Source organism: Noviherbaspirillum sp. (assembly GCF_036563305.1).
Lineage (GTDB): Bacteria > Pseudomonadota > Gammaproteobacteria > Burkholderiales > Burkholderiaceae_D > Noviherbaspirillum.
This window is the reverse complement of record NZ_DATCMQ010000017.1, coordinates 57,672-169,099: the sequence shown is the minus strand read 5'-3', so window position 1 is coordinate 169,099 and position 111,428 is coordinate 57,672. Positions and strand designations below refer to the sequence as shown.

108 protein-coding genes and 4 tRNA genes (2 of these 112 cut by a window edge) are annotated in these 111,428 nt (G+C 63.9%); 37 read left to right on the top strand and 75 right to left on the bottom strand.

All coding sequences use genetic code 11. The features are described 5' to 3' along the window. The 4 genes from VIM12_RS20470 to VIM12_RS20455 all read right to left on the bottom strand — a co-directional run. Positions 1-752 carry the start of an ABC-F family ATPase gene (locus tag VIM12_RS20470; RefSeq protein WP_331944218.1) on the bottom strand. Its footprint begins 847 nt before the window's first position, so 752 of the gene's 1,599 nt are visible here — the first part of the coding sequence; it begins with the start codon at positions 750-752; its stop codon lies beyond the left edge, outside the window. Between the two features lie 96 nt (positions 753-848). Then, on the bottom strand, positions 849-1,484 hold the full coding sequence (locus VIM12_RS20465; RefSeq protein ID WP_331944216.1) for a 2-dehydro-3-deoxy-6-phosphogalactonate aldolase: 636 nt from the start codon (positions 1,482-1,484) through the stop codon (positions 849-851). After that, the gene (locus tag VIM12_RS20460; protein ID WP_331944214.1) at positions 1,481-2,407 is read right to left on the bottom strand and encodes a 2-dehydro-3-deoxygalactonokinase; all 927 of its coding nucleotides are present in this window, start codon (positions 2,405-2,407) and stop codon (positions 1,481-1,483) included. The genes VIM12_RS20465 and VIM12_RS20460 overlap by 4 nt, the downstream gene beginning before the upstream one ends. Next, positions 2,404-3,216 carry an SDR family oxidoreductase gene (locus tag VIM12_RS20455; RefSeq protein WP_331944212.1) on the bottom strand — a complete coding sequence of 271 codons (813 nt, stop codon included), beginning with the start codon at positions 3,214-3,216 and terminating at the stop codon, positions 2,404-2,406. Before VIM12_RS20455 ends, VIM12_RS20460 begins: the two co-directional genes overlap by 4 nt. Before the next feature lie 120 nt (positions 3,217-3,336). Here VIM12_RS20455 and VIM12_RS20450 point away from each other — a divergent pair, with 120 nt between their 5' ends. From VIM12_RS20450 to VIM12_RS20440, 3 genes are read left to right on the top strand one after another with little or no spacing between them, the layout of a single operon-like run. Further along, positions 3,337-5,058: an IlvD/Edd family dehydratase gene (locus tag VIM12_RS20450; RefSeq protein WP_331944210.1), complete on the top strand. Its 1,722-nt coding sequence runs from the start codon at positions 3,337-3,339 to the stop codon at positions 5,056-5,058. Positions 5,059-5,067: 9 nt separating this feature from the next. Next, complete coding sequence (locus VIM12_RS20445) at positions 5,068-5,952, top strand: SMP-30/gluconolactonase/LRE family protein (protein ID WP_331944208.1); 885 nt, start codon at positions 5,068-5,070, stop codon at positions 5,950-5,952. Positions 5,953-5,958: 6 nt separating this feature from the next. Then, a complete protein-coding gene (locus VIM12_RS20440; protein ID WP_331944206.1) occupies positions 5,959-6,864 on the top strand; it encodes an aldose 1-epimerase in 906 nt (301 codons plus the stop codon). Here the strand turns inward: VIM12_RS20440 and VIM12_RS20435 are convergent. The 8 genes from VIM12_RS20435 to guaB form a co-directional block, all read right to left on the bottom strand. Then, complete coding sequence (locus VIM12_RS20435; protein WP_331944204.1) at positions 6,811-7,791, bottom strand: LD-carboxypeptidase; 981 nt, start codon at positions 7,789-7,791, stop codon at positions 6,811-6,813. The two genes, VIM12_RS20440 and VIM12_RS20435, sit on opposite strands and share 54 nt — an antisense overlap. Further along, complete coding sequence (locus VIM12_RS20430) at positions 7,788-8,699, bottom strand: alpha/beta hydrolase (RefSeq protein ID WP_331944202.1); 912 nt, start codon at positions 8,697-8,699, stop codon at positions 7,788-7,790. Before VIM12_RS20430 ends, VIM12_RS20435 begins: the two co-directional genes overlap by 4 nt. A 175-nt stretch (positions 8,700-8,874) precedes the next feature. Beyond that, positions 8,875-9,369, bottom strand: coding sequence for a tRNA adenosine(34) deaminase TadA (tadA, locus tag VIM12_RS20425; RefSeq protein ID WP_331944200.1), 495 nt, complete (start codon positions 9,367-9,369; stop codon positions 8,875-8,877). A 5-nt stretch (positions 9,370-9,374) separates the two neighbouring features. Continuing rightward, positions 9,375-9,821, bottom strand: coding sequence for a 6-carboxytetrahydropterin synthase QueD (gene queD / locus VIM12_RS20420; protein WP_331944198.1), 447 nt, complete (start codon positions 9,819-9,821; stop codon positions 9,375-9,377). Positions 9,822-9,840: 19 nt separating this feature from the next. Continuing rightward, entirely contained in the window at positions 9,841-10,476 is a 636-nt protein-coding gene (gene queE, locus VIM12_RS20415; protein ID WP_331944196.1) for a 7-carboxy-7-deazaguanine synthase, read from the bottom strand. 111 nt (positions 10,477-10,587) lie between these two features. Then, on the bottom strand, positions 10,588-12,168 hold the full coding sequence (gene guaA, locus VIM12_RS20410) for a glutamine-hydrolyzing GMP synthase (RefSeq protein WP_331944194.1): 1,581 nt from the start codon (positions 12,166-12,168) through the stop codon (positions 10,588-10,590). Positions 12,169-12,188: 20 nt separating this feature from the next. After that, on the bottom strand, positions 12,189-13,196 hold the full coding sequence (locus tag VIM12_RS20405; RefSeq protein ID WP_331944192.1) for a sensor domain-containing diguanylate cyclase: 1,008 nt from the start codon (positions 13,194-13,196) through the stop codon (positions 12,189-12,191). A 23-nt stretch (positions 13,197-13,219) separates the two neighbouring features. Next, positions 13,220-14,680 carry an IMP dehydrogenase gene (gene guaB, locus VIM12_RS20400; protein ID WP_331944190.1) on the bottom strand — a complete coding sequence of 487 codons (1,461 nt, stop codon included), beginning with the start codon at positions 14,678-14,680 and terminating at the stop codon, positions 13,220-13,222. A 150-nt stretch (positions 14,681-14,830) separates the two neighbouring features. Between guaB and VIM12_RS20395 the strand changes: the two genes are divergently transcribed. Next, positions 14,831-15,355, top strand: coding sequence for a DUF4124 domain-containing protein (locus VIM12_RS20395; protein ID WP_331944188.1), 525 nt, complete (start codon positions 14,831-14,833; stop codon positions 15,353-15,355). A gap of 34 nt (positions 15,356-15,389) precedes the next feature. Here VIM12_RS20395 and VIM12_RS20390 read toward each other — a convergent pair whose 3' ends face one another. Further along, positions 15,390-15,683, bottom strand: coding sequence for an RnfH family protein (locus VIM12_RS20390; protein ID WP_331944186.1), 294 nt, complete (start codon positions 15,681-15,683; stop codon positions 15,390-15,392). Then, positions 15,676-16,107, bottom strand: a complete 432-nt coding sequence (locus VIM12_RS20385; protein ID WP_331944184.1) for a type II toxin-antitoxin system RatA family toxin — start codon at positions 16,105-16,107, stop codon at positions 15,676-15,678. The genes VIM12_RS20390 and VIM12_RS20385 overlap by 8 nt, the downstream gene beginning before the upstream one ends. A 63-nt stretch (positions 16,108-16,170) precedes the next feature. Between VIM12_RS20385 and smpB the strand changes: the two genes are divergently transcribed. Next, entirely contained in the window at positions 16,171-16,620 is a 450-nt protein-coding gene (gene smpB, locus VIM12_RS20380; RefSeq protein WP_331944182.1) for an SsrA-binding protein SmpB, read from the top strand. A gap of 24 nt (positions 16,621-16,644) precedes the next feature. Here the strand turns inward: smpB and VIM12_RS20375 are convergent, their stop codons facing one another. The 3 genes from VIM12_RS20375 to ppsA all read right to left on the bottom strand — a co-directional run bounded on the left by VIM12_RS20375 (position 16,645) and on the right by ppsA (position 20,698). Then, positions 16,645-17,571, bottom strand: coding sequence for a stomatin-like protein (locus VIM12_RS20375; protein WP_331944180.1), 927 nt, complete (start codon positions 17,569-17,571; stop codon positions 16,645-16,647). A gap of 20 nt (positions 17,572-17,591) precedes the next feature. Continuing rightward, positions 17,592-17,969, bottom strand: a complete 378-nt coding sequence (locus VIM12_RS20370; protein ID WP_331944521.1) for an NfeD family protein — start codon at positions 17,967-17,969, stop codon at positions 17,592-17,594. A 302-nt stretch (positions 17,970-18,271) separates the two neighbouring features. Further along, entirely contained in the window at positions 18,272-20,698 is a 2,427-nt protein-coding gene (gene ppsA / locus VIM12_RS20365; protein ID WP_331944178.1) for a phosphoenolpyruvate synthase, read from the bottom strand. Between the two features lie 175 nt (positions 20,699-20,873). Here ppsA and ppsR point away from each other — a divergent pair, with 175 nt between their 5' ends. Further along, positions 20,874-21,722: a posphoenolpyruvate synthetase regulatory kinase/phosphorylase PpsR gene (gene ppsR / locus VIM12_RS20360; RefSeq protein WP_331944176.1), complete on the top strand. Its 849-nt coding sequence runs from the start codon at positions 20,874-20,876 to the stop codon at positions 21,720-21,722. A 147-nt stretch (positions 21,723-21,869) separates the two neighbouring features. Next, entirely contained in the window at positions 21,870-22,232 is a 363-nt protein-coding gene (locus tag VIM12_RS20355; RefSeq protein ID WP_331944174.1) for a hypothetical protein, read from the top strand. 14 nt (positions 22,233-22,246) lie between these two features. Here VIM12_RS20355 and VIM12_RS20350 read toward each other — a convergent pair whose 3' ends face one another. From VIM12_RS20350 to rpsB, 16 genes are all read right to left on the bottom strand, one after another. Beyond that, positions 22,247-23,032 carry an RNA methyltransferase gene (locus VIM12_RS20350; protein WP_331944172.1) on the bottom strand — a complete coding sequence of 262 codons (786 nt, stop codon included), beginning with the start codon at positions 23,030-23,032 and terminating at the stop codon, positions 22,247-22,249. A 6-nt stretch (positions 23,033-23,038) separates the two neighbouring features. Then, positions 23,039-23,665 (bottom strand): ribonuclease HII, encoded by a 627-nt coding sequence (gene rnhB / locus VIM12_RS20345; protein WP_331944170.1) that lies wholly within the window; start codon positions 23,663-23,665, stop codon positions 23,039-23,041. Further along, entirely contained in the window at positions 23,662-24,798 is a 1,137-nt protein-coding gene (gene lpxB, locus VIM12_RS20340; RefSeq protein ID WP_331944519.1) for a lipid-A-disaccharide synthase, read from the bottom strand. The genes rnhB and lpxB overlap by 4 nt, the downstream gene beginning before the upstream one ends. A 13-nt stretch (positions 24,799-24,811) precedes the next feature. Next, entirely contained in the window at positions 24,812-25,600 is a 789-nt protein-coding gene (gene lpxA / locus VIM12_RS20335) for an acyl-ACP--UDP-N-acetylglucosamine O-acyltransferase (protein ID WP_331944168.1), read from the bottom strand. Then, positions 25,600-26,070 carry a 3-hydroxyacyl-ACP dehydratase FabZ gene (fabZ, locus tag VIM12_RS20330; RefSeq protein ID WP_331944166.1) on the bottom strand — a complete coding sequence of 157 codons (471 nt, stop codon included), beginning with the start codon at positions 26,068-26,070 and terminating at the stop codon, positions 25,600-25,602. The genes lpxA and fabZ overlap by 1 nt, the downstream gene beginning before the upstream one ends. Beyond that, the gene (lpxD, locus tag VIM12_RS20325; RefSeq protein ID WP_331944164.1) at positions 26,070-27,119 is read right to left on the bottom strand and encodes a UDP-3-O-(3-hydroxymyristoyl)glucosamine N-acyltransferase; all 1,050 of its coding nucleotides are present in this window, start codon (positions 27,117-27,119) and stop codon (positions 26,070-26,072) included. The genes fabZ and lpxD overlap by 1 nt, the downstream gene beginning before the upstream one ends. 19 nt (positions 27,120-27,138) lie before the next feature. Beyond that, positions 27,139-27,618 carry an OmpH family outer membrane protein gene (locus VIM12_RS20320; RefSeq protein WP_331944162.1) on the bottom strand — a complete coding sequence of 160 codons (480 nt, stop codon included), beginning with the start codon at positions 27,616-27,618 and terminating at the stop codon, positions 27,139-27,141. A gap of 90 nt (positions 27,619-27,708) precedes the next feature. Beyond that, entirely contained in the window at positions 27,709-30,048 is a 2,340-nt protein-coding gene (gene bamA, locus VIM12_RS20315) for an outer membrane protein assembly factor BamA (RefSeq protein ID WP_331944160.1), read from the bottom strand. A gap of 52 nt (positions 30,049-30,100) precedes the next feature. After that, positions 30,101-31,459 (bottom strand): RIP metalloprotease RseP, encoded by a 1,359-nt coding sequence (gene rseP, locus VIM12_RS20310; RefSeq protein WP_331944158.1) that lies wholly within the window; start codon positions 31,457-31,459, stop codon positions 30,101-30,103. A gap of 21 nt (positions 31,460-31,480) precedes the next feature. Further along, on the bottom strand, positions 31,481-32,650 hold the full coding sequence (ispC, locus tag VIM12_RS20305; RefSeq protein WP_331944156.1) for a 1-deoxy-D-xylulose-5-phosphate reductoisomerase: 1,170 nt from the start codon (positions 32,648-32,650) through the stop codon (positions 31,481-31,483). A 3-nt stretch (positions 32,651-32,653) separates the two neighbouring features. Continuing rightward, positions 32,654-33,478 (bottom strand): phosphatidate cytidylyltransferase, encoded by an 825-nt coding sequence (locus VIM12_RS20300; RefSeq protein ID WP_331944154.1) that lies wholly within the window; start codon positions 33,476-33,478, stop codon positions 32,654-32,656. Then, positions 33,478-34,236, bottom strand: a complete 759-nt coding sequence (gene uppS / locus VIM12_RS20295; protein WP_331944152.1) for a polyprenyl diphosphate synthase — start codon at positions 34,234-34,236, stop codon at positions 33,478-33,480. The genes VIM12_RS20300 and uppS overlap by 1 nt, the downstream gene beginning before the upstream one ends. Before the next feature lie 123 nt (positions 34,237-34,359). Then, positions 34,360-34,920, bottom strand: a complete 561-nt coding sequence (gene frr / locus VIM12_RS20290) for a ribosome recycling factor (RefSeq protein WP_331944150.1) — start codon at positions 34,918-34,920, stop codon at positions 34,360-34,362. A 33-nt stretch (positions 34,921-34,953) separates the two neighbouring features. Continuing rightward, positions 34,954-35,670, bottom strand: a complete 717-nt coding sequence (pyrH, locus tag VIM12_RS20285) for a UMP kinase (protein ID WP_331944148.1) — start codon at positions 35,668-35,670, stop codon at positions 34,954-34,956. 247 nt (positions 35,671-35,917) lie between these two features. Further along, positions 35,918-36,799, bottom strand: a complete 882-nt coding sequence (tsf, locus tag VIM12_RS20280) for a translation elongation factor Ts (protein ID WP_331944146.1) — start codon at positions 36,797-36,799, stop codon at positions 35,918-35,920. A gap of 128 nt (positions 36,800-36,927) precedes the next feature. Beyond that, complete coding sequence (rpsB, locus tag VIM12_RS20275) at positions 36,928-37,680, bottom strand: 30S ribosomal protein S2 (RefSeq protein ID WP_331944144.1); 753 nt, start codon at positions 37,678-37,680, stop codon at positions 36,928-36,930. 245 nt (positions 37,681-37,925) lie between these two features. On the opposite strand from rpsB, the gene map reads away from it, so the two are divergent. From map to VIM12_RS20260, 3 genes are read left to right on the top strand one after another with little or no spacing between them, the layout of a single operon-like run. Beyond that, positions 37,926-38,759 carry a type I methionyl aminopeptidase gene (gene map, locus VIM12_RS20270; protein WP_331944142.1) on the top strand — a complete coding sequence of 278 codons (834 nt, stop codon included), beginning with the start codon at positions 37,926-37,928 and terminating at the stop codon, positions 38,757-38,759. A 3-nt stretch (positions 38,760-38,762) separates the two neighbouring features. After that, a complete protein-coding gene (locus VIM12_RS20265; protein ID WP_331944140.1) occupies positions 38,763-41,315 on the top strand; it encodes a [protein-PII] uridylyltransferase in 2,553 nt (850 codons plus the stop codon). A 10-nt stretch (positions 41,316-41,325) separates the two neighbouring features. Then, a complete protein-coding gene (locus tag VIM12_RS20260) occupies positions 41,326-42,090 on the top strand; it encodes a pseudouridine synthase (RefSeq protein ID WP_331944138.1) in 765 nt (254 codons plus the stop codon). Here the strand turns inward: VIM12_RS20260 and def are convergent, their stop codons facing one another. From def to VIM12_RS20240, 4 genes are read right to left on the bottom strand one after another with little or no spacing between them, the layout of a single operon-like run. Continuing rightward, on the bottom strand, positions 42,091-42,627 hold the full coding sequence (def, locus tag VIM12_RS20255) for a peptide deformylase (protein WP_331944136.1): 537 nt from the start codon (positions 42,625-42,627) through the stop codon (positions 42,091-42,093). Continuing rightward, complete coding sequence (gene galU / locus VIM12_RS20250) at positions 42,624-43,499, bottom strand: UTP--glucose-1-phosphate uridylyltransferase GalU (RefSeq protein WP_331944134.1); 876 nt, start codon at positions 43,497-43,499, stop codon at positions 42,624-42,626. Before galU ends, def begins: the two co-directional genes overlap by 4 nt. Continuing rightward, complete coding sequence (gene ligA / locus VIM12_RS20245) at positions 43,496-45,898, bottom strand: NAD-dependent DNA ligase LigA (RefSeq protein WP_331944132.1); 2,403 nt, start codon at positions 45,896-45,898, stop codon at positions 43,496-43,498. Before ligA ends, galU begins: the two co-directional genes overlap by 4 nt. A 2-nt stretch (positions 45,899-45,900) precedes the next feature. After that, complete coding sequence (locus VIM12_RS20240; protein WP_331944130.1) at positions 45,901-47,046, bottom strand: cell division protein ZipA C-terminal FtsZ-binding domain-containing protein; 1,146 nt, start codon at positions 47,044-47,046, stop codon at positions 45,901-45,903. Positions 47,047-47,453: 407 nt separating this feature from the next. Between VIM12_RS20240 and VIM12_RS20235 the strand changes: the two genes are divergently transcribed. Beyond that, positions 47,454-47,696 (top strand): hypothetical protein, encoded by a 243-nt coding sequence (locus VIM12_RS20235; protein WP_331944129.1) that lies wholly within the window; start codon positions 47,454-47,456, stop codon positions 47,694-47,696. Positions 47,697-47,714: 18 nt separating this feature from the next. Here VIM12_RS20235 and smc read toward each other — a convergent pair whose 3' ends face one another. Further along, positions 47,715-51,242 (bottom strand): chromosome segregation protein SMC, encoded by a 3,528-nt coding sequence (gene smc / locus VIM12_RS20230; protein WP_331944127.1) that lies wholly within the window; start codon positions 51,240-51,242, stop codon positions 47,715-47,717. Between the two features lie 183 nt (positions 51,243-51,425). Between smc and dapC the strand changes: the two genes are divergently transcribed. Genes dapC through VIM12_RS20190 form a run of 8 tightly spaced genes read left to right on the top strand, consistent with a single transcriptional unit; the run spans position 51,426 to position 59,899 of the window. After that, positions 51,426-52,628, top strand: a complete 1,203-nt coding sequence (gene dapC / locus VIM12_RS20225; protein WP_331944125.1) for a succinyldiaminopimelate transaminase — start codon at positions 51,426-51,428, stop codon at positions 52,626-52,628. 28 nt (positions 52,629-52,656) lie between these two features. Continuing rightward, positions 52,657-53,484: a 2,3,4,5-tetrahydropyridine-2,6-dicarboxylate N-succinyltransferase gene (gene dapD / locus VIM12_RS20220; protein WP_331944123.1), complete on the top strand. Its 828-nt coding sequence runs from the start codon at positions 52,657-52,659 to the stop codon at positions 53,482-53,484. Positions 53,485-53,522: 38 nt separating this feature from the next. Then, positions 53,523-54,656, top strand: coding sequence for a PilT/PilU family type 4a pilus ATPase (locus tag VIM12_RS20215; protein WP_331944121.1), 1,134 nt, complete (start codon positions 53,523-53,525; stop codon positions 54,654-54,656). Next, positions 54,656-55,015: an ArsC family reductase gene (locus VIM12_RS20210; RefSeq protein WP_331944119.1), complete on the top strand. Its 360-nt coding sequence runs from the start codon at positions 54,656-54,658 to the stop codon at positions 55,013-55,015. Before VIM12_RS20215 ends, VIM12_RS20210 begins: the two co-directional genes overlap by 1 nt. After that, positions 55,012-56,139, top strand: a complete 1,128-nt coding sequence (dapE, locus tag VIM12_RS20205) for a succinyl-diaminopimelate desuccinylase (protein ID WP_331944117.1) — start codon at positions 55,012-55,014, stop codon at positions 56,137-56,139. The genes VIM12_RS20210 and dapE overlap by 4 nt, the downstream gene beginning before the upstream one ends. Before the next feature lie 59 nt (positions 56,140-56,198). Further along, on the top strand, positions 56,199-57,089 hold the full coding sequence (gene prmB, locus VIM12_RS20200; RefSeq protein WP_331944115.1) for a 50S ribosomal protein L3 N(5)-glutamine methyltransferase: 891 nt from the start codon (positions 56,199-56,201) through the stop codon (positions 57,087-57,089). Further along, on the top strand, positions 57,086-59,047 hold the full coding sequence (locus tag VIM12_RS20195) for an ATP-binding cassette domain-containing protein (protein WP_331944113.1): 1,962 nt from the start codon (positions 57,086-57,088) through the stop codon (positions 59,045-59,047). Before prmB ends, VIM12_RS20195 begins: the two co-directional genes overlap by 4 nt. A gap of 24 nt (positions 59,048-59,071) precedes the next feature. Further along, positions 59,072-59,899: a Rossmann-like and DUF2520 domain-containing protein gene (locus tag VIM12_RS20190; protein WP_331944111.1), complete on the top strand. Its 828-nt coding sequence runs from the start codon at positions 59,072-59,074 to the stop codon at positions 59,897-59,899. Positions 59,900-59,969: 70 nt separating this feature from the next. On the opposite strand, the gene VIM12_RS20185 is transcribed toward VIM12_RS20190, so the two are convergent. After that, positions 59,970-60,320: a hypothetical protein gene (locus VIM12_RS20185; RefSeq protein WP_331944109.1), complete on the bottom strand. Its 351-nt coding sequence runs from the start codon at positions 60,318-60,320 to the stop codon at positions 59,970-59,972. A gap of 200 nt (positions 60,321-60,520) precedes the next feature. Between VIM12_RS20185 and ompR the strand changes: the two genes are divergently transcribed. The 3 genes from ompR (at position 60,521) to VIM12_RS20170 (ending at position 62,992) form a co-directional block, all read left to right on the top strand. Further along, entirely contained in the window at positions 60,521-61,288 is a 768-nt protein-coding gene (ompR, locus tag VIM12_RS20180; RefSeq protein WP_331944107.1) for a two-component system response regulator OmpR, read from the top strand. 12 nt (positions 61,289-61,300) lie between these two features. Next, positions 61,301-62,653, top strand: coding sequence for a sensor histidine kinase (locus tag VIM12_RS20175; RefSeq protein WP_331944517.1), 1,353 nt, complete (start codon positions 61,301-61,303; stop codon positions 62,651-62,653). Positions 62,654-62,794: 141 nt separating this feature from the next. After that, positions 62,795-62,992, top strand: a complete 198-nt coding sequence (locus tag VIM12_RS20170; RefSeq protein ID WP_331944105.1) for a hypothetical protein — start codon at positions 62,795-62,797, stop codon at positions 62,990-62,992. Here VIM12_RS20170 and ispF read toward each other — a convergent pair. Both ispF and ispD read right to left on the bottom strand, forming a co-directional pair. Continuing rightward, positions 62,989-63,477 carry a 2-C-methyl-D-erythritol 2,4-cyclodiphosphate synthase gene (gene ispF / locus VIM12_RS20165; RefSeq protein ID WP_331944103.1) on the bottom strand — a complete coding sequence of 163 codons (489 nt, stop codon included), beginning with the start codon at positions 63,475-63,477 and terminating at the stop codon, positions 62,989-62,991. The genes VIM12_RS20170 and ispF overlap by 4 nt on opposite strands. Beyond that, on the bottom strand, positions 63,474-64,172 hold the full coding sequence (ispD, locus tag VIM12_RS20160) for a 2-C-methyl-D-erythritol 4-phosphate cytidylyltransferase (protein WP_331944101.1): 699 nt from the start codon (positions 64,170-64,172) through the stop codon (positions 63,474-63,476). The genes ispF and ispD overlap by 4 nt, the downstream gene beginning before the upstream one ends. A gap of 165 nt (positions 64,173-64,337) precedes the next feature. Here ispD and mfd point away from each other — a divergent pair, with 165 nt between their 5' ends. The 3 genes from mfd (at position 64,338) to VIM12_RS20145 (ending at position 69,112) form a co-directional block, all read left to right on the top strand. Further along, the gene (mfd, locus tag VIM12_RS20155; protein ID WP_331944099.1) at positions 64,338-67,781 is read left to right on the top strand and encodes a transcription-repair coupling factor; all 3,444 of its coding nucleotides are present in this window, start codon (positions 64,338-64,340) and stop codon (positions 67,779-67,781) included. A gap of 90 nt (positions 67,782-67,871) precedes the next feature. Further along, positions 67,872-68,714 (top strand): phosphoserine phosphatase SerB, encoded by an 843-nt coding sequence (gene serB, locus VIM12_RS20150; protein WP_331944097.1) that lies wholly within the window; start codon positions 67,872-67,874, stop codon positions 68,712-68,714. A 35-nt stretch (positions 68,715-68,749) separates the two neighbouring features. After that, a complete protein-coding gene (locus VIM12_RS20145) occupies positions 68,750-69,112 on the top strand; it encodes a hypothetical protein (RefSeq protein ID WP_331944095.1) in 363 nt (120 codons plus the stop codon). 1 nt (position 69,113) lies between these two features. On the opposite strand, the gene VIM12_RS20140 is transcribed toward VIM12_RS20145, so the two are convergent. From VIM12_RS20140 to phaC, 5 genes are all read right to left on the bottom strand, one after another. Continuing rightward, positions 69,114-70,307 carry a cystathionine beta-lyase gene (locus VIM12_RS20140; protein ID WP_331944093.1) on the bottom strand — a complete coding sequence of 398 codons (1,194 nt, stop codon included), beginning with the start codon at positions 70,305-70,307 and terminating at the stop codon, positions 69,114-69,116. Between the two features lie 22 nt (positions 70,308-70,329). Next, on the bottom strand, positions 70,330-70,767 hold the full coding sequence (locus VIM12_RS20135) for a hypothetical protein (protein ID WP_331944091.1): 438 nt from the start codon (positions 70,765-70,767) through the stop codon (positions 70,330-70,332). Then, the gene (gene rimO, locus VIM12_RS20130) at positions 70,768-72,126 is read right to left on the bottom strand and encodes a 30S ribosomal protein S12 methylthiotransferase RimO (protein ID WP_331944087.1); all 1,359 of its coding nucleotides are present in this window, start codon (positions 72,124-72,126) and stop codon (positions 70,768-70,770) included. Between the two features lie 126 nt (positions 72,127-72,252). Beyond that, positions 72,253-72,810: a polyhydroxyalkanoate synthesis repressor PhaR gene (phaR, locus tag VIM12_RS20125; protein WP_331944084.1), complete on the bottom strand. Its 558-nt coding sequence runs from the start codon at positions 72,808-72,810 to the stop codon at positions 72,253-72,255. Between the two features lie 173 nt (positions 72,811-72,983). Next, entirely contained in the window at positions 72,984-74,699 is a 1,716-nt protein-coding gene (gene phaC / locus VIM12_RS20120) for a class I poly(R)-hydroxyalkanoic acid synthase (RefSeq protein ID WP_331944082.1), read from the bottom strand. Between the two features lie 54 nt (positions 74,700-74,753). Between phaC and VIM12_RS20115 the strand changes: the two genes are divergently transcribed. Next, positions 74,754-74,996: a hypothetical protein gene (locus tag VIM12_RS20115; protein ID WP_331944080.1), complete on the top strand. Its 243-nt coding sequence runs from the start codon at positions 74,754-74,756 to the stop codon at positions 74,994-74,996. A gap of 21 nt (positions 74,997-75,017) precedes the next feature. On the opposite strand, the gene pgeF is transcribed toward VIM12_RS20115, so the two are convergent. Together pgeF and VIM12_RS20105 are read right to left on the bottom strand one after the other, a co-directional pair. After that, on the bottom strand, positions 75,018-75,773 hold the full coding sequence (pgeF, locus tag VIM12_RS20110; protein ID WP_331944078.1) for a peptidoglycan editing factor PgeF: 756 nt from the start codon (positions 75,771-75,773) through the stop codon (positions 75,018-75,020). A gap of 13 nt (positions 75,774-75,786) precedes the next feature. Then, positions 75,787-76,830, bottom strand: a complete 1,044-nt coding sequence (locus tag VIM12_RS20105; RefSeq protein WP_414691817.1) for an RluA family pseudouridine synthase — start codon at positions 76,828-76,830, stop codon at positions 75,787-75,789. Positions 76,831-76,867: 37 nt separating this feature from the next. On the opposite strand from VIM12_RS20105, the gene VIM12_RS20100 reads away from it, so the two are divergent. After that, on the top strand, positions 76,868-77,665 hold the full coding sequence (locus VIM12_RS20100) for an outer membrane protein assembly factor BamD (RefSeq protein WP_331944074.1): 798 nt from the start codon (positions 76,868-76,870) through the stop codon (positions 77,663-77,665). Between the two features lie 48 nt (positions 77,666-77,713). On the opposite strand, the gene yaaA is transcribed toward VIM12_RS20100, so the two are convergent. Next, positions 77,714-78,493: a peroxide stress protein YaaA gene (yaaA, locus tag VIM12_RS20095; RefSeq protein ID WP_331944072.1), complete on the bottom strand. Its 780-nt coding sequence runs from the start codon at positions 78,491-78,493 to the stop codon at positions 77,714-77,716. 32 nt (positions 78,494-78,525) lie between these two features. On the opposite strand from yaaA, the gene VIM12_RS20090 reads away from it, so the two are divergent. Both VIM12_RS20090 and VIM12_RS20085 read left to right on the top strand, forming a co-directional pair. After that, positions 78,526-78,966: a putative toxin-antitoxin system toxin component, PIN family gene (locus VIM12_RS20090; RefSeq protein WP_331944070.1), complete on the top strand. Its 441-nt coding sequence runs from the start codon at positions 78,526-78,528 to the stop codon at positions 78,964-78,966. Positions 78,967-79,000: 34 nt separating this feature from the next. Then, complete coding sequence (locus tag VIM12_RS20085) at positions 79,001-80,176, top strand: pyridoxal phosphate-dependent aminotransferase (RefSeq protein WP_331944068.1); 1,176 nt, start codon at positions 79,001-79,003, stop codon at positions 80,174-80,176. A 2-nt stretch (positions 80,177-80,178) separates the two neighbouring features. On the opposite strand, the gene VIM12_RS20080 is transcribed toward VIM12_RS20085, so the two are convergent. Beyond that, the gene (locus VIM12_RS20080) at positions 80,179-80,826 is read right to left on the bottom strand and encodes a glutathione S-transferase (RefSeq protein ID WP_331944066.1); all 648 of its coding nucleotides are present in this window, start codon (positions 80,824-80,826) and stop codon (positions 80,179-80,181) included. A 179-nt stretch (positions 80,827-81,005) separates the two neighbouring features. Here VIM12_RS20080 and VIM12_RS20075 point away from each other — a divergent pair, with 179 nt between their 5' ends. The 5 genes from VIM12_RS20075 (at position 81,006) to VIM12_RS20055 (ending at position 85,724) form a co-directional block, all read left to right on the top strand. Continuing rightward, complete coding sequence (locus VIM12_RS20075) at positions 81,006-81,785, top strand: oxepin-CoA hydrolase, alternative type (RefSeq protein ID WP_331944064.1); 780 nt, start codon at positions 81,006-81,008, stop codon at positions 81,783-81,785. Continuing rightward, on the top strand, positions 81,782-82,486 hold the full coding sequence (locus VIM12_RS20070; protein WP_331944062.1) for a histidine phosphatase family protein: 705 nt from the start codon (positions 81,782-81,784) through the stop codon (positions 82,484-82,486). Before VIM12_RS20075 ends, VIM12_RS20070 begins: the two co-directional genes overlap by 4 nt. Positions 82,487-82,567: 81 nt before the next feature. Next, positions 82,568-83,635, top strand: coding sequence for a phosphotransferase family protein (locus VIM12_RS20065; protein WP_331944060.1), 1,068 nt, complete (start codon positions 82,568-82,570; stop codon positions 83,633-83,635). A 32-nt stretch (positions 83,636-83,667) separates the two neighbouring features. After that, positions 83,668-84,930: an acyl-CoA dehydrogenase family protein gene (locus tag VIM12_RS20060; RefSeq protein ID WP_331944058.1), complete on the top strand. Its 1,263-nt coding sequence runs from the start codon at positions 83,668-83,670 to the stop codon at positions 84,928-84,930. Positions 84,931-85,031: 101 nt separating this feature from the next. Beyond that, on the top strand, positions 85,032-85,724 hold the full coding sequence (locus VIM12_RS20055) for a glutathione binding-like protein (protein ID WP_331944056.1): 693 nt from the start codon (positions 85,032-85,034) through the stop codon (positions 85,722-85,724). Positions 85,725-85,772: 48 nt separating this feature from the next. Here VIM12_RS20055 and VIM12_RS20050 read toward each other — a convergent pair whose 3' ends face one another. The 11 genes from VIM12_RS20050 to gcvH form a co-directional block, all read right to left on the bottom strand. Continuing rightward, positions 85,773-86,228 carry a MaoC family dehydratase gene (locus VIM12_RS20050; protein ID WP_331944054.1) on the bottom strand — a complete coding sequence of 152 codons (456 nt, stop codon included), beginning with the start codon at positions 86,226-86,228 and terminating at the stop codon, positions 85,773-85,775. A gap of 37 nt (positions 86,229-86,265) precedes the next feature. Beyond that, entirely contained in the window at positions 86,266-86,721 is a 456-nt protein-coding gene (locus VIM12_RS20045) for a MaoC family dehydratase (protein WP_331944052.1), read from the bottom strand. A 14-nt stretch (positions 86,722-86,735) separates the two neighbouring features. Continuing rightward, entirely contained in the window at positions 86,736-87,875 is a 1,140-nt protein-coding gene (locus tag VIM12_RS20040) for an acyl-CoA dehydrogenase family protein (protein ID WP_331944050.1), read from the bottom strand. 7 nt (positions 87,876-87,882) lie between these two features. After that, entirely contained in the window at positions 87,883-89,079 is a 1,197-nt protein-coding gene (locus tag VIM12_RS20035; RefSeq protein WP_331944048.1) for an acyl-CoA dehydrogenase family protein, read from the bottom strand. A gap of 111 nt (positions 89,080-89,190) precedes the next feature. Continuing rightward, positions 89,191-89,607, bottom strand: a complete 417-nt coding sequence (locus tag VIM12_RS20030) for a DUF1178 family protein (protein WP_331944046.1) — start codon at positions 89,605-89,607, stop codon at positions 89,191-89,193. Between the two features lie 106 nt (positions 89,608-89,713). After that, positions 89,714-89,998, bottom strand: a complete 285-nt coding sequence (locus tag VIM12_RS20025; protein WP_331944044.1) for a hypothetical protein — start codon at positions 89,996-89,998, stop codon at positions 89,714-89,716. A gap of 178 nt (positions 89,999-90,176) precedes the next feature. Beyond that, positions 90,177-91,163: a lipoyl synthase gene (gene lipA, locus VIM12_RS20020; RefSeq protein ID WP_331944042.1), complete on the bottom strand. Its 987-nt coding sequence runs from the start codon at positions 91,161-91,163 to the stop codon at positions 90,177-90,179. Between the two features lie 7 nt (positions 91,164-91,170). Beyond that, on the bottom strand, positions 91,171-92,295 hold the full coding sequence (gcvT, locus tag VIM12_RS20015) for a glycine cleavage system aminomethyltransferase GcvT (RefSeq protein WP_331944040.1): 1,125 nt from the start codon (positions 92,293-92,295) through the stop codon (positions 91,171-91,173). 33 nt (positions 92,296-92,328) lie between these two features. Next, complete coding sequence (locus tag VIM12_RS20010; protein ID WP_331944038.1) at positions 92,329-93,708, bottom strand: L-serine ammonia-lyase; 1,380 nt, start codon at positions 93,706-93,708, stop codon at positions 92,329-92,331. A gap of 39 nt (positions 93,709-93,747) precedes the next feature. Continuing rightward, a complete protein-coding gene (gcvP, locus tag VIM12_RS20005; RefSeq protein WP_331944036.1) occupies positions 93,748-96,612 on the bottom strand; it encodes an aminomethyl-transferring glycine dehydrogenase in 2,865 nt (954 codons plus the stop codon). 44 nt (positions 96,613-96,656) lie between these two features. Next, positions 96,657-97,037, bottom strand: coding sequence for a glycine cleavage system protein GcvH (gcvH, locus tag VIM12_RS20000; protein ID WP_331944034.1), 381 nt, complete (start codon positions 97,035-97,037; stop codon positions 96,657-96,659). Between the two features lie 434 nt (positions 97,038-97,471). Between gcvH and VIM12_RS19995 the strand changes: the two genes are divergently transcribed. Then, the gene (locus tag VIM12_RS19995) at positions 97,472-98,140 is read left to right on the top strand and encodes a hypothetical protein (RefSeq protein ID WP_331944032.1); all 669 of its coding nucleotides are present in this window, start codon (positions 97,472-97,474) and stop codon (positions 98,138-98,140) included. A gap of 344 nt (positions 98,141-98,484) precedes the next feature. Here the strand turns inward: VIM12_RS19995 and VIM12_RS19990 are convergent, their stop codons facing one another. The 3 genes from VIM12_RS19990 to VIM12_RS19980 form a co-directional block, all read right to left on the bottom strand. Beyond that, entirely contained in the window at positions 98,485-98,979 is a 495-nt protein-coding gene (locus tag VIM12_RS19990; RefSeq protein ID WP_331944030.1) for a GIY-YIG nuclease family protein, read from the bottom strand. 79 nt (positions 98,980-99,058) lie between these two features. After that, on the bottom strand, positions 99,059-99,232 hold the full coding sequence (locus VIM12_RS19985; protein ID WP_331944028.1) for a hypothetical protein: 174 nt from the start codon (positions 99,230-99,232) through the stop codon (positions 99,059-99,061). 151 nt (positions 99,233-99,383) lie between these two features. Beyond that, positions 99,384-99,734, bottom strand: a complete 351-nt coding sequence (locus tag VIM12_RS19980; RefSeq protein WP_331944026.1) for a hypothetical protein — start codon at positions 99,732-99,734, stop codon at positions 99,384-99,386. 193 nt (positions 99,735-99,927) lie between these two features. Between VIM12_RS19980 and VIM12_RS19975 the strand changes: the two genes are divergently transcribed. Next, positions 99,928-100,560, top strand: a complete 633-nt coding sequence (locus VIM12_RS19975; protein WP_331944024.1) for a recombinase family protein — start codon at positions 99,928-99,930, stop codon at positions 100,558-100,560. Positions 100,561-102,237: 1,677 nt separating this feature from the next. Continuing rightward, on the top strand, positions 102,238-103,200 hold the full coding sequence (locus tag VIM12_RS19970) for a hypothetical protein (RefSeq protein WP_331944022.1): 963 nt from the start codon (positions 102,238-102,240) through the stop codon (positions 103,198-103,200). Between the two features lie 493 nt (positions 103,201-103,693). On the opposite strand, the gene VIM12_RS19965 is transcribed toward VIM12_RS19970, so the two are convergent. The 11 genes from VIM12_RS19965 to pdxJ form a co-directional block, all read right to left on the bottom strand. Continuing rightward, positions 103,694-104,683 carry a site-specific integrase gene (locus VIM12_RS19965; protein ID WP_331944020.1) on the bottom strand — a complete coding sequence of 330 codons (990 nt, stop codon included), beginning with the start codon at positions 104,681-104,683 and terminating at the stop codon, positions 103,694-103,696. Between the two features lie 120 nt (positions 104,684-104,803). Beyond that, a tRNA-Leu gene (locus VIM12_RS19960) sits at positions 104,804-104,896 on the bottom strand. 450 nt (positions 104,897-105,346) lie between these two features. After that, the gene (locus VIM12_RS19955; RefSeq protein ID WP_331944018.1) at positions 105,347-106,534 is read right to left on the bottom strand and encodes a PQQ-dependent sugar dehydrogenase; all 1,188 of its coding nucleotides are present in this window, start codon (positions 106,532-106,534) and stop codon (positions 105,347-105,349) included. A 414-nt stretch (positions 106,535-106,948) separates the two neighbouring features. Continuing rightward, positions 106,949-107,022, bottom strand: a tRNA-Cys gene (locus tag VIM12_RS19950). Between the two features lie 83 nt (positions 107,023-107,105). Continuing rightward, positions 107,106-107,181, bottom strand: a tRNA-Gly gene (locus tag VIM12_RS19945). A gap of 93 nt (positions 107,182-107,274) precedes the next feature. Then, positions 107,275-107,350 (bottom strand) — tRNA-Gly (locus VIM12_RS19940). A gap of 61 nt (positions 107,351-107,411) precedes the next feature. Further along, the gene (gene pgsA, locus VIM12_RS19935) at positions 107,412-108,005 is read right to left on the bottom strand and encodes a CDP-diacylglycerol--glycerol-3-phosphate 3-phosphatidyltransferase (protein WP_331944016.1); all 594 of its coding nucleotides are present in this window, start codon (positions 108,003-108,005) and stop codon (positions 107,412-107,414) included. An 81-nt stretch (positions 108,006-108,086) separates the two neighbouring features. Continuing rightward, entirely contained in the window at positions 108,087-109,943 is a 1,857-nt protein-coding gene (gene uvrC / locus VIM12_RS19930) for an excinuclease ABC subunit UvrC (RefSeq protein WP_331944014.1), read from the bottom strand. Positions 109,944-109,957: 14 nt separating this feature from the next. Continuing rightward, complete coding sequence (gene nagZ, locus VIM12_RS19925) at positions 109,958-111,013, bottom strand: beta-N-acetylhexosaminidase (protein ID WP_331944012.1); 1,056 nt, start codon at positions 111,011-111,013, stop codon at positions 109,958-109,960. Next, the gene (gene acpS, locus VIM12_RS19920; protein WP_331944010.1) at positions 111,010-111,402 is read right to left on the bottom strand and encodes a holo-ACP synthase; all 393 of its coding nucleotides are present in this window, start codon (positions 111,400-111,402) and stop codon (positions 111,010-111,012) included. Before acpS ends, nagZ begins: the two co-directional genes overlap by 4 nt. Further along, positions 111,399-111,428, bottom strand: the final stretch of a protein-coding gene (gene pdxJ / locus VIM12_RS19915) for a pyridoxine 5'-phosphate synthase (RefSeq protein WP_331944008.1). The gene runs 738 nt beyond the window's last position; only the last 30 of its 768 coding nucleotides appear in the window; its start codon lies off the right edge, out of view; its stop codon occupies positions 111,399-111,401. The genes acpS and pdxJ overlap by 4 nt, the downstream gene beginning before the upstream one ends.

Here is a 111,428-nt window from a genome sequence, read left to right as displayed (position 1 = left end):
TGCTGGGCCCGTGCCTGTGAGGAAGCCAGCATGTAGTCGTCGTAGTTGCCCGGATAGATCTTCAGGGTACCGTAGTCGACGTCGGCCATGTGGGTGCAGACCTGGTTCAGGAAGTGGCGGTCGTGCGAGATGATGATCATGGTGGAGTTACGCTCGTTGAGCACGTCCTCCAGCCAGCGGATGGTGTTGATGTCGAGGTTGTTGGTCGGCTCGTCCAGCAGCAGGATGTCCGGATTCGAGAACAGCGCCTGCGCCAGCAGCACGCGCAGCTTCCATCCGGGCGCGACGCTGCTCATCAGGCCGGTGTGCTGTTCGGTCGGCACGCCGACGCCGAGCAGCAGTTCGCCCGCGCGTGATTCGGCGGTGTAGCCGTCGTACTCGGCAAACTTCGCCTCCAGGTCGGCGGCCTTCATGTAGTCGTCGTCGGTCGCGTCCGGGTTGGCGTAGATCGCATCGCGCTCCTGCATCGCCGCCCACATCTCGGTGTGCCCCATCATGACGACGTCCAGCACGCGCATGTCCTCGAATGCGAACTGGTCCTGGCGCAGCTTGCCGAGACGCTCGCCCGGATCGAGCATGACGTTGCCCGAGGTGGGTTCGAGGTCGCCGCCGAGGATCTTCATGAAGGTCGACTTGCCGCAGCCGTTTGCGCCGATCAGGCCATAGCGGTTGCCGTCGCCGAATTTGACGGAAACGTTTTCGAACAGCGGCTTGGCGCCGAACTGCATCGTGATGTTAGCGGTGGAAAGCACGTGGAAAACCCCTTGCGCAATGAATTCGGAAAACCGGCTATTTTACCATTCCGCATTGCAGCAAGACCGGATCATCTCCCGGTTCCTATCGCTTGCCTAAGCTGCATTGCGGATCAGCTGTTGTCGTTCCTGCATGAAGGCCTCCGCTGCGGCGCGCAGTGCGTCCGCGTCACGGCCGGGCGCATACAGCTGGCCGCCGATGCCGAACCCGGTCGCGCCGACCGCTGCGTATTCCGCCATGTTCTGCGGGGTCACGCCGCCGACCGGAAACATTGGCGTGCCCTCCGGCAGGATCGACCGGATCGCCTTGAACGCCGCGGGCGGCACCATCTCGGCCGGAAACAGCTTCAGCCCGTGGGCGCCTGCCTGCAGCGCCCGCAACGCCTCGGTCGGCGTGGCCACGCCCGGCAGGGTCAGCATGCCCAGGCCGGCCGCATGCGCAATGACCTCTTCCGCGCAATGCGGCGAGACCACCAGCCGGCCCCCTGCCTGCCGAACCGCGTCGACCTGCGCGACGGTCAGCACGGTGCCGGCGCCGATCATGGCGTCGGCGGGCGCAATGCGCACCAGCGACTGCATTGCCTCGATTGCGCCGGGCCGGTTGAGAGGCACTTCCAGCATCCGGAAGCCGGTGTCGAACAGCACTTTCCCGACCTGCGGCGCTTCCTCCGGCGTCAATCCGCGCAGAATCGCGATCAGCGGATACGGATAGGGTTGAAAGACAGCGTTCATGTGGCCTCCCTTGCAGAGTCGTCCAGGTCGAACAGCGCGCGCAACGCAGCCAGGTACACCGCATCCGGTTGCCATGAGTGGGCCGGAATGCCGGCCAGTTCCAGCGCGCTGAGGTAACGCGCCGCCAGTCCGGGGCTGCCGACCACCTGTACCGTCTCGTGCAGGCTGCCGCCACAGCGGCGCAGGATGTCGTGCAACTCGGCGCCGATCAGCAGGCCGGAGAGGTAGGAGGCGGAATGCGCGGGCGGCATCATGTCCGTCACCACCAGCGCGCGGCAGCAGAAGGCGGCATGCGTAAACGGGGCGTCGCGCGACGCATGCAGCCCGGCCGCGAATGCCTGCGGCACCGACCGCCCGGCGTCCATGACCTTGGACAGGGTGCCATGCTGCGACATCAGCGCATACAGTTCACCGGTCATGTAGGTGAAGAATTCCCTGATCCGGCCTTCCTCGACCCGCACCCATTTGCTATGCGTCCCCGGAAGCAGGAACCAGCCGCTGCGCGCGCTCAGGGCGAGCGCGCCGAGCACCTGGGTCTCCTCGCCGCGCATCACGTCGGGAATGCCCTGGGCATCCAGGTAGCGATAGCCGGGGACGATGCGGCAACGGACGCCGGGAAGCGGCGCCGGCACTTCGACGAGCCGCGCGCCGAGCGCCGGCAACGGATGATCGACGTCGAGGTACGGCGCCTCGCGCCAGCCGTTCCGGCTGCCGATCATGCCGGACATGATGACGTCAGCGCGCGTCACGCCGAGCGTGCGCAGCAGCGCGGCCAGCGCGGCCTCGAAGCCGCCCTGGACCTGAAGGATGCCGCCGTCGTCCTCGTGCTGCCGCAGCAGCGCGCCGCCCGCATCGAGGAGATAGGCGCGGCGGTTGCTGCTGCCCCAGTCGATGCCGAGCAGGACCTGCGCATCCCCGCTCATGCCCAGCCACCGTCGACAATGTATTCCTGCGCGGTGCACATTGCCGCATCGTCCGACGCCAGGAACAGCACCATGCGTGCGACGTGCTCCGGCATCACCCTGCCCTTCAGGCACTGGCTGCTATCGATCAGCCTTTCGCCTTCCGCATCCACCCACATGCTGAGCTGGCGCTCGGTCATCACCCAGCCCGGTGTCACCGTGTTGACGCGAATGTTCCACTGCCCGAGGTCGCGGGCGAGGCCGCGGGTCAGGCCGCTGACCGCCGCCTTGGTCGTCGTGTACACCGGATAACCGCCGTTCGCGATATGCCAGCTGGTGGAGCCGAGGTTGATGATGGCGCCGCCGCCGCGTCGCTTCATGCCCGCCATCACCGCCTGGCAGGCGAAGAACATCGGGCGCTGGTTGATCGCCACGCAGTTGTCCCAGAAGGCGGGCGTCACTTCTTCCGGACGGTGGCGCTGGTCATTGCCGGCGTTGTTGACCAGCACGTCGAAGTCGCCCATTGCAGCGGCAAGATCGCGCATGGTCGACTGCAGCGCGGCGACGTCCCGGATGTCGCACTCGCGGAACACCGGCGCGGGGGCCCCGCTCGCCGCAATGGATTCGCACAGGGCCAGGCTGGCGTCGCGCGCAATGTCGATGAAGGCGACCTGCGCGCCCTGCGCCGCGAAGGCCGAGACGATTGCAGCACCAATCCCGGAGCCGCCCCCGGTGACGAAGACGCGCTTGCCGGCCAGGCTGGGAAAGCGCGCCAGCTGTCCTGCACTGTCCTGCTTCCCGGCATGCCCCACGCCCTGTTCCTGTGCCATGACTTTCTCCTGAACTTTCGAATGGATGGCCAATCAATGTTGATGCCATCTCGAAACATGCCTTGCCGCGCCGCGGCCATTCGTGCCCGGTCCAACCACACCTGCCCCTGCGAGTAAGTTATGACCACGGCTAAACCAAAACGTCGCAGCCGCGCCTGGTTCGAAAAACAGGACCGCGACGGATTCGTGCACCGCAGCTGGACCCAGAAGGCCGGCCATCCGGCGGATGAATTCGACGGCCGTCCGGTCATCGGCATCTGCAATACCTGGTCCGAATTAACCCCCTGCAACAGCCACTTCCGGGAGCTCGCCGAGTTCGTCAAGCGCGGCGTCTTTGAGGCAGGCGGATTCCCGCTGGAGTTCCCGGTGATGTCGCCCGGCGAAACCCAGATCCGGCCGACCGCCATGCTGTTTCGTAACCTCGCGAGCATGGACGTCGAGGAATCGATACGCGGCAATCCGATCGACGGCGTGGTGCTGCTGATGGGCTGCGACAAGACGACGCCGGCGCTGATGATGGGCGCGGCGAGCTGCGGGCTGCCGACCATTGGCGTCTCGGGCGGCCCGATGCTGAACGGGAAGTTCCGTGGCAAGGACATCGGCTCCGGCACCGGGGTGTGGATGATGTCGGAGATGGTGCGCGGCGGCCTGATGACGCAGGAGGAGTTCACCGAGGCCGAAGGCTGCATGAACCGCTCCACCGGCACCTGCATGACGATGGGCACGGCCTCGACCATGGCCAGCATGGTCGAGGCCCTGGGCATGTCCCTGCCCGGCAATGCGGCCATTCCCGCACCCGACACGCGCCGCAACCGGCTGGCGCAGCTGAGCGGCCGACGCATCGTGCAGATGGTGGAGGAAGACCTGACGATGGACAGGATCATGACGCGCGAGGCCTTCGAGAACGCGATACGGGTGAACGCGGCCATTGGCGGATCCACGAACGCGGTCGTGCACCTGCTCGCGATCGCCCGCCGCATCGGCATCGACCTCACGCTGGAAGACTTCGACCGGATCGGCAGCCGCATGCCCTGCCTGGTCAACCTGCAGCCGTCCGGCCACTATCTGATGGAAGACTTCTTCTACGCCGGCGGCGTGCCGGCGGTAATGAACGAGATACGCCACCTGCTCCACCTCGACGCCCTCACCGTCAACGGCCGCAGCATCGGCCAGAACATCGACGGGGCGCCGTGCTGGAACCGGGACGTGATCAAGCCGCTCGAGACGCCGTTCAAGGAGAACGCGGGGATCGCCGTCCTCAAGGGCAACCTGGCGCCGGATGGCGCCGTGATCAAGCCTTCGGCTGCCTCGGCCAGCCTGCTGAAGCATCGCGGCCGCGCGGTGGTCTTCGAGACCATCGAGGACCTGCGCGAACGCCTCGACGATCCGGACCTCGACATTGACGAGCACTGCGTGATGGTGCTGAAGAACTGCGGTCCGCGCGGCTATCCCGGCATGGCCGAAGTGGGCAACATGCCCCTTCCCAGGAAAGTGCTCGAGAAAGGCGTCACCGACATGGTCCGCATTTCGGACGCGCGCATGAGCGGTACCGCCTACGGTACGGTCGTGCTGCACACGTCGCCCGAGGCTGCGCTGGGCGGGCCGCTCGCACTGGTGCGGGACGGGGACATCGTGTCGCTCGACGTGGAAGCGCGCAGCCTGCACCTGGAAGTCAGCGACGAAGAGCTGGCGCGACGCCGCGCGCAATGGGTGGCGCCGCCGGCGCCGGAGCGCGGCTACGTGAAGCTGTATGTCGAACACGTGCAGCAGGCGCATCTGGGCGCCGACCTCGACTTCCTGGTCGGCAGCAGCGGCGCGCCGGTGCCGCGTGAATCGCATTGAGCGGAGGCCATGATGAAGACGCCGGAATGCATATGGGAGGCCGGTGCCGCGCTCGGCGAAGGTCCGCTCTGGTCGGTGCGCGAACAGGCGCTCTACTGGGTGGACATCCTCAATCATCGCCTTCATCGCCATGCATCCGGCGATGAGCGGCGCAGCTGGCAGATCGGGCACGGCGTATCCGCCTTAGCGGAGCGGACAAGCGGTGACGGTCTGGTGATCACGCAGCGCCACGGCTTTGCCGGTTTCGATCCGGCCTCCGGCGAGGTGCGGCCGCTGCTGGCGGTCGAAGACGACATGCCGGCCAACCGCTTCAATGACGGCAAGTGCGATGCCCGCGGCCGTTTCTGGGCGGGTACCATGGATTTTGCGTGCAAGGCGCCCACCGGTTCGCTGTACCGCCTTGAACCGTCGGGAGCGCAGCCGTCGTGCAGCCGCATGGACAGCGGATACGCCGTGACCAACGGTCCGGCATGGTCTGCCGACTACCGCACGATGTACCACAACGACAGCGTCAACGGCAGGGTCTATGCATTCGACTACGACCTGGAACGCGGCGAGCTCGCCAACAAGCGGCTGTTCCTGCAATTCGGTCCCGGGGACGGTTCGCCGGACGGCATGACCACCGACGCCGAGGGCGGCCTGTGGATCGCGCACTGGGGCGCCGGCAAGCTGACCCGCCGGGATGCGGCGGGCCGCGTCATGATGACGGTCGCGCTGCCCTGTACCCAGGTCACCTGCTGTGCATTCGGGGGACCCGCGCTACGTACGCTGTTCATCACCACTGCCGCGGACGGCCTGTCGCCCCAGCAACGGGAACGCGAGCCGCTCGCCGGCGGTCTATTCGCGCTCGAGCTCGACATTGCCGGCATGCCGGCACAGACCTACGGGGGGTAGAAGCAGATGGCCGATGAGATTGTTTCCATCGAATCGGACGTGCAGCGCCTGGAACTGGCACCCCGCATGGGAGGCGCGGTCACGTCGTGGAACTGGCTGGCGCACGGCGGGAACATGCCGCTGTTCCGCCCGTGGAACGGCGCCTCTCCGGACCGCTATTCCTTCGCCTGCTTTCCACTGGTGCCCTGGACCAACAGGATCACCGACGGCGGTTTCGAGCACGAGGGCCGTTTCCATGCAGTGCAAGCCAACCGCGAGGGCGAGCCCTATCCCATCCACGGCGACGGCTGGCTGCAGGAATGGGAAGTCCTCGAGAAGGGGGACGATCGCGTCCGGCTGGGCCTGGAGTCGAATCGGCATGGCGGCAATCCCTACCATTACCGCAGTACCCAGAGCTTCCTGCTGCTGCCCGACGGGCTGCAGATCGACCTCACCGTGACCAACCTCGGACAGGAGAGCCTGCCATTCGGCCTCGGCCTGCACCCCTACTTCGTCCGTAACACGCACACCCTGCTCTGCGCCCGCGCCGAAGGCGTATGGCTGTCACGCCCGGATGCGATCCCGGTCGAGCACAGCACCCGCCTTCCGCCCGGCTGGGACTACAATGCCCCGGCCCCGCTCGCGGGCGAGATGGTCGACAACTGCTTCACCGGCTGGGATGGGAAGGCGCTTGTCGACTATCCGGACCGCGGCGTGGCGGTCAGGATGATCATGCCCGACTGCAACGGCTACAACCTGCTGTACCGGCCGCCCGGGCTGGATTTCTTCTGCTTCGAGCCCATCACCCACCCGATCAACGCCTTCCACATGCCCGGGCAACCTGGACTGGCCGTCCTTGCCCACGGCGAAAGCCTGGCCCTACGCGCGAAATTCCTGGTGGGGCCCTCGCCCGCCGGCGCCGAGGATCGCTGACAGGTTCGGATAGCCGCCCAGCGTGAGCAGGCACTGTCCTTCGCTGCACTGCAGCCTTGCCTGCGCGCCGACCGGCAGTGTCGCCTTGTCACGCACATGGCCAAACGGCAGGCCGCATACGAGCGGTATGCCGAGCATGGCGCCCATGTAGTCCAGCATCGCACCGAAGTCATAGCCATTGTCATAGTCCGACAGGCGGTAGCCGGTGAACGCGCCGAACACGATGGCCTGCTGCTGCCGGAGCAGGCCGGCGTGCTGCAACTGCAGGAGCATGCGCTCGACCCGGTACGGATGCTCATTGACGTCCTCGATGAACAGGATGCCGTCGCGCGGGGCGGACAGGTAGGGCGTGCCTGCGAGGTGCGCCAGCATCGTCAGGTTGCCGCCCCAGAGCGGGCCGGACAGGTCGAGCGCCGGATTGCCGGGATGATCGAACGGCAGCACATATTCCGCGTTGCCGATGCAATCGCCGAAGCTGCGCAAGGTGAACGCGCTCGCATCCTCCCGCGTGAAGTCGTCGCAAATCATCGGCCCGGCGAACGTGATTGCGCCGGTGCGGGCGAGCAAGGCCATCTGCAGCGCCGTGAAATCGCTGTGACCCACAAACAGCTTGCCGCTGCCCGCCAGCGTCTCCAGGTCGAGGATAGGCAGCAGGCGGGACATGCCATAGCCGCCGCGCAGCGCGAGGACCATGTGCACATCCGGGTCTGCCGCGGCCGCGTGAAGCTGGCCGGCGCGTGCCGCATCCGTGCCGGCAAAACGCTGATGCACGTCGGCCGGGTCATGCAGCAGCTTCACCCGCCATCCGAAGGCTTCGAGGCGCTTGCGCGCGAGCGCCAGGTCCCGGCCGGGCGGCGCGTACCCGCCGGGCGCGACGATCGCCACGCACACGCCGTCGCCTGCGGGAAGCGATTTGCCGGTGCTCATGCGCGCTGCGCTTCCGCCGGCCATTCGCGCCGGCAGTGGCCCGCGATCACCCGCGCCAGATCCTGCTCGAGCTGCGGCGGAATGTCGTGGCCCATGCCCTCGACCTCGTGCAGCACCGCGCCAGCGATGTTGCGCGCGCTGTCTCGGCCACAGGCAATGGGGACGAGTGGATCGTGCGTGCCGTGGATCACCAGCGCGGGCAGGCGAATGGTCCGCAGCTGGGGCACCAGGTCGCCGGTCGTCGCCACCGCCATCATCTGCCGCGCGGTGCCGCTGAAACTGGCGCCGCGCCGCACGCTTTCGCGCACGCGCCGACGCAGTTCCGGCTCCGGCGTCGGATAGGCGGGACTGCCGATGACCTGGAACAGCCGCACATAATGGTCGATGACGGAATTCGGGTCGCGCGGATTGGCGGGCCGCGAGAACATCGCCTGATTGGCGGCGAAGCTTGGCCCGGGAAGTCCCGGACGGCCGCTGGTGGACATGATCGAGGTGAGGGTGATGACGCGCTCCGGGTAGCGCGCGGCCATGAGCTGGGCGATCATCCCGCCCATGGAAGCGCCGACGACATGGGCGCGCGCAACGCCGAGGGCATCAAGCAGGCAAATCGCGTCCCGCGCCATGTCATACAAGGTATAGCCGCCCAGGAGCGGCATGTGGAACAGCGACTTGAAGAATGCGGTGTGCAGGTTGGGCTTGCCGTACTGCTCCATCCTGGACGACAGGCCGGTGTCCCGGTTGTCGAATCGGATCACGCGAAAACCCTGCTCCACCAGTGTCTCGCAGAAGGCATCCGGCCATGACGTCAGCTGCAACCCGAGGCCGGCGATCAGGAGCACCGGCTCCGCGTCGGGCTCGCCCCGCACGTCGTAGGCGAGCTTGATGTTGTTTGCTTCAATGATAGGCAAAGCTTATCCCCATAGGCAGATGCCGGCGGGCGCAAATGCCTCGCCTGGCAGCGGCGCAGGAAATCCCGCAGCCGGTCGTTTTGCAAAGCGCCTCCCGGCACCGTGCCGGTGCCGCCGTCTCGTCCTGAATGGGAACTGCCGTGCCTGATTGCGCACGGATGCGGCTATGACAGGCTCATGCAGCGCCGGGTTCCGACGGCACGGTGCCGCTGCGCATCGCGCGGCGGCGGCGCTCGGCGAAGAAATCCTTCAACAGCGTCCCGCATTCCGCGGCAAGCACCCCGCCCTGGACCGTCGTGTGATGGTTCAGCCGATCCTGGGCGAACAGGTCCACCACGGAGCCGCAGGCGCCGGTCTTCGGATCGGGAGCGCCATACACCACCCGGGCCAGCCGGGCATGCATCATCGCGCCCGAGCACATCGCGCAAGGCTCCAGCGTCACGTACAGCGCGCAGCCTGGCAGCCGGTAGTTCCCGAGGATTTCCGCGGCGGCCCGCAAGGCCATGATCTCGGCATGGGCCGTCGGGTCATGGGTGCCGATCGGCTGGTTGAAGCCGGTCGCGATCACCTCCCCGTCCTTGACGACGACCGCGCCTACCGGCACCTCTCCCAGCGCCCACGCATTGCCGGCCTGGGAGATCGCCTGCCGCATGTAAACCGCGTCGTCCATGCGCGTCAGTCCGCGGTGATCTCGGCCCAGCAATTGGGCGTCTCGTGCAGCACCAGCTTGTGCAGGCGCAGCCCCGTGCCGTACCTGTCCTGGTAGACCGGACGCAGGATGTCGAACGCAGCCTGCGCCAGGTTTTCCACGGTCGGAATGCTCTTGATGACGACCGTCTTGTGGCCCGGCAGGCCGTTCAGGAACGCCAGCACCGCCGTGTCCCTCTCGTAGGCGATGAAAGCATGGTCCCAGACATCCACCAGGTGCGCCTTGGCGAGCGCCTTGACGTCGGAAAAATCCATGATCATCCCGTTTTCGGAGTTGCCCTCCTGCCGGATCACCTCGCCGACGAGCGTGATCTCGAGCGTATAGCGATGGCCGTGCAGATTGCGGCACTGGCTCTTGTGGTCCGGGATGCGATGGCCGGCATCGAATTCCAGCTTGCGTGTAATGGTCAACATCTGGCGGTGTACATCCGGTTCAGGGTATTTGCAGCAATTTATGGGTCTGCACGCTCAGCTTCCAGCGCGGGTTCTGCTTGCAGGTCTCGATCGCAAGCCGGGTGTTGCGCTCCTTGTCCGGGCCGTCCATCGGCTGCAGGTAGAAGTGCGTGAAATCCAGCTGCTCGTACGCGGCCAGGTCCTGGCCTTCCTGCGGCATCACCACCTTGAGCTCGTTGCCCCGTCCTACCTCCAGCTTCGCCCCCATCTTGGGACTGACGCACACCCAGTCGACGCCGGCGGGCACGGGGATCGTGCCATTGGTTTCGATGGCGATTTCGAAGCCGCGCGCGTGCACGGCGTCGATCAGGGCCGCGTCGAGCTGCAGCAGCGGCTCGCCGCCGGTGAATACCACGAACCTGCTCTGTCCATGACGCGGCGGCCACAGGGCGTCGATGGCCTGGGCGAGCTGTTCGCTGCCGGCGAATTTACCGCCGCCCTCGCCGTCGGTACCGACGAAGTCCGTGTCGCAGAAACGGCAGACCGCGGACGGGCGGTCGCTTTCGCGCCCGGTCCACAGGTTGCATCCCGCAAAGCGGCAGAACACGGCCGGACGGCCGGCATGCGTGCCCTCGCCCTGCAAGGTATAGAAGATCTCTTTAACGCTGTAAGTCACGATATTTCCCTTGCCCCGCGATCTCCGCGGAGGCAGCGCGCGGAACGGCGGCGGATGCCGGCGCCCCACGCCTGCGCAGCCATGCCGGCCGTCCGACGGCGGCCGCCGGCATCACTCCCACTCGATCGTTGCCGGCGGCTTGCCGGAAACGTCGTACACCACGCGGTTCAGGCCGCGCACTTCATTGATGATCCGGTTGGATACCCGGCCGAGGAGTTCATGCGGCAGGTGCGCCCAGTGCGCGGTCATGAAATCCTGGGTCTGCACCGCGCGCAGCGCCACCACGTAGTCATAGGTGCGACCGTCTCCCATCACGCCGACCGACTTCACCGGCAGGAACACGGCGAACGCCTGGCTGGTCTTGTCGTACCACGAGCGCCCCTCTTCGTCGGTGGCGGCGCGCAGCTCGTCCAGGAAGATCGCGTCGGCCCGGCGCAGCAGGTCCGCATACTCCTTCTTCACCTCGCCGAGGATGCGCACGCCCAGCCCCGGACCCGGGAACGGATGCCGATAGACCATGTCGTGCGGCAGGCCGAGCGCCACGCCGAGTTCCCTGACCTCATCCTTGAACAGCTCGCGCAGCGGCTCGAGCAGCTTCAGGTTCAGCGTCTCCGGCAACCCGCCGACGTTATGGTGGCTCTTGATCGTGTGCGCGGTCTTCTTGCCCTTGCCCGCGCTCTCGATCACGTCCGGATAGATCGTACCCTGCGCCAGCCATTTCGCATTCTTCAGCTTGCCGGCCTCGACCTGGAACACTTCCACGAACTCGCGGCCGATGATCTTTCGCTTCGCCTCGGGGTCGGTTACGCCCGCGAGCTTGCCCATGAACTGTTCGGTGGCGTCGACATGAATCACCTTCACGCCGAGGTTCTTGCCGAACATGTTCATGACCATCTTGCCTTCGTCCAGGCGCAGCAACCCGTGATCGACGAAGACGCACGTCAGCTGGTCGCCGATCGCGCGATGGATCAGCGCAGCCGCCACGCTGCTGTCGACGCCGCCGGACAGGCCGAGGATGACCTCTTCGTCGCCGACCTGCTTTCGGATTGCCTCGACTGCTTCCGCAATGTAGTCCGGCATGTTCCAGTCCGACTTGCAGCCGCAGATCTCGTGCACGAAGCGGCCGAGTATTGCCTTGCCCTGCACCGTGTGGGTGACCTCCGGGTGAAACTGCACCGCGTACAGGCGGCGCTCCTCGTCGGCCATGCCGGCGATCGGGCAATTGTCAGTGGATGCCATCAGCTTGAAGCCGGAGGGCATCTCGATGATCTTGTCGCCATGGCTCATCCACACCCGAAGCATGCCATGGCCCTCGCTGGTAACGAAGTCGCTGATGCCGTTCAGCAGCGCGGTATGGCCACGCGCGCGCACCTCGGCATAGCCGAACTCCCGCACCTTGCCGCTCTCGACCTTGCCGCCCAGCTGCTCGGCCATGGTCTGCATGCCGTAGCAGATGCCCAGCACCGGCACGCCTGCCTCGAACACCGCCTGCGGCGCCCGCGGCGTGTCCCCTTCGGTGACCGAGTTCGGCCCGCCTGACAGGATGATGCCGGCGGCGCCGTAGTTGCGGACGAACTCGTCGCTGACGTCGTGCGGAAAGACTTCCGAAAAGACGCCGGCCTCGCGCACGCGGCGCGCGATCAGCTGGGTTACCTGGGAACCGAAATCGAGAATGAGAATTTTGGAGTGCATGGATGTGCAGGTTAGGTGAATCAGGATAAATCTGGTGTTGCGTGGACGACCCGGTTGCGTCCGGCGTCCTTGGCGACATACAAGGCCATGTCGGCACGGCTGATCAGCTCGTCGGCCGAGGCCTGCGGAAAGACCTCGGTCGACGCCACGCCGGCGCTGATCGTGAGACTCAGCATGTCGGCGCCGACCGCCTCAGGGTGCGCGGCGACCGCCGCCCGCATCCGTTCCGCCACCTGCAGCGCCGTCGCATGCGCGGCCCCGGGAAGCACGATCAGGAATTCTTCTCCGCCATAGCGGCCGAGGGCTTCCTGCGGCCGTATGCACGAGCGCAGCCGGCTTGCAACCTTGACCAGCACCGTGTCGCCGACCGGATGCCCGTAGGTGTCGTTGATCTTCTTGAAGAAATCCAGGTCAGCGACGATCAGCGACAGCGGCACGCCCGCCTTTTCGCAGCGCTCGGATTCCAGCGCCAGGATCCGCATGATGGCGCCGCGATTCCAGGTGCCAAGCAGCGGATCGATCAGCGAGCGCCGCCGCAGGTTCTTGTTCTTCTTCTGCAGGTCGAGCTGCAGCGCATTCACTGCGCGCAGCTCCAGCTCGCGCTCGACCAGGGCGGCGAGGTCGGCAAGCAGGCCGCGCTCGCCCTCGCTCAGCGCGCTGCGCGGCGCGGCGTCGAACAGCGCAATGCTGCCGCTACCGGTGCCTTCCACGCCATTGACCGGGTGGCTGGCGAAAAACCGGATGTACGGCTCGCCCGTTACCGCCGGATGGCGGGCCAGCGCCGGGTGGCGACGCGCGTCGGTCACGGCCAGCGGACGGGCGCTGCCGGCGGCGATGCGGCAGAAGGCGGAACCGGCGTCGCCCGCCGCTTCTTCCTCGCGGCCCAGCAGGATCCGGCACTCGGCCACACCGAACAGTTGTCGCCCGAGCCGGCGGATGCGTTGCAGGTGCGGGTCGTCCCCGTCCACCTCTGCAGGGCCGGGCAATTCCGGGTCGGACCGTCCGGTGCCGCCGTTTGCGCTGGTCATGTGCCTGCAGCCGCCGTCGCCGGTCAGTCGGCGCGGTAGTTCGGCGCTTCCTTCGTGATCTGCACGTCGTGTACATGCGACTCGCGCATGCCCGCCGCCGTGATCTCGACGAACTCGGCCTTCTCGCGGAATTCGTCAATGGTCGCGCATCCGCAGTAGCCCATCGACGAACGCACGCCGCCCACCAGTTGGTACAGGATGGCCAGCACGCTGCCCTTGTAGGGGACGCGTCCCTCGATGCCCTCCGGCACCAGCTTGTCGGCGTTGTTCGCCGCGTCCTGGAAATACCGGTCGGCCGAGCCCTCGGCCATTGCACCGAGGCTGCCCATGCCGCGATAGGACTTGTAGCTGCGTCCCTGGAACAGAATGACCTCGCCCGGCGCCTCTTCGGTACCGGCGAACATGCTGCCCATCATGACGCTCGACGCGCCGGCCGCGAGGGCCTTCGCGATGTCGCCGGAAAACCGGATGCCGCCGTCGGCGATGCAGGGGACGCCCGTACCCTTCAGCGCCTCGGAAACGTTGGAGATTGCGGTGATCTGCGGCACGCCGACGCCGGCTACGATGCGGGTGGTGCAGATCGAGCCGGGGCCGATGCCGACCTTCACGCCGTCCGCGCCATGCTCGACCAGCGCCATCGCTGCGGCCGCCGTCGCGATGTTGCCGCCGATGACGTCGACCTGGGGATAGTTCGACTTGACCCACTTGACGCGGTCCAGCACGCCCTTGGAATGGCCGTGCGCGGTATCGACGACGATCACGTCGACGCCGGCCTTGACCAGCAGCTCGATGCGCTCGTCATTGTCCGGGCCCACGCCCACCGCCGCCCCGACCCGCAGCTTGCCGTGCTCGTCCTTGGATGCGTTCGGATGCTCGGTGGCCTTCATGATGTCCTTCACCGTGATCAGGCCGCGCAGCTCGAAGTCGTCGTTGACCACGATTACCCGTTCCAGCCGGTACTTGTTCATCAAGCGCTTTGCCTCGGCCAGCTCGGCGCCTTCCTTCACCACCACCAGCTTCTCGCGCGGCGTCATCTTCGCGCGCACTTCCGCGTTCAGCTCCTCTTCGAAGCGCAGATCACGATTGGTGATGATGCCGACCACCTTCTTGCCCTCCACCACCGGGAAGCCGCTGATGCCGTGCTGCTCGGAGAGCGCGATGACGTCGCGGATGCGCATGGTCGGGGGAATCGTGATCGGATCGCGCACCACGCCGGACTCGAAGCGCTTGACGCGCGCCACCTCGCGCGCCTGGTCCTTCGGCGTCAGGTTCTTGTGGACGATGCCGATGCCGCCTTCCTGCGCCATGGCGATGGCGAGCCGCGCTTCGGTCACGGTGTCCATCGCCGCCGACAGCAGCGGGATGTTCAGCGTGATATTGCGCGACAGGCGCGTCGCCAGGGAGGTGTCTTTGGGAAGAATGTGCGAAAGGGCCGGCACGAGGAGCACGTCATCGAATGTGAGTGCTTTTTGGAGGAGACGCATAGTGATTCCTATAGGCGCAAAGCGCGATTATACAGAAAAGCTTGCACGAAGGCGCATTCCCCCGCGTTCCGGCATGAGCCGGAACGCCTGCGTTGACAGCGTTGCCAAAGCATGGCGAAATCGCCGTGTCTGTTGAACCCCGGGAACCGCATGAAACCAGCCGCCTTGCCACGTACGCTCACCCTCGCCGCACTTGCCCTGCTGTGCCACGCCGGATCCGCACACGCCCAGTATTCCTGGATCGACGACCGCGGAGTCAGGCAGTTTTCGGACCGGCCGCCGCCCGCTTCCGTCCCGGCGTCCCGCATCCTGAAGCAACCCGGCGGCACACGTACCCCGACTCCGGACGCCGCTGCCCCGGACGCATCCCCGGCCTCATCCCCGGCCCCGTCTGCGGCACAGGAGCCGCCGCAGCTGACGCTGGCGGAGAAGAACGCCGAATTCCGCAAGCGCAAGGCGGAGGCGGCGGAAAAGGAGAAGAAGGCGGCGGAAGAAACCCGGGTGGCGGCCGACAAGAGGCGTCACTGCGAGCGCGCCCGGGACTACCGTCGGGCGCTGGATTCCGGCGTGCGCATCGGCGCCACCGGCAAGGACGGGGAACGCACTTTCTTGTCGGATGAACAACGTACAGCGGAACTGCGGGAAAACGATCGCATGCTGGCGGAGTGCCGATAAGCGCGATGACGGCAAGCACGGCATTGCCGCCCGCTCAGGTCTGGGGCCGTCCTTTTTTCACCGCCCGACGCCGGCGCGACTCCTTCGGATCGGCGATCAGCGGCCGGTAGACCTCCACCCTGTCGCCATCCCGCAAGGGCGTGTCCAGTTGCCTTGCCTTGCCGAAGATGCCGACTTTCGCCGCCGGCAGGTCGATCTCCGGAGCCTCCTCGAGCAGGCCGCTTCGCAGCAGCGCATCCTTCAGCAGCGCTCCTTCCGGCAACCTCAACTCGGTCAGGAACTGTCGTCCCGGATGCGCGTAGCAGACGCTTACGCGCAGCTCAGCCATACAGCACCTCCGCCCGCTTGCTGAAGGAATCAACGAAACTGTTGGCGATCATGCTGAAGACCGGCCCGATGATCTGCTCGAGCAGTCGGCTGGAAAATTCGTACTGCAGGTCGAACTCGACCTTGCACGCATCCGCCCGCAGCGGTTTGAAATGCCAGTTGCCGTGCAAGTGCTTGAACGGCCCCTCGAGCAGGGTCATCGCAATCTTGTTCGGAGGATAGTTGATGTTCTCCGTCGCAAACGTCTGCTTGATGCCGTGGTAGTTGATCGACATGCTGGCGACGACCTGGTCGCCTTCGCGCTTGCGGACGTCCGTCCCGCCGCACCAGGGCAGGAACTGCGGGTAATCCTCGATCCTGTCAACCAGCGCGAACATCTGTTCCGCGCTGTACGGGAGCAATACCGACTTGTGCACGACAGCCATCGGAGTGTGAACCGTTTGTTAAAATAGACAACCGAAATTCTAACCGACCCGTTCAAATCCCGAATGAGCATTATCGACAACAAGAAGGCATTCCACGATTACTTCATCGAGGAACGCTACGAAGCGGGGATGGTGCTGGAAGGATGGGAAGTGAAGGCGATACGCGCCGGGCGTGCCCAATTGAAAGAAGCGTATGTGATCGTCCGCAAGGGAGAGGTCTACCTGTTCGGCGCGCATATCAGCCCCCTTTCCACCGCCTCGACCCATGTGAACCCGGATCCGGTCCGCACCCGCAAGCTGCTGCTTAACGCGGAAGAGATCAAGAAGCTGATCGGCAAGGTGGAACGCGCCGGCTACACGCTGGTGCCGATCAACCTGCACTACACGAAGGGCCGGATCAAGTGCGAGATCGGCCTGGCAAAGGGCAAGAAGCAGCACGACAAGCGCGAAAGCGAGAAGCAGCGCGACTGGCAGCGCGAGCAGCAGACCATCATGAAGCAGCACCGGCGCTAGCCGCCGGCCCGCTCGCGGCGCCGATCAGGCTTTGCCCTGGCTGCGCGCCACCTGCATTGCCCCGGCAATCAGGCCGCTGATGTCGCTCATATTGGCCGGCACGATCAGGGAATTGTTGGTCTTCGCCAGCTGGGCAAATGCATTCACGTATTGCTCCGCCACCTTCAGGTTCACCGCGTCGGCGCCGCCGGGCTCGCGGATGGCCGCGGCGGTCGTGCGCAGGGCCTGGGCACTGGCCTCCGCAATGGCGACGATTGCCGAGGCCTGGCCCTGAGCACGGTTGATGGCCGCCTGCTTGTCGCCCTCGGACTTCGCAATGGCCGCCTCCCGTTCGCCGGTCGCTATGTTGATCTGCTCCTGCTTGCGGCCCTCGGACGCGGCGATCAGCGCGCGCTTCTCCCGCTCGGCCGTGATCTGCGCCTGCATCGCATGCAGGATTTCCTTCGGCGGGGTCAGGTCCTTGATCTCGTAGCGCAGCACTTTCACGCCCCAGTTTGCCGCCGACTCGTCGATCGCGGTCACGATGGCGCGGTTGATATGGTCGCGTTCCTCGAAGGTCTTGTCGAGCTCCATGCGGCCAATCACGGAACGCAGGGTGGTCTGGGCGAGCTGGGTGATCGCCGCGATGTAATTGGACGAACCGTAGGAGGCGCGCATCGCATCCGTGACCTGGAAATACAGGATGCCGTCCACCTGCAACTGCGTGTTGTCCTTGGTGATGCAGATCTGGCTCGGGACATCCAGCGGGATCTCCTTCAGCGAATGCTTGTAGGCGACGCGGTCGATGAACGGCAGCACGATGTTCAGCCCCGGGCCGAGCGTCCCGTGGTACTTGCCGAGTCGTTCAACCACCCATGCATGCTGTTGCGGGACGACATTGACCGTCTTGAAAACGAACACCACCGCAATGATGAAGAGGACCAGGCTGACACTGCCGAAACTGATTTCCATCGTGCTTCCTTTCGCTGTTTTTATTGACCGTTCCCGACCACCAGGCGGCTGCCGCGCACTTCCCTGATGATGAATTTTCCCGGCACCGGCTGGGCGCCCGGCTCCAGTTCGACGTCCCATGCCGCGCCGCGGTAGTCGGCGCGCGCGGTCCTGCCGTCGGCGTTCCAGGCATGCACGACCAGCGTCTGGCCGATGTCGAGATTGATGTCGGGATTGCGCTGCGTGGACGGGCGCGATGCGCGTCCCCAACGGCTCTGGCGCAGCAGATAGGTGGTCAGCACGCCGGTCGTGCCCGCCACGACGAACTGCGCCGCTTCTCCCAGGCCGGCGAGCGCGGACAGGCCGCCGGCAGCAAGACCGATTGCGATCATCAGCAGGTAGAAGGTGCCCGAAAACATTTCAAGCACGACCAACGCTCCTGCCGCGGTAAACCAGATCATCCAGCCTGTCATGTCCCTGCCCCTCGGTCGCCGCCGACCAAATAAAACGCCCCCGCAACCCTGGGGTTGGCGGGGGCCCAAATCAGCGGTACTGCTGTTTTTGTTGGTTGTTGTTTTGTAGCAAGCTGGGCTAGAGTCTAATGCAAAATGCATGGGGCTCAAATGCTTTTCCCCTGATTTTTGCCAGCAAACAACATGCAACCATTGAAAAAAAACGCGAGCCGGAGCTCGCGCTTTCTTTCAGACACCCCAGGGCCGCATCATGCCCCGGAGGCGAGTTTTTGCCAAGTGTCGATCACCGTGTCCGGGTTCAGGGAAATGGAGGCAATCCCTTCCTTCATCAGCCATTCGGCAAAATCGGGATGGTCCGATGGCCCCTGCCCGCAGATGCCGATGTACTTGCCCTGCGCACGGCAAGCGGCGATGGCCTTGGACAGCATCACCTGAACCGCCGGGTCCCGCTCGTCGAAATCCGCGGCCAGCAATTCCATGCCTGAGTCGCGGTCGAGACCGAGCGTCAGCTGCGTCAGGTCGTTGGAACCGATCGAGAAACCGTCGAAGTACTCGAGGAATCGTTCGGCCAGGATCGCATTGGACGGGACTTCGCACATCATGATCAGGCGCAGGCCGTTCTCGCCGCGCTTGAGTCCGTTCTTTGCAAGCAGGTCGACGACTTTTTCGGCCTGGCCCAGCGTGCGTACGAACGGCACCATGATCTCGACGTTGGTCAATCCCATCTCGTTGCGGACCCGCTTCATCGCCTGGCATTCCATCTCGAATGCCTCGGCGAAATCGGCAGCGAGGTAGCGGGCTGCGCCACGGAAGCCGAGCATGGGGTTTTCCTCGTCCGGCTCGTAGCGCGAACCGCCGATCAGCTTCTTGTACTCGTTCGACTTGAAGTCGGACAGGCGTACGATGACCGGTTTCGGCCAGAACGCGGCCGCAATCGTCGCAATCCCCTCTGCCAGCTTGTCGACATAGAAGGCGCGCGGCGACGCATGGCCGCGCGCGACGGACTCGACCGCCTTCTTCAGGTCGGCGTCGATCCCCGGGTATTCCAGGATTGCCTTCGGGTGCACGCCGATATTGTTGTTGATGATGAACTCGAGACGCGCCAGGCCGACGCCGCCGTTCGGGATCGACTGGAAGTCGAACGCGAGCTGCGGATTGCCGACGTTCATCATGATCTTGAGCGGCAGGTCGGGCAGCGCGCCGCGCGACACCTCGGTGACTTCCGTCTCCAGCAGACCGTCGTAGATCTTGCCCTCGTCGCCCTCGGCGCAGGACACCGTCACCAGCGTCCCGTCCTTGAGCATGTCGGTCGCGTTGCCGCAGCCCACGACCGCCGGCACCCCGAGTTCACGCGCGATGATCGCCGCATGGCAGGTGCGCCCGCCGCGGTTGGTGACGATGGCGGAAGCGCGCTTCATCACCGGCTCCCAGTTGGGGTCGGTCATGTCCGCAACCAGGACGTCGCCCGGCTGCACCCGCTCCATTTCCGAGGGGTCGTTGATGACGCGCACCGGACCCGCGCCGATCTTCTGCCCGATCGCGCGGCCGGCGGCCAGCACGGTGCCACTGCTCTTGAGCTTGAAGCGCTGCTGGGAATCGGTCGGCTTCTGCTGCGACTTGACCGTCTCCGGACGTGCCTGCAGGATGTACAGCTTGCCGTCGCGTCCGTCCTTGCCCCATTCGATATCCATCGGGCGCCCGTAGTGCTTCTCGATGATCACCGCATACTTCGCCAGCTCGACGACTTCCTGGTCGGTCAGCGAGTACCGGTTGCGCAACTCGATAGGCACATCAACGGTCCTGACCGAGCGACCGGCCTTGGCCTCGCCGGTGAACTCCATCTTGATCAGCTTCGAGCCGATGTTGCGACGGATGATCGGCAGCTTGCCCTGCTCCAGCATCGGCTTGTGGACATAGTACTCGTCCGGATTGACCGCGCCCTGCACCACGGTCTCGCCGAGCCCGTAGCTGGATGTGACGAACACCACGTCCTTGAAACCGGACTCCGTGTCGATCGTAAACATCACGCCGGCGGCGCCGACGTCGGACCGCACCATGCGCTGCACGCCGGCCGACAGCGCGACTTCCGCGTGCGTGAAGCCCTTGTGGACGCGGTAGGAGATCGCGCGGTCGTTGTAGAGCGAGGCGAACACGTGCTTGATCGCCTCCAGCACGTTGTCGATGCCCACCACGTTCAGGAAGGTCTCCTGCTGCCCGGCAAACGAGGCGTCCGGAAGGTCTTCGGCCGTGGCGGACGAGCGCACGGCGAATGACATCTCGGCCTCGGAGTCGGCGACGAGCTGCTGGTAGTAGGTGCGGATTTCCTGCTCCAGGCGCGGCTGGAAAGGCGTCTCGACGATCCACTGGCGGATCTCGGCGCCGGCCTGCGCCAGGGCACGCACGTCATCGATGTTCAGCGAGGCCAGCCGGTCGGCGATGCGATCGGCGAGCGTACGGCCGCCGTTGGCGGCGTGGGACAGAAAATCACGGAATGCCTGGGCCGTGGTCGCGAACCCGCCCGGCACGCGCACGCCCGCGCCTGCCAGCTGGCTGATCATCTCGCCCAGCGATGCGTTCTTGCCGCCGACGGACTCGACGTCCGTCATCCTCAGCTTTTCAAACGAAGCTACGTAAGTAGCCTCCTGGGTTGCCCCGGTCTGTACTGCGTTGGTCATAACTGCCTCTGTTTTGATGATAAGAAATCGTCATATACGCCTCGTCGCTCGACTCTTTTTGTTATTCTTCAGGAGCACGGTGTGGTGTCGTTGGTTGTCGATTATTTTACAGTGCGCAACAGCCTCATGCGTCACACAATATAGAACTTTTCATGATTTATATCTGATCAACATTATGCCAGACAGCCCAGCGCACCACCTTCCCGCCGCAGACCGTACCGTGTTCTTCGTCTCGGACGGGACCGGCATCACCGCGGAGACTTTCGGTCACGCGGTGCTGACCCAGTTCGAGTTGCGTTTCAAGGAAATCCGCCTGCCCTTCATCGATACCCTGGACAAGGCGCACGAAGCGGTCAGCGAGATCAACGAGGCATTCGAACGCGACGGCAAGCGCCCGATCGTGTTCTCGACCCTGGTCAAGGCCGACCTGTCTAGCGTCGTGCGCCACTCCAAGGGCATGCACATGGACCTGATCCAGACCTTCGTCGAGCCCCTGGAACAGGAACTCGGCGTCCGCTCGACCCATACCATCGGCCGCAGCCACAACATCGCAGACTCCGACGACTACAAGAACCGGATCGAGGCCATCAACTTCTCGCTGGCGCACGATGATGGCCAGTCGCACCAGAACCTGGCCGCCGCCGACGTCATCCTTGTCGGCGTTTCACGCTCCGGCAAGACCCCGACCAGCCTCTACCTGGCGATGCAGTACGGGATCAAGGCGGCCAACTATCCGCTGATTCCCGAGGATTTCGACCGCGGCCGGCTGCCCGGCATGCTGTCGCAATACAAGAGCAAGCTGTTCGGTCTTTCCATTGCCCCCGATCGCCTGGCGGAAGTCAGGAACGAACGCCGTCCGGGCAGCAAGTACGCGGCGCTGGAACAGTGCCGCTATGAAGTCAACGAGGCCGAGAAGATGATGCGGCGGGAAGGCATCCGCTGGATGTCGTCGACGGTGAAATCCATCGAAGAGATTGCGACCATGATCCTGCAGGAGATCAAGTCGGACAAGCGCGCCTACTAGTACCGTGCCCTCGGTCGAACGCCATGCCGCGATGAGCCGGACGGCGTTTTTTGTTCTTCGGTCCCGAATTTTTGAATGACCTGATTGTCAACACCTTACGCGAAGCTTACAGGCTGGCGGCGTACTGCCGCCAGCGGGAGAGGTGTGATGGATCTCGTCTTGCTTGAGCTCATCCTGTGGGTTGGGCTGCTGTTTTTCTTCTGGGCGCTGAAAGAGGGATTGGGAAGGGTCGAGGCGGACATCGAGTCGCTGGGCGTCGCCAATGCGCGCCGGACCTTTCGAAGCGGCGCGTCGGACTTCTGCCGGCCGGACCAGGTCGCCGACCAGATCGGGACCTACCGCGACATGCCGATCTTCCGATACGTGATGATCCAGGGACGGGCTTACCAGTTCGACCGGGTCTGCCTCCCGGAATGCCGGGATGAGGTGGACAAGGATGAGCGCTGCGTGGCGCCCGGGCTGGTCTATCAGGAATGCCGGGCGCCGGGCGCCGCGTTCGAGAAAGCCTGACCCCCGGCCGCCCGTCAGGCGGTCTTCTGCCGCACCTGCTCGAAGAAGCAGACTGCGGCGCAGGCGGCGACGTTGAGCGACTCCACTGCACCAAGGTGCGGGACGCTGATTCTGTGCGTCGCCATTGCCAGGAGCTCCGGCGACACGCCCTGCCCCTCGTTGCCGAACAGCCAGGCCACGGGCGCACGCAGGTCGAGATCATAGATCCGGCGCGCGGCGTGGCTGCTGGTGGCGAGTACCGGCACCGTCGCGTCCCGCAGCAGGTCCTGGAGATCAACGTGCTCATGGATCCGCAGCAGGAAATGCGCGCCCATACCGGCTCGCAGCACCTTTGGCGACCAGGCGAACACGGTTGTCCGGCTGCAGAAGACCTGGTCGATTCCCGCAGCCGCCGCGCTGCGGAGGATGGAACCGAGGTTGCCCGGATCCTGCAGGTTATCGAGCAGCACCGCGGGTGCATCCAGCCGGGCTGGCGGCGCCGGGCGCGGCGTATCGGCAAGGAACAGCAGGCCGACGCCATGTTCCACCTGGCTCAGTGCGGCGTACAGTGCGTCCGGCAGCAGCACGCACTGCACATGAAGGGATTCGCATTGGCGCAGGATGGCGTCGACCTCCGGCAGCGCCCGGGCGCTCTCGGAGGCGACGCAGACCGCTGGCGCCCCGACCTGCTCCAGGTAGACCTGGCACAGGTGAACGCCATCCAGCAGCGCGCGGCCGGCCTTGCGTCGCGCCTGGGAGCTTGTGGCAAGCTGCTTCAGCTGCTTGAAGAGCGGGTTGTCGCGCGAGGTGACCGATTTCATGTCATGTCACCGCGGGACAGCCGGGCACGCGTCGAGCAATTCCCGCACCGGTGCGTAGGATTTCCGGTGCACCGGTGATACGCCGTGGAGGCGCAGGCGCTCCAGATGCAGGCTAGTCGGATATCCCTTGTGCTGGTCGAATCCGTACATCGGAAACTGCTGGTGCAATGCCATCAGCGCGGCGTCGCGGGCGGTCTTGGCCAGGATGGAGGCAGCCGAGATCTCCGGCACCTTGTCGTCGCCCTGCACGATGGCCTCGGAGCGGATCTTCATCACCGGGCAGCGGTTGCCGTCGACCAGGGCAAGGGTGGGCGGTACCCGCAAGGCTTCCACTGCGCGCCGCATCGCCAGCATCGACGCTTGCAGGATATTGAGTTCATCGATCTCAGCCTCGGTGCAGAAGGAGACCGACCAGGCCAGCGCATCCGATTTGATCTGCAGCGCCAGTGCCTCGCGCCGGCTTTCGCTCAGTTTCTTGGAATCGCGCAGTCCGTCGATGGGCCTGGCCGGGTCGAGAATCACGGCGGCGGCGTAAACGGCCCCGGCGAGCGGGCCGCGGCCCGCCTCGTCGACGCCGCAAATCAGCTCGTCCTGATAATCGAACAGGGCAAGACTGGCGGACGGCTTCTTCATGCCGCCCCTCCAGCGCCGATCAGCCGCAGCACCGCCTGGGCGCTTTCGCGCGCGGAATCGCGCAGCAGGCTGTGATGCATGGCGGTGAATCGTTCGTGCAGCCGGTTGCGGGCGGCCTCGTCGTCCAGCTGCCTCCACAGGGCGTCAGCCAGCGCCGCCGGCGTGGCGCGGTCCTGCAGCAGTTCGGGCACGACGAAATCGCGCGCCAGGATATTGGGCAGGCCGACCCAGGGCTGGTATGCCATGTGGCGCATCACCTCCCACGACGCGCGCATCATCTTGTATGCGATCACCATCGGCTTCTTGAAAAGCGCGACTTCGAGCGTCGCCGTGCCGGACGCCACCAGCACCGCATCGGCCGCGGCGATTGCCGCATGCGAGCGCCCGTCGAGAATCGCGAGGGGGAAATCGGCCAGGCCTGCCTGCCGTATCAGCGACTCGAAATACTCCCGCTGACGGGCTCCGGCCATCGGCACGACGAAGCGGATGCTGCGGTCGCGTCGGGCGAGCTCGGCGGCGGCGGCGATGAAAGGCACGGCGTTGTACTTCAGCTCCGACATGCGACTGCCGGGAAGGACAGCCACCACCCTGCCCTCCTGCGCAAGCCCGAGATCGCGGCGGGCGGCGCCGGTGTCGGGCGCCATCGGGATCACTTCCGCCAGCGGATAGCCGACGTAGGTGACGGGGATGCCTGCCCTGCGGTAGATCTCTTCCTCGAACGGGAACACCACCAGCATGTGCGAGACCGCGCGGGCGATCTTCTTGATCCTGCCGCCACGCCACGCCCAGATCGACGGGCTGATGAAATGCATGGTCGGAATGCCCGCCTGCTTGAGCGGCGCGGCCAGGCCGAAATTGAAATCCGGCGCGTCGACGCCGATGAACGCCGCCGGCCTTTCCTGCAGCAGGCGGTCGCGCAGCGCGATTTGTATGCCCTTGATCTCGCGATAGTGGCGCAGCACCTCGAACAGGCCACGCACCGACAGCTTTTCCATCGGCCAGTCGCTGCGGAAGCCGTACTCGGCCATTCGGGGGCCGCCGATGCCGTGAATCTCGGCATCGGGAAGCGCGGGCCGCAGGCCGGACAGGAGTCGGCTCGCAAGCAGGTCGCCGGAACTCTCTCCGGCCACCATCGCGAGCCGGATGTCAGCGGACGATGCCACGGTTGCTGGTGTCCAGAAAGCCGCGCATCAGGCCGACAGCGGCGGCCGCCTCGGGCGCAGCAGCCTCCAGTGCGGCAAGTTCCTGCTTCGCCTGCTCCAGCGTCAGGCCCGACTTGTAGATCAGCTTGTAGGCGTTGCGCAGCGCATTGATCTGCTCGCGGCTGAAGCCGCGCCGCTTCAGCCCTTCGATATTGATGCCGTGCGGCTCCGCCGGGTGGCCGGAAGCCAGGACGAACGGCGGCACGTCCTGCGTCAGGCTGGTATTCATGCCGACGAAGGCATGGTCGCCGATCTTGCAGAACTGGTGTACCGCGGCAAAGCCGCTCATGATGACCCAGTCGCCCACGTGCACATGGCCGGCGAGAGTCGCATTGTTGGAGAAGATCGTGTTGCTGCCGACCTGGCAGTCGTGCGCGATATGCACGTAGGCGAGCAGCCAGTTGTCGCTGCCGATGCGGGTCACGCCCGCATCCTGCGCGGTGCCGCAATTGAATGTGCAGAACTCGCGCACGAGGTTGCGGTCGCCGATCTCCAGTCCGGTCGGTTCGCCGCCGTGCTTCTTGTCCTGCGGCGGACCGCCGATGGAGCTGAACTGGAAGAACTGGTTGTCGCAGCCGATCGTCGTATGGCCGTCGATCACGACGTGCGGGCCGATGCGGGTTCGCGCGCCCACCCGGACGTTCGGCCCGATGATGGAATAGGCCCCGACCTCGACCGAATCATCGAGTTCCGCGCGGGAATCGATGATTGCGGTGGGATGGATGATCGTCATTACTGCCCCGCTGGCTGACTGGCGTCACTCGCGCTGCGCATCGTGCACATCAACTCGGCTTCGACCGCGACCTGGCCGTCCACGCTTGCCTGCGCCTTGTATTTCCAGATACCGCGCGCCGTGCGCAGGATCTCGACCTGCATCTTGAGCTGGTCACCCGGCTCGACCGGGCGCTTGAAGCGCGCCGCATCGATGCCGACGAAGTAGACCACGCTGTTCTCATCGGGTTTCTGGCCCATTGTGAGGAAGGACAGCAGCGCGGCGGTCTGCGCCATGGCCTCGATCATCAGGACGCCGGGCATCACGGGCTTGTGCGGGAAGTGTCCGTTGAAGAACTCTTCATTGGCAGTCACGTTCTTGATGGCGGTAATCGACTTGCCGGATTCCCAGTCGAGAACCCGGTCGACCAGCAGCAGCGGATAGCGATGCGGCAGATATTCCTTGATTTGATTGATGTCGAGACTTTTCATTACTTTTTTTCGGTAAGCGTTTTGATGATTTTTTCGAGCTCGCGGATTTTCTCACGCATGGTGCCCAGGTTGCGCACGATAACCGCCGACTTCTCCCAGTCCGCGTTCTTCGCCAGCGGATAGAACCCGGTGTACTGGCCGACCTCGAGAATCGAGCGCGACACCATGCTGCCGGAGGATACATGCACGTTGTCCACGATGGTCAGGTGGCCCAGCACCATCGCGGCGCCGCCGAAGGTGCAGTGCTTGCCGATCTTGGCGCTGCCGGCGACCCCGACGCATCCCGCCATGGCCGTGTGGTCGCCGATCACGCAGTTGTGCCCGATCTGGATCAGGTTGTCGAGCTTGACCCCGTTGCCGATGATCGTGTCGGCCAGTGCGCCGCGGTCGATCGTGGTGTTGGCCCCGATTTCGACATCGTCGCCAATGACCACGCGCCCCGTCTGCGGAATCTTGATGTAGACGCCGCCCTCCCGTGCAAAACCGAATCCGTCGGCGCCGATTACCGCCCCGGAGTGGATGATGCCGCGGGCGCCGATCTCGCAGCCGGCATGGAAGCTGACATTGGCATGCAGGTGCGTGCCCTCGCCCACCGTTGCGCCACGCCCGACAAAACTGCCGGCATCGACACGGGCGCCCGGCCCGACGACCGCCTTCGCCTCGATCGTCGCATTCGGGCCGACGATCGCACTCGCGTCCACCTCGGCATCGGGATGCACGCAGGCGGAAGGATGAATGCCGGGAATCGCAGGCTCGGCGTACAGCGCGACGAAGAGCTGCGCGGACCGGGCGAAATAGGCATACGGATTGGCGGTCACCAGGCGTGCGCCAGCCAAGCTAGGGCCGATGGCCGCATCGTCCGCCGGCGACAGGATCAGTGCTGCGGCGCGTGTCGCCGCTGCCTGGGCGCGGAACTTCGGATTCGAAAGGAAGGTGATCTGGGATGCGCCAGCGGCGTCGAGCGGAGCGATGCCCTCGACCTCGATGTCGGCATCGCCGATGAGCTGGCCTCCCAAGCGATCGACCAGGTCTCCCAGCCGAATGCGCATACTGGCCTCTGGATTCGGGTTATTTGTTCAGCGCCTTCAGCACCTTGTCGGTGATGTCGATGCGCGGGCTGAAGTACACAGCCTCCTGGAACACGATGTCGTACTTCTCGGCCTCGGCGATCTGCCGGATGACCTTGTTCGCGCGATCGAGAATGACCGACAGCTCCTCGTTCTTGCGCTGGTTGAGGTCTTCGCGGAATTCACGCTGCTTGCGCTGGAATTCCTTGTCGAGGTCGGCCAGTTCGCGCTGGCGCTTCATGCGTTCCGATTCGGGAATGATGGCCGTGTCCTTGTCGAGCCGGTCCGACGTGGACTTCAGGCGCGCCGCCAATTCCTGCAATTCCTTCTCGCGGCGCGAGAATTCCTGCTCGATCTTTGCGGTCGCCTGCTTGGCGGGAAGCGCTTCGCGAAAAATCCGCTCGGTGTTGACGAAGCCGACCTTCGACTCCTGCGCATGGACGCCGGCCACAGGCAGCAGCAAGGCTGCGGCCAGGGCCATGCACTTAAGGTTCGTCGATGTGTTGAGGAAAGACTTCAAGGCCGTTCTCCGCAAAATCAAATTACTATTATGCCACCCTCGGGCGGGGGACTAGAAGCCGGTACCCAGCTGGAACTGGAAGCTCTGCTTCTTGTCGCCGTCCTTGGCGTTCAGGGGAACGCCAAAGCTCAGCTTCAGCGGACCGACCGGGGAGACCCAGCTGATACCGGCGCCCGCCGAGTAGCGCAGCTCGCCGGCGTCGAACTTCGCATCGTCGGCGAACACGTTGCCGGCGTCGAAGAAGGTGAACCAGCGCAGCGTGCGGTCGTTGCCCGATCCCGGGAACGGGAACTGCAGCTCGGCGTTCGCGATGATGCGGGAGGAGCCGCCGAGCGGATCGCCGTTGGCCGCCTTGGGGCCGAGCGACGAGCCTTCGTAGCCGCGCACCGAGCCGATGCCGCCGGCATACCAGTTCTTGAAGATCGGATACGGGTTGCCGCCGAGGCCGTTGCCGTAGCCGACCTCGCCGTTCACGGCGAGGGTAACGCCGCGCCACAGCGGACGGAACCACTGGTGCTGGTACACGGCGCGATAGTAGCGCTGCGTCCCGAACGGCGCGATGTCAAGATTGGCCCGCTGGTAGCGGCCGGTGGTCGGCGCCAGCGCGCTGTCGCGGCTGTCGCGCTGCCATGAGACGGTCAGCGGAAAGCTCGTGGTGGTCGCCGTGCGCCCGTCGCCGAAGTCGCGCACATACCGCAGGTACAGCTCCGGGCTGTCATTGAAGTCGGGGTCGCCCTGGTAGGTCTCGACCTGGGTCCGCTCGACACCGACACCGAAGAACACGGTATCCACTTCCGAGAACGGCACGCCGAATTTCACGTTGGCGCCGGTGGTGCGCACCATGTAGTCGCCAGTGTTGACCTCGGGCGGCCGCGTGGTCCGCAGGAAGACTTCATAGCTGCGGCTGACGCCATCGTCCGTGAAGTACGGCGTGACCTGCGACAAGGCAATGGTCCGATTCAGCCGGCTCGTATTGACGTCGAGGCCGAGCGTATTGCCGCTGCCGAAAGCGTTGGCCTGCTGGATCGAGCCGGTCAGCATCAGCTTTTCGCTGCTGGAGAAACCGGCGCCGAGCAGGATGTTGCCGGTCGGCTTCTCGGCCACCGTCATGTTGACGTCGACCTGGTCGGTGGTGCCCGGAACTTCCGGCGTCTCGATTCCGACTTCCTTGAAGTAGCCGAGGCGGTCCACGCGGTCGCGCGACAGCCGGATCTTGTCGCCGTCGTACCACGAATTCTCGAACTGGCGGAACTCGCGGCGCACCACTTCATCCCGGGTCTTGGTGTTGCCTGCGATATTGATGCGACGGACGTAGACGCGCTTGCCGGGGTCGACCAGCACGGTGAAGCTGACTTCCTTCTTCTCGCGGTTGATTTCCGGATTGGCGTTGACGTTGGCGAAAGCGTAGCCAAAATTGCCCATGCGCTCGGAGATCTTCTTCACGCTTTCCTGCAGCTTTTCACCCGAGTACACATCGCCGGGCTTGAGCTCGACCAGAGAACGGAATTCCTCCTCGCGACCGAACATCTCCCCTTCCAGCTTGACGCCGGCGACAGTGAACTTGTCGCCTTCGTTGATGTTGATGGTGATGTAGATGTCCTTCTTGTCGGGCGTGATCGAGACCTGGGTCGATTCGACCTGCATTTCGAGGTAGCCGCGGTTCAGGTAGTACGAGCGCAGGGTCTCGATGTCGCCGGTCAGCTTCTGCTTCGAGTACTGGTCGGCCTTGGTGTACCAGGTGAACCAGCCGGGGGTACGCAGGTTGAGCAGGCCGCGCAGTTCGCTTTCGGGAAACGCCTTGTTGCCGATGATGTTGATCTGCTTGATGCGGGCGACTTCACCTTCGTCGACCGCGAAACTGACGTTGACGCGATTGCGCTCGATCGGCGTCACCGTGGTGGTGATCTGGACGCCGTAGAGGCCGCGCGACAGATACTGGCGCTTCAGCTCCTGCTCGGCGCGGTCCAGCAGCGCCTTGTCGTAGATGCGCGATTCGCCCAGCCCGATGTCCTTGAGCGCCTTGGTCAGCTGTTCCTTGTCGAACTCCTTGGTGCCGGAAAAGTCGACGCCGGCAATCGCCGGCCTTTCCTCGACCATCACCACCAGCACGTCGCCTTCCACCTCGAGCCGGACATCCTTGAAGAACCCGGTCGCGTACAGCGCCTTGATGGCGGCGGCACCCTTTTCGTCGTTGTAGGTCTCGCCGACACGGACCGGCAGGTAGCTGAATACCGTACCGGCTTCAGTACGCTGGATTCCTTCTACACGGATATCCTTGACGGTGAAAGGCTCGACGGCCAGCGCATGCCCGGTGCAGAGGGCAAAGGCGGCGATAGCGATGAGGCGACGGGGGAATAAGGACTGGGGGCTGCGCTCGGAATGTAATTTCATCGGTTGTTCTGTTGTCAATGTCCCTGCCGCCCGTTGTCACCGCGGCAAAAACTCAGGACATGAGCCGTACGATGTCGTTGAAGACGGCGACCGCCATCAAGGTCATCAGGATGCCCACACCCGCTCGCTGGGCCATCTCCCCGACGCGCTCGGGAAGCGCACGGCCGGTCAAAAGTTCCAGCGAATAATACAGTAAAAGCCCCCCATCCAAAACCGGAATGGGAAGCAGATTCATTACGCCCAGGCTGATGCTGATGAACGCGATGAAGGTCAGGTAACTGATCCAGCCCACCCTCGCAGTCTGCCCCGCATAATCGGCGATCGTGATTGGCCCGGTAATGTTCTTCCAAGAAACTTCGCCGACGAGCATTTTACCAAGCATTTTCAGCGTCAGGACGCTCGTGTCCCAGGTCTTGGCCACAGCTTTTACCGTTGCCGCGCCCAGGGAATCGCGTGCGATCACCATTTCCGGCGCCAGCGCCACTTCCGCCCGGATGCGCCCGGTCGGCTGCCCCCTGGTGCCGGCCGTTTCGGGCGTCACGGACAAGCTGAACGGCTGGCCGTCGCGCAATCCTTCAATCAGAAGGGCCTGGCCCGGCGCCGAGCGAATCCGCTCGACGAACGCCTGGCCGTCGGCGACCGGCTCACCGCCGACGCGCAGGATGCGGTCGCCCTCGCGCAGGCCGGCAGCCATTGCCGGACCGCCGTCCACCAGCCGGCCGAGCACCGCTGGCGGGCGGGCAAGGTCAATGCCGAGCTTGCCGAGAAAATCGCCCTCCAGATCGGTCGCCGTGAGGCTATCGAGCGGCACCACGGCTTGTTCCGGCGTCTGGCGGCCATCGCCGCGGCGAACGAAGCCGACGGTTGCGGGGGCCTTGTCGAGCGCTGCCTGCATCATTTTCCAGCGCAATTCGGACCAGCCCTCGACCGCCTCGCCATTGATCGACGCGATCCTTTCGCCGCCGCGCAGGCCCGCCTCGTACGCGGGGGTGGATTCAGGCACTGCTCTCAGCACCGCCGCAGGCTCCGGCATGCCGTAGGTATACAGCCCGGCGAAAACCGCTATCGCAAGCAGGAAGTTGGCGAGCGGGCCGGCGGCGACGATCGCAAAGCGCTTGCCGACGTGCTGCCGGGTAAATTCGCGCTTGAGGTCGGCATCGGAAAGCTTGCTGATGTCCTGCTCCCGTGCATCGAGCATCTTCACGTAGCCGCCGAACGGCAGAAGCGAAACCGCCCATTCGGTCTGGTCGGGGCCGAAGCGCCGCGACCAGACGATCTTGCCCATGCCGACCGAAAAACGCAGTACCTTCACGCCGCACAGCCGGGCCACCCAGTAGTGGCCCAGCTCATGTACGACCACCAGGACGGCCAGCGCAAGCAGGAATGCAAGTACGGTATGCAGGAGGGTCATGGTTTCACCACTTGTCAGTGATTAGGGAATCAGGGACTGTGCAGTCTCCCTGGCGCGGCGGTCCTCGTCGAGCAAGGATCCGATGTCGTCGAGCGCGGCGCCCGGCATGCGCTCGAGCACGCCCGCTATCAGTTGATCGATCATGCGAAAGCCGATGCGACGGTCGAGAAAGGCCTGGACTGCCACCTCGTTGGCCGCGTTCAGTATAGCCGGGGCGCTGCCGCCGGCCGACAATGCCGAATACGCAAGTTGCAGGCAAGGGAAGCGCTTGAAATCCGGCTTGAGGAAATCGAGCTGCCCGATGCGCGTGAGGTCGACCGGTTCCACGCCGGAATCGATGCGCTCCGGGTAGGCGAGCGCGTGGGCGATTGGCGTCCGCATGTCCGGGTTGCCGAGTTGCGCGAGCACCGAACCGTCCCGGTAGGACACCATCGAGTGGATGACGCTCTGCGGATGGATGACCACCTCGATTTGTTCCGCCCCAGCGCCAAACAGCCAGTGTGCCTCGATGACCTCGAGCCCCTTGTTCATCATCGTCGCCGAGTCGACCGAGATCTTGCGTCCCATTACCCAGTTCGGATGGGCCACGGCCTCTTCGGGCGTGACCGCGTCGAGGGTCTCGACCGCGCGCCGGAGGAACGGCCCGCCCGAGGCAGTCAGCAGGATGCGGGCGACGCCGTGATGCGCCGGCACCCTGCTGTAGGACTGGGGCAGGCTCTGGAAAATCGCGTTGTGCTCGCTGTCGATCGGCAGCAGCGTAGCCCCGCTGTCCCTGACGGCATCCATGAAGATCTGGCCCGACATCACCAGCGCTTCCTTGTTTGCCAGGAGCACCTTCTTCCCGGCGCGCGCGGCTGCAAGCGTCGGGGCCAGGCCGGCCGCGCCGACGATGGCGGCCATCACGGCGTCGCATTCCTCCGCGGAGGCGACTTCGCAGAGCGCCGCTTCGCCGTAAGCGACCTCGGTGCGCACGTCGGCTTCGCGAAGCAGCACGGAAAGTGCGGCGGCGGACTCGGGGCTGCCGACAACCGCCACTTCCGGCCGGAAGCGGGCGCAAAGCGCTGCGAGCTCGGGCACGCGTTGCTGCGCGGTCAGCGCATGGACACGGTAGCGGTCGGGGTGTCGGCCGATCACGTCGAGCGTGGACGCGCCGATGGAACCGGTGGCGCCCAGAATGGTAATACTCTGCATCTGCTAAACCTGAAAACGGGTGGTGAACAACACCGCGAGCGGCAGGGTCGGCACCAGCGCGTCGATGCGGTCGAGGACGCCGCCGTGCCCCGGCAGCAGGTTGCTGCTGTCCTTCATCCCTGCCCTGCGCTTCAGCATGGATTCGAACAGATCCCCTGCGATGCTGGCCGCGACCATCAGGGTCATGACGGCCGCGAAACCGGTCCAGCCCCACTGCCTGACCAGCTGGCCTGCGAACGTGTCCTCCAGCATCGGAACAAAGACCGATGCACCGGCGATCAGCAGGACGGCGATCCAGCCGCCAATCGCCCCTTCCCACGACTTGCCCGGCGAAATCGAGGGAGCAAGCTTGCGGCGCCCGAAAGCCTTCCCCGAAAAATAAGCGCCGATGTCGGCGATCCAGACGATTGCCATGACAGACACCAGGTACAGCGGCGACAGCCGGAACAGCGCGACGATGGCGACGAAGCAACCGAGGATCGCAATACCGTAGATGCCGTTGAGCAGCCGGTTGCCGAAACCGTCGAGTTCCGGAAGGCCGAAGCGCAGGGAAGGCGCGAGGCGTACCGCCCAGATCGCCGCGCACAGCATGAACAGCAGATTGGCGCCGGACGGGTCGCCACGGAAGATGATGAACAGGAACGCCACGGTCCAGACAATGGCGCCAAGCAGCGGTCGGTTGTTGCGGAACAGCCGGAAGCATTCCCACGCCGCCGCGGCGAAGAAGGCCGCGGCGACCGCGGCGATCAGGATGAAGGATTTCGAATACAGGACCGCCAGCAGAACGACGAGCAGGACGACCGCCGTAATCACGCGCGTGCGGAGCATCAGGACGCCTTCTTCTGCTCGATCAGCTGTTCGCTGGTGCGGCCGAACCGGCGTTCGCGCTGCTGATAGGACGAGATCGCCAGGTCCAGCGCCTGGGCGTCGAAGTCCGGCCAGAATGTCGTGGTGAAGTAGAACTCGGTATAGGCAAGCTGCCAGAGCAGGAAGTTCGAGACCCTTTCCTCGCCGCCGGTCCGGATGAACAGGTCCGGTTCCGGTGCGTACGCCATCGACAGGTGGGCGGAGAGGTCGTCTTCACTGAAATCGGTCCGGCCCGGATTGGCTTCGGACATCTTGCGCACCGCCTGCATGATGTCCCAGCGGCCGCCGTAGTTGGCGCAGATCGTGAGCGTCAGCCTGGTGTTGTTCGCGGTACGCCGTTCCGCGTTCGCGATCATGCCCTGCAGCTTCTGGTCGAAACGGCTCAGGTCGCCGACCACCTTCAGCCGGATGCCGTTGGCATGCATCTTGGCGACTTCTCGCTCGAGCGCAGTCACGAAAAGCCGCATCAGCAAGGACACTTCGTCCGCAGGGCGGCGCCAGTTCTCGGAGCTGAAGGCGAACAGCGTCAGGTACTCGACGCCGCGGTCGACACATGCCTCGACCATTCCGCGCACTGCCTCGACCCCCTTCGCATGGCCGGCAAAGCGCGGCATGAAGCGTTTGGTCGCCCAGCGCCCGTTGCCGTCCATGATGATGGCGATATGGCGCGGTACTGCAGGCACCGGCGGAACTGTCTGGGTTGAGCTCGAATAGGTCATGTCGGGCCGCCTTATGGTTGGTTGAACTGCGGGGTGGACCGTCGTGCGGCAGTGGCGCGTGCGCCGGACCGGTCCGGCGCGCGGCTGCAGCCGCGAACGGCGGGCCTGCCCTGGGCTGGACCGTCAGACGGTCATCAGCTCCTTTTCCTTTTCCGTGATCAGCTTGTCGACTTCGGCGACGAACTTGTCGGTCAGCTTCTGGACGTCGTCCTGCGCGCGGCGCTCGTCGTCTTCGGAGCAAGCCTTGTCCTTCAGCAGCTTTTTCAGCGCCTCGTTGGCATCACGGCGGATGTTGCGGATCGCCACCTTCGCATCCTCGCCTTCGCCCTTGACGAGCTTGACGATCTCCTTGCGGCGCTCCTCGGTGAGCGCAGGCGTCGGCACCCGGATCAGGTCGCCCTGGGTGGCGGGATTGAGACCGAGATCCGACTCGCGGATCGCCTTCTCGATCACGTTCACCATCTTCTTTTCCCACGGCTGCACGCCGATGGTCCGCGCGTCGATCAGCGTCACGTTCGCGACCTGGCTGATCTGCGTCGGCGTGCCGTAGTAATCCACCTGGATGTGATCGAGGATGCCGGTATGGGCGCGGCCCGTGCGGACCTTTGCCAGGTCGGCCTTGAGGGTCTCGATCGACTTGTTCATCTTCTGTTCGGCGTTCTTCTTGACGTCAGCGACTGACATACTGCACTCCTCTCATGCTACGAGTAAGACTAGTTATACGTGAACCAGGGTTCCTTCATCCTCGCCGAGGATCACGTTCTTCAGCGCACCCGGCTTGACGATCGAGAACACCTTGATCGGCAGCTTCTGGTCGCGGCACAGGGCGAATGCGGTCGCGTCCATCACCTGCAGATGCTTGGCGATCGCCTCGTCGAACGTGATCGTCGCGTACCGGACTGCGTTGCGGTCCTTGTTCGGATCGGCGGTGTACACGCCATCCACCTTGGTCGCCTTGAGCACGATTTCCGCGCCGATTTCCGATCCACGCAGGGCCGCGGCGGTATCGGTGGTGAAGAACGGGTTGCCGGTACCGGCGGCGAACACCACCACCTTGCCCTCTTCCAGGTACTGCAGCGCCTTGGGGCGGACGTACGGCTCGACGACCTGTTCGATGGCGATTGCCGACATCACGCGCGCGGTGATGCCGACCTGCCGCATTGCATCGGCGAGCGCCAGGGAATTCATCACCGTGGCCAGCATGCCCATATAGTCGGCCGTTGCCCGGTCCATTCCCTGCGCGCCCGGCGCAACGCCGCGGAAGATGTTTCCGCCGCCGATGACAATCGCCAGCTCCACTCCCAGCTTGGCCACTTCGGCCACGTCCGCCACCATGCGCTCTATGGTTGCGCGATTGATGCCGTAGGCGTCGTCGCCCATCAATGCTTCACCAGAGAGTTTGAGGAGGACGCGCTTGTAAGCCGGTTTTGTCATGGGCAGGACTCCTATTTGTCCGGTTCAGATGGATAATCGTTTTTGCCCGCCTCATCGCATCCCGCCTTCGTGTGGCTAAGATTAGATGAAAACAGGCGGTTCCGGCGCGACCCGGGCTTGACGCAGCATAAGACCATGTCGCATAGCAACTATAGCAATTCCGCCAACTACCGTACCGGTAACGGCCGACGCCGGCGTCAAGAGTCGGGGCGCCTGTAAAAACGGGCCTTTCGGCCCGCTGTATCGCTTACGCCTGCTTCGCAGCGGCCACCTGGGCCGCGACTTCTGCAGCAAAGTCGTCCTGCTTCTTCTCGATGCCTTCGCCGACGACGAACATCGTAAACGACTTCACCGATGCGCCGGCAGCCTTCAGCATCTGTTCGACGGTCTGCTTGTCGTTCTTCACGAACGGCTGGTCGAGCAGCGATACTTCCTTCAGGTATTTCTGCACGGTGCCTTCGACCATCTTGGCGACGATCTCTGCCGGCTTGCCGGATTCGGCGGCCTTCTGGGAAGCGATCGAACGCTCCTTCTCGATCAGCTCGGCAGGCACGTCCTTCGACGACAGCGCCACCGGCTTCATTGCGGCAACGTGCATCGCAACGTCCTTGCCAACCTGTTCGTCGGCAGCGTCGAACTCGACGATGACGCCGATGCGGGTGCCGTGCAGGTAGGAGACGAGCTTGCTGCCGGTCTCGTAGCGCTTGAAGCGGCGGAACGACATGTTCTCGCCGATCTTGCCGACCAGCGCGGCGCGCACTTCGTCGAGCGTCTTGCCGCCGGCGTCCAGTGCGGACAGGGCTGCGACGTCGGCCGGGTTCTTTTCGGCGATCAGCTTCGCCGTGGTGTTCGCCAGGGCGATGAATTCCTCGTTCTTGGTCACGAAGTCGGTTTCGCAGTTGACTTCGACCAGCGCGCCCACGCCATTGGCGATGTAGGCAGCGACGACACCTTCCGCGGTCACGCGGGAAGCGGCCTTCGAAGCCTTGCTGCCCAGCTTGACGCGCAGGATCTCTTCGGCACGCGCCATGTCGCCTTCAGCCTCGGTCAGCGCCTTCTTGCACTCCATCATCGGCGCGTCGGTCTTCGCGCGCAGTTCGCCTACCATCGCTGCGGTAATTGCCGCCATGTCATTCTCCTAATCAAAGTGAGCGTCCATCGGACGCATCGATCCAAAATACGTTCAGGCCGGGTACAAAAAAGGGGCGAACTGCTGTTGCCCCTTTTTCGATGCCCGACACTTCAGGCGCAGGGCAGTTAGGCCTGCTCGCTGCTGACCTCGACGAATTCGTCGGCGCCGCCCTTGACGGCATCCAGCACGTCGTTGGTCGCGTTGGCGCGGCCCTCGAGGATGGCATCGGCAACGCCGCGCGCGTACAGGGTGATCGCCTTCGACGAGTCGTCGTTACCCGGGATGACGTAGGTCACGCCTTCCGGAGAATGGTTGGTGTCGACCACGCCGATCACCGGGATGCCCAGCTTGCTGGCCTCGGTGATTGCGCCCTTGTGGTAGCCGACGTCGATCACGAAGATGGCATCGGGGATGCCGCCCATGTCCTTGATGCCGCCGATGGACTTTTGCAGCTTTTCCATCTCGCGCTGGAACATCAGGCCTTCCTTCTTGCTCAGCTTCTCGACCGAACCGTCCTCGATCGCCGCTTCCATGTCCTTCAGGCGCTTGATGGAGGTCTTGATGGTCTTGAAGTTGGTCAGCATGCCGCCGAGCCAGCGCTGGTCGACGTAAGGCATGCCCGCACGCTGGGCTTCCGCTGCGAGGATGTCGCGTGCCTGGCGCTTGGTGCCGACAAAGAGGATGGTGCCGCGGTTGGATGCCAGCTGGCGGATGTACTTCATCGCCTCCTGGTACATGCCCAGGGTCTTTTCCAGGTTGACGATATGAATCTTGTTGCGATGACCGAAGATATAGGGGGCCATCTTGGGGTTCCAGAAGCGGGTCTGGTGGCCGAAGTGGACACCTGCTTCCAGCATTTCGCGCATGGTAACGGACATGAATTTCTCCAGGGTTGGGTCTGGAATCCGATCAGTCACTCCGCCGAGGCGGAGCACCCTTTTGAACCGGATTCGCGATTTGGAACGGGTTTCGCTTGAAGACACTCCAAGCTAACCCGAGATTCTACCCCAACTCGCCGGGTTTGTTCAAGGCTGCGACGGACCGCGGTCCTGCGGAACTCAGCCCCGTCGTCTATAATTTCGCATTGACTATTCCTCACGCTTCAGGCGTATCAAGATCTGCCATGGGCTCCATCAACATCAAGACCGAAGACGACATCAAGGGCATGCGCGTCGCCGGCCGGCTCGCCGCCGAAGTGCTCGATTTCATTGCGCCGTACATCAAGCCGGGCGTGACCACTGGCGAGCTGGACCGGCTTTGCCATGAATACATGACCGATGTTCAGGGCACGATTCCGGCGCCGCTCAACTATTGCCCGCCGGGCTACACCCCGTTCCCCAAGGCCATCTGCACCTCGCTCAACGACGTGGTCTGCCATGGCATCCCCGGCGACAAGGTGCTGAAGAACGGCGACGCGCTCAATATCGACATCACCGTGATCAAGGACGGCTACCACGGGGACACCAGCCGGATGTTCTTCGTCGGCGAGCCGTCCATCCTCGCGAAGCGCCTGGCGGAAGTCACCTACGAATGCATGTGGCTGGGCATTTCCAAGATCAGGCCAGGTGCCCATCTCGGCGACATCGGCTACGTGATCCAGCAGCACGCGGAAAAGGCCGGCTACAGCGTCGTGCGCGAATTCTGCGGCCATGGCATCGGCAAGATCTTCCACGAAGAGCCGCAGGTACTGCATTACGGCCGCCCCGGAACGCTCGAAAAGCTCGTCGCCGGCATGATCTTCACGGTGGAGCCGATGATCAATGCCGGCCGCCGGGAGATTCGGGAAATGGGCGACGGCTGGACCATCAAGACCAAGGATCGCAGCCTTTCCGCGCAATGGGAGCATACGGTGCTGGTGACCGAGACCGGGTACGAGGTGCTCACGGTTTCCCCCGGCATGCCTGCGCCGCCCGCCTTCATCCAGAACGCCGCCGCCGCGCAGACCACCGCGGCCTGAACCATGCCGCCCCTCGCACTGACGCTCAAGGAGCAGCTCAAGGGCGGGCGGCAGGCGGTGATTTCGGCCTACCAGCAGGATGGCAAGGCCGAGAAGTTGCTGGCCAGCCTGCGCCAGAACGTCGATGCCGCCCTCATCCGCGCCTGGCAGGAATACCGGCTGCCGACTTCCGCGGCGCTGGTCGCGGTAGGCGGCTACGGGCGCGGCGAACTTTTCCCGCATTCCGACGTGGACGTGCTGATCCTGCTAGAAGGCGCGCCGGACGCGGCCATGAAACAGAAGCTGGAGGAATTGGTCCAGCTGTTCTGGGACATCGGGCTGGAAATCGGCCACAGCATACGGACTGTGGACGAGTGCCTGACTGAATCGGCAGCCGACATCACGGTCCAGACCAGCCTGCTCGAAGCGCGGCTCATCACCGGCAATCGCAAGCTGTTCCAGTTTCTGCAGGAGCGGCACACGGCCGCCCTCAATCCCCAGGCGTTCTTCCAGGCCAAGACGCTCGAGCTGCGCCAGCGGCATGTGAAGTACGAGGACACGCCCTACAGCCTGGAGCCGAACTGCAAGGAAAGCCCGGGCGGGCTGCGCGACCTGCAGGTGATCCTGTGGGTGGCGAAGGCGGCCGGTCTCGGCGATTCGTGGCGCAAGCTGGCCGAACGCGGCCTGATCACGCCGACCGAGGCGCGCCAGCTCAGCCAGAAGGAGCGCGCCTTCAAGGATATTCGCATCCGGCTGCACATTCACACCGGCCGGCGCGAGGACCGGCTGGTGTTCGACGTTCAGACGCCGATCGCGGAGGCGCTCGGCTTCGAGACCACCGAGACGCGCCGCGCAAGCGAGTACCTGATGCAGCGCTACTATTGGGCAGCAAAGGCGGTCACGCAGCTCAACACCATCATGCTGCAGAACATCGAAGCGCAGCTGTTCCCGCGCGCCGGCACGCCGCAGCCCGTGAATGAGCGCTTCAACGAGATCAACGGGCTGATCGATATCGCGCACGACGACACCTTCGAGGCCTCGCCCTCGGCGATGCTGGAGGTGTTCCTGCTGCTGGCCCAGCGCCCGGACCTGAACGGCATGACGGCCCGCACCTTGCGCGCGCTGTGGCATGCGCGCCTCCATATCGACGGCAAGTTCCGGCGCGACCCGGTCAACCGCGCGCTGTTCCTCCAGATCATCCAGGCGCCGCGCGGCATTACCCATGCGCTGCGGGGGATGAACCAGACCAGCGTGCTCGGTCGCTACCTGCCGAACTTCCGCCGCATCGTCGGCCAGATGCAGCATGACCTGTTCCACGTCTACACGGTGGACCAGCACATCCTGATGGTCGTGCGCAACGTGCGCCGCTTCACGATGACCGAGCATGCGCACGAATATCCGTTCTGCAGCCAGTTGATGGCAAACTTCGCGCAACCCTGGCTGCTGTACATCGCGGCGCTGTTCCATGACATTGCCAAAGGCCGCGGCGGCGACCACTCCGAACTCGGCAAGGCGGATGCGCGTCGCTTCTGCACCGACCATAACCTGTCGAAGGAAGACACCGACCTGGTCGTCTTCCTGGTCGAACACCACCTGACCATGTCGCAGGTGGCGCAGAAGCAGGACTTGTCCGATCCGGACGTGATCCGCAGTTTTGCCGCCGTGGTCAGGGATGAGCGGCACCTGACCGCGCTCTACCTGCTGACCGTTGCGGATATCCGCGGCACCAGTCCGAAGGTCTGGAACGCCTGGAAGGGCAAGCTGCTGGAAGACCTCTATCGGATGACGCTGCGGGTGCTTGGCGGCGAGGACCACTCGGCCGACCGCGAACTGCGCAACCGGCAGACCGAGGCGCTCAGGAGCCTGCGCCTGTACGGCCTGCCCGAGAACGCCCATGCCCGGTTGTGGCAGCAGCTCGACGTTGCGTATTTCCTGCGCCACGACGCCGCGGACATCGCCTGGCAGACGCGCAGCTTCTTCGACAAGATCGACAGCCCGGTGCCGGTGGTGAAGGCGCGCCTGGCGCCGATCGGCGAAGGCATCCAGGTGGCCGTGTATGTGAAGGACCAGCCCGATCTGTTCGCGCGCATCTGCAGCTACTTCGATCGCAAGAACTTCAGCATCCTCGATGCCAAGATCCATACCACGCGGCACGGCTATGCGCTCGACTCCTTCCTGGTGACCGAACCCGCCTTTGCCAACAGCTACCGCGACATCATCAGCCTGGTCGAGCATGAGCTGACCCGGCTGCTGGACGATCGTGCCGATCTGCCGCCGCCGGTCAAGGGCCGCCTCTCGCGCCTGTCGCGCACCTTCCCGGTGACGCCGACGGTGGACCTGCGTCCGGACGAGCGCGGACAGTACTACCTGCTGTCGGTATCGGCGAACGACCGCAACGGCCTGCTTTATTCCATTGCCAACGTGCTGGCCAAATACCGGATCAACCTCCACACCGCCAAGATCATGACGCTCGGGGAACGGGTGGAGGACGTGTTCCTGGTCGACGGCCCGGTGCTCAATAACGCGCGCAGCCAGATCCAGCTGGAGACCGAACTGCTGGAAGCCCTGCGCGTCTGAAAAATCCATCATGAATCCAGCTTCCCCATCTGACGAACCCCTTCGCCTTTCCAAGCGCATGTCCGAGCTCGGACTGTGCTCCCGTCGTGAAGCCGACGAGTGGATCGCGCGTGGGTGGGTGCGTGTCGACGGCGTCGTCGTATCCGAACTCGGCAGCAAGGTCCTGCCGCACCAGCGGGTCACCGTGGACCGACAGGCAAGTGCGCAGCAGGCGCGGCGCGTCACCGTGCTGCTCAACAAGCCGGTCGGCTTTGTCAGCGGACAGGCCGAGGACGGCTACAAGCCCGCCGTGACCCTGGTCACACCCGAAAGCCGCTGGAAGGAAGACAAGACGCCAACCCAGTTCCATCCGTCGCAACTGCGCAGCCTGGTGCCGGCGGGCCGCCTCGATATCGACTCGGTCGGCCTGCTGGTGCTGACCCAGGACGGCCGCATCGCCAAGCAGCTGGTCGGCGAGAACGGCAGCATCGAAAAGGAATACCTGGTGCGCGTGCAGTACACGCGCGGCGGACGCCTGCCGGACAGCGACCTCAGGCTGCTCAATCACGGCCTGTCGCTGGACGGGAAGAAGCTCCTGCCGGCAAAGGTCAAGTGGCAGAACGAGGACCAGCTGAGCTTTACGCTGAAGGAAGGCCGCAAGCGCCAGATACGGCGCATGTGCGAAGCCGTCGGCCTGAAGGTGACGGGCCTGAAGCGGGTGCGCATCGGCCGCGTGCTGCTGGGGGACCTGCCGCCCGGCCAGTGGCGCTACCTGCGGCCCGACGAAACCTTCTGATCAGTCGTCGGCGGCGGGATCGAGTCCCGGAAACAGGACCTCGGTGAAGCCGAAACGGGAGAAATCCTTTATCCGCATCGGGTAGAGGATGCCCGCCAGATGATCGCATTCGTGCTGCACCACACGGGCGTGGAAGCCGTCCGCCTCCCGCACCACCGGCTTCCCGTACTGATCCACGCCCTCATACCGGAGACGCGTCCAGCGCGGGACCATGCCACGCATGCCGGGGACCGACAGGCAGCCCTCCCACCCTTCTTCGGTATCCGTGCCCAATGGGGTCAGCACCGGGTTCAGCAGCACTGTTTCCGGCACCGGCGGTGCCTCCGGATACCGGTCGTTCCGGCGAAAACCGAAGATCACCAGCTGCAGGTTGACGCCGATCTGCGGGGCCGCCAGACCGGCGCCGCTGGCGGCATGCATCGTGTCGAACATGTCGGCGATCAGCGCATGCAGCGCGGGCGTGTCGAATTCCGTGACCGGTTCGGCCTGCCGCAGCAGCCGTGGATCGCCCATCTTCAGAATCTGCCGCACCGTCATTGGCGGCCCCGCAGGTACGCACCGAATTCTTCGCCGACTTCCGGATGCTTCAGGGCCATGGCCACCGTGGCCTGGAGGTAGCCCAGCTTGGAACCGCAGTCGTAGCGCCGTCCGTCAAAGCGGTGGGCAAGCACCGGTTCTTCCTGCAACAGCGCGGCAATGCCGTCCGTGAGCTGGATCTCGCCGCCGGCGCCCTTCTCGATGCGCGCCAGGTGTTCGAAAACGCGCGGGGTCAGCAGGTAGCGACCAGCCACGGCGAGTGTCGACGGCGCGGATTCGGGGGCCGGCTTCTCCACGATTGCCCGCATCCTTTCCAAATGCGGCCGATAGGGCTCGCTGCTGACGATGCCGTACTGGCGGGTCTCGGCGCGCGGCACCTCCTGCACCGCCAGCATGCTAACCCCTTCCTGCGCGTACCGCTGCGTCATCTGGGCCATTACCGGCGGGACGCCTTGGTCGACGTCCATCAGATCATCGGCCAGCAGGATGGCAAAGGGTTCGTCGCCGATGACCGGGCGGGCGCACAACACCGCGTGGCCGAGGCCGAGCGGTGCCGGCTGGCGAATGAAGATGCAATGGATGTTGCGCGGGATGGTGCCGCGCAGGGCCTCCAGCAGCTGCGTCTTGCCGTCGGCCTCGAGCTGTGCCTCGAGTTCGTGCGCCGCATCGAAATGGTCCTCGATCGCACGCTTGTTGCGGCCGGTGATGAACACCAGTTCGGTCACGCCGGCAGCCACCGCCTCCTCCACCGCATACTGGATCAGCGGCTTGTCCACCACCGGCAGCATTTCCTTCGGCTGCGCCTTGGTCGCGGGGAGGAAGCGGGTACCGAGTCCCGCGACCGGGAATACCGCCTTTCTGACTGTCTTCATGCCTTCTCCAGCAGTTGCCGCAGGCCCGCCTCGTCGAGGATGGCAACGCCCAGCTCCTGCGCCTTGGCCAGCTTGCTGCCGGCCTCTTCGCCAGCCACCACGTAGCTGGTTTTCTTCGACACCGAACCGGCGACCTTGCCGCCCGCGGCCTCGATCATCGCCGCCGCTTCATCGCGGGTGAGGGTCGGCAGCGTGCCGGTCAGCACGAAGGTCTTGCCTGTCAGGTGGCCTTCGGTGGCGGCCTCCCCGGGAAGCCCGGCCAGCAGTTCGGCGACCAGCGCATCGAGGGATGCCGCCAGGCGTCGATTGTCCTCCTCCGTCAGCCATCCGAGCAGCGGTGTCGCCAGTGCATCGGGAAGCTGCAGCGCCTGGACCCGCCCGGCGTCCTGCAGAGCAGCAAGGGTGACCCCGCGTTCCGCGGCCTGGCGCGCGCGCACCAGGGTGATTTTCGGAATGCCTAGCGCCGCCAGCAGCTCGGCGGCCGCGAGCCGGGCTGCCAGCTTGGCATTCGGCGCATGTTCGCCAGCCGGTTTCACCTGCGCCTCGAGCAGCTTGTCGATCGCTTCCTGGTTCTTCGGCTCGGCAAAGAAATCGGCGATGGATTCGGCCACGGTCGCACCGATGTCCGGCAGGACCTTCAGCAACGGCGCCGGCGCCCGGCGGATATGATGCAGCGAGCCGAGCCAGTCGGCGAGCGTCTTGGCTGTCGTTTCGCCAACGTGGCGGATGCCCAGCGCAAACAGCAGCCGTTCCAGCGGCGGCGTCTTGCTCGCCTCGATCGCGTCGAGCAGATTCTCCGCCCAGCGTGTCGCGATCTTGCCCTTCTGGACCGTCTCCGGCGTGATGCCGTCGCGTTCGTCGGCGCGGCGCTTCATTTCCAGCAAATCCTCCAGGCGCAGCCTGTAGAGATCCGCAATGCTGTGCACGTAGCCGAGATCGACCAGGTTCTCGATATAGCGGTCGCCAAGGCCTTCGATGTCCATCATGCGCCTGCCGGCGAAATGGGCAATCGCCTGCTTGCGCTGCGCGGCGCACACCAGCCCCCCGGTGCAGCGCCAGTCGGCCTCGCCCTCCTCGCGGTCGATATGGCTGCCGCACACCGGGCATTTGCCGTGCAGGCGGTTGTACATGCTGAACGACGCGCCGGCATCCGCCGGTCGCTTCTCCAGCACCACGCCGACCACTTCCGGGATGACGTCGCCGGCGCGGCGCACGATGACGGTATCACCGACCCGCACGTCCTTCCTGCGGGTCTCGTCCTCGTTGTGCAAAGTGGCGTTGGTCACGGTCACGCCGCCCACGAATACCGGCTCGAGCTTGGCGACCGGGGTGAGCTTGCCGGTACGCCCGACCTGCACGTCGATGTCGCGCACCACCGTCATCTGCTCCTGCGCCGGATACTTGTGCGCGACGGCCCACCGCGGTTCCCGCGAAACAAAGCCGAGGCGGCGCTGCAGTGCAACGCTGTTGACCTTGTAGACGACGCCGTCGATGTCGAAAGGCAGCTGGTCGCGAATCGACGCAACATGCGCATGGAATGCGACAAGACCGTCGGCGCCCCGCACCACGCGGCGCTCCGCATTCACCGGCAACCCCATCTTCTCGAAGGCATCGAGCATGCCGCCGTGGGTATCCGGCACCTGCCAGCCCTGCACGTCACCCAGGCCGTATGCAAAAAAACTCAGGGGCCGCTGCGCAGCAATCGCGGGGTCCAGCTGCCGTACCGCGCCTGCCGCGGCATTGCGCGGATTGACGAAGGTCTTCTCGCCCTTCTCGCGCTGCCGCTCGTTCATGCGTTCGAAATCGTCGCGCCGCATGTAGACCTCGCCGCGCACTTCGAGCACGGGCGCCTTGCAGCCTTTCAGGCGCAATGGAATCTGCCGGATCGTGCGGATGTTCTGCGTGACGTCCTCGCCGGTGGCGCCGTCGCCGCGGGTCGCGGCCTGCATCAGCAGCCCCTGTTCGTAGCGCAGGTTGATGGCCAGGCCGTCGAACTTGAGTTCCGCTGCGTATTCGATCGGCCTGCCGTCGGCCGCGAGGTCCAGTTCGCGCCGCACCCGCGCGTCAAACGCCCGGGCGCCGCCCTCGGTGGTAGCGGTCTCGGTCCGGATCGAGAGCATTGGCACCGTGTGACGCACCGGCGAGAATTCGGGCAGCACGGCGCCACCGACGCGGCGGGTCGGCGAGTCGGGTGTGATGAGATCGGGATGCGCCTGTTCCAGCTGCACCAATTCCTGGAACATCCGGTCATACTCGGCATCCGGAATGGTCGGCGCATCGAGGACGTAATACGCGTGGCTGTGCCGGTTGAGTTCTGCCTGCAGCCATGCCGCGCGTTCGGCCCAGTTGTCTTGCGCTTCGGGCGGCTCGGCGCCCGCCGAAAACAGGTCGGGTTGCATCGTCAGCTGAACAGGCGAAGCGCGCGGGCGGAACCGGCCGGCACCTGCGCATTGTCCATCTGTCCGTAGAAGTCATTGACCTGCTGTGCGATATCCGCCAGCGCGGCATCCGTCAGCGGCTGATTGCTGTCATCCACCACCGCGCCGTCGAGGCGGGCGGCGAGCATCCGCGCGCACGCGGTCATCGCGCCGAAGCCGTCGTGGGACGGCGCCACTCGCGGCACGTCGAGCAGCAGCGTCAGGCGCGACGTGGTTTCGGCTGCGAGCGTGACATTGGTCGACACGGAAAACAGCACGCCCCCCTCGCCATCCGGCATCACCAGCCGCCCGTCCGGACGGAGGTCGAAGCCCTGCCGCTCCAGCGCGCCGAGCAAAGTGCCGATCGCCCACGGGGCGCCCTTGCCCTGCACGTTCACGCTCAGCTGCGCATCGTATTCGGCCACGAACTGGTGCAGGGCGCGGGCCTGGCCCATCACATCCTTCATGTCAGGCACTGCCGGCTCCGCGTCGATCTCGTCGGCCAGCTGGCGCAAGCGGCTGATCAGCTCCGAATACTCGATCTCGTTGAGCGGTCCGCTGCGATTGGCCAGCTGCACGCCGGCATACAGGCCATAGTAGAGATTGCCGTGTGCGATCTCGTCCCAGTTGCCATCCTCGCGCTGGCCGACGAAATGCACGGGCTTGTTGCCGACGTGGCTCAGTCCCTGCAACTTGGACAGCAGGCGATCCCCGCGCACCGGCGCTTCCAGATCCAGCGGAATCGGGCAGTCGATCAGTTCATCGATGGGAAGCGGTTTCTGCGGCTTCTGCGGCACTTCCGCCGGCGCTTCCGCAGCCGGTTCGGCCGCGCCGCCCTCCGCCTGCAGCGGCGCCACGCCTTCCGCGACGACCGCAGGCGCCGCATCATTCGCCTCGGGGGCCTGCGAAGTTGGGTCCTGTTGCACCGCCTGCCCGAACATCGGCTCCTGGCGCTCCTCCACGCGGGCAGCCGGTTCTCCCGGCGGGGACATCAGCACGTCGTCGTGCTCTGACGCGAAGGCCCGCTGAACGGCTTTCTTCGCCTTGTGTTCCTGCCACTTGTTATAGCCGAACACGCCGACGACGATGGTGCCGCCGATGGCGAGCAGGCTTGCCTGGAGTTCGGTCATTTCGCTGGTCCCCGACGGGTGGTTTGATCGGCGGCGCAGTCGCCCACCGGTGTTGTTGTCGCTGGTCGGATCATCATAGGAATCTTAGGAGAGCGGTGGCGGCCGGTCGTGCGCCGTCTGACGCGCTGGATGCCGGCCGCCGGTGCGGCAAGGGGCTCAGGGTAGTAGCCACAAATAAAGTTGTCAAGACGGACAGCCCGAAGCAGACGAGGACAGGCACGGACGATCAACCGAAACGTGCTTTCGGGAAAAAATGTACGGGTGGAATTGAGCGTTGCCCAATCCCTTGGGGTAAGCGGTTGAGCCGGCTCAATGCCGCCGGGCTTGCACGCCAGAAGAATAACAACTGCTCCGGAAGAACACATTATTCAAGCTCCGGGTGGGAACCAACAATACGAGGACCAGCCATGAACACGCACACTAGCAAATCAAGGTTTGACATACCTGCATCGAAGGAAGTCAGGTTGCCTGAACTGGCAATGCTGTCGCTGAGTCCGCTGGTGCGTGGCCTGCAGAACTGGTGGCTGCAGCGCGCCGAACGCCACTACCTGATGTGTGCCGACATCGAGCTGCAGCGGGCACGCGAGGCGCAGATGAACGTCGCCTATTACCAGAAGCGCGCCGCGCTCGCCCGTTCCGCCCGCAACTGAATCGCGCAGCGGCGGACGTCACGCAGCCTGCGCCTCGCTTGCGAAGTTCGCCGCCGATTCCATGTCCACCGCAACGATGCGGGATACGCCCTGCTCCTGCATCGTCACCCCGATCAACTGCTGAGCCATCTCCATCGCGATCTTGTTATGCGAGATGAAAAGGAATTGCGTCTGCGACGACATGCGCTTGACCATGTTGCAGAAGCGTTCGGTATTGGCATCGTCCAGCGGCGCGTCCACCTCGTCCAGCAGGCAGAACGGTGCCGGGTTCAGCTGGAACATCGAGAACACCAGTGCCGTTGCCGTCAGCGCCTTTTCCCCGCCTGACAGCAGGTGAATCGTGGCGTTCTTCTTGCCGGGAGGCTGGGCCATCACCTGCACGCCCGAGTCGAGGATTTCCTCGCCGGTCATGATCAGCTTGGCCTGACCGCCGCCGAACAACACCGGGAACAGCTCGCCGAAGTGCTTGTTGACCTTGTCGAAGGTGTCCTGCAGCAGATCGCGGGTCTCCTTGTCGATCTTGTTGATCGCATCTTCCAGTGTCGTGATCGCCTCGGTCAGGTCGGCATGCTGGGCATCGAGGAAGTTCTTGCGCTCCGATGCCTGGGCCAGCTCGTCCAGCGCGGCCAGGTTGACCGCGCCGAGCGCGGCGATGGCATTGTTCAGTCGCGTGACCTCGCCCTGCAGATATGAAGGCCGCATCTCCGGGTCCAGTTTCTCGGCCAGTGCGGCCTCGTCGGCCTGTGCTTCGGCCAGCTGCTGCGCGTACTGCTCCTGGTTGAGGCGCGCCGCCTGTTCCTTCAGCTGCAGTTCCATGATGCGGTCGCGCATCGGCTGCAGGCTGCGCTCGGACTGCATCCGTGCCTCCTCGGCATGGCGCAGCTTCTGCGTCAGCTGATCCAGCTCGTGCCGTGCGTCGGCCAGCGCGCGCTCCTGCTCGGAGCGGCGGTCGAGCAATGTCTGCAATCCCGCCTGTGCCGCCTGGTCATCGAGGCTCTCGAGCTCCAGGTGGCCCTGCTGCATGCTGGCAAACAGCTGCGCCGACTGCTCGACGGCGGTGGCAATGCTGCGCTTGAGTTCGTCGATCTTGTTGCGGTGCGACTTCTCCGCGAATTCCGCTTCCTGCGCGGCGCGCTCCAGTTCGCGCAGGCGCTGGCGCGCGTCATTGAGCTGCTGCTCCTTCGCCAGGTAATCCGTCTGGCCGTTTTCATGCGCCTCCTGCAACGCGGCCAGCTCGATGTCGAGCTGCTCGAACTTCGCTTCGGATTCCGCTTTCGCCTGCTGCTGTTCGGCTTCCTGCGCGGCGATCTCGGCCAGGTCGGATTCGATCTGGGTGCTGCGCTGGTTGAACCGCTCCTGCACTTCGGTCAGCTTCATCACGTCGAGCTGCAGGCCGTGCACGGCCTGGGTCAGCACGCCGACACGCTGCCGCAGTTCCTGCAGCCGCTGCGTCGCCTGGGTCAGCGCCGACTCGGCGCGGACCGCACGCGACTTCGCCTCGTCGGCCAGCATCTGCTGGGCGCGCAGCTGCTTGGTGATGTTCTCGATTTCCTGCTGGCGCGCCAGCATGCCGTCCTGCTCGGAATCCGAGGCATAGAAGCGGACGCTGGCGCGGCCGACGACATGTCCCTGACGGGTGACGAAATACCCGCCCACCGGCAGCTTGGTGCGATCGACGAAAGCCGCCTGCACGTCCTCCGCCACATAGACACCATGCAGCCAGTCCTGCAGCAACGCACGCAGGCCGGGATCGTTCAGTTGCAGCAGGCCGAGAAGCGGCTTCAGGCCGGCCGGCGCCTCGGTGTTTGCGGCGGTCGCGCCATTCGTGGTGTACAACGCCAGTTTTGCCGGCGGCGCGTCGCTGAAGAAGGCCTTGGCCCAGTCCAGGTTGGACATCTCCAGCGCCGACGTGCGCTCGCGCAGCACCGATTCCAGCGCGGTCTCCCAGCCCTGGTCGATGTGCAGCTTCTGCCACAGCCGGGGCAGCTCGCCGAGTTCGTGCTTCTTCAGCCATGGCTGCACCTTGCCCTGGGTCTGCACGTTTTCCTGCAGCTGGCGCAGCGCGCTCAGGCGGGCCTCCAGTTGCGCATTGTTTGCCGTCTCGGTGTTGACCTGCTGTTGCGCGGCGCGCCGTTCGTCTTCCAGCACGGGCTGCTGCTCCTGCGCGGCCTCCATCTGCTCGCGCGCCTCTTCCAGCGCCGCCTGCTTTTCCTCCAGCTGCGCCTTCAGGTTGGCGAGATGGGTACTGTCGGGCATCGCCATGCCGTTCTTTTCCTGCATCAGGCGCTCGCGCCGCGACGCGAGATTGGCAAGGATGCCGGAAGCATTGCGCTGGTGCGCCGACTCGAGCTCGATCTGCTGCTGCGCCTGCATGATGCGCGAACGCGATTCAGTAGTCTTGAGCTGGGATTCGCGCCATGCCTGCTCCAGCGCCGGCAGGTTGTCGTGCTGGCTTTGCGCGGCGTGCTGCGCCTGCTCGACGCGCATGCCGTGTTCTTCGAGGTGCATCTCCGCTTCGGCCAGTTCTTCCTGCTGCTGCTGGCCCTGCCGCTGCCACTGGTCGCGCTGTGCGGTCAGTGAATTGAGCTGCGACTGCAGCCGGTTGCGCGATTCGACGACGAAGCGGATCTGGGCTTCGAGGCTGCCGATTTCGGAATTAGTCTGGTAAAGATGGCCTTGCGCGGTGTGCATGCGGTCGCCGGCCGCATAATGCGCCTGTCGCATGTGCTCCAGCTCGGTCTCGACATGCCGCAGCTTGGCGGTCTGCTCTTCGAGCTCGATCTGGGCCTTCTCGATGTCGCGGAAGAATTTTTCCTGCTCGACCTTCGCCTCGTTCTTGCGCAACAGCCAGAGCAGCTTCTGCTTCTCGTCCTGATCCGCCTGCAGCGCGTGGAACTTCTGCGCAACCGCCGCCTGCGACTCCAGCTTTTCGAGATTGCTGTTCAGCTCGCGCAGGATGTCCTCGACGCGGGTCAGGTTCTCGCGCGTGTCATGCAGGCGGTTCTCGGTCTCGCGGCGGCGTTCCTTGTACTTGGAGACGCCGGCAGCTTCCTCCAGGAAGATGCGCAGGTCTTCCGGACGGGCTTCGATGATGCGCGAGATCATGCCCTGCCCGATGATCGCGTACGCGCGCGGTCCGAGGCCGGTGCCGAGGAAGATGTCCTGGATGTCGCGCCGGCGCACCGCCTGGTTGTTGATGTAGTAGGACGAGGTGCCGTCGCGCGTCAGGGTGCGCTTGACCGCGATCTCCGCATACTGGCCCCACTGGCCCGCGGCGCGCCCGTCCGCATTGTCGAACACCAGCTCGACCGATGCGCGGCCCGCCGGCTTGCGGCTCGTCGACCCGTTGAAGATCACGTCCTGCATCGACTCGCCGCGCAGTTCGGAGGCCTTGGATTCGCCCAGCACCCAGCGTACCGCATCCATGATGTTGGACTTGCCGCAGCCGTTGGGGCCGACGACGCCGACCAGCTGGCCCGGCACCTGGAAATTCGTGGGATCCACGAAAGACTTGAATCCCGATAATTTGATTGAATTTAGACGCACGTTATCGACTGTTCCAGTAAATGCAGGCGGCGAAAGCGCCCTCGCGAAAGGCGCCTATCATATCATTTCGAGTCTCGCGGACAGCATTTTCGGGCAGGGATTTACAGGCGTGACGGAGATGCCGGCGGTATAATTCCGCCTTTGGTGTTTTTGCATCGACAACGTCAAGCCGAGCCCCTGCCAGTGAATCCGCTCTTAAACAAATTACAACCCTATCCGTTTGAAAAACTGAAGCAGCTGTTCGCGGGCGTCACCCCCGCCGGTGCCTATCCGGCCATCAGCCTGGGCATCGGCGAACCGAAACACCCGACGCCCGCCTTCATCAAGGAAGCCCTGTCGGCCAACCTCGGCGGCCTGGCGGCCTATCCGAGCACGCAGGGGAACGAAGCGCTTCGCGCTGCCATCGCCGGCTGGCTGCAGCGGCGCTACCGGCTCGCGCAGGTCGACCCGGCCACGCAGGTGCTGCCGGTGAACGGATCGCGGGAGGCGCTGTTCGCACTGGCCCAGGCGGTCATCGACCCGATACCGGGCGCGCTCGTCATGTCCCCCAATCCGTTCTATCAGATCTACGAAGGCGCCGCCTATCTCGCCGGCGCCGAGCCCTATTTCATGAACTCGGACCCCGGGCGCAACTTTGCGCCGGATTTCCGCAGCGTGCCGGCCGACGTCTGGCCGCGCGTGCAACTGCTTTACGTCTGCTCCCCGGGCAATCCGACCGGTGCGGTGCTCACGTTGGATGACTGGAAGGAACTGTTCGCGATGTCGGACCGCTACGGTTTCGTGATCGCTTCCGACGAGTGCTATTCCGAGATCTACTTCACCGCCGACGCACCCCTCGGCGCCATGGAAGCGGCGCAGCAGCTCGGGCGCGACGGCTATCCGCGGCTGGTGGTCTTCTCCAGCCTGTCCAAGCGCTCGAACGTGCCGGGCATGCGTTCCGGCTTCGTCGCCGGTGATGCCGCCATCCTGAAGCGATTCCTGTTGTATCGCACCTATCACGGCGGTGCGATGTCGCCCCCGGTGCAGGCCGCATCGGTCGCGGCCTGGAACGACGAACGGCATGTCGAGGAGAATCGCGCAAAGTACATCGCGAAATTCAGCCAGGTCACGCCGATGCTGCAGGAGGTGCTCGACGTCGCGCTGCCCGATGCCGGCTTCTATCTCTGGGCCCGGGTCGACAAGCGCGCGGCCATCTCGGACACCGAGTTCGCGAGGCGTCTGTACGCCGAATATAATGTGACGGTCCTGCCCGGCAGCTACCTCGCGCGCGACGCGCACGGCACCAATCCCGGGCGCAACCGCATCCGCATGGCACTGGTTGCCGAGGTCGACGAGTGTCTTGAGGCCGCCCGTCGCATCGTCGCCTTTGCCAGCACCCTATCCTGATCATCCATCAACCCGGCAACAAACCGCTATGACTCAACAACTCCAACAGCTCATCGACCAGGCATGGGAAGACCGTGCCAATTTCTCCCCGAAGTCGGCGCCCGCCGAAGTGCGCGACGCCGTCGCCCATGTCATCGAACAGCTGAACCAGGGCACGCTGCGCGTCGCGCAGAAGGACAGCGGCAGCTGGGTGGTGAACCAGTGGGTCAAGAAGGCCGTGCTGCTGTCGTTCCGCCTGGAAGACAACGTCCCCATGCCGGCCGGCGACAGCATGCAGTTCTACGACAAGGTGCCGACCAAGTTCGCTGGCTATAGCGCCGAGGACTTCGCCGCCGGCGGTTTCCGCGTGGTGCCGCCCGCGGTGGCGCGCCGGGGCAGCTTCATTGGCCGGAACGTCGTACTGATGCCGTCCTACGTCAACATCGGCGCTTACGTCGACGAAGGCACGATGGTCGACACCTGGGCCACCGTCGGCTCCTGCGCCCAGATCGGCAAGAACGTCCACCTGTCCGGCGGCGTGGGCATCGGCGGCGTGCTGGAACCGATGCAGGCCAACCCGACCATCATCGAGGACAACTGCTTCATCGGTGCCCGCTCGGAAATCGTCGAAGGCGTGATCGTCGAGGAGAATTCGGTGATCTCGATGGGCGTGTACATCGGCCAGTCGACCAAGATCTATGACCGTGCGACGGGCGAAGTCAGCTACGGCCGGATTCCCGCGGGCTCGGTGGTCGTCTCCGGCAGCCTGCCCTCCGCAGACGGCAAGTACAGCCTGTACTGCGCGGTCATCGTCAAGCGCGTCGATGCCAAGACGCGTGCCAAGACCGGCATCAACGAGCTGCTGCGCGAAGCCTGACCGGCGTCCGACAAGAACACCTGCCCAGGGAGCACAACATGGCAATGGACCGTCTGTTCCAGTTGATGAAGGAAAAGAAGGCATCGGACCTGTTCATCACGGTGAACTCGCCGATCCAGATCAAGATCAACGGCAACCTGGTGCCCGTCAACCAGCAGAAGATGGACGGCCCGACCATCAAGGCGCTGTTGTCGGAAGTGACCACCCCTCGGCAGATGCAGGAACTGGAAGAGCGCAACGAGCTGAACATGGGCATACCGGTCACCGGCCTGGGCAGCTTCCGGCTTTCGGCGTTCCGGCAACGCGGCAGCCTCTCCGCGGTGTTCCGCTACATCCCGGGCGACATCCCGCGCCTGGCCGACCTGCACGTGCCGCCGGTCCTGGCCGACGTCATCATGGAGAAGCGCGGGCTGGTTCTGGTCGTCGGCTCCACCGGTTCCGGCAAGTCGACCACGATCGCGGCGATGCTCGACCATCGCAACACGTTCAGGACAGGCCATATCCTCACCCTGGAAGACCCGATCGAATTTCTGTTCAAGAACAAGAAGTCCATTGTCAACCAGCGCGAGATCGGCAGCGATGCCGAAACGCTGCAGGTGGCGCTCAAGAACGCGTTGCGCCAGGCGCCGGACTGCATCCTGATCGGCGAGATCCGCGACAAGGAGACCATGGGCGCGGCGCTTGCGTATGCGCAGTCCGGGCACCTGGTGGTGGCCACGCTGCACGCCAACAACAGCTACCAGGCGCTGACCCGCATCATCAACTTCTATCCGCTGGAGACCCGGCCTTCGCTGCTGCCGGATCTGGCATCGACCATCAGGGCGATCATCTCGCAGCGGCTCGTGGCCGCGAAAGACGGCGGCCGCCGCGCGGCGGTCGAGGTGCTGCTCAACACCCGGCATGTGGCGGAGCTGATCGAACAGGGCGAGATCGGCCAGATCAAGGAAGCTCTCGAGAAAAGCATGGCGCCCGGCTCGCAGACCTTCGAACAGGCGCTGATGCAGATGATCCAGGACGATGTCGTCACCCAGGAAGAAGCGCTCGCCAACGCCGACTCCGCCAGCAACCTTTACTGGCTGATCAACAACGCCCAGGGCAAAAAGCCCGAACCGGAGCCGGAACCCAAAAAGGACGACGGCCCGACCTTCACCGAATTCACGCTCAACGTCTGATGGCAATCATCCTGTACGGCATCCCCAACTGCGACACCGTCAAGAAGGCGCGTACCTGGCTCGAACAGCAGGGCATTGCCTACCGCTTCCACGACTTCAAGAAGGCCGGGCTGGATGCCGCAACCGTCGAGGCCTGGCTCGGCCAGCTCGACTGGACGCTGCTGGTCAACCGCAAGGGCACGACCTGGCGCGCCCTCGATGAAGCACGCAAGGCCGGCGTCACCGACGCCGGGAGTGCTGCTGCGTTGATGCTCGAATCGCCGTCGGTGATCAAGCGGCCCGTGCTGCGCCTGCCGGACAGCACCCACGTCGGCTTCTCCGAAGCGCTCTATCAACAGATTTTCAGGCAACAGCCATGAGCAAGACACTCGCCCTGACCCAAGAACTGATTGCCCTGCCCTCGGTCACGCCGGACGACGCGGGTTGCCAGCAGCGCCTGGCCGACCTGCTCGGTCCGCATGGCTTCTCCTGCGAGCGCATCCCGTCCGGCGAAGTCACCAACCTCTGGGCGCGCAGGGGCACGACCCGGCCGCTGGTCGTTTTTGCGGGGCACACCGATGTCGTGCCGACCGGCCCGCTCGAACAGTGGACGTCGCCGCCGTTCGCGCCCACCATCCGCGACGGCAAGCTGTACGGGCGCGGCGCCGCCGACATGAAGACCTCGATCGCCGCCATGGTCGTCGCGGTCGAGGAGTTCGTCACCGCGCACCCGGACCACCAGGGCTCCATCGGCTTCCTGCTTACCAGCGACGAAGAAGGCCCGGCCACCGACGGGACCGTGGTCGTGTGCGAACAGCTCGTGGCGCGCGGGGAGCAACTCGACTACTGCATCGTCGGCGAGCCGACCTCGAGCGAAAAGCTCGGCGACACGGTGAAGAACGGCCGCCGCGGTTCGCTTTCGGGCAAGTTGACGATCAAGGGCATACAGGGCCACATCGCATACCCGCAGCTGGCCAAGAACCCGATCCATCTCGCCGCGCCGGCGCTGGCTGAACTGGCTGCCGAAAAATGGGACGACGGCAACGAGTACTACCTGCCGACGTCATGGCAGATGTCGAATATCCACGCGGGTACCGGGGCGTCCAACGTGATCCCGGGCGAGGTTGTCGTCGATTTCAATTTTCGCTTTTCGACGGCCAGTACCGTGGAGGGACTGCAGCAGCGGGTGCATGCCATCCTCGACAGGTACAAGTTCGAGTACGTGCTGAAATGGACGGTCAGCGGCCACCCGTTCCTGACCCCGCGCGGCACGCTATGCGATGCGATCAGCGCCGCGATCGAGGCCGAGACGGGGATTGCGACCGAGCTGTCGACAACCGGCGGCACCTCCGACGGCCGCTTCATCGCCCGCATCTGTCCGCAGGTGATCGAATTCGGTCCGCCCAATGCCACCATTCACAAGATCGACGAGCACATTGCCGTCGCCGACATCGAGCCGCTGAAGAATATCTACCGCCGCCTGCTCGAAAACCTGCTGCTGTAGGTCCCGCCGCCCTCGCGGGCTCCGGCCCGCGCTTTCCGCCCTCCGACCACCGACTGCCCATGAGCCCGAATTCCTTCCTCACCGTGCGCGACCTCCTGCGCTACGCGACCACCCGCTTCAACGGCGCGGCACTGTTCTTTGGCCATGGAAGCAGCAATGCTTTCGATGAAGCCGCCTACCTCATCCTGCACACGCTGAAACTGCCGCTTGACAAGCTCGATCCTTTCCTCGACGCCCGCCTGCTGCCGGACGAGATCGATGCGGTTCTGCAGGTGGTGGAGCGCCGATGCACCGACCGGGTGCCGGCGGCCTATCTGACCAATGAAGCCTGGCTGGGGGACTACCGATTTTACGTGGACGAGCGGGTGATCGTGCCGCGTTCCTTCATCGCCGAGCTGATTCCCGAGCAACTCGCACCCTGGGTACGGGATGCGGACGCCGTCCGCCATGTCCTCGACCTCTGTACCGGCTCGGGCTGCCTTCCGATCATGCTCGCGGACGCCTTCCCGGACGCCGCGATCGATGCCGTCGACATCTCTGCCGATGCACTGGCGGTCGCCCGGCGCAACGTCGAGGAGTACGGCCTGCAGGATCGCATCACGCTGCACGAATCCGACCTGTACAGCCGGCTCCCGCAGCGCAGCTACGACCTGATCATCAGCAATCCGCCCTATGTCAACGCGGGTTCGATGGCCACCCTGCCGCCGGAATACCTGCGCGAGCCGCAACTTGCCCTGGCGGGCGGTGCCGACGGCATGGACCTGGTGCGCAAGATCGTGGCCGGCGCCGGCGAGCGGCTCACGCCCGGCGGCGTGCTGGTGGTCGAGATCGGCAATGAACGGGCGTTCGCGGAGGCGGCCTTCCCCGACCTCGAACTCACCTGGGTATCCACCAGCGCGGGTGACGACATGGTGTTCCTGCTGACCGCCGAACAGTTGCAACAACGATGATCCGCCTGCAGCAAGTCAGCCTGACGCGCGGGATCAAGCCGCTGCTGGAAAACGTCGACCTCACCCTGAACCCGGGCGAGAAAATCGGCCTGATCGGCGCCAACGGCGCCGGCAAGTCGAGCCTGTTTGCCATGCTGCGCGGCGACCTGCACGCCGACCTCGGCGAAGTGGACTTTCCTGCACGGTGGCGCATGGCCCACGTCGCGCAGGAGACGCCCGCGCTGGATCGCCCTGCGCTGGAGTATGCAATCGACGGCGACACCACGCTGCGCGCGCTCGAGGATGAGCTCGCCGGACTCGAGCGCCGCCCCGACCACCACGACCATGGCAACCGCATTGCCGAACTGCATGCCTCGCTCGCCGACGCGGACGCCTACACCGTGCGGTCGCGCGCCGAGCAGCTGCTGACCGGCCTCGGCTTTTCCCAGGAACAGCTGATGCGGCCGGTCGCGAGCTTCTCCGGTGGCTGGCGCATGCGCCTCAACCTGGCGCAGGCCCTGATGTGTCCGTCCGACCTGCTGCTGCTCGACGAACCGACCAACCACCTCGACCTTGACGCCATCCTCTGGCTGGAGGACTGGCTGAAGCGGTACCCGGGCACCCTGGTCATCATTTCGCACGACCGTGACTTCCTCGATGGCGTGGTCAACGTGATCGTGCATATCGACGACCGCAAGCTGAAGCGCTACAGCGGCAACTACTCCGCGTTCGAGCGCCAGCGTGCGGCGCAGATGGCGCTGACCCAAGCCGCCATCGAGAAGCAGGCGCGCCAGCGGGCACACCTGCAGTCCTTCATCGACCGCTTCAAGGCCAAGGCGTCCAAGGCGCGCCAGGCCCAGAGCCGGATGAAGATGCTGGCCAAGATGGAGGAAACCGCTCCCCTTCGCGCCGCGGCCGAATTCTCCTTCGAGTTCCGGGAACCGTTGAGCGCACCCAACCCGCTGCTGGTGATGGAGGATGCGGTCGCCGGCTACCCGGACGGTTCGGCCAACGGCAAGCGCATCGTCTCGGGCATCAATTTCTCCCTGCAGACCGGACAGCGCATCGGCCTGCTCGGCGTCAACGGCGCAGGCAAGTCCACGCTGGTCAAGACCATCGCGGGAGAGCTTGCGCCGCTGGAAGGCACGCTCAAGCAGGGAAAGGGGCTGTCGATCGGGTACTTTGCGCAGCACCAGGTCGAGATGCTGCGTCACGACGAATCGCCGCTCTGGCACCTCGCGCACATTGCGCCGAACGTGCGGGAGCAGGAACTGCGCAACTTCCTGGGCAGCTTCAACTTTGGCGGCGACATGGTGACCAGCAAGATTGCACCATTCTCCGGCGGTGAAAAGGCGCGCCTGGCGCTGGCGCTGATTGTCTGGCAGCGGCCGAACCTGCTGCTGCTCGATGAACCGACCAACCACCTGGACCTCGAAACACGCGAAGCGCTCACCGAAGCCCTTGCGCAGTTCGAAGGCACGCTGCTGCTGGTTTCCCATGACCGCCATCTGCTGCGCGCCAGCACCGATCAGTTCATGATCGTCGCCGAGGGGCGGCTGCAGGCCTTCGACGGCGACCTCGATGACTATCGCGACTGGCTGTTCAAGACCAAGCTCGGCAAGGGGCCTGTCGCCAGCCCCGGCCCGTCTTCCGCCGCGACGGAACCGGCACCGCCGCCCGAGTCGCGGGAAGACCGCCAGGAACGCCGCCGGCTGGAAGCGGAGGAACGCCAGCGGCTCTCGTCACTGCGGAAACCGATCGAGGCGCGCATCAAACGGCTCGACGAACAGATGGCAAAGCTTCAGCAACGCAAGAACGAGGTCGACGCCGCCCTGCTCGACCCGTCCATCTATGACGACAGCAACAAGGAACGCCTGAAGACGCTGATCGTGGACCAGGCGTATCTCGCCAAGGAACTGGAACAGCTTGAAACGGAGTGGCTGGAACAGCAGGAAGCGCTGGAGCAGATCGGCGCCTGACGCACCGCACAGAGAGGGGATCGGATGCAAAAGCGCCTGAACATCATCGGTGGCGGGAAGGTGGGCATGACGTTGGGACGGCTCTGGTCGGCACAACAGGTCTTCGCGGTCGCCGGCGTTTGCAACCGCAGCCTGGAAAGCGCCGCCAACGCGGTCGCGTTCATCGGGGCCGGAACGCCGGTTGCGGAAGCACGTCTGCTTCCGCCTGCGGATGTCTGGCTTCTGTCCGTGCCGGATGACGTGCTGCAGGAAACTGCTGACGCGCTTGCGGCATCAGGGCATATTGGTGACGGCTGCACCGTCTTCCATTGCAGCGGCGCGCTTTCCTCCTCGGTGCTTGCTCCGCTTGCCGCTGCCGGTGCCGGTTGCGCCAGCGTGCACCCGATCCGCAGCTTCGCGGAACCGGCCGCGGCTGCCGCGCATTTCGGCGGCACCTGGTGCGGCGTGGAGGGTAACGCGCAGGCCCTGGACATCCTCCAGGGCGCGTTCGTTGCGATAGGCGGGCACTTCGTCCGCATCGACCCGCTTTTCAAGAACGTTTACCACGGCGCGGCCGTATTCGCGTCCAACTATCTGGTGACCGTGCTCGATGTCGCCCAGCAGGCCTATCTCAAGGCAGGGATCCCGCCCGATCAGGCCTTGCAGCTCATGGAGCCGCTGGTACGCGGCACGATCGACAACGTGTTCCGCCTGGGGACAACCGACGCGCTGACAGGTCCGATTGCCCGCGGCGACATCGGCACCGCGGTTCGCCAGTACCGCGCGATCAGGGAATGGGACGCGGAACGCGGCGCCCTCTACAAGCAGTTGGCCAAGCTGACGGCCGACCTTGCCCGCCGGAAGAGGCAGTAGGAAACGGTCGCGCCGTGCGCGGCGCCGCCGCGGCAAGAGGCAAAACGGCAATCAGCGTGCGAAGCGGTAATCAGCGGCGGGGGGAGTAGATGTCGTGGCCGACTTCGTCGATCTGGCGCCGCAGCGTGCGGCGCTCCTCGGGACTGAGGCTGCGCAGCCGACGGACGCTTTCTGCGGATGGATTATTGCCCTCCTGCACCTGGGAGCCCGTTGCGGTGCCGGCATCGGGAAAAAGACTGTCGCCGCCCCGGCGGCGATCGAGATCCATGGCCGGCGGCTCACCGCGGGAATCTCTCTCAATGGCGTTCTGGAGCAGGATCGCGCGGACGGACTCACGCCCGTCGCGGGGATACCCCGGCTCCGCCGACAAAGCGGAGGTGCAGGCGATCAGCAGGAATGGCACGCCGAGTTTGATATGCATACTGAGGAGACCGCGGTTTGACTTTGCAGGAGCCTGACCGCGCATTTGCGCTAGACTTCAGCTCCGGGCGACTGCAATTAGTGTCGAGTCTAAGCGGCATTGCCTGAGACGGCAGCGCCCATTCCGTAAAGGTTGTAACACTTTGTAATGGTTTGCGCCCGCGGGATTCGGCTCTTTTTTTCTGAAGTTACCATAGCGCCATGAATACGACAAACATGACCGGCTCCGCCCCCGGCCGCGCCGCGGCCACCCACCAGGGCAAGATTCTCGTGGTCGATGATGACCTCCGTCTGCGCGACCTGCTCCGCCGCTACCTCGGCGAGCAAGGCTTCAATGTTGTCACCGCCGAAAACGCGCAGGCGCTGAACAAGCTGTGGATACGGGAACGCTACGACCTGCTCGTGCTCGACCTCATGCTTCCCGGAGAAGACGGCCTGTCGATCTGCCGACGCCTGCGCGGCGCGGGCGACCAGACGCCCATCATCATGCTCACGGCGAAAGGCGAGGACGTGGATCGCATCGTCGGGCTGGAGATGGGTGCAGACGACTACCTGCCCAAGCCCTTCAACCCGCGCGAGCTCGTCGCCCGCATCAACGCCGTGCTGCGACGCAAGGGGCCGGACGAGATCCCGGGCGCGCCATCCGAGACGCCGCAGACCTTCCAGTTCGGCGATTTCATTCTCGATCTCGGCACCCGCACCCTCAAGAAGCAAGGCGAGACGATTTCACTGACGACCGGCGAATTTTCCGTGCTCAAGGTATTCGCCCGCCATGCACGGCAACCCTTGTCGCGGGAAAAGCTGATGGAGCTCGCCCGCGGACGCGAATACGAGGTCTTCGACCGCAGCCTCGACGTGCAGATTTCCCGCCTGCGCAAGCTGATCGAGCCCGACCCTTCCAGTCCCATTTACATTCAGACCGTCTGGGGACTCGGGTATGTTTTCATTCCCGAGGGACAGCCGCGGTAAAGCAAAGCCTTGATCCCATTCATCAGTAACCAGCTGGGCTGGCTGAAAAGCGGTCTGTTCTGGCGGACGTTTTTCCTGCTCGCATTCCTGATCGCGGCCAGCATCCTCGCCTGGGTCGCGAGCTTTCGTGTCGTCGAGCGGGAGCCGCGTGCGCAGCAGATGGCGGCCCAGGTCATTTCGATCGTGACCATCACCCGTGCCGCGCTGACCCACTCCGCCCCCGACATGCGGCGCGAACTCCTGTTCGATCTCGCCAGCAACGAGGGCATCCGGATCTACCCGCTCGAAGCGACCGACGTCGTGGAGCCACCGGCAGATACAGGCGTCATGCCGGTCCTCGAGGCGTACGTCAAGGCCCGCCTCGGGGGAAGCACGAAATTCGCCGGCAGCGTGAACGACGTGGCGGGCTTCTGGGTCAGCTTCATGATCGAAGAGGACGAATACTGGTTGCGGCTCGATCGCGAGCGCATCGAAGGCGTGAGCGGGATACAGTGGCTCGGCTGGGGTACGACGACGCTGCTGTTATCGCTGCTCGGCGCCGTGTTCATCTCGCGCCTGATCAACCAGCCGCTGGCCCGCCTGACGACCGCGACGCGCGCCGTCGCCAAGGGTCGCATGCCGGATCCGTTGCCCGAACGCGGACCGACAGAGATCCGGGAAGCCAACGGCAGCTTCAACCAGATGGTGGCCGACCTGAACCGGGTCGAAAGCGACCGCGCGGTCATCCTCGCCGGCATTTCGCACGACCTGCGCACGCCGCTCGCGCGCATGCAGCTGGAAGTGGAGATGGCGCAACTGAGCGATGAGGCCCGGCTCGGGATGCAATCGGACCTGGCGCAGATGGACGCGATCATCGGCCAGTTCCTGGAGTACGCGAAGCCATCCGACACCGCCAATGCCGCGAGCGTCAACCTCACGGCCCTGCTCGACGAGTGCACGCACGAAGCCTCGCGCCTCGCCGACGTGCAGATTCACAGCGAGATCGCCAAGGACGTCAACGTATTCGGCAACGCCACCGAGCTCAAACGCGTCGTGGCGAACCTGATCGAGAACGCCCGGCGCTACGGCAAGACGCCGGACACTGGCATTGCCCGCATCGATATCGCGTGCAAGCTCCAAGGCAACAATGCCGTGCTGGAAATTGCCGATCACGGCACAGGCGTTCCCGACTCCGAAATCGAGCGTCTGCTGCGTCCCTTCACGCGCCTGGATACGGCGCGCGGCCAGGCCAACGGCGCCGGCCTCGGGCTGGCGATCGTGGATCGCATCGTGAAGCGGCATCACGGCACGTTGAAACTCTCCAACAATCCCGGCGGCGGCCTGCGCATCCGCATTTCCATGCCGATCACGGGCGCGCTCGGCTGAGGTGGTCGCACCCGCCGCAGCATGAACTTCCCGGCAGGCCGGGAATCTACCACCCATCATGTCAAGAGGCAGGACCATTGCCGCTGCTGGCGGTCGGCCCGGACCGCGCCGGCGCCGGATCAATCCAAACGAGGAGTCCCCATGCCGACACCAACTTCTTCCGGAACGACAAGCCCGCCCGCCCACCTGAAGCCCGGGGACGAAGCACAGCCGGGCGTGGCCGGCACGGGCGAGGACCTGTGCGAGGACTGCGGCGGCAACGGCGTCCGCAAGGACGGCAGCCCCTGCCCGACCTGCGAAGGAACGGGCCGCGTGGTGCGGGGTATCGGCGGCGGCTAGCGCCGGTACAGCAGCGCGATCGCTTCCGCGGCAATGCCTTCCTCGCGTCCGAGAAAACCCAGCCGCTCGTTCGTCTTGGCCTTGATATTCACCTGATCCGGGTCGATGCCGAGATCGACGGCGACGTGCAGGCGCATCTGCGCGATATGCGGCGCCATCTTCGGCGCCTGCGCGATGATCGTGCTGTCGATGTTCCCTACGTCATATCCTGCTTCTGCCACGCGCCGACCCGCTTCGCGCAGGAGGACGCGGGAGTCGGCACCGGCGAAGCTGGCATCGGTGTCCGGGAAGTGACGACCGATGTCGCCGAGACCAGCCGCGCCGAGCAGCGCATCGGTGACGGCATGCAGCAGAACGTCGGCATCGGAATGGCCGAGCAGGCCAGTGGGATGCGGAATCGCGACGCCGCCGATAATGAGCTTGCGTCCCGGCACCAGCGCGTGGCAGTCATAGCCCTGGCCGATCCGGTAAGGGAGATGGTTCATTGCTGTCCTTTCAGGTGCAGTTCCGCCAGCGCCAGGTCGTGCGGCAACGTGAGCTTGAAGTTGCGCGGACTGCCCTCCACCAGTTTCGGCTTCAGGCCAAGCTGTTCGATGGCGCCGGATTCGTCAGTCACGTCGGCAGTCTGCGCCAGCGCCCGCGCGAGCAGCGCATAGCGGAACATTTGCGGGGTCTGGGCGGCCCATAACCCCTCCCGCGGCACGGTTGTTTCCGCCCGCCCGCCCTCGACGCTGCGCTTGAGGGTGTCGACCACCGGCAGCGCGAGCAGCCCGCCCACCGGGTCGTCGCGGAGCGAGGCCGCGAGGCGTTCGACCAGCGCCGGCGTGAGGCCGGGTCGGGCAGCATCGTGCACAAGCACCCAATCGTCGTCCTTCGCCGCACCGCGGATTGCGCGCAAGCCGTTGAGCACCGACAGGCGCCGGGTGTCGCCACCCTCCCGGATGACGGTAAGCCGTTGCGCCGCCGGGCCGCTAGCGGCGACCAGCGCGTCGATGTAAGGGTCGCCAGGGCTGACGACGACAAAGGTATGCGCAATCAGCGCCGACGCGTGAAAGGTCTCGATCACATGCTGCAGTACCGGCTTGCCCCCCAGCGGCAGGTATTGTTTCGGACGACCGCTGGCCATGCGGGCGCCGACGCCGGCAGCGGGAATGAGGGCAAAATGACGAGGGGAATGCATGTTCTTGTGTGCCGCCGCCGGCAAGGCCGTGCGGCGAGGGTATCCGGCCCCTCACGGGTGCTTGGTTTATAATCGCCGGATATTTTCTCACAGGCGAAGAACGCGTATTGCCCCTCCGGCGCAATGCCGTGCTCGACGCACTGGCATTGCAGCTGTCGTCCGTTGATGTCCTTCGATCTCAAAAAATCCCTTCCCAAGCCCGGCTCCCGTTTCGTCCTGCCTGCGGCGCATGGCTCTTCCGACGCGTTCCTGTTCGCCCAGGCAGCGCGCGAGCTGAAGTCTCAGCAGCGCATGCTGGCGCTGGTCGTCGCCGGGGCCGCGGATGCCCAGCGCCTGCTGGCCGAAATTCCGTGGTTCGGCGACAAGGAGCAGCCGTTGCGCTGCCACCTGCTGCCCGATTGGGAAACCCTGCCCTACGACGCGTTCTCCCCGCACCAGGACCTGGTATCCGAGCGGCTTGCGACCCTGCATGAAATCAGCAGCGGCGCCTGCGACGTGCTGATCGTCCCGGCGACCACCGCACTGCTGCGGATGGCGCCGCCGGCGTTCCTCGCCGCCTATACCTTCTTCTTCAAGAAGGGCGAGACGCTGGATGAAGCACGCCTGCGCACGCAGCTCGGCCTGGCCGGTTACGCTCACGTCACGCAGGTCATGTCGCCGGGCGAGTACTCGGTGCGGGGCGGGCTGATCGACCTGTTCCCGATGGGCTCCGCCCTGCCCTACCGGCTCGACCTGTTCGGCGACACGATAGAAACCATCCGCACCTTCGACGCCGACACGCAGCGTTCCCTGTACCCGGTGCAGGAAGTGCGGCTGCTGCCGGGACGGGAGTTCCCGATGGACGAGGCGGCCCGCACCGCCTTTCGCAGCCGGTGGCGGGAGGAATTCGAAGGAGACCCGTCGAAGTACGCGCTCTACAAGGACATCGGCAACGGCATCGCCTCGGCGGGGATCGAATACTACCTGCCGTTGTTCTTCGAGGAGACCGCGACGCTGTTCCAGTATCTGCCGGACGACACCTGCTTTGCGCTGGTCGGCGACATCGACGCCGCCATCAAGCGCTTCTGGGGCGACACCCAGTCCCGGTACAAATTCCTGAAAGCCGACCGTGAACGGCCGTTGCTGCCTCCCGAGCGCCTGTTCCTGACGGACGAGGATTTCTTCACGCTGGCCAAGCCGTACGGACGGTGGGTGATCCAGCAGAGCGACGCGCCCTCGCCGCTGTCTTCCCCGCTGCCCAACATTGCCGTCAATCGCCGCGCCGACGATCCGCTCGCCAACCTGCGCGCCTACCTCTTGCAGACGGACCGCCGGGTCATGCTGTGCGCCGATTCCAACGGCCGCCGCGAAACCCTGCAGCAGTACTTCAGCGACTTCGACCTGCACCCCACCCTCTGCGACGGCTTCGAGGATTTCGCCACCGGCTCGGCCCCCCTGATGCTGGGCGTGGCGCCCCTGCAGGCTGGATTCGAGCTCGGCGACGCGCTCGGCAAGCTGGCATTCATCACCGAGACCGAACTGTACGCCGGCACCGGCCGCCGCGCCGGCCGCCGCAAGCAGGAGGCGGTGACGCAGGTCGAGTACATGGTGCGCGACCTGTCGGAGCTGAAGATCGGCGACCCGGTCGCGCACGTCAACCATGGCATCGGGCGCTACATGGGCCTTGTCAGCATGGACCTCGGCGAAGGCGAGACGGAGTTCCTGCATCTCGAATATGCAAAGGAGAGCAAGCTCTACGTGCCGGTGTCGCAACTGCACGTGATCTCGCGCTATTCGGGGGCGTCGCCCGAGGATGCGCCGCTGCACGTGCTTGGTTCCGGACAGTGGGAAAAGGCGAAACGGAAGGCGGCGCAGCAGATCCGTGACACCGCCGCCGAACTCCTGAACCTGTATGCGCGGCGCGCCGCCCGCCAGGGACACGCGTTCCAGTACTCGGCACGCGACTACGAGGCGTTCGCCGAAAGCTTCGGCTTCGAGGAGACGCCCGACCAGAGCGCTGCGATCAATGCAGTCATCATGGACATGACCAGCGGCAGGCCGATGGATCGGCTGATCTGCGGCGACGTCGGTTTCGGCAAGACGGAGGTTGCCTTGCGCGCCGCCTTTGTCGCCGTCATGGGCGGCAAGCAGGTCGCCATCCTGGCGCCCACCACCCTGCTGGCCGAACAGCATGCCCAGACCTTTGCCGACCGCTTTGCCGACTGGCCGGTGAAGATCGCGGAGCTGTCGCGCTTCCGCACCGGCAAGGAAGTGACGGCGGCCATCAAGGGCATCGGCGAAGGCACGATCGACGTCGTGATCGGAACCCACAAGCTGTTGTCGAACGAGGTCAAGTTCGCGCGGCTCGGGCTGGTGATCATCGACGAGGAGCACCGCTTCGGCGTGCGGCAGAAGGAAGCGCTGAAGGCGCTGCGGGCGGAAGTCGACGTGCTGACGCTGACCGCGACGCCGATTCCGCGCACGCTTGGCATGGCGCTGGAAGGCCTGCGCGACTTCTCGGTGATCGCCACGGCGCCGCAGAAGCGGCTGGCGATCAAGACCTTCGTCCGCCGCGAGGACGAATCGGTCATCCGCGAAGCCTGCCTGCGCGAGCTGAAGCGCGGCGGCCAGGTCTACTTCCTGCACAATGAAGTCGAGACCATCCTCAACCGCAAGGAGATGCTGGAGGGCCTGCTGCCGGAGGCGCGGATCGCCGTCGCCCATGGACAGATGCATGAGCGCGACCTCGAGAAGGTGATGCGCGACTTCGTCGCGCAGCGCTACAACATCCTGCTCTGCACGACCATCATCGAGACCGGCATCGATGTGCCGAGCGCGAACACCATCATCATGCACAGGGCCGACAAGTTCGGCCTGGCACAGCTGCACCAGTTGCGCGGGCGCGTGGGCCGGTCGCATCACCAGGCCTATGCCTACCTGCTGGTGCACGACGTCACCGGCCTGTCCAAGCAGGCGCAGCGAAGGCTGGAAGCGATCCAGCAGATGGAGGAGCTGGGAAGCGGCTTCTACCTGGCGATGCACGACCTCGAGATCCGCGGCGCCGGCGAAGTGCTTGGCGAGAACCAGTCGGGGGAAATGCAGGAGATCGGCTTCCAGCTGTATTCCGACATGCTCAACGAGGCAGTCCGCTCGCTCAAGAACGGCAAGGAGCCGGACCTCGCCGCGCCGCTGTCGACCACCACCGAGATCAACCTGCATGTGCCCGCGCTGCTGCCGCAGGATTACTGCGGCGACGTGCACGAGCGGCTGTCGCTGTACAAGCGTTTCGCCAACTGCGACAGCCAGGACAAGATCGATGCGCTGCAGGAGGAATTGATCGACCGCTTCGGCAAGATGCCTGACGCCGCCAGGGCGCTGGTGGAGACCCACCGGTTGCGAATTTCCGCAATGCCGGTCGGGATTGTTAAAATCGACGCCCATGCCGAGTCCGCGGTGCTGCAATTCCAGCCGAATCCGCCGATCGACCCGATGCGCATCATCGAACTCGTACAGAAGAGCCGCCACATACGGCTGCACGGCCAGGACAAGCTGCGCATCACCGCCGGCATGCCGGACCTGGCGGCGCGGGTGGCGCAAGTGAAGGCAACGATCCGGTCGCTGCAAGGCTGAGCGGACCGTCTTCGACGAATGACAACGATGCCGGACGGCCGCTGCCGCCCCGCGTTTTTCAATGATTGCCCGTAGCCGCAGCCAGACGACATGAACCTTATCCTCCAGGGCCTGAGCGCCGATTCCGCAGCCGCCTCCCGTATTGCCGCCCTCGCCGGCGCCGCCCGCGTCCTGCCGGTGGGCGCCAATGCCTACCGCTGCGAGCAGGTGCAGTACTCCGACGCGCTGAAGGCGGAGATCGACGCAGCCTGCCTCGCCGCCCGGCTCGACCATGCGTTCGTCGAGGCCGGCCGCAAACTGTCGGATTTCGGCCTGGTCGCAATGGACATGGATTCCACCCTGATCACCATCGAGTGCATCGACGAGATCGCCGACATGCAGGGGCTGAAACCCCAGGTCGCGGCAATTACCGAAGCGGCGATGCGTGGGGAGATCGAATTCCGCGAGAGCCTCGCCCGCCGCGTCGCCCTGCTGCAGGGACTCGACGCATCTGCCCTGCAGCGGGTCTACGACGAGCGGCTGCGGCTGTCGCCGGGGGCCGAGAACATGCTGGCCGCAGCCAAGACAGCCGGCCTGAAGACCTTGCTGGTCTCCGGCGGCTTCACCTTCTTCACCGACCGCATGAAGGAAAGGCTGGGACTGGACTTCACGCATGCGAACCAGCTCGAGGTCGTCGATGGCAAGCTTACTGGAAAGGTCGTGGGCGGCATCGTCGACGCCGACGAGAAGCAGCGCACGGTGGAGCGCGTCTGCGCGCAGCTGGGCATTGACACCAGGAAATCGATCGTGATGGGGGACGGCGCCAACGACCTGAAGATGATGGGCGTCGCGGGACTTTCGGTGGCCTTCCGCGCCAAGCCGGTGGTCAGGGCGCAGGCCGACGTTGCATTGAATTTTGTGGGGCTGGACGGCATCTTACCGTTGTTCGCCTGATCATTCCGTCTGAAATCACTCTTTCCGGAGGTTCGATGTCGCAGGAACTCGTGTTCGACCCGCGTCTGCAGTCCGCAAAAAACCTCGCCTGGTGGCTGTACCTCTTGCACGGGATCAGCTTCCTGTTTTCGCTCGGCGCCTTTTCCTGGATCCCGCTGATCATCAACTACATCAAGCGGGAAGATGCGGCGGGCACCTTCGTGCATAGCCATCACAGCTGGCAGATCCGCTCGTTCTGGTGGTATCTGTTCTGGATGGTGGTGGGCGGCATCCTGTTCATGACCGTGCTCGGCATACCGGTCGCCTGGCTGATCTGGACCGGCGCCTGGGTATGGAAGGCCTATCGCCTGATCAAGGGCCTGCTCGACCTCAGCGACAACAAGGCAATGAAGATCTGATTCAGGCGGGCTCGGCCAGCCCGGCGAGCGCCTGTTCGATGTCGGCGATCAGGTCGTCCGGGTCTTCCAGCCCGATGTTGAACCGGACCAGCTGGCCCGCGCCCTGCCAGTGGCGGCGCATTGCCTGTATCCGGTACGGCACGCACAGGCTGTTCGCCCCTCCCCAGCTGAAACCGATCTTGAACAGACGGAGGCGCTCGATGAAGCGATCGGTCTGCGCCTCCGCAAACCGCGCGTCGAAGACCACCGAAAAGAGCCCGCCTGCGCCGGTGAAGTCCCGCTTCCAGTGCGCATGCCCCGGACAGTCCTCGAATGCCGGATGCAGCACCGTGGAGATTTCCGGCCGTTGCCGCAGCCAGGCGGCGACCCGACGCGCTCCCGTATCATGGGCATCGAACCGCAACTTCATGGTTGGCAGCCCGCGCAGCACCAGGTAGGTATCGTCGGCACTGACGCCGAAGCCCATGCGCATGTGCGCCATCTCGATCGGGCGCAGCAGCTCCCGGTCGCGGACGATCACGGCGCCCATCAGCACATCCGACCCGCCGGACTGGTACTTGGTGAGCGCCTGCATCACGATGTCCACGCCGTGTTCGAAGGCGCGGAAGGCGATCCCGGCGGACCAGGTATTGTCGAGCGCCACCCGGATTGCCTGGCCTGCCGCACGGCGTTCCTGCACCGCGCGGCAGATGGCCGGAATGTCGGGCACTTCCATCGACACCGACCCGGGCGCCTCGGTCCAGACCAGGCGCGTGTTTGGCCGGATGAGGTCGCGGATACCGGCGCCGACCATCGGATCGTAGAATCGCGCCGAGACGCCAAAATCCTGTTCAAGCCAGCGCGCCAGCTCCCGGTTCGGATTGTAGACATTGTCGGGAACCAGGACGTCGTCACCGCTCTTGAGCAGGCCGAAATCGACCATGGCGATCGCCGCCAGCCCGCTGGGTGCGAGAAGGCAGTGGGTCCCGCCTTCGATCTCGGCGAGCCTGGCTTCGAGGGTGAAGGTGGTGGGCGTGCCGTGCAGGCCGTAGGTATAGCCGCTCTTTTCCTGCCAGTTGCGTGCCCGCATCGACGCGACGTCCTTGAACAGCACGGTCGATGCATGATGGATCGCCGTCGGGAGGGCCCCGAAGCCTTCCGGCGGGCGGTAGTCGCTATGGATCAGCGCTGTCTGCAGGGCCTTGGACTTGGTCAATCTTCCCTCCGTCGATATTGTCTTATCGGGTCTTTTCCTGTGAACGGGCGCTGCGCACGATACGCACGCTGAACGGCTTGGTGCGCGTGCCGTCGGCCGACAGCCACTCGCCGCTGAAGACCTCGCCCGCGAGCTTGCCGTTCCACTGGCCGGATACGTCGGTGCCGTTCTCCGACTCTTCCAGGAAGACTTCGTCGCCCTCGATCTCGCCAGCCAGGAGCACCTTCTGCGAGCTGCCGAACACGAAGTACTCCCCTTCGACGCCGTCCGCGTATTCCTGCTTGGTGCGCAGGTCGATCTGGACGGGCGCGTCGCCGAGCGTCCCGCGCAGGGCGACCGGCCTGACGAACAGCTGCTTTCCGGCGGAAGGCACGGCAGGGACCACGGGCTGCGCCAGCGATGCCAGCGGCAGCGCACAGGCAGTCGCCAGCAGAAGATGCTTCAGCAACGCCGTCGCCATTTACGCTTCCGCCCAGAGGTCGTGGGCATCGGCGCCGGTCACCCGCACGTCGGCGAATTCGCCGACCTTCAGCTTGCGGTGTGGCTCGAAGGGCGGCTTCACGTAGACCACGCCGTCGATCTCCGGGGCATCGGCGGCCGACCGGCCGACACCGCCGCTCGAGTCCACCTCGTCGATCAGCACCCGGATGGTCTTGCCGACCCGTTGCTGCAGCCGCTTGCGGGAAATGCCTTCCTGCAGCGCCATCACGCGCGCGCGGCGATCCTCGCGCACTTCCTCCGCGACCTGGTCCGGCAAGTCATTGGCGGTCGCCCCTTCGACCGGCGAGTAGGCGAAGCAGCCGAGGCGGTCGATTTCCGCCTCCTTCAGGAAGTCGAGCAGGTAGGCGAACTCCTGCTCCGTCTCGCCGGGGAAACCGGCGATAAAGGTGGAGCGGATGGTCAGGTCCGGGCACAGCTTGCGCCATGCCTGGATGCGTTCGATGTTCTTCTCGCCGTTTGCCGGACGCTTCATCCGCTTCAGCACGTCGGGATGCGCATGCTGCAGCGGCACATCCAGGTAAGGCAACACCCTGCCCTCGGCCATCAGCGGAATGATGTCGTCGACGTGCGGATACGGATAGACGTAATGCAGCCGGACCCACGCACCGTAGCCGGCAGCCAGCTCGCCGAGCGCGGTCACCAGCTGGGTCATGTGGGTCCTGACGGGCTTGCCGTTCCAGAAGCCGGTGCGGAATTTCACGTCCACCCCGTAGGCGCTGGTGTCCTGCGAAATGACAAGCAACTCCTTGACGCCGGCCTTGAACAGGTTCTCGGCCTCCAGCATGACGTCGGCGACCGGGCGCGACACCAGGTCGCCGCGCATGGACGGGATGATGCAGAAGCTGCAGCGGTGGTTGCAGCCTTCCGAGATCTTCAGGTAGGCGTAGTGCTTGGGCGTGAGCTTGATACCGGCAGCCGGCACCAGGTCGAGGAAGGGGTCGTGCGGTTTCGGCAGGTGCTTGTGCACCGCCGCCATGACCTCGCCGACCGCGTGCGGGCCGGTGACTTCCAGCACTTTCGGATGCACGCTCTGGATGATGTCCTGTCCGGCCGCATCCTTCTTGGCGCCGAGGCAGCCGGTGACGATGACCTTGCCGTTCTCGTTCAGTGCTTCGCCGATGGCGTCCAGCGATTCCTGGACCGCGGCGTCGATGAACCCGCAGGTATTGACGATGACGAGATCGGCGCCGTCGTAGGTCTTGGCGGTTTCATAACCTTCGGCGCGCAGCTGGGTGAGGATCTGCTCCGAGTCGACCAGCGCCTTCGGGCAGCCGAGGGACACGAAACCGACTTTCGGGGAGTTGGAGGGGTTGGACATGGAAAAGAAAAAGGGGTACAGGCGAATCCGCTATTGTACCCCGTCGTGCCCGCGCCAAGCTTCCGGCGGCAGTGCCGGTGATCTTGCCTTTTCGTCAGCGGAACCGTCCCCCGGACGGCTCGTCCGCTATTTCTTGCCCTTGTCCGTCGGCGTGAACGGGAAGGTGCCGAACATGTTCTTGGTCTGGTTCTGCATCTGCTCCTGCATTTGCACAAACAGGTTCTTGCTCTGCTCGATGTAGTTGCTCATCATCCCCTGCATCATCGGCCCCTGCACGTTCATGAACTGGGTCCACATCTCCTGGCTGAACGGCTTGCCTTCGTAGAAGCCCTTCGAGCTTTCCGCCAGCTTGTTCTGGATGTCGATGAAGGCCTGGATGTTCTTCTCGAGGTAGGAGCCCATCATGCCCTGCATCGCATGGCCGTAGTAGCGGATGATCTGGGACAGCGCGCCGCTGGAGAACATCGGGGTGCCGTTGGCTTCTTCTTCGAGGATGATCTGCAGGAGGATGCTGCGGGTCAGGTCTTCTTCGGTCTTGGCGTCGATGACCGTGAACTCTTCGTTGTCCAGCACCAGCTGCTTGACGTCGGCGAGCGTGATGTAGGAACTGGTCTGGGTATCGTAGAGGCGGCGGTTCGGATACTTCTTGATCAAGCGCTCTGTAATCTTTTTTGCACTATTCATCGAATTTTCCAGTTGTTGCGAGAAGACGCATGCTGCCGGCGCCGGCGGGAAAGCGAACGTCCGTTCGCTGCCGGTGTGACTCATTATAGTGCGGAAGAACTGCGAACCATGCAATTTTTGCCGCCGCCGCCCCGCGTCCTTGTCACGCAGACAAGGACGCGGACCCGGGCATCTCAGTCCGCCTTCACCTTCACGTAGCGGCCGGGCGCCGGTTCGATCACCGGGTAGTGCGCATTGCCCGACTTGCGTGGGGCATTCACCTGGTTTCCGGCGTGCCCGGACAGGAAAGCCGACCATTCCGGCCACCAGCTGCCCGGATGCTCGGTTGCCGCACCCAGCCATTCCTGCGGGCTTGACGCGGGCTGGTCACTGCTCCAGTAACTGCGCTTCTTCTTTGCCGGCGGATTGATGACGCCGGCGATATGGCCGGACGCGCCGAGCACGAAGCGGTTGCGCTCCGGATTAGCGGGGTTGAGCAGCGTGGTGGAGGCGAATGCGGAATTCCACGGCACGATATGGTCTTCGCGCGAACCGTAGACGAAGGTCGGGGCATCGATTACGCCAAGGTCGACAGGTTCTCCGGCGACCGTGGTCTTGCCCGGCTCGCGCAGCCTGTTCTCGAGGTACATGTTGCGCAGGTACCAGCAGAACATGGGACCGGGCAGATTGGTGGCGTCCGCATTCCAGTACAGCAGGTCGAACGGCGGCGGCTCCTCCCCTTTCAGGTAGTTCGACTTCACGTAGTTCCAGACCAGGTCGTTCGGCCGCAGGCTCGAGAAGGTCGCGGTGAAATCCCGTCCCGGCATCAGGCCGCCCTTGCCGATCGACTGCTCGCGCATCGCCACCTGGGCCTCGTCGATGAAGACATCGATGACACCCGTGTCGGAGAAGTCGAGCAGGGTCGTGAGCAGGGTCAGGCTGGCGACCGGATTCTCGCCGCGGCCGTACAGGAGCGCCAGCGCGCTCGCCAGTATCGTCCCGCCTACGCAGAATCCGAGTGCGTTGATCTGCTCCTGCCCGGATATCTCGCTTACGACGCCAATTGCCTTCACCACGCCGTCGAGCACATAGTCGTCCCACGACAGGTGGCCGAGCGACGCGTCCGGGTTGCACCAGGAGACCAGGAAAACCGTATGTCCCTGCTCGACCGCGTAGCGGACCAGGGAATTCTCGGGTTGCAGATCCAGGATGTAGTACTTGTTGATGCAAGGCGGCACCAGCAGCAGCGGCCGCTCGTACACCTTCTTCGTCAACGGCTTGTACTGGATCAGCTGGAACAGCGCGTTCTCGAACACCACCGCACCCTCGGTGGTCGCCACGTTGCGGCCGACTTCGAATGCGGATTCGTCCGATTGCGAAATATGCCCCTTCTGCAGGTCTTCCAGCATGTGGTGCATGCCCTTGACGAGGCTCTCGCCCTTGGTGTCGATGATCTTCTGCAGGACCTCGGGGTTGGTGGCGAGGAAGTTCGCCGGCGACATGGCGTCCACTACCTGTTGTACCGCGAAACGGATCTTCTGCTTGGCGCGCGGCTCGGCCTGCACGGCGTCGGCCATCGCCAGCAGGAAGCGCGCATTGAGCAGATAAGCGGCTGCGTTGAATGCGTGCAGGGGACTTGCCTGCCACTCCGGTCCCTTGAAGCGCCTGTCCGCTACCGCCGGCGCCTTGGCGCTGAGCATCTCCTGCCAGAGCGCAGTGAGCTGCTGCACGTAATCTGCCTGCAGGGCCGTCATCGCCGCAGGGTCGATGGTGGCGCCGAGCTGCTTCATGCTGGCGGCAAGCGGTTGCGGGTCCAGCGGTTGCAGCTTCAGCCAGTCCTGCCAGGCGGCGGGATTGGCGAACCGGGCCGCCCACGCGGCGGGATCGACTTGCGGCGGAATGGAGTTCATGCTTGCGCCTCTGTTTTCAAGTATGGTGTCGGTTTGCTTCGGAATCGCATTGCCATGTATATCGTCGCCATCGCCTGGATCTATGTCGTCCTGATGATGTCGGTCACCGAGCACTCGGTGGTTGCCGGCATCATGACCTTCCTCTTCTACGGCGTGGTACCGGTGACAATCATTCTATACTTGATGGGTGCTTCCGGACGCAAACGAAAACGCGCCCTTGCTGAAAAACAGGAACGGGATTTGCTGCAGGAGAACAATCAGCCGGACGCGCGCCCGCTGCAGGAAGAAACGAAGTAAGGAAGCTGGCGTGCAGGAAAGTCAGGCCGGCTTCAGCCAGATCAGGCTGGCCATGCGGCCAGTGATCTTGTCCCGCCGGTAGGAGTAGAACCGGCCGGCGTCACCGACCGTGCAGCAATCCCCGCCCCAGATCCGCTCCACGCCCGCCGACCGCAAGACACCCCGGGCAAGCGCGTAGATGTCGGCCAGGTATTTTCCGGAATGTCCGGGATAGGGCTTGAAGGCGGCACGCGCCTGCGCGTCGCCGCACACGAACGCATCGACAACGTCCGGTCCGACCTCGAATGCCTCGGGACCGATGGCCGGCCCCATCCAGGCGATGATCTCCTTGCCCCCCGCCTGGCGCATGCGCGCCACCGTCGCCTGCAGCACGCCGCCGGCGAGTCCGCGCCATCCCGCGTGGGCGGCGCCGACGACGGATCCCTTGCTGTCGCACAGCAGCACCGGCAGGCAGTCGGCGGTCTGCACCACGCAGACGCTGCCGACAGCGGACGAGACGGAGGCGTCCGCGTGCGGCACGTCGGCGGCCGTTGCCGCATCGACGACCGTCGTGCCATGCACCTGGTTCAGCCAGGCAGGCTCTGCCGGCAGCACGCCGCGCAGCAGTGCCCGGTTGGCGGCCACATGTGCGGGAACGTCGCCGACATGTATCCCGAGATTGAGGCCGCCCTTTCCGTCGGCCCCTGCATACGGCCCGAGGCTGACGCCTCCCGTGCGGGTGGTCGAGACCGCCGCGACATTGGCGGGCGCATCCCATCGTGGCGTAATCAGCTGCATCGATATCCCTGCATCAGCTGGCGGCCGGATCGATTCCCGCCAGCCTGAAAAGCGCGTCCATGTCGGCAGGCAGCGGCGCACTCCATTCGCACGGCTTGCCGCTCGTCGGATGCAGCAGCCCGAGGCGGCAGGCGTGCAGCGCCTGGCGCGGAAAGACGCCGGCCAGGTGCGGCTTGCCGTAAAGCGGATCGCCGACCAGGGTAAAGCCGATCGATTGGAAGTGCACGCGGATCTGGTGGGTGCGGCCGGTCTCGAGACTGCAGCGCACGAGACTGACGGGCTTCCCGTCCAACACACCCTGGGCAACCCGGTGGTAATGGGTGGCCGCCGGCTTGGCCGACGGATGGGTCGATACCGCCATCTTGACCCGGTCGCGCGGGTGGCGGCCGATGGCGGCTTCGATCCGGCCGCTTATCTGTGTCGTACCCCAGACCAGCGCCAGGTATTCCCGTTTGACGGTGCGCGCCTGCAGCTGCCGGACGAGGTCGGTCTGCGCCTGCAGGGACTTGGCCACCACCATCAGGCCGGAGGTTTCCTTGTCCAGCCGGTGCACGATGCCGGCGCGCGGCACGGAAGCCAGCCCGGGCAGCCGGTGCAGCAGGCCATTCAGCAGCGTGCCCGACCAGTTGCCGGCGGCGGGATGCACCACCAGGCCCGCGGCCTTGTCCAGCACCAGGACGGCGTCATCCTCATGCACCACGGACAGCGGCACCGGTTCGGGCTTGTATGCCTGGTCTTCCGGCGCCGCCTGCGGCCGGACCACGACGGTTTCGTCGCCCAGGGCCAGCGCCTTCGCCTTTGCGGGTTCGCCGTCCACCAGTACATGGCCGGCCTCGATCCACTGCTGCAGGCGGCTTCGGGAAAACGCCGGCACCAGTTGCGACAAGACCTTGTCGAAGCGGACGCCGCAGAACTCGGACGTGAGCCTGAGCGTGATGGTTTCGGGCGCTTCCTGGGGGATCAGCTCGTCGTCGACGTCGTCGAAGTCGGTTTCAGTCAGATTTCTGCTCAATGGGGGGACCTGGTTGATTGTTTGCAAGCATCGGCCATCGGCTATAATCGTTGCCTTGACCAGAAGTGCTCCCGCAAACGCCATGCAAAAAAGATCGTTGAAGTCTGCCGCCATCGCCCTCGCCTTGGTCCTCTCCAGCTGCGGATTCCTGCCGGAAAAGATCGACGAGACCAGGGACTGGTCGGCCTCGAGATTATACTCGGAGGCGCGCGACGAATTAGCCTCGGGCAATTACGAAAAAGCGATCCAGCATTTCGAGAAGCTGGAGTCACGCTACCCGTTCGGCACCTATGCGCAGCAGGCGCAGATGGAAATCGCCTACGCCCACTATCGCCAGGGCGAACAACCCGAGGCACTTGCCGCGGCGGACCGCTTCATCAAGCTGCATCCCAACCACCCGCACGTGGATTACATGTACTACCTGCGCGGACTGATCAATTTCAACGACCGCGGCGGCCTGTTCGACTTCCTCGGCCGGCAGGACCCGAGCGAGCGCGACCCCAAGGCGGCGCATGACGCGTTCGAATCCTTCCGCCAGCTGGCGGAACGCTTCCCGGCCAGCGCCTACACGCCGGACGCGATCGCACGGATGAAGTACCTCGTCAACGCGCTCGCCCAGCACCAGGTGCACGTCGCCAATTACTACTACCGTCGGGGAGCCTACGTGGCCGCGGCGAACCGCGCCCAGTATGCGGTGAGCGAGTACCGCGACGCGCCGGCCATCGAGGAGGCGCTGTACATCATGATGAAGTCCTACGACGCGATGGGCATGCCCGAGCTGAGCAAGGACGCCGAACGCGTACTGCGCGCCACCTTCCCCAACAGCGAATTCTTCACCGGCGGACGCAGGGAAAAGTCGGCGTGGTGGAAATTCTGGTGACGCAAAGAAAACAGCCTGCAGACGCAGGCTGTTTTTGCATGGGCGTCCTTATTGTCCCTCGATCCGCCTGCGGAACACCCAGGTCGTATCGCTCGATGCCGAAGCTTCGAACGCATAGCCTTCGCTGTCGAATGCCTTCAGTTTCTCCGGCTGGGTGATTCCCTTGCGCGCGGCATAGCGGGCCATCAGCCCGCGCGCCCGCTTGGCATGGAACGAGATGATTTTGTACCTGCCGCCCTTCCAGTCCTCGAACACCGGCGTGATCACCGGCGCGGCCAGCAGGCGGGGCTTGACGACCTTGAAATACTCTTCCGAAGCGAGGTTGACCAGCACCTTGGCCTTCCGGGCCGACAGCTCGGCGTTCAGCGCGTCGGTCACCAGCGTTCCCCAGAATGCGTAGAGGTCCTTTCCGCGCGGGTTACCAAGGCGCGTGCCCATCTCGAGCCGGTAGGGCTGCATCAGGTCCAGCGGACGCAGTACCCCGTACAGCCCGGATAGAATGCGCAGGTGCGCCTGGGCGTAGTCGAGCTGCTTCGACGTCAGCGTCCGTGCATCGAGACCTTCGTAGACGTCGCCGTTGAAGGCGAAGACCGCCGGGCGGGAATTGCGGGACGTGAACCGGGGCGACCAAGAGGCGAAACGATCGGCGTTGAGGACGGCCAGGCTGTCGGAGATCGACATCAGGGAGCCGATTTCCGCCGGCGACAGGCGCTTCAAGGTCTCGATCAGCTCCGCCGAATGCGCAATGAAGGCAGCTTGGGTGGGCTTTGCTTCCGGTGCGGGGCTGTCGTAGTCGAGGGTCTTGGCGGGGGAAAGAACAATCAGCATGAAAACGATGGAACAGATGAAGAATTGCCGCAATGATACAGAATAGGATAGTGATCGACACCAACGTCTGCCTCGACCTGTTCGTCTTTCACGATCCGCGCTGGGCCGTGCTGAAGGCGGCGCTGGCGGATGGGACCGTCCATGCGGTCACGCGGGCCGACTGCCGCACGGAATGGCTGAAGGTGCTGGAATATCGCCACCTGCCGCTGGACGCGTCGTCGCGCCCCGCCGCCATTGCGGAATTCGACGCGATGATCCGGTGCGTCGGGCCGGAGGATCTGATGGCGCCGCGGGAGACGCGACTGCCGGTGTGCAGCGACCCGGACGACCAGAAATTCCTGGAAATTGCGCGCGACGCCGGCGCACAGGTGCTCATCACCAAGGACAAGGCGCTGCTGAAGCTGGCAAGGCGCACGGCGCGGGAAGGCCTGTTTGCCATCCTGACGCCGGAAAAATGGCTGGCGCTTCGCTAGAATGCCTGTTCCCGCAACCTCTCCTGACCCGCTGATGAACGCACCGATGAGCGCCGCCCCCCTTGCCGTCCAGTCCCGACTGCCGAACGTCGGCACCACCATCTTCACCGTGATGTCGGCGCTCGCCGCTGAAAAAGGCGCGGTCAACCTCGGCCAGGGCTTCCCCGACTTCAACTGCGACCCTGCCCTGGTGAATGCGGTGAGCGCCGCCATGCAGGACGGCCACAACCAGTACCCGCCGATGACCGGCGTGCCTGCGCTGCGCGAGGCGATTGCGGCCAAGGTCGGTCAGCTGTACGGGCATGCCTATGAACCGGCGACAGAGGTCACGGTCACGGCCGGCGCGACGCAGGCGCTGCTAACCGCCATCCTGTGCAGCGTGCATCCCGGCGACGAGGTGCTGGTGATCGAACCGGTGTACGACAGCTACGTGCCGGCGATCGAACTCGCGGGCGGCAAGCCGGTATTCGTGCAGATGGAACGGGGACCCGAAGGCTATACGGTGCCGTGGCAGAAAGTGGCCGCGGCAGTGACGCCGAAGACGCGCCTGCTGATGATCAACAGCCCGCACAATCCGACCGGATCGATCCTGCGCGAGCAGGATATGCGAGCGCTCTCCGACATCGTGCGCGGCACCGGCATCCTGATCGTCTCCGACGAGGTGTACGAGCACATGGTGTTCGAGGGCGTGCGCCATGAATCGGTCAGTCGCTACCCGGAACTGGCGTCGCGCGCGTTCGTCGTATCCAGCTTCGGCAAGACCTACCATGTCACCGGCTGGAAGGTCGGCTACGTTGTCGCGCCCGCGGCGCTGATGGCGGAATTCCGCAAGGTCCACCAGTTCAACGTCTTCACCGTCAACACACCGGTTCAGCATGGGCTGGCGCGCTACATGCAGGACCCGGCGCCCTATCTCGACCTCCCGGCGTTCTACCAGCGCAAGCGCGACCTGTTCCGGTCCGGGCTGGCATCGACGCGGTTTCGCCTGCTGCCGGCGGACGGCACCTATTTTCAGTGCGTCGACTACAGCGGCATCTCGGACCTCGCGGAAACCGAATTCGCAAAATGGCTGACGGCCGAGATCGGCGTTGCCGCGATCCCGGTTTCCGCCTTCTACAACCAGCCGCGCGAGTCGCGCACAGTGCGCTTCTGCTTCGCCAAGAAGGACGAAACACTGCATGCCGCGCTGGAGCGGCTGGCAAGGCTCTGAGGCTATTTGCCCCGGGTCTTCATCAACTCCTGGTTGGCCTTGCGGTCGGCGTTGACCTTCTGCGCGGCTGGCCGCTCGCCTATCATCTTCGTGTACTCGCGCACCGGCAGGCCGGCCAGCACATCCTCGCCATAGATCGCCTTGGACGCCATGCCGACCAGCGGCAGGTGGACCAGCGCAGCGCAGTCGGCCATCGTGAAAGTGTCGCCGGCGACGTAGGGTGAGAACGCCGCGAGCCGGCCGAAAGCTTCCGCATTTCGCACCAGCAGTTTGCGCGCGCGCTCCTTCACTTCGTCCGACACCTTGCCGCCGAAAAACGCCTCCGGATAGAGTTCGCGTGCCACCAGTTCCAGGTGCAGCTCCATGAAGGTGATCAGCTCGCGCACCTTGGCCGCGGCGAACGGGTCGGCCGGCAGCAGCGGCTTTTCGGGATACGCGGCTTCGATGTACTCCATCATCACCTGCGATTCGCAGAGCCTGCCCTGCTCCATTTCGAAAAACGGCACCTTGCCCAGCGGCGAGCGCGCGATCAGTTCCGGCGAACGGTCGGTCCAGACCAGCTCTTCCTCGAATGCGACACCCTTCTCAAGCAGGGCGAACTTGACCTTGTTGTAGTAGTTGCTGACGGCAAAGCCGCAGAGTTTCAGCATTTCATCTCCTTCAGTTGTTGTTGTCGGCAGCGGAAAGCTTAACCGAAGGTAGTGCGCTGCGCTCGCGGCGAGCCCGACCGGCTTTCCGCATTTCGGCAATAATAGGGGCGGCACCGACCATCCCATTCCGAACAAGCCAGGCGGGGCAAAGCGCCGCCCAAGAGACAAGACTCCACACCATGTCTGCAGAACTTCAGGCCTCGCGCCGTGACAATACGCTGATCCTTACCATCTCCAACCCGGGCGCGCGCAACGCGCTCCATCCCGACATGTACGCCGCCGCGATCGAGACGCTGTCGACGGCCGAGCGCGACGATTCGATCAGGGCGGTCGTGCTTACGGGAGCCGACGGGTTCTTCTGCTCCGGCGGCAACCTGAACAGGCTGCTGGAAAACCGCAGCAAGGATCCATCGGTGCAGGCCGAATCCATCGACCGGCTGCACGGCTGGATCGAGGCGATCCGCGATTGCCCTAAGCCCGTTATCGCCGCCGTGGAAGGCGTGGCCGCCGGCGCCGGCTTTTCGCTTGCCCTCGCCTGCGACCTGATCGTGGCCGGCGCAGCCGCCAGGTTCGTGATGGCCTACGTCAAGGTGGGCCTCACCCCGGACGGCGGCGGCTCCTGGTTCATCACGCGCGCCCTGCCCCGCCAGCTGGCGGCCGAGATTCTGCTCGACGGCAAGCCGCAGGAGGCGCGCCGGCTGCATGAGCTCGGCGTAATCAATCGCCTGGTAACCGACGGCGGCGCAATCGACGCGGCGCTGGCATGGGCCGACGAACTGGCGGCACAATCGCCCAACGCGCTGGAGCGCATCAAGTCGCTGACGCATGAAGCGCAGGTCAACACGCTCTCCCAGCATTTCGAATCGGAGAAGCGGCATTTCGTCGAGAGCCTGCATCATCGCGATGCGCAGGAAGGCATCGCCGCGTTCCTTGAAAAGAGAAAGCCACAGTACAAATGAGCGAACACAAACGGCGCCGCATCTACCTGATGCGGCATGGCAGCGTCACCTACTTCGACAACGAGGGAAAGCCCTACCTTCCGGAACAGGTGCCCTTGAACGAGCTCGGGCGCGAGCAGGCGACGGCTGCGGGCAAGGTGTTCGCGCAGGCCGGCCTCCGTTTCGACCGCGTCATCATCTCGGGCCTGCCGCGCACCGTCGAGACGGCGACCCGGGTGCTCGCGGAGACCGGCCAGCAGATCGAGATGGAACGCTGGAGCGACCTGGTGGAGCTGCGCGGCGGGAAGCTCTCCGCGATTCCGGACGACATGCTCAAGGAAGCCTTCGTCGGCGCCTTCGACGGGCTGGTGCCGGAACACCGCCAGTTCCTCGGCGGCGAATCCGTCGGCGAGCTGATGGACCGGGTCCATCCCTGCATCGACAGGCTGCGCAATGAACGCGACTGGGACACGGTGCTGCTGGTGCTGCACGGCGGCGTCAACAGGGCGATCCTCTCGTACGCGTTGACCAACCAGCGTCTGTTCCTCGGCAACCTGGCGCAGACCGCGGGCTGCATCAATGCGATCGATGTCGGCGACGACCACGCCGACTGGGTGGTGCGGATGGTGAACTATTCCCCGCTGTCGGAACTCCAGGGGGAGTCGCGGCACACCACCATGGAAGTGCTGCTGGAGCAGTACATGAAGGCGCGCCGCACCTGAGCCGGCCAGAAACGCACGACCGTACGATTTTATGCGGTAGAATGCCCCGACAACTATTCAACCATCGGCAAAGGAGACAGGATGTTCGAAGAATTCATGGGCACGCGGCCGGTGTCGGAGCGCCAGAAGTTCGACCTCGACGCGATGCAGGCATACATGCGCGAGCATGTCGACGGTTTTGCCGGCGATCTCCAGGTCGAGCAGTTCAACGGGGGCCAGTCCAATCCCACCTTCAAGCTGACAGCCGGCGGCAAGAGCTACGTTTTGCGCACCAAGCCCGGACCGGCGGCCAAGCTGCTGCCTTCCGCGCATGCGATCGAACGCGAATTCCGGGTGATGGACGCGCTCAACAAGGCGGGCTTCCCGGCTGCCCGGCAGTATGCGTTGTGCACGGACGAAACCATCATCGGCCGCGCCTTCTACATCATGGAATTCGTTGCCGGCCGCGTCCTGTGGGACCAGTCGATGCCCGGCATGTCCCCGGCTGACCGCGCCGCCCACTACGACGAAATGAACCGCGTCATCGCCGCCCTGCACACCACCGACTACGCGGCGATCGGGCTGGCCGACTACGGCAAGCCGGGCAATTATTTCGCGCGCCAGATCGATCGCTGGACCAAGCAGTACAAGGCCTCGGAAACCGAAAAGATCGAGGCGATGGACAAGCTGATCGAGTGGCTGCCGCAGCATATCCCGGCAGGCGACGAGACCAGCATCGTGCACGGCGACTACCGCCTCGACAACATGATCTTCCATCCGACCGAGCCGCGCGTGCTGGCGGTCCTCGACTGGGAGCTGTCCACGCTCGGCCATCCGCTGGCGGACTTCTCCTACCACTGCATGAGCTGGCATATCCCGCCGGGGCAGTTCCGCGGCATCGGCGGCCTCGATCTGGCCGCGCTCGGCATTCCTTCGGAAGAGGCATACATCGCGAAGTACTGCGAACGCACCGGCAAGACCATTCGCAAGGAAGACTTCACCTTCTACCTGGCCTACAACATGTTCCGGATGGCCGGCATCCTGCAGGGCATCATGAAACGCTACGTGGACGGCACCGCCTCGAGCGAACAGGCACTCAAGGCCGGCAAGGCGGCGCGTCCGATGGCCGAGATGGGATGGCAATACGCGTCCGGCGCCAACACGCGCTGAACAGAAAACACACACACCGACAAGGAGACGACATGGAATTCGAATATTCGGACCGCTGCAAGGAGCTGCAGGAGCGACTGATCAAGTTCATGGATGAGCACATCTATCCGAACGAGAAGGCATTCGACGAGGAAGTGGACCGCAACGGCCGCGAGAACGGCAACCGCTGGATCCCCACCAGGCTGATCGAGGAGCTGAAGCCGAAGGCACGCGCTGCCGGACTGTGGAACCTGTTCCTGCCCAAGTCGGTACGCGCACCGGAAGGCCTGTCCAACCTGGATTACGCGCCGCTGTGCGAGATCATGGGCCGGGTGCCCTGGGCGCCGGAAGTGTTCAACTGCTCGGCGCCGGACACCGGCAACATGGAGACCATCGAGCGCTACGGCACCGAAGAACACAAGCGCGAATGGCTGGAACCGCTGCTGCGCGGCGAGATCCGGTCGGCGTTCGCGATGACCGAGCCGGCGGTCGCCTCCTCCGACGCCACCAACATCGCCACCCGCATCGAGCGCGACGGCGACCATTACGTGATCAACGGCCACAAGTGGTGGATCTCCGGTGCCGGCGACCCGCGCTGCAAGGTCTTCATCCTGATGGGCAAGACCGACCCGAATGCGCCGCGCCATTCGCAGCAGTCGATGATCCTGGTGCCGCGCGACGCGCCCGGCGTGACCATCAAGCGACCGCTGCCGGTGTTCGGCTATGACGACGCGCCGCACGGCCACTGCGAGATCCTGTTCGAAAACGTACGGGTGCCGGCTTCCAACATCCTGCTCGGCGAAGGCCGCGGCTTCGAGATCGCCCAGGGTCGCCTCGGGCCGGGTCGCATCCACCACTGCATGCGCGCCATCGGTGTTGCCGAGCGCGCGCTGGAGCTGATGTGCAAGCGCCTGAACGACCGCGTCGCCTTCGGCAAGCGGGTGTCGGAACAGAGCATCTGGCACGAGCGCATCGCCGAGTCGCGCATTCACATCGACACCGCCCGCCTGCTGACGCTGAAGGCGGCGTACATGATGGACACGGTCGGCAACAAGCATGCGAAGGCCGAGATCGCGATGATCAAGGTGCTGGCCCCGAACGTCACGCAGCAGGTGCTGGACTGGGCGATCCAGGCCTATGGCGCCGGCGGCGTCTGCGACGACTTCCCGCTGGCCGGCCAGTGGGCGGGCAACCGCACGCTACGCATCGCCGACGGTCCGGACGAGGTGCACCGCAATGCGATCGCCAAGCTGGAGCTGGCCAAGCACATGGCCATCCCCAAGAAGGACCTGGAGCTGCCCGTCACGCGCTCGTGACCGGTCGTCCCTGCGATCGCCCGTAGTCCGTTCTCCTGCGGAGTTTGGCTAAGCGCTGCATAATCATGCGGCGTTACGTCAAAAACCGCGGGAGAACAAGAATGATCGACGTCTATTCCTGGCCCACCCCCAATGGCCACAAGGTTCACATCATGCTGGAGGAATGCGGCTTTCCCTACCGCGTCCACCAGGTCAACATCGGCAACGGCGACCAGTTCGAGCCGGACTTCCTGAAGATCTCGCCGAACAACAAGATTCCCGCGATCGTCGATCCCGACGGGCCCGACGGCCAGCCGATTGCGCTGTTCGAAAGCGGCGCCATCCTGGTCTACCTTGCCGGCAAGGCCGGCAGGTTCCTCGGCAATACCGACCGGGAGAAGTTCGTGACGCTGCAATGGCTGATTTTCCAGATGGGCGGCGTCGGCCCGATGCTCGGGCAGGCGCATCATTTCCGCATCTACGCGCCGGAACAGATCGAGTACGCCGTCAAGCGCTACACCAACGAAGCGAAGCGGCTGTACGGGGTGATCGACCAGCAGCTGTCGAAGAGCGCCTATCTCGCCGGCGACGAGTACACGATTGCCGACATGGCGACCTTCCCCTGGCTGCGCTCCTGGAAGAACCAGGGAATCGACTGGGCCGACTATCCGCATGCGAAGCGCTGGTTCGACGAGATCGACGCCCGTCCGGCGGTGCAGCGCGGCGTCGCGGTCCTTGCCGATGCGCGCAAGCCGCTGGTCGACGACAAGGCCAGGGAGAACCTGTTCGGCAATACCCAGTACCAGAAGCGCTGAGCCCCGAAGCACCCCCAACAAAAAACGGCCGCATCAGCGGCCGTTTCTTCATTCGTAGCGTCGCGAGATCGACTCGGCGATGCAGACCGGCTTGTCGCCGCCCTCCCGTTCGATCGTCACCTTCCAGGTCATCTGGTACCCGCCCGGAATGTCCTCGACCTCCAGCGGCACCACGCGTGCCCGCACCCGGCTGCCTACCGGCACCGGCGCCGGAAAACGCACCTTGTTGAGGCCATAGTTCACGCTCAGCTTGGACGGCGGCATCGATACTGCCTGCTGCATCAGCACCGGCAGCAGCGACAGCGTCAGGAAGCCGTGCGCGATGGTCGTGCGGTAGGGCGACTCCGCCTTGCAGCGCTCGACGTCCAGGTGTATCCACTGGTGGTCGCCGGTGGCTTCCGCAAACAGGTTGACCCGTTCCTGCGAAACGTCGAACCATTCCGTGACTGCGACCTCCTGTCCGACCAGGCTCCTGAGTTCCTCCACTGATGCGATCTGGCGCATGCTGTCTCCGTGTAGTAGTTGTGCAGTTTGCGGCGATCTACTTCGGGCGGCGTCCGAACATGCCCATGCCCTTGATGGTCGCCACCAGTTCGCCGTGCTGGTTCTTGGCCTCCCACAGCGTGACCACCACGCCGCGATCGGGCTTGCTGGTCGAAGGCCGCGTTTCCAGCACGGTGTTGGTGATCTCCAGCGTATCGCCGGGCCGCACCGGCTTGAGCCAGCGGACCTCGTCCACGCCGGGGGATCCCATGCTCGACGACTCCTTCAGGAAGCCGTCGACCATCACCCGCATCATCATGCCGCAGGTATGCCACCCGCTGGCAATGACGCCGCCGTAGATCGACTTCGCCGCCGCGTCGCGATCCACATGAAAAGGCTGCGGGTCGAAACGCGTGGCAAACTCGACGATCTCCTCTTCGGACACCGTACGCGACCCTGACGCAACCGTGCGGCCTACCTCAAAATCCTCGAAGTACCATTTGATCTGCGGCATGTCGCGCTCCCGGGTCAGGCCGCTTTGCGGAAGCCCGGCTGGGCGGCAAAGCGGGCGAGGTGGTGGTCGGTGTCCCCGAGCGTGAGCTCGATCATCGTCAGGCGCTTGAACAGGTGCGCCGCCGGCAGTTCGTTGGTCACGCCCATGCCGCCGTGCAGCTGCACGGCCTGCTGGCCGACGAAGCGTGCCGCCTGTCCGACCCGCGCCTTGGCCGCGGATGCCGCGCGACGGCGTTCCTCGGCATCGGCGGAGGCGACCTTGACCGCCGCCAGCGTCGCCATCGAACGCGCCTGCTCGGCCTGCATGAACATCTCTGCCATCCGGTGCTGCAGTGCCTGGAATTTCCCGATCGGCACCCCGAACTGCTGGCGGGTCTTCAGGTATTCCAGCGTGGCGGCATTGAGTGCGTCCATCGCGCCGACGGCTTCGGCGCACAGCAGGGCCACGCCGTAGTCGGCGGCGGCGTCGAGGATGTTCCAGCCTGCGCCTGCCGTGCCCAGCAGCCCGGTACCGGCGACCCTGACGTTGTCGAAGCGGATGTCGGCCGCGCGCAGTCCATCGATGGTGCGGTAGTCGCGGCGGGTGACGCCGCCGGCATCACCGTCGACCAGGAACAGCGAGATGCCGTCGAGGTCGCGCTGGCCGCCGGCGGTACGCGCAGAGACGATCAGCCTGCCTGCCTGGGCGCCATGGATCACGACGGTCTTGGTGCCGTTCAGCACGAAGCCGTCGCCATCCTGTTTCGCCGTGGTGACGATGTCGAACAGTTCATGGCGCGCCTGCTTTTCGCCGAGCGCCACGGCCAGCTTCAGTTCGCCGCCGGCAACCTGCTCCAGCAGCGCCTCCTGGCCGCCCGCGAGCTTGAGGAATTGCGCGCCAAGCACCGTCGCGAAATACGGCTCGACGACCAAGCCGCGGCCCAGTTCCTGCATCACGACCATCATGTCGACGGCGGAGCCATTGAAGCCGCCCTGTTCTTCCGGCACCGGCAGCGCCGTCATGCCAAGTTCTACCAGGGTGCCCCATGCCGCATCCGAGATGCCCGCATCCGAATGGATGATCTTGTTGCGATGCTCGAAGCCGTAGTCCTTGTCGATGAAGCGACGCAGCGCATCGCGGAATTGTTGCTGTTCCGGAGTGTAGTTGAAGTCCATCGTCGCCTCACAGTCCCAGGATCATCTGGGAGATGATGTTTTTCTGAATCTCGTTCGAACCGCCGTAGATCGAGGTCTTCCGGAAATTGAAGTAGTACGGTGCCAGCGGCGCGGCATCGTTGTCGCCGGTGATGCTCTGGTCCTGCTCGCCTTCCAGGTAGGCCGGATCGAAAGGCATCGCATAGGGGCCGACGGCTTCCACCATCAGTTCGGTCAGCGCCTGCTGGATCTCCGTGCCCTTCACCTTCAGCATGGACGCTTCCGGGCCCGGGCCGCGCTTGGACTGCTCGGCGGACAGCACGCGCAGCACCGTCACCTCCAGCGCCATGATCTCGATCTCGAGGCTGGCGACCTTGGCCGAATACATCGGGTCGTCGAGCAGCGGCTTGCCGTTCTTCATCTGTTTCGCGGCCAGGCGCTTCAGGAACTGCAGCTCGCGCTTGGCGCGGCCGACCGCGGCAATGTTGGTACGCTCATGGCCGAGCAGGTACTTGGCGTAGGTCCAGCCCTTGTTCTCCTCGCCGATCAGGTTCTCCACCGGCACCTTGACGTTGTCGAAGAAGACCTCGTTCACCTCGTGCTCCTCGTCGAGCATGATGATCGGGCGCACAGTGATGCCCGGGGTCTTCATGTCGATCAGCAGGAAGGAGATGCCCTCCTGCTTGCGGACGTTGGGGTCGGTGCGCACCAGGCAGAAGATCATGTCGGCGTGCTGGCCGAGCGTGGTCCAGGTCTTCTGGCCGTTGACGATGTAGTGGTCGCCCTGGCGCTCCGCCCGGGTCTTGAGCGAAGCCAGATCGGAGCCGGCGCCGGGCTCGGAGTAGCCCTGGCACCACCAGTCGTCGCAGTTCAGGATGCGCGGGAGGTAGTGCTTCTTCTGCGCTTCATTACCGAAGGCCATGATGACCGGCGCCACCATGTTGACGCCGAACGGCAGGATTGCGGGCGTGCCCGCGGCGGCGCACTCTTCTTCCCAGATATGGCGCTGCACGGCGCTCCAGCCCGTGCCGCCGTATTCGACCGGCCAGCCGGTGCCGACCCAGCCCTGCTTGGCGACGATCTTGTGCCAGCGGACGAAGTCTTCCTTCGACAGACGCTTGTGGTTGAGGACTTTCTGCTGCAGGTCTTTTGGCAAGTTCGCATCCAGGAAGGCGCGAACGGTGTCGCGGAAGGCCAAATCCTCCGCCGTGTAGTTCAAATCCATGCTGTCTCCTAATGTCCCGGCTCAAAAAGCACGACCGTTCTAAAACGATTATACAGCGGAATGTCGGGAAAGGTAGTGAATTGAATAAGGAGCGCTACGGCGCGCGAACGTTCAGTGCAGCGTGGTCTTCGGCAGCACGGAGGGCGGCAGGGCCATCACCTCGACGCCTTCTTCCACCAGCGCCGCATATTCTCCGGGCGAAGCGGTGCCACGTATTGCCCGTTCCGGGATCTCTTCCCGGTGGATACGGCGCGCCTCCTCGGCGAAGCGGTCGCCGACATCCTCGGCCTTCGCCGCTGCCGCATGCAGGCGTTCAAGGAGCTGCGCCTGCATTGCCGCCGGATCGGGCACGACCTCGCCCTGGCCCAGGTTGAGCCGCGGCGCCGACGGCAATCGGTCGACCTCGGTGCTTTCACAGACGGGACAGGCGATCGCCTGCTGCGCCAGCTGGGTGCGGCTGTCGTCTTCCGACGCGAACCAGCCCTCGAAACGGTGGCCGTGGACGCAGCCCAGGTTGTAAACTTTCATTGGAGGATGCCAGACTGTAGTCGGCGGCGATTGTACAACCGCCGATGCGCGGCAGGGGAGCGATCTCTTGCGGCAGGCGGGCCTGGCCAGCCCGCGCCCGGGTTGCTCAGTGCTTGAACTCAAACTCCTGCTGCGCCTGCTCGAGCAGGCCGGGCAAGCGTTGTGCGATCAGGATGGCTTTTGCCCGGCGCCGCGCCGACTGCGACTCGAGGGCGCCGGCCAGCTTCTGGACGCTGGCCTTGATCTCCATTACCTGCTCTATCTTGGCCAGCCTTACCAGCCCGCGCAGGCTCTCGCGGAGCATATGCCTTTCCCGTGCCGTTGCATGGTCGCCCAACATTGCCGCAACGAGCTCTTCGATGATCTGATGTGACTCGACAGACTTTTTCATGATCGCGAAATGAGTAAGTTGGAAACGGGAGGGAGGCACCAAAGGTCTTTTCCCAGTAGCAATCTTATCGATTTCGCGCCGGAAATAATTGAGCAAGCGCAAGGACGGTGCATCAACGCAACTAGTGCATAAGGGAAACGGCCTGCGCTATGTCGGCGAGAGGTATAGCGCCCCCGTGCTATCCGCCGAATTCCCCCCTGGCCTGCAAGTCGGCATGGTAGGACGATCGGACCAGCGGCCCTGACGCGACATGCCGGAAACCCATCTTCTCGCCCGTCAGGCGCAGCGCATCGAACTCCTCGGGCGTGACATAGCGCTGCACCGGAAGATGATGGGCGCTCGGCTGCAGATACTGCCCCAGCGTCAGCATGTCGATGTGGTGGGCGCGCATGTCGTGCATCACCGCCTCGACCTCCTCCAGCGTCTCCCCAAGGCCGAGCATCAGGCCCGACTTGGTCGGCACGGCGGGATGCAACTGCTTGAATCGCCGCAGCAGGTCGAGGGAGACCTGGTAGTCCGCGCCCGGACGCGCCTGGCGGTACAGCCGGGGCACGGTCTCCAGGTTGTGATTGAACACGTCCGGCGGCGTCTCGCGCAGGATCGCCAGCGCGGTTTCCACCCGCCCCCGAAAGTCGGGCGTGAGCACCTCGATGGTGATCGCGGGGCTGAGCCGGCGCGTCTCCGCGATGCACGCGGCAAAATGCGCGGCGCCGCCGTCGCGCAGGTCATCCCTGTCGACCGATGTGATCACCACGTAGCGCAGTCCCATGGCCTGGATCGTCCGTGCCAGGTTGTGCGGCTCCTCCTGGTCGAGCGGATTCGGCCTGCCGTGCCCGACGTCGCAGAACGGACAGCGGCGGGTGCAGATATCGCCCATGATCATGAAGGTCGCGGTGCCGCTGCGGAAGCACTCGCCCAGGTTGGGGCAGTTCGCCTCCTCGCACACGGTATGCAGCTTGTTCTCCCGCAGCACCGCCTTGAGACGCTGCACCTCCCTGGTGCCGGTGAACTCGGCCCGGATCCATTTCGGCTTGCGCAGGTATTGCGAAGGCTCGGTCGGCGCGATCTTGATCGGGATGCGCGCCATCTTTTCCGCGCCGCGCAGCTTCTCGCCGGCCTTGACCGGGCGCGGCTCGACCGGCTTGTCCGTTTTCAGCTCGCTCATCGCTTCCTCAACCGCGGTGGTAGCGTTGCGGCGTGAACGGCGTCTTCGCCACCTCGACCGCAACGGGCTTGCCCCGCACGATCGCCTGCAATGCCGTGCCCGGCGCCGCCAGCGCGGACGGCACGTAGCCCATTGCCACCGGCACGCCTACGGTCGGGCCGAAACCGCCGCTGGTTACCCGGCCGGCCGGTCGGCCTTCGGCGTCAACCAGTTCCGCGCCCTCCCGCACCGGCATTCTGTCCTTGACCAGCAGGCCGACCCGCTTGCGCTGCACCCCGCCGGCGAGCTGGCCGAGGATGACGTCGGCGCCGGGATAGCCGCCGGCACGCGCACCATCGGCACGCCGCACCTTTGACAGCGCCCAGCCGAGGCTGGCTTCCACCGGCGTCGTGGCCGTATCCATGTCGTGCCCATACAGGCAGAGGCCGGCCTCCAGCCGCAGCGAATCGCGCGCCCCAAGGCCGATCGGCGCCACTTCCGGCTGCGCCAGCAGCAGCCGTGCCAGCGCTTCCGCCCGGTCCGCGGGGACGGAGATCTCGAACCCATCCTCGCCGGTGTAACCGGAACGGCTGATCATGCAATCCGCGCCGGCCAGCGTGACGACACCGGTGTTCATGAACACCATCTTCGCGGTCTCGGGGGCGAGCCGCGCCATCACCGCCGCCGCCGCCGGGCCCTGCAGCGCGAGCAACGCGCGGTCCGCCAGCTCTTCGACCTTGCAGCGGGCGTCGAGATGGCGGTGCAGGTGCGCGAGATCCTGCGCCTTGCATGCCGCGTTTACGACCAGGAACAGGTGGTCGCCGGCATTCGACACCATCAGGTCGTCCAGGATGCCGCCCTGCTCGTTGGTGAACAGCGCATAGCGTTGCAGGCCGACCGGAAGGTCGATCACGTCGACCGGCACCAGCGACTCCAGCGCGGCGGCCGCGGCATCGCCCGACAGCCGCACCTGCCCCATGTGCGAGACGTCGAACAGCCCGGCAAGGGAACGGGTGTGGGTATGCTCCTTCAGCACGCCGGTCGGGTACTGCACCGGCATTTCGTAGCCGGCGAACGGCACCATCCGCGCGCCGAGTTCGACATGCAGGTCATAAAGCGGCGTACGGGAAAGCGGCTGTGCGTTGGTATCCATGGGTTCCTTCTGTTTGAATTCTGCGCGGGGGCGTCAGCACTCGATCACGTTGACCGCCAGCCCGCCGCGCGCGGTTTCCTTGTATTTGATCTTCATGTCCGCGCCGGTCTCGCGCATCGTCTTGATCACCTTGTCGAGCGAAACGAAGTGATGGCCGTTGCCGCGCAGCGCCATGCGGGCGGCGTTGATCGCCTTGATCGCGCCCATCGCGTTGCGCTCGATGCAGGGAACCTGCACCAAGCCGCCGATCGGGTCGCAGGTCAGCCCGAGGTTGTGTTCCATGCCGATCTCGGCGGCATTCTCGACCTGCGCCGGCGTGCCGCCCAATACCTCGGCGAGTGCGCCCGCGGCCATCGAGCAGGCGACCCCTACTTCACCCTGGCAGCCGACCTCGGCACCGGAAATAGACGCGTTTTCCTTGTAGAGTATGCCGATGGCCGCTGCTGTCAGCAGGAAGCGGATTACGCCTTCGTCACTGGCGCCGCCAACAAAGCGGCGATAGTAGTGCAGCACCGCCGGCACGATGCCGGCGGCGCCGTTGGTCGGCGCGGTGACTACCCTGCCCCCGGCCGCATTCTCCTCGTTCACCGCGAGCGCATAGAGATTGACCCAGTCCAGCGTCGTCAGCGGATCCCGCAGGCTGGCTTCGGGTTCGCCAGAAAGCTTGCGGTACAGTTCGGCTGCGCGCCGGCGCACCTTCAGCCCGCCGGGCAGCGTCCCCTCGCGCTCGCAGCCACGCCGCACGCATTCCTGCATCACGTTCCAGATCGCGAGCAGGCCGGCACGCGTCTCTTCCTCGCTGCGCCACACCTTCTCGTTCTCCAGCATCAGCTGGCTCACCGACATCTGGTTGTCGCGGCACAGCTCAAGCAGGCGGGAGGCGCTGGGGAACGGAAACGGCAGGACCGTCGTATCGGCCACGATGCGGTCGCCGCCCGCGGCATTCTCGTCCAGCACGAAGCCGCCCCCGACGGAGTAGTAGACCTTGCCCGACAACACGCCGCCGTCCTGGTCGCAGGCAGTGAACCGCATGCCGTTCGGATGGAAGGGCAAGGACTGGCGCCGGTAGAGCAGCAGGTGCTCGCGTTCGACAAAATCGATCTCGTGCGTGTCGAGCACGCGGATACGGCCGCTGCTCCGTATCTCGGCCAGCCTGGCATCGACGGTATCGGTGTCGACCTTGTCCGGCGCCTCGCCGAGCAGGCCGAGCATCACCGCCTTGTCGCTCCCGTGCCCCTTGCCGGTGGCGCCGAGCGAACCGTACAGTTCGCACTTGACCGACCGCGTCGCCGCCAGCTGCCCGCTGTCCCGCAGGCCCGACGCGAACTGCAGCGCAGCCCGCATCGGCCCCACGGTATGCGAGCTCGACGGGCCGATGCCGATCTTGAACAGCTCGAAGACGCTGATTGCCATTGCCTCAGTCCACCGGTCTGGTTGCGGCCGCGGCGGTCATCACTCGTAGTCCGACATCGGCGGGCAGGAGCAGACCACGTTGCGGTCGCCGTAGACGTTGTCCACGCGGCCGACCGGCGGCCAGTACTTGTTACCCCGCAGCGAACGCACAGGAAACACTGCCTGTTCGCGCGTGTACTTGCGGTCCCACTCGCCGGCGATGTCCATCGCCGTATGCGGCGCGTGGCGCAGCGGGCTCTCCTCGGCGCTCAGGCTGCCGTTCTCGATTGCGCGGATCTCTTCGCGAATCGCGATCATCGCGTCGCAGAATCGGTCCAGTTCCTCCCGCGCCTCGCTTTCGGTCGGCTCGATCATCAGGGTTCCCGGCACCGGGAAGGACATCGTCGGCGCATGGAAACCGAAATCCATCAGGCGCTTGGCCACGTCGTCGACCGTCACGCCGGTGTCCTTCAAGGGACGCAGGTCGACGATGCACTCGTGCGCCACCAGCCCGCCCTCGCCGCTGTAAAGGATCGGGAAATGCGGCGCCAGGCGGCGCGCGATGTAGTTCGCATTCAGGATGGCGACCTGGCTTGCTTCCTTCAGGCCCTGGCTGCCCATCAGCCGGATGTAGGTCCAGCTGATCGGCAGGATGCTCGCGCTGCCCCAGGGCGCCGCGCACACCGGCGCTTCCTGGTTGTCGAGCATGCGGTGGCCCGGCAGGAACGGCGCCAGGTGGGATTTCACGCCGATCGGGCCCACGCCCGGACCGCCGCCGCCGTGCGGAATGCAGAAGGTCTTGTGCAGGTTCAGGTGCGACACGTCGCCGCCGAACTTGCCCGGCGCGCACAGCCCGACCATCGCGTTCATGTTGGCGCCGTCGATGTACACCTGGCCGCCATGCGCATGCACGATGTCGCAGATCTCGCCGACCGCCTCCTCGAACACCCCGTGGGTGGACGGATAGGTGATCATGATCGCCGCGAGGTCGGCGGCATGCTTCTCGGCCTTCGCCCGCAAGTCGGCGACGTCCACGTTGCCGCTGTCGTCGCAGCCGACCACCACCACCTGCATGCCGGCCATGTGCGCGGTAGCGGGATTGGTGCCGTGGGCCGAGCTCGGAATCAGGCAGATGTTGCGATGTCCCTCGCCGCGGCTCTTGTGATACGCGCGGATTGCGAGCAGGCCCGCGTATTCGCCCTGCGAGCCGGCGTTCGGCTGCAGCGACACCGCATCGTAACCGGTGCAGGCGACCAGCATCTGCTCCAGTTCGGTGGTGAGCTGCCGGTAGCCTTCGGCCTGGTCGAGCGGCGCGAACGGATGGATCCCGCCGAACTCCTTCCAGGTCACCGGGATCATCTCGGTCGTCGCATTCAGCTTCATGGTGCAGGAGCCGAGCGGAATCATGGTGCGGTCCAGCGCCAGATCCTTGTCCGACAGCGTGCGCAGGTAGCGCAGCATCGCGGTTTCGGAATGATGGGTGTTGAACACGGGGTGCGTCAGGTAGGCGCTGCTGCGCAGCAGCCCTTGCGGCAGCCGGTCCGCTGCTTCGGCCTCGCATGCCACGAAAGCCGGGGCAGTCCGGCCGGCACCGGCAAACACTGCCCACAGCGCCTCGATATCGGCCGCGGTGGTCGTTTCATCCACGGAGACACCAACGGTATCCTGGTCGATCTCGCGCAGGTTGATGCCGTTTGCACGTGCGGCCTCGTGCAGACGATCCGCCTGTCCCGCGACGCGCACGGTGACGGTATCGAAGAAGGCGCCGGTGCGCACTTCGCAGTCCAGCTTGCCCAGTCCGACGGCCAAAGTGGATGCGAGGCGATGCACGCGCTGCGCGATCGTCCTCAGTCCTTCCGGACCGTGGTACACCGCGTACATGCTGGCGATATTGGCAAGCAGCACCTGTGCGGTACAGACGTTGCTGGTCGCCTTTTCGCGGCGGATGTGCTGCTCGCGGGTCTGCAGCGCCAGGCGGTATGCCTTGTCGCCGTGGCTGTCGATCGACACGCCCACCACGCGTCCCGGCATCACGCGCTTGTTGGCATCCCGCGTTGCGAAGTACGCTGCATGCGGTCCGCCATATCCGAGCGGCACGCCGAAGCGTTGCGCGGAACCGATGGCCACATCGGCGCCGAATTCCCCGGGCGGGGTCAGCAGCGTCAGCGCCAGCAGGTCGGCAGCCACCACCACCAGCGCGTTCTTTGCGTGCGCCTTACGCACGACGTCTGCATAGTCATGCACCTCGCCGTCCACTGCCGGGTACTGCAGCAGCACGCCAAAGCAATCCAGTGCGTCAAGGTCGCTGCGATGGTCGCCCACCACCACCTCGATGCCGATCGGTTCGGCACGGGTGCGCACCACGTCGATGGTCTGCGGCAGGCAGTCGCGGGACACGAAGAATACCTTGCCCTTGCTCTTGGCGACGCGCTGGCAGAAGGTCATCGCCTCGGCCGCCGCGGTCGCCTCGTCGAGCAGCGATGCGTTGGCGATTTCCAGCCCGGTCAAGTCGGAAATCATGGTCTGGAAATTCAGCAGCGCCTCCAGCCGCCCCTGCGAAATCTCGGGCTGGTACGGTGTGTACGCGGTGTACCAGGCCGGATTCTCGAGCAGGTTGCGCAGGATGACCGGCGGCGTGTGGGTGTTGTAGTAACCCATGCCGATGTACGACTTGAACACCTTGTTCTTCGACGCGATGGCGCGCAGCTCGTCCAGCACTTCCGGCTCGCTGCGCGCGCCATCCAGCTGCAGAGGCGTATCGGTCAGAATCGTTCCCGGCACCACCTTGCGGATGAAATCTTCCATCGATGCAAAGCCGAGCGTTTCGAGCATCGCCTTGCGGTCGGCGTCGGCCGGACCGATGTGGCGCTCGATGAAATCCGCTCGCTGCTGCAAAGCCTCGAACGCAGCACGTTTCTGAACCATGTTTTCCTCTGTGACGGTATTGATGACGGGTGTACGGGCGGTTGTCAGCCCAGTGTGGCGAGATATTCCTTGTAGCCGGCTTCATCCATGAAGCCTTCCAGCGGACTTGCATCGGACGGCTTGAACTTGAAGAACCAGCCGGCGCCGGTCGCATCCTCGTTGACCTTGCCCGGTTCGTCCGCGAGCGCGCCGTTGACCTCGATGACCGTGCCTGCCGCCGGCATCATGATTTCGCCGGCGGTCTTGACCGACTCGATCACCGCGGCTTCGTCGCCCTTGGCGTATTCCTTGCCGGCGTCCGGCAGCTGGACGAAGACCACGTCGCCGAGATGGTCCTGCGCGTAATCGGTAATCCCGACGGTGACCGAACCATCGGCCTCCATGCGCAGCCATTCATGCTCTTGCGTGTACACGGTCTTGCTCATCTGCATATCTCCTGAGTGGGGTTTGTCGTGGCGTCGCGGACCTCGGCCTCGACGTTTATAAGGCCGCGAACCCGGTCATCTTACAGAATGGACACGGGTATGCAATTCGGCGAGATTTTAGAGGGTTCCCGGTTATTTTTGTGCTCAATCGCCTTCCAGAAACCCATCAAATCGAAAACGATATGCATATTCCCGTTCCAAAGCAAAAGCCGGGCGTGCCGGCATTTTTATTTATGAAAACCGCGATACCCCGCGCTGACCGCGTACACCATCCTGGCATTTCGTTGTCGCCGGTGACGGCAGCTTGAGGCAAGTCACGGAAGCAATCCGGCGACCAACATCGTCCAGAACATTTCCTCGCTTCGGCCGTCTAGCAAACAGCAGGGGTGCCGGAGTCGCCGGCCGCATGCACGATTACTTTCGGGGACATGACGATGAGGATCAGTTCGGGATGTGCCGTCGCCGCGGCGGCGATGCTCTTCGCTGTTGAGGCGCAGGCCCAGACCGGCCTGACGGCGAGCGTCGGTACTCCCGGCGTCGGCCTGCATCTGACGGTACCGCTGCAGGAACAGTTCAACGCCCGCTTCGGCGTCAACGGCCTGAACTATTCCCACGACATCCGCACCTCCAACGTCGAGTACGACACGAAGCTGAAGTTGAGGACGGTCGAGGCGCTGCTCGACTACCATCCGCTGCGAGGCAACTTCCGCATCAGCGGCGGCATCGTCTATAACGGCACGAAGCTCACCGGGGACGGCACGCCTCGCGCCGGCGGCACCTATACGTTCAACGGGACAAGCTATCCCGCCGCGACCGCCGGCACCCTTGACGCCCGCGTCGACTTCCGCAACTTCGCGCCCTACCTCGGCATCGGCTTCGGCAATGCGGCACAGGACAAGGGCTGGGGATTCTCAGCCGACCTCGGCGTCCTGTTCCAGGGAAGGCCGGACACCTCCGTGACCAGCACGGGTTGCACCGCCCCGGCGCCGCTCTGCGCCGAACTCGCATCCGACCTGGCGGCGGAAAGCAGGGAACTGCGTGACGACGCGGACGAATTCCGGTTCTATCCGGTTGTCAGGGTCGGCGTCAGCTACAAGTTCTGAAGTGACCGCACGCGCCAGGCCGACGCCGTGCGAGCAGCACACGCGGCGATGGAGCGCATGACAACGCGCGGGAGAAACAGGTGCAGGATGCTACGGAAATGGTGCCCGAGACCGGAATCGAACCGGTACGCCCCCTCTCGGGTAAGCGGCGGATTTTAAGTCCTATGTACCGCAGTTAAATCAATGACTTAGACCATATCAGTGCCAAGAATGGGACAATTCCGTCTCTGAAACTGTCCCGTTTTGCCACAAGAGTTGTCACACTCGATTACTTCAAGTTCTGCCCTGTCCCCACACATTGGGTCAGGTTTTGGGTCAAAAAAGGTGAAGTCAAATATCTGCTGCTAGCTAGCACCTTTAAGTCGTAGCTTCATCTTGATTTTGTCTTCTTCGAGTTTTAGGTAAAAAGTTTCTTCAATGTCTGAGTCAAAAAAGATGGGCTTTCGCCTGTTGAGGGCACGGTATGCTCCAAGAACTGCATCCACCGGCTGAAGATCAAAATGTTCCTTTGCTAGATTGTAACGACGCAACTTCTCGTGAACTTTCTTTTCATCCGCGCTAGGCTTATCGGAAGGGAAAATTGCTATTGGAATAAAGTCACCAGGGACGCCCGTAGAGTTGAGTGATTTTAAACGCTGCTCCATAGACTTAGTAGTCAAGCCTACCTTCACCCCTTTTTGGTTGGGGTTGGAAACAACGTAGATCAGTCCTTTCACTAACCTAGCTTCAAATGGACTCTCTGCACAGCTTTGACATTGGTCTATGGTCTCCCCATTTAGCATCAACACTTTTACGTCGTTTCCACAGTGCTGACAAACTCCAGTTACTTCAATTAGCATTACTTTTCCTTCTTTTGTACGTTCGTTCTTGATACCGAAACTTATAGCTGCTAATGATGTTGCGTGTCACCGCCTTACATCATTCTGGGTTGGTCTTCACCTGCCAATTTTGAACATCTAGAAAAGAACTTGGAGCGTCATATACGCCTTGTATATAGGCGTCCCAAAGGACAGGCCATAGCTCCTTTGGGTAGTTCTTCTGCTCCGCCCACTCCTCGAACATCCGCCTTACCTCGTTTTCGTCAATATCCATGGTGCCTAGGGGTATCCCTTGGGTGACTGTCGAAAACGTCTAATAGCACGTCTGGCGGAAGGTTTACAAGAGGTCGAAAGGTTTTACCGCAAAATTATGAGAGGCCACCTCGAACAGTGGGCAGCGTCAATCCCCCCGGATGCCCCAACTATCAATCGTCGTACCCCATCCTTGCGCGAGTTTCTTTCATCTGTGGCGAAACTATCCGCCGAAAGGGCTTGGCATGTTTCTGTTGATACTCCCGCTTCCATTGCCTCGATTTTCTGAAAGCCGCTTGTGCAAACAGAATGATCCCTATCGCAGCCAGAACTACTCCGCCCATTACCAGAAGTATCGTCCCTAGCTGCATAGCGGCAGCTGCATTTGCCCATAACCAAGCTGCTCCAAGCCCAATCACGCATAAAGCGAGTAACCCTAGCCCTATTGCTAAAAGCTGCCGCAGAAACGCGAGTATCAAAAAGGCCAAAACGATACCCAAGGCAATCTGGATAACTAGGGTCATAACCCTTTTCTCTGATGTGATATTGAACTCGGATGATAATGCCTTTAAGCAACATCTGCTAGATACTGTCCGTTAGGGCATACCTCAGTGAACAAGGAGAGCGTCCATTGAAACTGTGTCCGTTAGGGTTGATATTACTTTTTGGACAGAATACCATGTGGACATTACCTCAACGGACACTCAGGGAATCATCATGCAGACCATCCTCTATGCGCGAGTCTCGACAGTAGACCAGACCATAGACCACCAGAAGAGCCAAGCAGAGGCCGCAGGATTTAAGCTAGATCGAGTCATCACGGATGATGGTGTCTCTGGTATCAGCACCAAGCTCCAGGATCGCTCGGGAGGCCGCAGATTGTTTGACATCCTCCGACCAGGAGACACCCTGGTTGTCCGTTGGGTGGATCGTCTGGGACGAAATTACCAGGACGTGACCGACACCATCCGGGAGTTCATGCGCCGGGGCGTGATCCTCCGTACCGTGATCAACGCCATGACCTTCGATGGCAGCACCCAAGACCCTGTCCAGCAAGCCGTGAGAGACGCTCTGATCGCCTTCATGGCAGCGACAGCACAAGCCCAAGCCGAGGCTACAAAAGAGGCTCAGAAGGCCGGGATCGCCCATGCCAAGCTGAAGGACGATAAGTATCTTGGGAGGAAGCCGAGTTACTCCCTGGAGCAAATCCAAGCTGTCCAAGAGATGACCGGCAAGAGTGTCACTGAGATTGCCAAGGTGGCAGGATTATCCAGGCAGACCGTCTACCGAATCCAAGCCGATCCAGCAGCAGCCGTAAAGGCACTTGAAGTATGGTCAACGCCTTCTTGAGTCGGCATGTCGTTCTGGACTAGGCAATCTCAAAACCGACACTTTGGAAGAAGACAGCCGATCAAAAGTATGCCTTTAGAAGAATCTGACCTTGTTGCCCTACTTTAGGAGAGACAGCCGATTTGAAACGCCCACATAAGGAGAAGAAGCGGCTGCCTGACTTGATGTCGGACTATGGAAGAAGGACAGCCGAAATCCGTTCCATCACAGCAGAAGATAGAGCGGAAATCAAGTTATGAGCCTCTTGGAGAAGAGCCGAAAACTCATCTATCGCCTTGTTGGAGATAGACGGCCATCCCTTTCCGACACTTTGGATGAAGGCAGTGAAAATCCGTTCCATCCACATTAGGGGATGGAGCCAAACGTATTCCTGCACTATGGGAGAGGGAGCCATTCCCCAAATTATGGAAAAAGACCGGCCTGGAGTACCGCTATTGGACACAGGCTGTCTCTCATCTGGCCCAATATAGAAGAGTAGCCTCGCAAGGTTCCATTATGGAATAAGACAGCCGATCTGACCGCTTTTAGCAGACTGCCACTTCTTTACCGAGGATGTTCATCACCCAGGGGGCGTGATGATCGCAATACCTCAAGACCACTTTACCGATCCATCTCATGGGGGGTAAGGGGGGCATCTAAGGATTGTCTTAAAGATATCCTTGGCTTCGTCTCTGAGTTATTGTCTTTATTGGTAATTATCTAATGAAGATAACAACTCAGAGATAACTCTTCTGGTTGTCTTGAAGACCACCTTGATCGCTCCTTGAACATTGACTTCAAGACCTCCAGAAGATCATTCCGAGTGCCCTCCTGACACACTGACTATCTACCTGCTGTGTGTCTTCCCTCTTTGCCCTCCCCTGAGCTTGTCTTTAAGTCTTCCCGTTTAACCAGTTTTGATTGTCGCACTGTCTAGGAATACAGCTTCCATGTCTTCAAACCTTGAGTTGACTTAGCGACGGCTCACGGGGTCGGCATTCCCTTTTTCCGTGAATTGGTGGTCGTGAGTCTCCGGCTATCAGTTCTTGTGTTTTTTCCAATTGTTCATCCCACTCCATGACTACCCCGAATGAATCCCCAATGATCCCCTGTGCTCCTACCCAGGACACACCAAAGGGAAAGCTGTACTCTAAGAGACAGCCGAAAAGAGCCTTCAGGCACTCCCAGGTATTGAGGCTCGATGCCACCATCACTGAAGCCCTCACCAAGGCGCAGCACCTGGACGACCTCACAACGTCCGGTCAGGTCTTCTCCAGGACTGTGATAATCCGCAGGGCTGTCCTCCTGTACACCATGCAGCTCGTCCAAGCACTGAACGGCAACAACCCTCGATTCCTGGAGAATGAGCTAAACACCCTGCTCTCCATGTCTACCCCTCCCAAGAGGAGCCCTTTCGGAAAATGAAGAGAGAACTCACGGGAGACCGCAATACCTGTCCATCTTGCGGCCTCCACTTCAACAGCTCAAAGGCATTCGATAAGCATCGCACAGGCCGATTCGGTATTGATCGACGATGCCTGACTATCCCTCAGATGGAAGACAAGGGCATGTCTTCCAATCGTGATGGCTTCTGGATCACCGAGAAGCTCGTAACGGATTCGATTCTGAGCCTCCGCCAGACCACAAATCAGCCGATTTCGTGGGGTGAACACGTTGAAGATACAAGCCATCTTTTAGATGAGAAAGTACTTCCAAAGCCTGAACTCCCCAGCGTCTGTTATAGTTTCCCGTAAAGCAACAAAAAAAGGGGGCTGGATGGCTAGTGGACGCTACTACTTAGGACGTGTAGTCAAATCGGGACTGCTTGATCAAGACAAGCTGATCGCGGCAATTCTTGATTCGCCAATTGTCGAAGTCGGGAGGTTCGGCTGGACGATCACTGACGTATTCGACGGTAGAAACAGTGAAGTGCCATTCGTCTTTGGACGGTTATCGAAATACGCAGCTAATGGCGAGGTGAAGGTAATTGACAAAGAGTCGAAGTCCCAAGTGAAGGCACTTGCACCAAACCTTGTGGAGGCAAGTTCCCCTTTCGTGTATTTGCCAGAATACTCTGGAATCGCCTATTTGCACGTCTGGAATGGCATTCAGGAAGACATCTTTCCTCGCCGATTTAAAGCATTGATTGAGGCGGCATACGACCAGTTTTTCGTCAGTTGCGAGCTTGAGCCGGTTGCTGACTACAAGGCTTTCGCAGCAAAACTCAAGACCATAGACACGTTCACGGAGCTGGCCGCGAAAGTGTTTCCACCGAACCCTTTGTTTGGTCGGCTATGGGGCAATCTCCACGAATACGTAAAGCGACGGAATGCCTCCGACGTTTCGGTCAAGGAAACTAGCACGAAAGCGCCTGGAATCGAGACAAGCATTGTGCGCTTGGTCGAAAACATCCTGAATGATCCAAACTACGAACCCCCAAATGCCCCTGATATCACGGATGCCGCGCTTTTGATGGCGGCTGATGGGTACGGCAAAGGAAAAGTCATTGGCATTGAGCGAGGTGTCGAAGTTGTTATCAGAACGTCGGATTCTCAGAAGAGTTTTCTTTTTGAAAGAGACCCAGACCCGCACCAACTTGCAGCGGTCACAGCGAAGCAACTTGATAAGGTAAGTGGTGAGCGTGATATGAGGCATGGATGAGAGCCGGTTACGTCGCTCGCGTGATCATCATCAGTCCCGAAATGCTCGTTCTTCTAGGGTGCTGGGTTTTAACGTCTCACTTCGAGACTGAAGCAACGAGCATAGCAACGGGGCTAAACATTAACCAGGAACTCGCGAAGTACTCGGTACTGCTTCCCATCTCATTGTTTGTTTGGATAGCAAAGGAAGCCAAAGACCTTGTGTTTTCCAATCAGTCGCATGCAGAGACGCTGGTCAACTGGCCCGAGTATTGGGCATTGAAGGTACACATTATCGTTTCGCTTGCCTATGCCTTGGTGTTCTGTCTCTTATCAGCAGTCCCGTGGCTATCGAAATCGGGAATATCAGACGGCCCAGGACTCATCCTTTTTGCCTCAGGGCTGACCGGAATCTTGTGCGTCGCAGCGAGCGTCTACTTAGCGCAGATGTCTATCAAGGAGATACTTACACAAAAGTAGCCCCCTTATCCTGCGCCGAAAGACCACAGCGAGCCTTACCCCAATCTATCCAGAAGATCGGCTGGCCTCAGATGCGTGTACCGCTTCAACATGGACAGGCTTTTATGTCCTGTAATCGTAGAAACTTCCATCATGTTGAAACCCTTTTCGAATAACCTAGACGTGGCCTCATGGCGCAAGTCGTGAAGGCGTAAATCCTGAATACCGCATTGCTTGCATGCCTCCACAAAGTCATGTGTGATGACATCGGGATAGACGTCCAGGATGAAGCCCTTGGACGCTCCTTGGGCTTCTCTCAGGGCTGCTGTCGCTTTGGTCGATAGCGGCACAGTCCGAGACTCCCCGTTCTTGGTATCCCGTAGAAAAGCCAAACGTCTATCCAAATCCACATCTTCCCACCGCAGCCCCCTCACCAGCTCACTCCGGCGCATCGCAGTCTCAATAGCAAGTGTAATGGTCAATTCAAGACGCTGGTTTCCCACTTCCCCACAGTATTTCAGCAACGCCCTCTCCTCTCCAGGCAGCAGCCTCCTATCCCTTCCCCTGGACAGCTTCGGCTTCCTGCAAGCCTTTACAGGGTTCTCCAGTGTCTCTAGCCCCCAATCCTTCCTCGCGACCTCGAACAAATGCGAGATCAACGCCAAGTCCAGCCGCACAGTATTCCCGCTTGCACCTCCAGCAAGCCTGGTGTCCCGATACCTTGCCATGTCAGCTCCTCGGACTTTGTCCAGGGTGATGACAGCCAATGGGTTTCCCTGCCATTGCTTGATTCGCTTGCATTCCTGGAGATGTCCCTTCTTGGTCACCGAGACCTCCTTCAGGTATCGCTCCAGGGCTTCAGACAGGGTCAGCCTGGATGCCTCCTTGATTGACTCTCCGAGTCCCTGCATGACCTGTTTCTCCCGCTCCAATGCCCAAGCAGCAGCCTCTTGCTTAGATCGGAAGGTCTGATGCAGCTCAGGTAAGCCCTTGCGGCGGATACGGACTTGGAATTGATCGGCTCCACGCTTGCGGATGTTCGCCATGTGTTCTCCATGTTGGAGACCCAATGGGCCGGATTTGGGCCAAAAGCGAAGTCGGAAGGTAGAACTTGGGGAATCTGCTGGGAGGCTCAGAAAGTCTAAGCCATTGATTTACTTGAGGGATGGTGCCCGAGACCGGAATCGAACCGGTACGCCCCCTCTCGGGTAAGCGGCGGATTTTAAGTCCGCTGTGTCTACCAATTTCACCACTCGGGCAGTGCATGCCATGGCGGCCGCACAAGTAAAAAAAGCGCACGCGGCGCTTATCTTGTAGCACTGGAGGCGAAGAGCCGGGTTGGACCGACGAGGACGGCCTTGCGGGCCGTTGCGCCTCCAGGAGAATCAAGGGCGTTGAGCTACGTCCCCACGCGGTCCGGCGCAGGGCCGGTGGACGTGGCAAAGTCGTGCGGATTCTATCATGGCCGACGTGCTGGTTGAAAGCCGCGGCACGGCCGCATGCGTAGCGAGGAGCAGTCAGCGGCGCATGGACGACGACCGTCGTCTCGCCCTGCCCCCTGCTCGAACCGGACGTAGCGCCCTTCCTGGTTCGCTCGCGCCGTGACGTATCTCGCGACGCATCTTCCTGCAGCCGCGAGCGTCGCCACAACGGCCGCCGTTCACATGTTCCTCGCCACGGCCGAACTTACGCAGGCGGCGTCCCCGGCGCTATTGCCCGGTGTAGGCAATGCGGTAGATAACCCCGTTGGTATCGTCTGCCACCAGAAGCGAGCCGTTGGTGTGCTGGACGATGCCGGCAAGCCGACCGAAGTGCGCCTGGTTGCCGTTGGTGAGCCAGGTGCCCACGAAATCCTCGGCGCCGACCGGGCGGCCCTGTGCGTCGAAGCGCACCCGCACGATGTTGTACCCGACAGGTTGGGCGCGATTCCACGACCCGCGCATGGTCACGAAGGCGTCGTTACGGTACTCCTGCGGAAACTGCGTGCCGGTATAGAACTGCAGTCCGAGCGGCGCGGCGTGCGCCGTGTACAGAAGCAGCGGATCCGTTGTGGTTGCCGCGTACTGCTCGAACGTCTGTCCCTGCGGCGGTTCGATGGCGCGGTTGATCTGCTTCTTGTCGTATACGTAGGGCCAACCGTAGTCGGCTCCCTCGGTCAGCTCGTTGATCTCTTCATGCGGCTGCTGGTCGCCAAGCCAGTCGGTGCCGTGATCGAAACCGAACAGCGCATTGGTGGCGGGATGCCAGTCGAAACCGATCGTATTGCGCAGGCCGCGCGCGTGGATGCGGCGCTGCGATCCATCCTGGCTCAGTTGCAGCAAGGTGGCATTTTCGGGATTGGGCTCATCGCAGGCATTGCACGTGCTGCCTACGGACAGATAAAGCCTGCCGTCCGGCCCGAAGCGCAACGTCCGGTTCGGATGCTGTCCGGCATCGGGCAATCCGCGATACAGGGTTGCCAGCGGACCGAGTGCGCCATCCGCCTGGATATCCGCCACGTACACTTCGCGGATGGCGGCGATGTACAGCCGGCCGTCGCGGATGGCAAGGCCGTGGAGATCGGGCACGCGCGCCACTTCGACCGCCGTGCCTGCGCGACCGCCCGGCGCGATGTCGCGCAGCAGGGTCACGCTCCCCTTCTCGCGGTCGGAAACGTAGACGTTTCCGTTGGGCGCCACCGCCATCATGCGGGGATTGCCGAGATTTTCCGCAAACTTGGTGACGCGAAACCCGGGCGGGGTACGCAGCTGCGCCACGCGCGCATCGGTCGCGTCCACACGGGCCGGCCGGAAGACGTTGCCTTCGACGGTCAGGGTCTGCGGCTCCTGCGCCTGGGCGAGCACGGCGCTCGAAGCGGACAAAAATACGGCGGCCAGAACCAAGCTTGCAATGCGCATCACATCCTCCGTTCTTTAAAGGCACGATATTCGCGCTGCCGGCATGCGAGCCGGCAGCGGACGACGGGCTCGCTGGCATGACGTTGATGAACTTAGTGCAGGCCGCCAGGGAACGTGAATTTCCGGTCTGGATAGACCATTGATGTTTGATCAAGTTCGTTCGAACGCACGTGGTTCGCCGGACTCAATTGGCGGCAGCGACGGCCAGGATTCACTGCCGCGGAGTGGCGGCGAATGCGCATGGTCAACGCGACAGGGTTCGGCTTCCGGTGCGAAAGATGGACCGCGGGGGATCAACGGCGGCAGCGACGCGAGTTGAACAGGCGTCGCCCCGTTGGAGAATGACAAGAGGGATGTACGGTTGGGCAGGACGAAAAAAATGGGTTAGCTCTTGCGAGCTAACCCATTCATGTCTGGAGGCGGGGGTCGGGATCGAACCGGCGTAAACGGCTTTGCAGGCCGCTGCATAACCACTTTGCTACCCCGCCACGGGAAAATATTTTAACCACAAATCGAGGCTAATGTTGCCACGCCTCTTTCGGGTCTTGTGAAAGGCCAAGCTTTCTAAAACTGGAGCGGGAAAAGGGTCTCGAACCCTCGACCTCAACCTTGGCAAGGTTGCGCTCTACCAACTGAGCTATTCCCGCATGAATCTTTGCTGCTTTTTTCATCAACAAGACAGATCGACCTTATCTGATGAAATAAAAAAGGAAGCTTGCGTCAGCTTCCTTTCAGAATCCTGGAGCGGGAAAAGGGTCTCGAACCCTCGACCTCAACCTTGGCAAGGTTGCGCTCTACCAACTGAGCTATTCCCGCGTCGACAACAGACGAGCATTATAGAGGTCTAACTATTTTTGTCAAGCCATCTGCATGATGTTCACACCATGCGGCCCGCCTTCTCCTTGATCAGGGGCCAAGCCTTGCGCAGGTAGTAGAACATCGACCATACGGTAAGCGCCGCGGCAATCCACATCAGGATCACCCCGCACACCCGAATGTCCACCGGACCGAATCCGGTGTCGCCGCTCACGCTGTAGAGCAGCATCGGAATCGCACTCATCTGCGCGACCGTCTTGATCTTGCCGATCGAACTGACCGCTACGGATTTCGATGCGCCGATCTGTGCCATCCATTCCCGCAAGGCCGAGATCGCGATTTCCCGGCCGATGATGATGAAGGCAATCACCGCGTTGATCTGCGTGAATTCGACCAGCACCAGCAAGGCGCCCGCGACCATCAGCTTGTCAGCGACCGGATCCAGGAAAGCGCCGAAGGCGGACGTCTCATTCCAGCGGCGGGCAAGGAAGCCGTCGAACCAGTCGGTTACGGCTGCGACGACGAAAATGGCGGTGGAGGCGATGGCCTTTGCAGGAAGGGACATCCATGCATCGGGGAGATAAAAGACACCCACCACCAAGGGGATGAGCGCCACGCGCAGCCAGGTGAGAAGGATCGGAATGTTGAAGGGCATGATAAGCGGCCGAGGTTTTTATAGATTATCGCGTGGAAATTGCATGCGATGCAATTTCCGCTGCCACGGATTCTACGCTTTTCAGTGCAGCTGCCTGTAGATCTCTTCCGCAAGCTGGCGTGATATTCCGTCGACCGACGCCAGTTCGTCGACACTGGCGTCGGCGACGCCGCGCAAGCCGCCGAAGCGGGCAAGCAGCCGCTGCCGGCGCTTGGCGCCCACGCCTTCAATTTCCTCCAGGCGCGAACTCTGCCTTGCCTTGGCGCGCTTGGCGCGCATGCCGGTGATGGCGAAACGATGCGCCTCGTCGCGAATCTGCGCGACCAGCATCAGTGCAGCGGATTCCTTGCCCAGCTCCAGCGGCGGGCGTTCGTCGGCAAAGATGAGCGTTTCGAGGCCGACCCGCCTGCCCTCGCCCTTCGCCACGCCGACGATCTGGCCGATATCGAGGCCGAGATCGGTGAATACCTGGCGGGCCATCTCCACCTGCCCCTTGCCACCGTCGACAAGGACGACGTCGGGCATCACGCCGTCCCCGTTGGCGACCTTCTCGTAGCGCCGCATGAGGACCTGCCGCATCGCGGCGTAATCGTCGCCGGGCGTGATGTCATTGATGTTGTAGCGCCGGTACTCGCCGTTCTGCATTGCGTGATGATGGAATACGACGCAGGACGCCTGGGTCGCCTCGCCCTGGGTATGGCTGACGTCGAAACACTCGACGCGGAAGCTGTCGAGGTCGGCAACGTCAAGCCCGAGCACCTCGACCATCGCCCTGGTACGGGCCTGCTGCGAGCCCTGCTCGGACAGCAGGCGGGCGAGCGCGATCTCGGCGCCCTTCTGGGCCATCTCGAGCCATTGGCGGCGCTGGCCCTGCGGCTGGAATACAAGCGAGATGCGGTGGCCGCACTGCTCCATCAGCGCCATCATCAGCTCCGGCTCGTCCAGCTCGACGCCGAGGATGAGCGTCGACGGGATGAAGAGATCGGCATAGTGCTGCGCCAGGAAGGCCTTCAGCACCTCCACCTCGACCGGTCCTTCGGCGGTCGCCAGCGCATCGTCGACGTGGGTCGGGAAGTAGGCGCGATCGCCGAGATGGCGGCCACCGCGCACCATGGCCAGGTTGACGCAGGCGCGTCCGCCCTGCACCACCACCGCGATGATGTCGATGTCGGCGTCGCCCACCGTCTCCATGCTCTGCTGGTGCAGCACGCGCGAGAGCGCCGTGATCTGGTTGCGCACCGCTGCCGCCTGCTCGAATCTGAGCTCGGCGGCAAACCCGTGCATCTTCGTCTCCAGCGTCTCCATGACCTCGCTCTGGCGTCCGCGCAGGAATTTCGCTGCGTTCTCGACGTCGAGCGCATAGTCTTTCGGACTGATGGCGTTGACGCAGGGCGCGCTGCAGCGCTGGATTTGATGCAGCAGGCAGGGCCGGGTCCGGTTTGCAAAGACCGTGTCCTCGCAGGTCCGCAGCTGGAAAACCTTCTGCAAGATCTGCATCGACTCCTTGACGGCCCATGCGCTCGGGAACGGGCCGAAGTACTGGTTCTTCTTGTCGACCGCGCCGCGGTAGTAGGCCATGCGGGGCGTTTCCTGCCCGGTGATCTTCAGGTACGGATAGGACTTGTCGTCGCGGAAAAGGATATTGAAACGCGGCTGAAGGGTCTTGATCAGGTTGTTTTCGAGCAGGAGTGCTTCCGCCTCGCTGCGGGTCACCGTCGTCTCCAGGCGCACGATGCGCTCGACCATCATCGCCGTGCGGGGGCTGGCGAGGTTCTTCTGGAAATAGCTCGATACCCGCTTCTTCAGGTCGCGAGCCTTGCCCACGTACAGCAGCTTGTTCTCTGCGTCGAAATAGCGGTAGACGCCGGGCAGGTGCGGCAGCCTGGAGACCGTCTCCAGTAGCGTGTCCCGCGCGTCCGGGCTTTGCGTTTCCGGCATCGGTTGCCCTCGATTCAGTCTTCCATCAGCGCACGCACGGTCTTGCGGGCGGCAATGTAGCGCGTATCGTCCTGCAGTTTGTTCCAGTCAGGGAAAGCGCCTCGCGGCACCAGCGATGCCACGCGCGCAGCCGACTCCGCTCCGGCGGCCTCCTCGCCGAGACCGTCGAGAAGCTGGTCGGCCTTGTCCGGCGCGTTGCAGACAAGGACCATGTCGCATCCCGCACCAAGCGCCGCGCGGGCCCCGTCGACGACACTGCCCGCCACGCTGGCGCCCTCCATGCTCAGGTCGTCGCTGAAGATCACACCCCGGAATTCCATGTCGCGCCGCAGTATCGTCAGCCATTTCTTCGAGAAGCCCGCCGGATTCCGGTCGACCTTCGGATAGATCACGTGGGCGGGCATCACGGCGGAGAGGCCGATTCCGGACCAGCGGTATGGCGCCGCATCGTCCGCGAGGATCTCCTCGAGCCCGCGATCGTCGACCGGAATCTCCACATGCGAATCGGCCTTGACGAAGCCGTGGCCGGGAAAATGCTTGCCGCAGTTGGCCATGCCTGCCAGCGCCAGCCCGTGGTTGAGGCTCTTGGCCAGCAAGGTCACCACGCGCGGGTCACGATGGAAGGCGCGGTCGCCGATCACGCCCGACTCGCCATAGTCGAGATCCAGCACCGGCGTGAACGACATGTCCACGCCGCATGCGCGCAGTTCCGCGGCCAGCACGAAGCCGACGTCGGTCGCCGCCCGGACAGCCGCCAGCACATCCCTGTCCCACAGCGCTCCCAGCTTGCGCATGGCGGGCAGGCGGGTGAAACCGTCGCTGCGAAAGCGCTGCACCCGGCCGCCTTCATGGTCCACGGCAATCAGTACACCCGGGCGCGCCGCATGGATCGCTTCCGTCAGCGCCACCAATTGGGCCCGGTCCGTGTAGTTGCGGGCGAACAGGATGACACCGCCGGTCAGCGGATGGCGAATGCGCCGAATATCGTCGTCGTCGAGGGCCGTGCCCACCACGTCCAGCATGACCGGCCCGAGCCGCACGTTTGCTGCGCCTTGCGCATTTTTCTTCATTTTTTCTCCACAATGACGAAGGCCACCGCATAGTCGGCTTCATCGGTAATCGAAACCTGGGCAGTGAGTCCCCTCGCGTCCATGAATTCCTGCAGCGCACCACTGGCAACCGGCACCGGCCGTCCGCCAGGCGCATTCAGCGTCTGTAGTGCGCGCCAGGTCATCGGCATCCGCATGCCGAGGCCGACGGCCTTGGAAAAGGCCTCCTTGGCCGCGAACCGGGTGGCAAGGTAGCGCAGGCCGCGCGCCTCGACCTTGGCTTTGCGGCGTCGATAGACCTGGAGTTCGTCCGGACCGAGTATTTTTTCAGCGAAGCGTTCCCCCTTGCGGGCCAGTGTTGCTTCGATGCGGGAAATCTGGATGATGTCCGTGCCAATGCCGTAGATCATTTTTTATGTATGCCGAGGCGCGCCGC

What these genes read in the sequence shown, in the direction of transcription:
- VIM12_RS20190 (WP_331944111.1), top strand. Translation starts at nt 59,072, where the DNA reads ATGCAAAAGCGCCTGAACATCATCGGTGGCGGGAAGGTGGGCATGACG.
- VIM12_RS20195 (WP_331944113.1), top strand. Translation starts at nt 57,086, where the DNA reads ATGATCCGCCTGCAGCAAGTCAGCCTGACGCGCGGGATCAAGCCGCTG.
- VIM12_RS20170 (WP_331944105.1), top strand. Translation starts at nt 62,795, where the DNA reads ATGCCGACACCAACTTCTTCCGGAACGACAAGCCCGCCCGCCCACCTG.
- pyrH (WP_331944148.1), bottom strand. Translation starts at nt 35,670, where the DNA reads ATGACAAAACCGGCTTACAAGCGCGTCCTCCTCAAACTCTCTGGTGAA.
- serB (WP_331944097.1), top strand. Translation starts at nt 67,872, where the DNA reads ATGAACCTTATCCTCCAGGGCCTGAGCGCCGATTCCGCAGCCGCCTCC.
- tsf (WP_331944146.1), bottom strand. Translation starts at nt 36,799, where the DNA reads ATGGCGGCAATTACCGCAGCGATGGTAGGCGAACTGCGCGCGAAGACC.
- VIM12_RS20320 (WP_331944162.1), bottom strand. Translation starts at nt 27,618, where the DNA reads ATGGCCCTGGCCGCAGCCTTGCTGCTGCCTGTGGCCGGCGTCCATGCG.
- tadA (WP_331944200.1), bottom strand. Translation starts at nt 9,369, where the DNA reads ATGGACGACGCGGTTTACATGCGGCAGGCGATCTCCCAGGCCGGCAAT.
- VIM12_RS20455 (WP_331944212.1), bottom strand. Translation starts at nt 3,216, where the DNA reads ATGGCACAGGAACAGGGCGTGGGGCATGCCGGGAAGCAGGACAGTGCA.
- VIM12_RS20030 (WP_331944046.1), bottom strand. Translation starts at nt 89,607, where the DNA reads ATGAAAGTTTACAACCTGGGCTGCGTCCACGGCCACCGTTTCGAGGGC.
- VIM12_RS20135 (WP_331944091.1), bottom strand. Translation starts at nt 70,767, where the DNA reads ATGGCGACGGCGTTGCTGAAGCATCTTCTGCTGGCGACTGCCTGTGCG.
- rseP (WP_331944158.1), bottom strand. Translation starts at nt 31,459, where the DNA reads ATGACCCTCCTGCATACCGTACTTGCATTCCTGCTTGCGCTGGCCGTC.
- yaaA (WP_331944072.1), bottom strand. Translation starts at nt 78,493, where the DNA reads ATGCTGATTGTTCTTTCCCCCGCCAAGACCCTCGACTACGACAGCCCC.
- VIM12_RS20025 (WP_331944044.1), bottom strand. Translation starts at nt 89,998, where the DNA reads ATGAAAAAGTCTGTCGAGTCACATCAGATCATCGAAGAGCTCGTTGCG.
- VIM12_RS20370 (WP_331944521.1), bottom strand. Translation starts at nt 17,969, where the DNA reads ATGTTTTCGGGCACCTTCTACCTGCTGATGATCGCAATCGGTCTTGCT.
- VIM12_RS20100 (WP_331944074.1), top strand. Translation starts at nt 76,868, where the DNA reads ATGCAAAAAAGATCGTTGAAGTCTGCCGCCATCGCCCTCGCCTTGGTC.
- lpxD (WP_331944164.1), bottom strand. Translation starts at nt 27,119, where the DNA reads ATGCGCATTCGGCTGGGAGACCTGGTCGATCGCTTGGGAGGCCAGCTC.
- VIM12_RS20355 (WP_331944174.1), top strand. Translation starts at nt 21,870, where the DNA reads ATGGATCTCGTCTTGCTTGAGCTCATCCTGTGGGTTGGGCTGCTGTTT.
- VIM12_RS20070 (WP_331944062.1), top strand. Translation starts at nt 81,782, where the DNA reads ATGAGCGAACACAAACGGCGCCGCATCTACCTGATGCGGCATGGCAGC.
- dapD (WP_331944123.1), top strand. Translation starts at nt 52,657, where the DNA reads ATGACTCAACAACTCCAACAGCTCATCGACCAGGCATGGGAAGACCGT.
- VIM12_RS20240 (WP_331944130.1), bottom strand. Translation starts at nt 47,046, where the DNA reads ATGACCGAACTCCAGGCAAGCCTGCTCGCCATCGGCGGCACCATCGTC.
- VIM12_RS20145 (WP_331944095.1), top strand. Translation starts at nt 68,750, where the DNA reads ATGTCGCAGGAACTCGTGTTCGACCCGCGTCTGCAGTCCGCAAAAAAC.
- ppsA (WP_331944178.1), bottom strand. Translation starts at nt 20,698, where the DNA reads ATGACCAACGCAGTACAGACCGGGGCAACCCAGGAGGCTACTTACGTA.
- uppS (WP_331944152.1), bottom strand. Translation starts at nt 34,236, where the DNA reads ATGACCTATTCGAGCTCAACCCAGACAGTTCCGCCGGTGCCTGCAGTA.
- VIM12_RS20440 (WP_331944206.1), top strand. Translation starts at nt 5,959, where the DNA reads ATGGCCGATGAGATTGTTTCCATCGAATCGGACGTGCAGCGCCTGGAA.
- VIM12_RS20045 (WP_331944052.1), bottom strand. Translation starts at nt 86,721, where the DNA reads ATGCCGCAGATCAAATGGTACTTCGAGGATTTTGAGGTAGGCCGCACG.
- lpxA (WP_331944168.1), bottom strand. Translation starts at nt 25,600, where the DNA reads ATGACGATCATCCATCCCACCGCAATCATCGATTCCCGCGCGGAACTC.
- VIM12_RS19970 (WP_331944022.1), top strand. Translation starts at nt 102,238, where the DNA reads ATGAGAAAGTACTTCCAAAGCCTGAACTCCCCAGCGTCTGTTATAGTT.
- queD (WP_331944198.1), bottom strand. Translation starts at nt 9,821, where the DNA reads ATGTTGACCATTACACGCAAGCTGGAATTCGATGCCGGCCATCGCATC.
- VIM12_RS20350 (WP_331944172.1), bottom strand. Translation starts at nt 23,032, where the DNA reads ATGAAATCGGTCACCTCGCGCGACAACCCGCTCTTCAAGCAGCTGAAG.
- pgsA (WP_331944016.1), bottom strand. Translation starts at nt 108,005, where the DNA reads ATGCCCTTCAACATTCCGATCCTTCTCACCTGGCTGCGCGTGGCGCTC.
- phaR (WP_331944084.1), bottom strand. Translation starts at nt 72,810, where the DNA reads ATGAATAGTGCAAAAAAGATTACAGAGCGCTTGATCAAGAAGTATCCG.
- VIM12_RS19985 (WP_331944028.1), bottom strand. Translation starts at nt 99,232, where the DNA reads ATGGATATTGACGAAAACGAGGTAAGGCGGATGTTCGAGGAGTGGGCG.
- VIM12_RS19990 (WP_331944030.1), bottom strand. Translation starts at nt 98,979, where the DNA reads ATGCTAATTGAAGTAACTGGAGTTTGTCAGCACTGTGGAAACGACGTA.
- pgeF (WP_331944078.1), bottom strand. Translation starts at nt 75,773, where the DNA reads ATGCAGCTGATTACGCCACGATGGGATGCGCCCGCCAATGTCGCGGCG.
- lipA (WP_331944042.1), bottom strand. Translation starts at nt 91,163, where the DNA reads ATGAGCGAGCTGAAAACGGACAAGCCGGTCGAGCCGCGCCCGGTCAAG.
- acpS (WP_331944010.1), bottom strand. Translation starts at nt 111,402, where the DNA reads ATGATCTACGGCATTGGCACGGACATCATCCAGATTTCCCGCATCGAA.
- smpB (WP_331944182.1), top strand. Translation starts at nt 16,171, where the DNA reads ATGAGCATTATCGACAACAAGAAGGCATTCCACGATTACTTCATCGAG.
- VIM12_RS19995 (WP_331944032.1), top strand. Translation starts at nt 97,472, where the DNA reads ATGAGGATCAGTTCGGGATGTGCCGTCGCCGCGGCGGCGATGCTCTTC.
- VIM12_RS20390 (WP_331944186.1), bottom strand. Translation starts at nt 15,683, where the DNA reads ATGGCTGAGCTGCGCGTAAGCGTCTGCTACGCGCATCCGGGACGACAG.
- VIM12_RS20210 (WP_331944119.1), top strand. Translation starts at nt 54,656, where the DNA reads ATGGCAATCATCCTGTACGGCATCCCCAACTGCGACACCGTCAAGAAG.
- VIM12_RS20460 (WP_331944214.1), bottom strand. Translation starts at nt 2,407, where the DNA reads ATGAGCGGGGATGCGCAGGTCCTGCTCGGCATCGACTGGGGCAGCAGC.
- VIM12_RS20060 (WP_331944058.1), top strand. Translation starts at nt 83,668, where the DNA reads ATGGAATTCGAATATTCGGACCGCTGCAAGGAGCTGCAGGAGCGACTG.
- VIM12_RS20040 (WP_331944050.1), bottom strand. Translation starts at nt 87,875, where the DNA reads ATGGACTTCAACTACACTCCGGAACAGCAACAATTCCGCGATGCGCTG.
- ispF (WP_331944103.1), bottom strand. Translation starts at nt 63,477, where the DNA reads ATGAACCATCTCCCTTACCGGATCGGCCAGGGCTATGACTGCCACGCG.
- ispC (WP_331944156.1), bottom strand. Translation starts at nt 32,650, where the DNA reads ATGCAGAGTATTACCATTCTGGGCGCCACCGGTTCCATCGGCGCGTCC.
- dapE (WP_331944117.1), top strand. Translation starts at nt 55,012, where the DNA reads ATGAGCAAGACACTCGCCCTGACCCAAGAACTGATTGCCCTGCCCTCG.
- VIM12_RS20075 (WP_331944064.1), top strand. Translation starts at nt 81,006, where the DNA reads ATGTCTGCAGAACTTCAGGCCTCGCGCCGTGACAATACGCTGATCCTT.
- nagZ (WP_331944012.1), bottom strand. Translation starts at nt 111,013, where the DNA reads ATGAAGAAAAATGCGCAAGGCGCAGCAAACGTGCGGCTCGGGCCGGTC.
- galU (WP_331944134.1), bottom strand. Translation starts at nt 43,499, where the DNA reads ATGAAGACAGTCAGAAAGGCGGTATTCCCGGTCGCGGGACTCGGTACC.
- def (WP_331944136.1), bottom strand. Translation starts at nt 42,627, where the DNA reads ATGACGGTGCGGCAGATTCTGAAGATGGGCGATCCACGGCTGCTGCGG.
- map (WP_331944142.1), top strand. Translation starts at nt 37,926, where the DNA reads ATGGGCTCCATCAACATCAAGACCGAAGACGACATCAAGGGCATGCGC.
- VIM12_RS20260 (WP_331944138.1), top strand. Translation starts at nt 41,326, where the DNA reads ATGAATCCAGCTTCCCCATCTGACGAACCCCTTCGCCTTTCCAAGCGC.
- lpxB (WP_331944519.1), bottom strand. Translation starts at nt 24,798, where the DNA reads ATGGTGGCCGGAGAGAGTTCCGGCGACCTGCTTGCGAGCCGACTCCTG.
- VIM12_RS19965 (WP_331944020.1), bottom strand. Translation starts at nt 104,683, where the DNA reads ATGGCGAACATCCGCAAGCGTGGAGCCGATCAATTCCAAGTCCGTATC.
- bamA (WP_331944160.1), bottom strand. Translation starts at nt 30,048, where the DNA reads ATGAAATTACATTCCGAGCGCAGCCCCCAGTCCTTATTCCCCCGTCGC.
- VIM12_RS20445 (WP_331944208.1), top strand. Translation starts at nt 5,068, where the DNA reads ATGATGAAGACGCCGGAATGCATATGGGAGGCCGGTGCCGCGCTCGGC.
- VIM12_RS20265 (WP_331944140.1), top strand. Translation starts at nt 38,763, where the DNA reads ATGCCGCCCCTCGCACTGACGCTCAAGGAGCAGCTCAAGGGCGGGCGG.
- gcvT (WP_331944040.1), bottom strand. Translation starts at nt 92,295, where the DNA reads ATGGATACCAACGCACAGCCGCTTTCCCGTACGCCGCTTTATGACCTG.
- fabZ (WP_331944166.1), bottom strand. Translation starts at nt 26,070, where the DNA reads ATGAAAAGTCTCGACATCAATCAAATCAAGGAATATCTGCCGCATCGC.
- frr (WP_331944150.1), bottom strand. Translation starts at nt 34,920, where the DNA reads ATGTCAGTCGCTGACGTCAAGAAGAACGCCGAACAGAAGATGAACAAG.
- VIM12_RS20065 (WP_331944060.1), top strand. Translation starts at nt 82,568, where the DNA reads ATGTTCGAAGAATTCATGGGCACGCGGCCGGTGTCGGAGCGCCAGAAG.
- guaA (WP_331944194.1), bottom strand. Translation starts at nt 12,168, where the DNA reads ATGCACTCCAAAATTCTCATTCTCGATTTCGGTTCCCAGGTAACCCAG.
- VIM12_RS19980 (WP_331944026.1), bottom strand. Translation starts at nt 99,734, where the DNA reads ATGACCCTAGTTATCCAGATTGCCTTGGGTATCGTTTTGGCCTTTTTG.
- rpsB (WP_331944144.1), bottom strand. Translation starts at nt 37,680, where the DNA reads ATGTCCGTTACCATGCGCGAAATGCTGGAAGCAGGTGTCCACTTCGGC.
- gcvP (WP_331944036.1), bottom strand. Translation starts at nt 96,612, where the DNA reads ATGGTTCAGAAACGTGCTGCGTTCGAGGCTTTGCAGCAGCGAGCGGAT.
- rimO (WP_331944087.1), bottom strand. Translation starts at nt 72,126, where the DNA reads ATGTCCAACCCCTCCAACTCCCCGAAAGTCGGTTTCGTGTCCCTCGGC.
- VIM12_RS20080 (WP_331944066.1), bottom strand. Translation starts at nt 80,826, where the DNA reads ATGCTGAAACTCTGCGGCTTTGCCGTCAGCAACTACTACAACAAGGTC.
- VIM12_RS20405 (WP_331944192.1), bottom strand. Translation starts at nt 13,196, where the DNA reads ATGACCAGCGCAAACGGCGGCACCGGACGGTCCGACCCGGAATTGCCC.
- rnhB (WP_331944170.1), bottom strand. Translation starts at nt 23,665, where the DNA reads ATGAAGAAGCCGTCCGCCAGTCTTGCCCTGTTCGATTATCAGGACGAG.
- VIM12_RS20300 (WP_331944154.1), bottom strand. Translation starts at nt 33,478, where the DNA reads ATGCTCCGCACGCGCGTGATTACGGCGGTCGTCCTGCTCGTCGTTCTG.
- ispD (WP_331944101.1), bottom strand. Translation starts at nt 64,172, where the DNA reads ATGCATTCCCCTCGTCATTTTGCCCTCATTCCCGCTGCCGGCGTCGGC.
- VIM12_RS20035 (WP_331944048.1), bottom strand. Translation starts at nt 89,079, where the DNA reads ATGGATTTGAACTACACGGCGGAGGATTTGGCCTTCCGCGACACCGTT.
- guaB (WP_331944190.1), bottom strand. Translation starts at nt 14,680, where the DNA reads ATGCGTCTCCTCCAAAAAGCACTCACATTCGATGACGTGCTCCTCGTG.
- VIM12_RS20375 (WP_331944180.1), bottom strand. Translation starts at nt 17,571, where the DNA reads ATGGAAATCAGTTTCGGCAGTGTCAGCCTGGTCCTCTTCATCATTGCG.
- phaC (WP_331944082.1), bottom strand. Translation starts at nt 74,699, where the DNA reads ATGAACTCCATTCCGCCGCAAGTCGATCCCGCCGCGTGGGCGGCCCGG.
- VIM12_RS20090 (WP_331944070.1), top strand. Translation starts at nt 78,526, where the DNA reads ATGATACAGAATAGGATAGTGATCGACACCAACGTCTGCCTCGACCTG.
- ppsR (WP_331944176.1), top strand. Translation starts at nt 20,874, where the DNA reads ATGCCAGACAGCCCAGCGCACCACCTTCCCGCCGCAGACCGTACCGTG.
- VIM12_RS20215 (WP_331944121.1), top strand. Translation starts at nt 53,523, where the DNA reads ATGGCAATGGACCGTCTGTTCCAGTTGATGAAGGAAAAGAAGGCATCG.
- VIM12_RS20435 (WP_331944204.1), bottom strand. Translation starts at nt 7,791, where the DNA reads ATGAGCACCGGCAAATCGCTTCCCGCAGGCGACGGCGTGTGCGTGGCG.
- mfd (WP_331944099.1), top strand. Translation starts at nt 64,338, where the DNA reads ATGTCCTTCGATCTCAAAAAATCCCTTCCCAAGCCCGGCTCCCGTTTC.
- prmB (WP_331944115.1), top strand. Translation starts at nt 56,199, where the DNA reads ATGAGCCCGAATTCCTTCCTCACCGTGCGCGACCTCCTGCGCTACGCG.
- VIM12_RS20450 (WP_331944210.1), top strand. Translation starts at nt 3,337, where the DNA reads ATGACCACGGCTAAACCAAAACGTCGCAGCCGCGCCTGGTTCGAAAAA.
- VIM12_RS20395 (WP_331944188.1), top strand. Translation starts at nt 14,831, where the DNA reads ATGAAACCAGCCGCCTTGCCACGTACGCTCACCCTCGCCGCACTTGCC.
- VIM12_RS20010 (WP_331944038.1), bottom strand. Translation starts at nt 93,708, where the DNA reads ATGGCAATCAGCGTCTTCGAGCTGTTCAAGATCGGCATCGGCCCGTCG.
- VIM12_RS20085 (WP_331944068.1), top strand. Translation starts at nt 79,001, where the DNA reads ATGAACGCACCGATGAGCGCCGCCCCCCTTGCCGTCCAGTCCCGACTG.
- VIM12_RS20235 (WP_331944129.1), top strand. Translation starts at nt 47,454, where the DNA reads ATGAACACGCACACTAGCAAATCAAGGTTTGACATACCTGCATCGAAG.
- VIM12_RS20185 (WP_331944109.1), bottom strand. Translation starts at nt 60,320, where the DNA reads ATGCATATCAAACTCGGCGTGCCATTCCTGCTGATCGCCTGCACCTCC.
- ompR (WP_331944107.1), top strand. Translation starts at nt 60,521, where the DNA reads ATGAATACGACAAACATGACCGGCTCCGCCCCCGGCCGCGCCGCGGCC.
- VIM12_RS20385 (WP_331944184.1), bottom strand. Translation starts at nt 16,107, where the DNA reads ATGGCTGTCGTGCACAAGTCGGTATTGCTCCCGTACAGCGCGGAACAG.
- VIM12_RS19975 (WP_331944024.1), top strand. Translation starts at nt 99,928, where the DNA reads ATGCAGACCATCCTCTATGCGCGAGTCTCGACAGTAGACCAGACCATA.
- VIM12_RS20115 (WP_331944080.1), top strand. Translation starts at nt 74,754, where the DNA reads ATGTATATCGTCGCCATCGCCTGGATCTATGTCGTCCTGATGATGTCG.
- VIM12_RS20465 (WP_331944216.1), bottom strand. Translation starts at nt 1,484, where the DNA reads ATGAACGCTGTCTTTCAACCCTATCCGTATCCGCTGATCGCGATTCTG.
- VIM12_RS20055 (WP_331944056.1), top strand. Translation starts at nt 85,032, where the DNA reads ATGATCGACGTCTATTCCTGGCCCACCCCCAATGGCCACAAGGTTCAC.
- gcvH (WP_331944034.1), bottom strand. Translation starts at nt 97,037, where the DNA reads ATGAGCAAGACCGTGTACACGCAAGAGCATGAATGGCTGCGCATGGAG.
- VIM12_RS19955 (WP_331944018.1), bottom strand. Translation starts at nt 106,534, where the DNA reads ATGCGCATTGCAAGCTTGGTTCTGGCCGCCGTATTTTTGTCCGCTTCG.
- VIM12_RS20050 (WP_331944054.1), bottom strand. Translation starts at nt 86,228, where the DNA reads ATGCGCCAGATCGCATCAGTGGAGGAACTCAGGAGCCTGGTCGGACAG.
- uvrC (WP_331944014.1), bottom strand. Translation starts at nt 109,943, where the DNA reads ATGCCGGAAACGCAAAGCCCGGACGCGCGGGACACGCTACTGGAGACG.
- ligA (WP_331944132.1), bottom strand. Translation starts at nt 45,898, where the DNA reads ATGCAACCCGACCTGTTTTCGGCGGGCGCCGAGCCGCCCGAAGCGCAA.